The organism is Ramlibacter sp. WS9 (genome assembly GCF_003797765.1).
Lineage (GTDB): Bacteria > Pseudomonadota > Gammaproteobacteria > Burkholderiales > Burkholderiaceae_C > Ramlibacter.
Genome location: NZ_RKMB01000006.1, coordinates 1 through 110,650, shown reverse-complemented (window position 1 = coordinate 110,650; position 110,650 = coordinate 1). Strand labels below are relative to the sequence as shown.

General features: G+C 65.8%; 111 protein-coding genes, 1 tRNA gene, 1 other RNA gene and 2 riboswitches (1 of these 115 cut by a window edge). Of the genes, 53 read left to right on the top strand and 60 right to left on the bottom strand.

Translation table 11 applies throughout. The features are described 5' to 3' along the window. From rfaD to gyrA, 10 genes are all read right to left on the bottom strand, one after another. On the bottom strand, window positions 1-115 hold the start of the coding sequence (rfaD, locus tag EEB15_RS11890; RefSeq protein WP_141510072.1) for an ADP-glyceromanno-heptose 6-epimerase. The gene continues 893 nt to the left of window position 1, outside the view; only the first 115 of its 1,008 coding nucleotides appear in the window; its start codon is at window positions 113-115; the stop codon falls past the left edge of the window. Further along, complete coding sequence (rfaE1, locus tag EEB15_RS11885; protein ID WP_141510071.1) at window positions 112-1,041, bottom strand: D-glycero-beta-D-manno-heptose-7-phosphate kinase; 930 nt, start codon at window positions 1,039-1,041, stop codon at window positions 112-114. The genes rfaD and rfaE1 overlap by 4 nt, the downstream gene beginning before the upstream one ends. Continuing rightward, window positions 1,038-2,171, bottom strand: coding sequence for a lipopolysaccharide assembly protein LapB (lapB, locus tag EEB15_RS11880; RefSeq protein ID WP_141510070.1), 1,134 nt, complete (start codon window positions 2,169-2,171; stop codon window positions 1,038-1,040). Before lapB ends, rfaE1 begins: the two co-directional genes overlap by 4 nt. Continuing rightward, window positions 2,161-2,442 carry a lipopolysaccharide assembly LapA domain-containing protein gene (locus EEB15_RS11875; RefSeq protein WP_141510069.1) on the bottom strand — a complete coding sequence of 94 codons (282 nt, stop codon included), beginning with the start codon at window positions 2,440-2,442 and terminating at the stop codon, window positions 2,161-2,163. Before EEB15_RS11875 ends, lapB begins: the two co-directional genes overlap by 11 nt. A gap of 38 nt (window positions 2,443-2,480) precedes the next feature. Continuing rightward, window positions 2,481-2,792, bottom strand: a complete 312-nt coding sequence (locus EEB15_RS11870) for an integration host factor subunit beta (RefSeq protein ID WP_141510068.1) — start codon at window positions 2,790-2,792, stop codon at window positions 2,481-2,483. Window positions 2,793-2,846: 54 nt separating this feature from the next. Continuing rightward, the gene (gene rpsA, locus EEB15_RS11865) at window positions 2,847-4,541 is read right to left on the bottom strand and encodes a 30S ribosomal protein S1 (RefSeq protein ID WP_233259465.1); all 1,695 of its coding nucleotides are present in this window, start codon (window positions 4,539-4,541) and stop codon (window positions 2,847-2,849) included. A gap of 167 nt (window positions 4,542-4,708) precedes the next feature. After that, on the bottom strand, window positions 4,709-6,709 hold the full coding sequence (locus EEB15_RS11860) for a bifunctional 3-phosphoshikimate 1-carboxyvinyltransferase/cytidylate kinase (protein ID WP_141510066.1): 2,001 nt from the start codon (window positions 6,707-6,709) through the stop codon (window positions 4,709-4,711). A gap of 31 nt (window positions 6,710-6,740) precedes the next feature. Next, window positions 6,741-7,613 (bottom strand): prephenate dehydrogenase/arogenate dehydrogenase family protein, encoded by an 873-nt coding sequence (locus tag EEB15_RS11855; protein ID WP_141510065.1) that lies wholly within the window; start codon window positions 7,611-7,613, stop codon window positions 6,741-6,743. Between the two features lie 13 nt (window positions 7,614-7,626). Further along, window positions 7,627-8,709, bottom strand: coding sequence for a prephenate dehydratase (gene pheA / locus EEB15_RS11850; protein ID WP_141510064.1), 1,083 nt, complete (start codon window positions 8,707-8,709; stop codon window positions 7,627-7,629). Further along, the gene (gene gyrA / locus EEB15_RS11845; protein WP_141510063.1) at window positions 8,709-11,348 is read right to left on the bottom strand and encodes a DNA gyrase subunit A; all 2,640 of its coding nucleotides are present in this window, start codon (window positions 11,346-11,348) and stop codon (window positions 8,709-8,711) included. The genes pheA and gyrA overlap by 1 nt, the downstream gene beginning before the upstream one ends. A 229-nt stretch (window positions 11,349-11,577) precedes the next feature. Here gyrA and ompA point away from each other — a divergent pair, with 229 nt between their 5' ends. From ompA to EEB15_RS11805, 8 genes are all read left to right on the top strand, one after another. Further along, window positions 11,578-12,261 (top strand): outer membrane protein OmpA, encoded by a 684-nt coding sequence (gene ompA, locus EEB15_RS11840; protein ID WP_141510062.1) that lies wholly within the window; start codon window positions 11,578-11,580, stop codon window positions 12,259-12,261. A gap of 106 nt (window positions 12,262-12,367) precedes the next feature. Continuing rightward, complete coding sequence (gene ubiG, locus EEB15_RS11835) at window positions 12,368-13,078, top strand: bifunctional 2-polyprenyl-6-hydroxyphenol methylase/3-demethylubiquinol 3-O-methyltransferase UbiG (protein ID WP_141510061.1); 711 nt, start codon at window positions 12,368-12,370, stop codon at window positions 13,076-13,078. Then, window positions 13,078-13,752, top strand: a complete 675-nt coding sequence (locus EEB15_RS11830; RefSeq protein WP_141510060.1) for an HAD-IA family hydrolase — start codon at window positions 13,078-13,080, stop codon at window positions 13,750-13,752. Before ubiG ends, EEB15_RS11830 begins: the two co-directional genes overlap by 1 nt. Before the next feature lie 13 nt (window positions 13,753-13,765). After that, window positions 13,766-14,141, top strand: a transfer-messenger RNA (tmRNA) gene (gene ssrA / locus EEB15_RS11825). 61 nt (window positions 14,142-14,202) lie between these two features. After that, window positions 14,203-14,550, top strand: coding sequence for a hypothetical protein (locus EEB15_RS11820; RefSeq protein ID WP_141510059.1), 348 nt, complete (start codon window positions 14,203-14,205; stop codon window positions 14,548-14,550). A 51-nt stretch (window positions 14,551-14,601) separates the two neighbouring features. Continuing rightward, complete coding sequence (locus EEB15_RS11815) at window positions 14,602-14,904, top strand: hypothetical protein (protein WP_141510058.1); 303 nt, start codon at window positions 14,602-14,604, stop codon at window positions 14,902-14,904. Between the two features lie 127 nt (window positions 14,905-15,031). Next, window positions 15,032-15,214, top strand: a complete 183-nt coding sequence (locus EEB15_RS11810) for a hypothetical protein (RefSeq protein ID WP_141510057.1) — start codon at window positions 15,032-15,034, stop codon at window positions 15,212-15,214. Between the two features lie 67 nt (window positions 15,215-15,281). Next, window positions 15,282-16,004 (top strand): pseudouridine synthase, encoded by a 723-nt coding sequence (locus tag EEB15_RS11805; protein ID WP_141510056.1) that lies wholly within the window; start codon window positions 15,282-15,284, stop codon window positions 16,002-16,004. 4 nt (window positions 16,005-16,008) lie between these two features. Here EEB15_RS11805 and EEB15_RS11800 read toward each other — a convergent pair whose 3' ends face one another. Further along, window positions 16,009-16,782, bottom strand: a complete 774-nt coding sequence (locus EEB15_RS11800; protein WP_141510055.1) for an alpha/beta fold hydrolase — start codon at window positions 16,780-16,782, stop codon at window positions 16,009-16,011. 48 nt (window positions 16,783-16,830) lie between these two features. Between EEB15_RS11800 and EEB15_RS11795 the strand changes: the two genes are divergently transcribed. From EEB15_RS11795 to ntrC, 6 genes are all read left to right on the top strand, one after another. Continuing rightward, the gene (locus EEB15_RS11795; RefSeq protein WP_199236514.1) at window positions 16,831-17,718 is read left to right on the top strand and encodes an EI24 domain-containing protein; all 888 of its coding nucleotides are present in this window, start codon (window positions 16,831-16,833) and stop codon (window positions 17,716-17,718) included. Next, entirely contained in the window at window positions 17,690-18,517 is an 828-nt protein-coding gene (locus EEB15_RS11790; protein ID WP_141510054.1) for a molybdopterin-binding protein, read from the top strand. Before EEB15_RS11795 ends, EEB15_RS11790 begins: the two co-directional genes overlap by 29 nt. Before the next feature lie 208 nt (window positions 18,518-18,725). After that, window positions 18,726-20,141: a type I glutamate--ammonia ligase gene (gene glnA, locus EEB15_RS11785; protein ID WP_141510053.1), complete on the top strand. Its 1,416-nt coding sequence runs from the start codon at window positions 18,726-18,728 to the stop codon at window positions 20,139-20,141. Window positions 20,142-20,296: 155 nt separating this feature from the next. Beyond that, window positions 20,297-20,785, top strand: coding sequence for a hypothetical protein (locus EEB15_RS11780; RefSeq protein WP_141510052.1), 489 nt, complete (start codon window positions 20,297-20,299; stop codon window positions 20,783-20,785). Between the two features lie 4 nt (window positions 20,786-20,789). Further along, window positions 20,790-21,866, top strand: a complete 1,077-nt coding sequence (gene glnL, locus EEB15_RS11775; RefSeq protein ID WP_141510051.1) for a nitrogen regulation protein NR(II) — start codon at window positions 20,790-20,792, stop codon at window positions 21,864-21,866. A 37-nt stretch (window positions 21,867-21,903) separates the two neighbouring features. Further along, window positions 21,904-23,400 (top strand): nitrogen regulation protein NR(I), encoded by a 1,497-nt coding sequence (ntrC, locus tag EEB15_RS11770; protein ID WP_141510050.1) that lies wholly within the window; start codon window positions 21,904-21,906, stop codon window positions 23,398-23,400. Window position 23,401: 1 nt separating this feature from the next. On the opposite strand, the gene xth is transcribed toward ntrC, so the two are convergent. Next, window positions 23,402-24,178 carry an exodeoxyribonuclease III gene (gene xth, locus EEB15_RS11765; protein WP_141510049.1) on the bottom strand — a complete coding sequence of 259 codons (777 nt, stop codon included), beginning with the start codon at window positions 24,176-24,178 and terminating at the stop codon, window positions 23,402-23,404. A 60-nt stretch (window positions 24,179-24,238) separates the two neighbouring features. Here xth and EEB15_RS11760 point away from each other — a divergent pair, with 60 nt between their 5' ends. Next, a complete protein-coding gene (locus EEB15_RS11760; RefSeq protein WP_141510048.1) occupies window positions 24,239-25,009 on the top strand; it encodes a hypothetical protein in 771 nt (256 codons plus the stop codon). An 18-nt stretch (window positions 25,010-25,027) separates the two neighbouring features. Here EEB15_RS11760 and EEB15_RS11755 read toward each other — a convergent pair whose 3' ends face one another. From EEB15_RS11755 to EEB15_RS11725, 7 genes are read right to left on the bottom strand one after another with little or no spacing between them, the layout of a single operon-like run. Next, complete coding sequence (locus tag EEB15_RS11755; protein WP_141510047.1) at window positions 25,028-25,621, bottom strand: DUF4337 domain-containing protein; 594 nt, start codon at window positions 25,619-25,621, stop codon at window positions 25,028-25,030. Continuing rightward, window positions 25,622-26,119, bottom strand: a complete 498-nt coding sequence (locus tag EEB15_RS11750) for a dihydrofolate reductase (RefSeq protein WP_141510046.1) — start codon at window positions 26,117-26,119, stop codon at window positions 25,622-25,624. Between the two features lie 16 nt (window positions 26,120-26,135). Beyond that, window positions 26,136-26,972 carry a thymidylate synthase gene (locus EEB15_RS11745; protein ID WP_141510045.1) on the bottom strand — a complete coding sequence of 279 codons (837 nt, stop codon included), beginning with the start codon at window positions 26,970-26,972 and terminating at the stop codon, window positions 26,136-26,138. Between the two features lies 1 nt (window position 26,973). Then, on the bottom strand, window positions 26,974-27,288 hold the full coding sequence (locus tag EEB15_RS11740) for a CcdB family protein (RefSeq protein WP_141510044.1): 315 nt from the start codon (window positions 27,286-27,288) through the stop codon (window positions 26,974-26,976). A 6-nt stretch (window positions 27,289-27,294) separates the two neighbouring features. Then, complete coding sequence (locus tag EEB15_RS11735; protein ID WP_141510043.1) at window positions 27,295-27,534, bottom strand: type II toxin-antitoxin system CcdA family antitoxin; 240 nt, start codon at window positions 27,532-27,534, stop codon at window positions 27,295-27,297. 27 nt (window positions 27,535-27,561) lie between these two features. Further along, window positions 27,562-28,974 (bottom strand): FAD-binding oxidoreductase, encoded by a 1,413-nt coding sequence (locus EEB15_RS11730; RefSeq protein ID WP_141510042.1) that lies wholly within the window; start codon window positions 28,972-28,974, stop codon window positions 27,562-27,564. Continuing rightward, window positions 28,967-29,356: a DUF2069 domain-containing protein gene (locus EEB15_RS11725; protein WP_141510041.1), complete on the bottom strand. Its 390-nt coding sequence runs from the start codon at window positions 29,354-29,356 to the stop codon at window positions 28,967-28,969. Before EEB15_RS11725 ends, EEB15_RS11730 begins: the two co-directional genes overlap by 8 nt. A gap of 23 nt (window positions 29,357-29,379) precedes the next feature. On the opposite strand from EEB15_RS11725, the gene EEB15_RS11720 reads away from it, so the two are divergent. After that, window positions 29,380-30,582 (top strand): YihY family inner membrane protein, encoded by a 1,203-nt coding sequence (locus EEB15_RS11720; RefSeq protein WP_141510040.1) that lies wholly within the window; start codon window positions 29,380-29,382, stop codon window positions 30,580-30,582. Between the two features lie 15 nt (window positions 30,583-30,597). Here the strand turns inward: EEB15_RS11720 and EEB15_RS11715 are convergent, their stop codons facing one another. Beyond that, complete coding sequence (locus tag EEB15_RS11715) at window positions 30,598-31,539, bottom strand: LysR family transcriptional regulator (RefSeq protein ID WP_141510039.1); 942 nt, start codon at window positions 31,537-31,539, stop codon at window positions 30,598-30,600. 169 nt (window positions 31,540-31,708) lie between these two features. On the opposite strand from EEB15_RS11715, the gene EEB15_RS11710 reads away from it, so the two are divergent. Genes EEB15_RS11710 through EEB15_RS11695 form a run of 4 tightly spaced genes read left to right on the top strand, consistent with a single transcriptional unit; the run spans window position 31,709 to window position 35,905 of the window. Further along, window positions 31,709-32,719, top strand: coding sequence for a porin (locus tag EEB15_RS11710; RefSeq protein WP_141510038.1), 1,011 nt, complete (start codon window positions 31,709-31,711; stop codon window positions 32,717-32,719). A gap of 25 nt (window positions 32,720-32,744) precedes the next feature. Continuing rightward, window positions 32,745-33,704, top strand: coding sequence for a tripartite tricarboxylate transporter substrate binding protein (locus EEB15_RS11705; protein ID WP_141510037.1), 960 nt, complete (start codon window positions 32,745-32,747; stop codon window positions 33,702-33,704). A 7-nt stretch (window positions 33,705-33,711) separates the two neighbouring features. Then, window positions 33,712-35,562, top strand: coding sequence for a CocE/NonD family hydrolase (locus tag EEB15_RS11700; protein WP_141510036.1), 1,851 nt, complete (start codon window positions 33,712-33,714; stop codon window positions 35,560-35,562). Between the two features lie 46 nt (window positions 35,563-35,608). Beyond that, window positions 35,609-35,905, top strand: a complete 297-nt coding sequence (locus tag EEB15_RS11695) for a hypothetical protein (protein ID WP_199236513.1) — start codon at window positions 35,609-35,611, stop codon at window positions 35,903-35,905. A gap of 8 nt (window positions 35,906-35,913) precedes the next feature. Here the strand turns inward: EEB15_RS11695 and EEB15_RS11690 are convergent, their stop codons facing one another. Further along, window positions 35,914-36,252, bottom strand: coding sequence for an Mpo1-like protein (locus EEB15_RS11690; RefSeq protein WP_141510035.1), 339 nt, complete (start codon window positions 36,250-36,252; stop codon window positions 35,914-35,916). 176 nt (window positions 36,253-36,428) lie between these two features. Here EEB15_RS11690 and EEB15_RS11685 point away from each other — a divergent pair, with 176 nt between their 5' ends. Further along, entirely contained in the window at window positions 36,429-37,235 is an 807-nt protein-coding gene (locus tag EEB15_RS11685; protein WP_233259464.1) for a BRO family protein, read from the top strand. Beyond that, window positions 37,232-37,366, top strand: coding sequence for a hypothetical protein (locus EEB15_RS34455; RefSeq protein WP_255466314.1), 135 nt, complete (start codon window positions 37,232-37,234; stop codon window positions 37,364-37,366). The genes EEB15_RS11685 and EEB15_RS34455 overlap by 4 nt, the downstream gene beginning before the upstream one ends. 18 nt (window positions 37,367-37,384) lie before the next feature. On the opposite strand, the gene EEB15_RS11680 is transcribed toward EEB15_RS34455, so the two are convergent. From EEB15_RS11680 to EEB15_RS11670, 3 genes are read right to left on the bottom strand one after another with little or no spacing between them, the layout of a single operon-like run. Further along, the gene (locus tag EEB15_RS11680) at window positions 37,385-38,695 is read right to left on the bottom strand and encodes a cytochrome P450 (RefSeq protein WP_141510033.1); all 1,311 of its coding nucleotides are present in this window, start codon (window positions 38,693-38,695) and stop codon (window positions 37,385-37,387) included. Then, window positions 38,692-39,510 (bottom strand): alpha/beta fold hydrolase, encoded by an 819-nt coding sequence (locus EEB15_RS11675; protein ID WP_141510032.1) that lies wholly within the window; start codon window positions 39,508-39,510, stop codon window positions 38,692-38,694. Before EEB15_RS11675 ends, EEB15_RS11680 begins: the two co-directional genes overlap by 4 nt. A gap of 10 nt (window positions 39,511-39,520) precedes the next feature. Further along, window positions 39,521-40,816, bottom strand: coding sequence for an O-acetylhomoserine aminocarboxypropyltransferase (locus EEB15_RS11670; RefSeq protein WP_141510031.1), 1,296 nt, complete (start codon window positions 40,814-40,816; stop codon window positions 39,521-39,523). 94 nt (window positions 40,817-40,910) lie between these two features. On the opposite strand from EEB15_RS11670, the gene EEB15_RS11665 reads away from it, so the two are divergent. Then, a complete protein-coding gene (locus tag EEB15_RS11665; RefSeq protein WP_141510030.1) occupies window positions 40,911-41,366 on the top strand; it encodes a CBS domain-containing protein in 456 nt (151 codons plus the stop codon). A gap of 16 nt (window positions 41,367-41,382) precedes the next feature. On the opposite strand, the gene EEB15_RS11660 is transcribed toward EEB15_RS11665, so the two are convergent. Continuing rightward, complete coding sequence (locus EEB15_RS11660; protein ID WP_141510216.1) at window positions 41,383-42,594, bottom strand: polyhydroxyalkanoate depolymerase; 1,212 nt, start codon at window positions 42,592-42,594, stop codon at window positions 41,383-41,385. Window positions 42,595-42,726: 132 nt separating this feature from the next. On the opposite strand from EEB15_RS11660, the gene EEB15_RS11655 reads away from it, so the two are divergent. Then, the gene (locus EEB15_RS11655) at window positions 42,727-43,383 is read left to right on the top strand and encodes a glutathione S-transferase (protein ID WP_141510029.1); all 657 of its coding nucleotides are present in this window, start codon (window positions 42,727-42,729) and stop codon (window positions 43,381-43,383) included. Between the two features lie 4 nt (window positions 43,384-43,387). Here the strand turns inward: EEB15_RS11655 and EEB15_RS11650 are convergent, their stop codons facing one another. Continuing rightward, complete coding sequence (locus EEB15_RS11650; protein ID WP_141510028.1) at window positions 43,388-43,810, bottom strand: cupin domain-containing protein; 423 nt, start codon at window positions 43,808-43,810, stop codon at window positions 43,388-43,390. A gap of 145 nt (window positions 43,811-43,955) precedes the next feature. Between EEB15_RS11650 and aroC the strand changes: the two genes are divergently transcribed. The 6 genes from aroC (at window position 43,956) to EEB15_RS11620 (ending at window position 50,507) form a co-directional block, all read left to right on the top strand. Next, window positions 43,956-45,053 carry a chorismate synthase gene (aroC, locus tag EEB15_RS11645; RefSeq protein WP_141510027.1) on the top strand — a complete coding sequence of 366 codons (1,098 nt, stop codon included), beginning with the start codon at window positions 43,956-43,958 and terminating at the stop codon, window positions 45,051-45,053. Between the two features lie 106 nt (window positions 45,054-45,159). Then, window positions 45,160-47,622, top strand: a complete 2,463-nt coding sequence (locus tag EEB15_RS11640; protein ID WP_141510026.1) for a PAS domain S-box protein — start codon at window positions 45,160-45,162, stop codon at window positions 47,620-47,622. Window positions 47,623-47,660: 38 nt separating this feature from the next. Beyond that, window positions 47,661-47,843, top strand: a complete 183-nt coding sequence (locus EEB15_RS11635; RefSeq protein ID WP_141510025.1) for a DUF3606 domain-containing protein — start codon at window positions 47,661-47,663, stop codon at window positions 47,841-47,843. A 64-nt stretch (window positions 47,844-47,907) separates the two neighbouring features. Next, window positions 47,908-48,933, top strand: coding sequence for an aldo/keto reductase (locus tag EEB15_RS11630; RefSeq protein WP_141510024.1), 1,026 nt, complete (start codon window positions 47,908-47,910; stop codon window positions 48,931-48,933). Window positions 48,934-49,035: 102 nt separating this feature from the next. After that, window positions 49,036-49,803 (top strand): alpha/beta fold hydrolase, encoded by a 768-nt coding sequence (locus tag EEB15_RS11625; RefSeq protein ID WP_141510023.1) that lies wholly within the window; start codon window positions 49,036-49,038, stop codon window positions 49,801-49,803. 53 nt (window positions 49,804-49,856) lie between these two features. Next, window positions 49,857-50,507 carry a DsbA family oxidoreductase gene (locus EEB15_RS11620; RefSeq protein ID WP_370283525.1) on the top strand — a complete coding sequence of 217 codons (651 nt, stop codon included), beginning with the start codon at window positions 49,857-49,859 and terminating at the stop codon, window positions 50,505-50,507. Window positions 50,508-50,519: 12 nt separating this feature from the next. Here the strand turns inward: EEB15_RS11620 and EEB15_RS11615 are convergent, their stop codons facing one another. The 9 genes from EEB15_RS11615 to EEB15_RS11575 form a co-directional block, all read right to left on the bottom strand. Continuing rightward, window positions 50,520-50,969 carry a response regulator gene (locus EEB15_RS11615; protein WP_233259463.1) on the bottom strand — a complete coding sequence of 150 codons (450 nt, stop codon included), beginning with the start codon at window positions 50,967-50,969 and terminating at the stop codon, window positions 50,520-50,522. A gap of 99 nt (window positions 50,970-51,068) precedes the next feature. Continuing rightward, window positions 51,069-51,455: a response regulator gene (locus tag EEB15_RS11610; protein ID WP_141510020.1), complete on the bottom strand. Its 387-nt coding sequence runs from the start codon at window positions 51,453-51,455 to the stop codon at window positions 51,069-51,071. Between the two features lie 146 nt (window positions 51,456-51,601). Next, window positions 51,602-52,351, bottom strand: a complete 750-nt coding sequence (locus EEB15_RS11605; protein WP_141510019.1) for a sulfite exporter TauE/SafE family protein — start codon at window positions 52,349-52,351, stop codon at window positions 51,602-51,604. 12 nt (window positions 52,352-52,363) lie between these two features. Then, on the bottom strand, window positions 52,364-55,255 hold the full coding sequence (gene gcvP, locus EEB15_RS11600) for an aminomethyl-transferring glycine dehydrogenase (protein ID WP_141510018.1): 2,892 nt from the start codon (window positions 55,253-55,255) through the stop codon (window positions 52,364-52,366). 49 nt (window positions 55,256-55,304) lie between these two features. After that, complete coding sequence (gene gcvH, locus EEB15_RS11595) at window positions 55,305-55,679, bottom strand: glycine cleavage system protein GcvH (RefSeq protein WP_141510017.1); 375 nt, start codon at window positions 55,677-55,679, stop codon at window positions 55,305-55,307. Window positions 55,680-55,712: 33 nt separating this feature from the next. After that, window positions 55,713-56,849, bottom strand: a complete 1,137-nt coding sequence (gene gcvT / locus EEB15_RS11590; RefSeq protein ID WP_233259462.1) for a glycine cleavage system aminomethyltransferase GcvT — start codon at window positions 56,847-56,849, stop codon at window positions 55,713-55,715. A 68-nt stretch (window positions 56,850-56,917) separates the two neighbouring features. Next, window positions 56,918-57,020: riboswitch (glycine riboswitch) on the bottom strand. A 12-nt stretch (window positions 57,021-57,032) separates the two neighbouring features. After that, a riboswitch (glycine riboswitch) is annotated at window positions 57,033-57,122 on the bottom strand. Between the two features lie 8 nt (window positions 57,123-57,130). Beyond that, window positions 57,131-58,432 carry a TAXI family TRAP transporter solute-binding subunit gene (locus EEB15_RS11585; RefSeq protein ID WP_141510015.1) on the bottom strand — a complete coding sequence of 434 codons (1,302 nt, stop codon included), beginning with the start codon at window positions 58,430-58,432 and terminating at the stop codon, window positions 57,131-57,133. Beyond that, window positions 58,433-59,743 (bottom strand): TAXI family TRAP transporter solute-binding subunit, encoded by a 1,311-nt coding sequence (locus EEB15_RS11580; RefSeq protein ID WP_141510014.1) that lies wholly within the window; start codon window positions 59,741-59,743, stop codon window positions 58,433-58,435. 750 nt (window positions 59,744-60,493) lie between these two features. Beyond that, window positions 60,494-62,191 carry an electron transfer flavoprotein-ubiquinone oxidoreductase gene (locus EEB15_RS11575; RefSeq protein WP_141510013.1) on the bottom strand — a complete coding sequence of 566 codons (1,698 nt, stop codon included), beginning with the start codon at window positions 62,189-62,191 and terminating at the stop codon, window positions 60,494-60,496. A 141-nt stretch (window positions 62,192-62,332) separates the two neighbouring features. Here EEB15_RS11575 and EEB15_RS11570 point away from each other — a divergent pair, with 141 nt between their 5' ends. Then, on the top strand, window positions 62,333-63,115 hold the full coding sequence (locus EEB15_RS11570) for an SDR family oxidoreductase (protein WP_141510012.1): 783 nt from the start codon (window positions 62,333-62,335) through the stop codon (window positions 63,113-63,115). A 5-nt stretch (window positions 63,116-63,120) separates the two neighbouring features. Further along, entirely contained in the window at window positions 63,121-63,540 is a 420-nt protein-coding gene (locus EEB15_RS11565; RefSeq protein WP_141510011.1) for a thioesterase family protein, read from the top strand. 2 nt (window positions 63,541-63,542) lie between these two features. Here the strand turns inward: EEB15_RS11565 and EEB15_RS11560 are convergent, their stop codons facing one another. Both EEB15_RS11560 and EEB15_RS11555 read right to left on the bottom strand, forming a co-directional pair. Further along, complete coding sequence (locus EEB15_RS11560; protein ID WP_141510010.1) at window positions 63,543-64,271, bottom strand: DJ-1/PfpI family protein; 729 nt, start codon at window positions 64,269-64,271, stop codon at window positions 63,543-63,545. 39 nt (window positions 64,272-64,310) lie between these two features. Further along, window positions 64,311-66,347, bottom strand: a complete 2,037-nt coding sequence (locus tag EEB15_RS11555; protein WP_199236512.1) for a multicopper oxidase family protein — start codon at window positions 66,345-66,347, stop codon at window positions 64,311-64,313. Window positions 66,348-67,071: 724 nt separating this feature from the next. Here EEB15_RS11555 and EEB15_RS11550 point away from each other — a divergent pair. Next, on the top strand, window positions 67,072-69,333 hold the full coding sequence (locus EEB15_RS11550) for a glycoside hydrolase family 5 protein (RefSeq protein WP_233259461.1): 2,262 nt from the start codon (window positions 67,072-67,074) through the stop codon (window positions 69,331-69,333). Window positions 69,334-69,348: 15 nt separating this feature from the next. Here the strand turns inward: EEB15_RS11550 and EEB15_RS11545 are convergent, their stop codons facing one another. Then, complete coding sequence (locus EEB15_RS11545; RefSeq protein ID WP_141510008.1) at window positions 69,349-69,921, bottom strand: peroxidase-related enzyme; 573 nt, start codon at window positions 69,919-69,921, stop codon at window positions 69,349-69,351. 53 nt (window positions 69,922-69,974) lie between these two features. On the opposite strand from EEB15_RS11545, the gene EEB15_RS11540 reads away from it, so the two are divergent. Beyond that, window positions 69,975-70,355 carry a carboxymuconolactone decarboxylase family protein gene (locus tag EEB15_RS11540; RefSeq protein ID WP_141510007.1) on the top strand — a complete coding sequence of 127 codons (381 nt, stop codon included), beginning with the start codon at window positions 69,975-69,977 and terminating at the stop codon, window positions 70,353-70,355. Between the two features lie 78 nt (window positions 70,356-70,433). Here EEB15_RS11540 and EEB15_RS11535 read toward each other — a convergent pair whose 3' ends face one another. After that, window positions 70,434-71,585, bottom strand: a complete 1,152-nt coding sequence (locus EEB15_RS11535; RefSeq protein ID WP_141510006.1) for a succinylglutamate desuccinylase/aspartoacylase family protein — start codon at window positions 71,583-71,585, stop codon at window positions 70,434-70,436. A 32-nt stretch (window positions 71,586-71,617) separates the two neighbouring features. After that, window positions 71,618-72,163, bottom strand: coding sequence for a PAS and helix-turn-helix domain-containing protein (locus EEB15_RS11530; protein WP_141510005.1), 546 nt, complete (start codon window positions 72,161-72,163; stop codon window positions 71,618-71,620). A 96-nt stretch (window positions 72,164-72,259) separates the two neighbouring features. On the opposite strand from EEB15_RS11530, the gene EEB15_RS11525 reads away from it, so the two are divergent. The 4 genes from EEB15_RS11525 (at window position 72,260) to EEB15_RS11510 (ending at window position 75,637) form a co-directional block, all read left to right on the top strand. Then, window positions 72,260-72,967: a CoA transferase subunit A gene (locus EEB15_RS11525; protein WP_141510004.1), complete on the top strand. Its 708-nt coding sequence runs from the start codon at window positions 72,260-72,262 to the stop codon at window positions 72,965-72,967. A 1-nt stretch (window position 72,968) separates the two neighbouring features. Then, on the top strand, window positions 72,969-73,604 hold the full coding sequence (locus tag EEB15_RS11520; RefSeq protein ID WP_141510003.1) for a 3-oxoacid CoA-transferase subunit B: 636 nt from the start codon (window positions 72,969-72,971) through the stop codon (window positions 73,602-73,604). Then, window positions 73,601-74,983 carry a CoA transferase gene (locus EEB15_RS11515; RefSeq protein WP_141510002.1) on the top strand — a complete coding sequence of 461 codons (1,383 nt, stop codon included), beginning with the start codon at window positions 73,601-73,603 and terminating at the stop codon, window positions 74,981-74,983. Before EEB15_RS11520 ends, EEB15_RS11515 begins: the two co-directional genes overlap by 4 nt. 120 nt (window positions 74,984-75,103) lie before the next feature. Continuing rightward, window positions 75,104-75,637: a hypothetical protein gene (locus EEB15_RS11510; RefSeq protein ID WP_141510001.1), complete on the top strand. Its 534-nt coding sequence runs from the start codon at window positions 75,104-75,106 to the stop codon at window positions 75,635-75,637. A gap of 18 nt (window positions 75,638-75,655) precedes the next feature. Here the strand turns inward: EEB15_RS11510 and EEB15_RS11505 are convergent, their stop codons facing one another. After that, window positions 75,656-75,916: a hypothetical protein gene (locus tag EEB15_RS11505; RefSeq protein WP_141510000.1), complete on the bottom strand. Its 261-nt coding sequence runs from the start codon at window positions 75,914-75,916 to the stop codon at window positions 75,656-75,658. Window positions 75,917-76,017: 101 nt separating this feature from the next. Continuing rightward, window positions 76,018-76,761 carry a transglutaminase-like domain-containing protein gene (locus tag EEB15_RS11500; protein ID WP_141509999.1) on the bottom strand — a complete coding sequence of 248 codons (744 nt, stop codon included), beginning with the start codon at window positions 76,759-76,761 and terminating at the stop codon, window positions 76,018-76,020. Window positions 76,762-76,891: 130 nt separating this feature from the next. On the opposite strand from EEB15_RS11500, the gene EEB15_RS11495 reads away from it, so the two are divergent. Genes EEB15_RS11495 through EEB15_RS11485 form a run of 3 tightly spaced genes read left to right on the top strand, consistent with a single transcriptional unit; the run spans window position 76,892 to window position 80,446 of the window. After that, window positions 76,892-78,136 (top strand): 3-methyl-2-oxobutanoate dehydrogenase (2-methylpropanoyl-transferring) subunit alpha, encoded by a 1,245-nt coding sequence (locus EEB15_RS11495; protein WP_141509998.1) that lies wholly within the window; start codon window positions 76,892-76,894, stop codon window positions 78,134-78,136. Further along, window positions 78,133-79,191: an alpha-ketoacid dehydrogenase subunit beta gene (locus EEB15_RS11490; protein ID WP_141509997.1), complete on the top strand. Its 1,059-nt coding sequence runs from the start codon at window positions 78,133-78,135 to the stop codon at window positions 79,189-79,191. Before EEB15_RS11495 ends, EEB15_RS11490 begins: the two co-directional genes overlap by 4 nt. Window position 79,192: 1 nt before the next feature. Further along, window positions 79,193-80,446, top strand: a complete 1,254-nt coding sequence (locus EEB15_RS11485) for a dihydrolipoamide acetyltransferase family protein (RefSeq protein ID WP_141509996.1) — start codon at window positions 79,193-79,195, stop codon at window positions 80,444-80,446. 4 nt (window positions 80,447-80,450) lie between these two features. Here the strand turns inward: EEB15_RS11485 and EEB15_RS11480 are convergent, their stop codons facing one another. From EEB15_RS11480 to EEB15_RS11470, 3 genes are read right to left on the bottom strand one after another with little or no spacing between them, the layout of a single operon-like run. Continuing rightward, the gene (locus tag EEB15_RS11480; protein ID WP_141509995.1) at window positions 80,451-81,017 is read right to left on the bottom strand and encodes a DNA-3-methyladenine glycosylase; all 567 of its coding nucleotides are present in this window, start codon (window positions 81,015-81,017) and stop codon (window positions 80,451-80,453) included. Window positions 81,018-81,023: 6 nt separating this feature from the next. Then, window positions 81,024-81,386, bottom strand: a complete 363-nt coding sequence (locus tag EEB15_RS11475) for a type II toxin-antitoxin system HigA family antitoxin (RefSeq protein ID WP_141509994.1) — start codon at window positions 81,384-81,386, stop codon at window positions 81,024-81,026. Between the two features lie 4 nt (window positions 81,387-81,390). After that, a complete protein-coding gene (locus tag EEB15_RS11470; RefSeq protein ID WP_141509993.1) occupies window positions 81,391-81,693 on the bottom strand; it encodes a type II toxin-antitoxin system HigB family toxin in 303 nt (100 codons plus the stop codon). Between the two features lie 116 nt (window positions 81,694-81,809). On the opposite strand from EEB15_RS11470, the gene imuA reads away from it, so the two are divergent. From imuA to EEB15_RS11440, 6 genes are read left to right on the top strand one after another with little or no spacing between them, the layout of a single operon-like run. Beyond that, window positions 81,810-82,562, top strand: a complete 753-nt coding sequence (gene imuA / locus EEB15_RS11465; protein WP_233259460.1) for a translesion DNA synthesis-associated protein ImuA — start codon at window positions 81,810-81,812, stop codon at window positions 82,560-82,562. Next, complete coding sequence (locus EEB15_RS11460; RefSeq protein WP_141509991.1) at window positions 82,531-83,820, top strand: DNA polymerase Y family protein; 1,290 nt, start codon at window positions 82,531-82,533, stop codon at window positions 83,818-83,820. Before imuA ends, EEB15_RS11460 begins: the two co-directional genes overlap by 32 nt. Continuing rightward, on the top strand, window positions 83,813-87,115 hold the full coding sequence (locus EEB15_RS11455; protein ID WP_141509990.1) for an error-prone DNA polymerase: 3,303 nt from the start codon (window positions 83,813-83,815) through the stop codon (window positions 87,113-87,115). The genes EEB15_RS11460 and EEB15_RS11455 overlap by 8 nt, the downstream gene beginning before the upstream one ends. Further along, window positions 87,115-87,720, top strand: coding sequence for an RNA 2',3'-cyclic phosphodiesterase (gene thpR / locus EEB15_RS11450; protein WP_141509989.1), 606 nt, complete (start codon window positions 87,115-87,117; stop codon window positions 87,718-87,720). The genes EEB15_RS11455 and thpR overlap by 1 nt, the downstream gene beginning before the upstream one ends. Before the next feature lie 40 nt (window positions 87,721-87,760). Next, the gene (locus EEB15_RS11445; protein WP_141509988.1) at window positions 87,761-88,012 is read left to right on the top strand and encodes a type II toxin-antitoxin system Phd/YefM family antitoxin; all 252 of its coding nucleotides are present in this window, start codon (window positions 87,761-87,763) and stop codon (window positions 88,010-88,012) included. 6 nt (window positions 88,013-88,018) lie between these two features. Further along, window positions 88,019-88,474: a PIN domain-containing protein gene (locus tag EEB15_RS11440; protein WP_141509987.1), complete on the top strand. Its 456-nt coding sequence runs from the start codon at window positions 88,019-88,021 to the stop codon at window positions 88,472-88,474. Between the two features lie 3 nt (window positions 88,475-88,477). Here EEB15_RS11440 and EEB15_RS11435 read toward each other — a convergent pair whose 3' ends face one another. Further along, window positions 88,478-90,061 carry an amidase gene (locus EEB15_RS11435; RefSeq protein WP_141509986.1) on the bottom strand — a complete coding sequence of 528 codons (1,584 nt, stop codon included), beginning with the start codon at window positions 90,059-90,061 and terminating at the stop codon, window positions 88,478-88,480. A 115-nt stretch (window positions 90,062-90,176) separates the two neighbouring features. On the opposite strand from EEB15_RS11435, the gene EEB15_RS11430 reads away from it, so the two are divergent. Then, window positions 90,177-90,356, top strand: coding sequence for a hypothetical protein (locus EEB15_RS11430; RefSeq protein WP_141509985.1), 180 nt, complete (start codon window positions 90,177-90,179; stop codon window positions 90,354-90,356). Window positions 90,357-90,416: 60 nt separating this feature from the next. Then, a complete protein-coding gene (locus tag EEB15_RS11425; protein WP_141509984.1) occupies window positions 90,417-91,346 on the top strand; it encodes an HEXXH motif-containing putative peptide modification protein in 930 nt (309 codons plus the stop codon). Here EEB15_RS11425 and EEB15_RS11420 read toward each other — a convergent pair. The 11 genes from EEB15_RS11420 to gabT all read right to left on the bottom strand — a co-directional run bounded on the left by EEB15_RS11420 (window position 91,325) and on the right by gabT (window position 102,282). After that, window positions 91,325-93,073, bottom strand: coding sequence for a hypothetical protein (locus EEB15_RS11420; protein ID WP_141509983.1), 1,749 nt, complete (start codon window positions 93,071-93,073; stop codon window positions 91,325-91,327). The genes EEB15_RS11425 and EEB15_RS11420 overlap by 22 nt on opposite strands. Window positions 93,074-93,214: 141 nt before the next feature. Then, window positions 93,215-93,288, bottom strand: a tRNA-Gly gene (locus EEB15_RS11415). Window positions 93,289-93,330: 42 nt separating this feature from the next. Beyond that, window positions 93,331-94,809 carry an NAD-dependent succinate-semialdehyde dehydrogenase gene (locus EEB15_RS11410; RefSeq protein WP_141509982.1) on the bottom strand — a complete coding sequence of 493 codons (1,479 nt, stop codon included), beginning with the start codon at window positions 94,807-94,809 and terminating at the stop codon, window positions 93,331-93,333. Window positions 94,810-94,848: 39 nt separating this feature from the next. Then, on the bottom strand, window positions 94,849-95,925 hold the full coding sequence (locus EEB15_RS11405) for an ABC transporter substrate-binding protein (protein WP_141509981.1): 1,077 nt from the start codon (window positions 95,923-95,925) through the stop codon (window positions 94,849-94,851). Window positions 95,926-95,947: 22 nt separating this feature from the next. After that, window positions 95,948-96,778 (bottom strand): ABC transporter permease, encoded by an 831-nt coding sequence (locus EEB15_RS11400; RefSeq protein ID WP_141509980.1) that lies wholly within the window; start codon window positions 96,776-96,778, stop codon window positions 95,948-95,950. Between the two features lie 5 nt (window positions 96,779-96,783). After that, complete coding sequence (locus EEB15_RS11395; RefSeq protein ID WP_141509979.1) at window positions 96,784-98,037, bottom strand: ABC transporter permease; 1,254 nt, start codon at window positions 98,035-98,037, stop codon at window positions 96,784-96,786. A gap of 43 nt (window positions 98,038-98,080) precedes the next feature. Next, window positions 98,081-98,362, bottom strand: coding sequence for a cupin domain-containing protein (locus tag EEB15_RS11390; RefSeq protein ID WP_141509978.1), 282 nt, complete (start codon window positions 98,360-98,362; stop codon window positions 98,081-98,083). Then, window positions 98,359-98,739 (bottom strand): nuclear transport factor 2 family protein, encoded by a 381-nt coding sequence (locus EEB15_RS11385; RefSeq protein ID WP_141509977.1) that lies wholly within the window; start codon window positions 98,737-98,739, stop codon window positions 98,359-98,361. Before EEB15_RS11385 ends, EEB15_RS11390 begins: the two co-directional genes overlap by 4 nt. 18 nt (window positions 98,740-98,757) lie before the next feature. Continuing rightward, a complete protein-coding gene (locus EEB15_RS11380; RefSeq protein ID WP_141509976.1) occupies window positions 98,758-99,789 on the bottom strand; it encodes an ABC transporter substrate-binding protein in 1,032 nt (343 codons plus the stop codon). A 25-nt stretch (window positions 99,790-99,814) separates the two neighbouring features. Beyond that, a complete protein-coding gene (locus EEB15_RS11375) occupies window positions 99,815-100,978 on the bottom strand; it encodes an ABC transporter ATP-binding protein (RefSeq protein WP_141509975.1) in 1,164 nt (387 codons plus the stop codon). Between the two features lie 8 nt (window positions 100,979-100,986). Continuing rightward, window positions 100,987-102,282 carry a 4-aminobutyrate--2-oxoglutarate transaminase gene (gene gabT / locus EEB15_RS11370; protein ID WP_141509974.1) on the bottom strand — a complete coding sequence of 432 codons (1,296 nt, stop codon included), beginning with the start codon at window positions 102,280-102,282 and terminating at the stop codon, window positions 100,987-100,989. Between the two features lie 158 nt (window positions 102,283-102,440). On the opposite strand from gabT, the gene EEB15_RS11365 reads away from it, so the two are divergent. Beyond that, window positions 102,441-103,853: a PLP-dependent aminotransferase family protein gene (locus EEB15_RS11365; RefSeq protein WP_141509973.1), complete on the top strand. Its 1,413-nt coding sequence runs from the start codon at window positions 102,441-102,443 to the stop codon at window positions 103,851-103,853. Window position 103,854: 1 nt separating this feature from the next. On the opposite strand, the gene EEB15_RS11360 is transcribed toward EEB15_RS11365, so the two are convergent. Continuing rightward, the gene (locus EEB15_RS11360; protein ID WP_141509972.1) at window positions 103,855-104,082 is read right to left on the bottom strand and encodes a DUF1059 domain-containing protein; all 228 of its coding nucleotides are present in this window, start codon (window positions 104,080-104,082) and stop codon (window positions 103,855-103,857) included. Between the two features lie 265 nt (window positions 104,083-104,347). Between EEB15_RS11360 and alaS the strand changes: the two genes are divergently transcribed. Beyond that, entirely contained in the window at window positions 104,348-107,002 is a 2,655-nt protein-coding gene (alaS, locus tag EEB15_RS11355) for an alanine--tRNA ligase (protein ID WP_141509971.1), read from the top strand. Window positions 107,003-107,065: 63 nt separating this feature from the next. Here the strand turns inward: alaS and EEB15_RS11350 are convergent, their stop codons facing one another. After that, on the bottom strand, window positions 107,066-108,214 hold the full coding sequence (locus EEB15_RS11350; RefSeq protein ID WP_141509970.1) for an ABC transporter substrate-binding protein: 1,149 nt from the start codon (window positions 108,212-108,214) through the stop codon (window positions 107,066-107,068). Window positions 108,215-108,240: 26 nt separating this feature from the next. Between EEB15_RS11350 and EEB15_RS11345 the strand changes: the two genes are divergently transcribed. Continuing rightward, window positions 108,241-108,834 carry a TlpA family protein disulfide reductase gene (locus EEB15_RS11345; RefSeq protein WP_370283521.1) on the top strand — a complete coding sequence of 198 codons (594 nt, stop codon included), beginning with the start codon at window positions 108,241-108,243 and terminating at the stop codon, window positions 108,832-108,834. Window positions 108,835-108,874: 40 nt separating this feature from the next. Next, window positions 108,875-109,975, top strand: coding sequence for a transglutaminase-like domain-containing protein (locus tag EEB15_RS11340; RefSeq protein ID WP_141509968.1), 1,101 nt, complete (start codon window positions 108,875-108,877; stop codon window positions 109,973-109,975). On the opposite strand, the gene trmB is transcribed toward EEB15_RS11340, so the two are convergent. Next, window positions 109,962-110,650, bottom strand: a 689-nt coding sequence (gene trmB / locus EEB15_RS11335) for a tRNA (guanosine(46)-N7)-methyltransferase TrmB (protein WP_233259459.1), incomplete at its 5' end; no start/stop codon positions are given. The genes EEB15_RS11340 and trmB overlap by 14 nt on opposite strands.

Below are 110,650 nucleotides of genomic sequence, written 5' to 3'. Positions count from 1 at the left end.
CGCCTTGCGTGAGGTCGTCCACGGCGATGACATCGTCGATGCCGCGCGCGTTGAGGCCCTTGACCAGGTTGCTGCCGATGAAACCCGCGGCACCGGTGACCACAACGCGTGTCATGAAAAGAGCTCCTCGTATGAAACAGTGGCGGTGCCGAATTTGCCCACGACGATCCCGCCGGCCTTGTTGGCCAGCGGCATGGCGTCGCGCAGGCCGACTCCGGCGCCCACCAGCGCGGCGAGCGTCGCGATGACGGTGTCGCCCGCACCTGTCACGTCGAACACTTCGCGCGCCTGTGCGTCCACGTGCGTGTCGCCCTGGGCGTCGAACAGGGTCATGCCGTCCTCTCCCAACGTGACCAGGAGGGCGTCGAGTTCGAGCGTCTCGCGCAGGGCCTGCGCCTTGGTGCGCAGTTCGGCCGTGTCCTTCCAGGTGCCGACGACCTGCTGCAATTCGGCACGGTTCGGCGTGATGACCGTGGCGCCCTTGTAGCGCGAGTAGTCGGAACCTTTGGGATCGATCAGCACGGCACGGCGCCCGGCGCGGGCGGCGGCGATCATCGTGGGGATGTGGGCGAGGCCGCCCTTGCCGTAGTCGGAGAACAGGATGGCGTCGTGCTGGGGCGCGAGGCGGGCGAAGGTCTCGTTTTGCAGCGCTAGCGCCTCATGGTCAGGCTCGTTCTCGAAGTCCATGCGCAGCAGTTGCTGCTGCCGCCCGATCACACGCAGCTTGACGGTGGTCTTCAAGCCCTTGTCGCGCTTGAGGTGCGTGGTGATGCCGGTTTCGCGCAACAGCACTTCCAGGCGGTGCCCCGGTTCGTCGTCGCCGACGACGCCCAGGAAGCCGGCCTGTGCGCCCAGCGTCACCACGTTGTAGGCGACGTTGGCGGCACCGCCGATGCGCTCTTCCTCGCGGTTGACCTTGACGACGGGGACGGGCGCCTCGGGCGAAATGCGGTCCACCGCGCCGTGCCAGTAGCGGTCGAGCATCGCGTCGCCGACGACGAGCACCCGGGCCTTGGCCAGTTGTTGTTTGGTTGGGTTCATAACTCTTCTACTCGCCGGGCAGGGTAGCTGTCCCAAGCCTGGCAGCCGGGGCATTGCCAGAAATGCTGCTTGGCCTCGAATCCGCAGGCGGCGCAGCGGTACCGGGTCAGCGGCTTGACGGCGTGGTCCAGCGCGCTTTGCACGAAGGGATGGAACTGCTCGTGTTCCAGCTTCTCGCCGGCCAGCCACTTGGTCGCGGCCACCAGGGAAGGCTCGCGCTCGAGGTGCTTCACGTACCACTCGCGCGCCGCGGTGGCGTCCGGCTCGAGCGCGACGATGCCTTCCAGCACATCAAGCGAGGGCGCGAGCTCGTAGCTGCCATGCAGGATCTTCAATGCCTCGGCTTGCTCGCCGCTCGCCATGGCCGCCTCGGTCAGCGGCTTGGCCATCAACGGAATGGCGGCCGGCGCCGAATGTGCGATGGTGGACAAAGTCCTGAACGCCGTGCCCGCGTCGCCCGCGCGCCGCTGCAGCGCCGCGAGGTCGATGCCGGGCCTTGCCGCGCCCCGCGCCAGTTCCATGGCCTGGCGCAACAACTGCTCGGCTTGGGCGGGCGGCGCGCTCGTGGCCTGCTCACACAGGTAATGGGCTTGGCGGCCACCGAAGCTGCCCTGGCCCGATGCCTCCAGTTTCTGTGCAATCTCCGAGGCCTGCGGCCAGTCGCGCGATCGCTCGTAGATCGCAAGCAACGCCAGCAGGGCCTGGCCTTCGAAGGCCGTTCCTTCGAGCTTGCGCAGCGCTTCCTCGGCACGGTCCAGCAGCCCGGCCTTCAGGAAATCCAGTGCCAGCGCATGCTGCGCGCGATGACGGTCGGCACGGCTCAGGTCGCCGCGCGAGAGCAGGTGTTCGTGCACGCGCACTGCACGCTCGTATTCACCACGGCGGCGAAACAGGTTGCCCAGCGCGAAGTGCAGCTCGGACGTGTCGGGATCGTTTTGCACGGCCTCGATGAAGGCGTCGATCGCCTGGTCCTGCTGCTCATTGAGCAGGAAATTGAGGCCGCGGAAGTACGCCTTGGGCGCCTGGCGATTCTCGATGCGCATCTGCCGCAGGTCGAGCCGCGAGGCGAGCCACCCCAGCACGAAAGCGATGGGCAGGCCCCACAAAACCCAGCTGAGGTCAAAGTCCATGGTGTGCCGTGTTGATCGGCTCTGTTCCCGGCGCTTCCGTCGCCTGGTGCGCGCGGCGCGCGGCGGCGCGGTGCTTCCACCAGCGCGGCACCATTCCCAGCGCACCGATCGCCAGCCCGAGGGCGAAGGCCGCCAGCACCACGAGCACCAGCGGCGCGCGCCACAGCGTGCCGAAGAAGAAATGCACGTCAACTGTGTGCTGGTTGTTCAGCGCGAAAGCGAACAGGGTAAAAAAAATGGCTGCCTTGAGCAGCCACATGAGGTATTTCAATCGAGTTCCTCAGTGGGAAGCCCGATTCTAGCGAGCCGCTAGGGCTTGCCTTCCGCCTCGATCTCCGCGGTGCGCTGGTCCACCGCTTCGCGCAGGGCCTTGCCCGGCTTGAAGTGGGGGACGCGTTTTTCCGGGATGTGCACGCTCTCGCCGGACCGCGGGTTGCGGCCCATGCGGGGCGGGCGGCGATTGATCGAGAAACTGCCGAACCCGCGGATTTCGATCCGGTGCCCGCGCACCAACGCTTCGCCCATCGCGTCAAGAATGGTCTTGACGGCGTATTCGGCGTCGCGGTGCGTGAGCTGGCTGAATCGCGCGGCCAGTTCTTCGACCAAATCTGAACGAGTCATAGAAATCCACAAGGACGCGAGTAGGACGGCAGTCCTACCGCGTTCTCTCCTTGTTTACTCTTTCGAGTTGTCCAGCTTCGCGCGCAGCAGTGCGCCCAGGCTGGTCGTGCCGGCGTTTTCGCGCGACGACTGCTGGCTCAGGTTCTGCATGGCGCCTTGCTCGTCGGCCATGTCCTTGGCCTTCACGGACAGCTGGATGTTGCGGGTCTTGCGGTCGATGTTCACGATGACTGCGGAAACTTCGTCGCCTTCCTTGAGCACGTTGCGGGCATCTTCCACGCGGTCGCGGGAGATTTCCGAAGCACGCAGGTAGCCGATGATGTCTTCGCCCAGGTCGATCTCGGCGCCCTTGGGGTCGACGGTCTTGACCTTGCCCGACACGATCGAGCCCTTGTCGTGCACCGAGGTGAACGTCGCGAACGGGTCGCCGTCCAGCTGCTTGATGCCCAGGGAGATGCGCTCGCGGTCCACGTCCACGGCCAGCACGATCGCGTCGACTTCCTGGCCCTTCTTGTAGTTGCGAACGGCCGCTTCGCCGGCTTCGTTCCAGGACAGGTCGGACAGGTGAACCAGGCCGTCGATGCCGGCGGCAAGACCCACGAAAACGCCGAAGTCGGTGATCGACTTGATCGGGCCCTTGACGCGGTCGCCGCGCTTGGTGTTCTGCGCGAACTCTTGCCAGGGGTTGGCCTTGCACTGCTTCATGCCCAGGCTGATGCGGCGCTTGTCTTCGTCGATCTCGAGGACCATGACTTCGACTTCGTCACCCAGCGAGACGATCTTGGAAGGCGCAACGTTCTTGTTGGTCCAGTCCATTTCGGAGACGTGCACCAGGCCTTCGATGCCGGGCTCGAGTTCCACGAACGCGCCGTAGTCGGCGATGTTGGTGATCTTGCCGAACATGCGCGTGCCTTGCGGGTAGCGGCGGTTGACGCCCATCCACGGGTCGTCGCCCATTTGCTTGAGGCCCAGCGAGACGCGGTTCTTTTCCGTGTCGAACTTGAGGATCTTGGCGGTGATTTCCTGGCCGGCCTGAACGACTTCACTCGGGTGGCGGACGCGGCGCCAGGCCATGTCGGTGATGTGCAGCAGGCCGTCGATGCCGCCGAGGTCCACGAACGCACCGTATTCGGTGATGTTCTTGACGACGCCGCGAACCACGGAGCCTTCCTTCAGCGTTTCCATCAGCTTGGCGCGCTCTTCGCCCATCGAGGCTTCGACCACGGCACGGCGCGACAACACGACGTTGTTGCGCTTGCGGTCCAGCTTGATGACCTTGAACTCCATCGTCTTGTTTTCGTACGGCGTCAGGTCCTTGATCGGACGCGTGTCGATCAACGAGCCCGGCAGGAAGGCGCGGATGCCGTTGACCAGGACCGTGAGGCCGCCCTTGACCTTGCCGCTGGTGGTGCCGGTGACGAATTCGCCGGATTCCAGGGCCTTCTCGAGACTCATCCACGATGCGAGGCGCTTGGCCTTGTCGCGCGACAGGATGGTGTCGCCGTAGCCGTTTTCGATGGCGTCGATGGCCACCGAGACGAAATCGCCCACCTGGACTTCGATTTCGCCCTTGTCATTCTTGAACTCGTCGATCGGCACGTACGCTTCGGACTTGAGGCCGGCGTTCACGACGACAAAGCTGTGCTCAATACGGACCACTTCGGAAGTGATCACTTCGCCGGTGCGCATTTCAGAGCGCTGCAGCGATTCCTCGAACATCGAGGCAAAAGATTCCATGGATTCAGACATTCGGTTTCCTTGCACGTCGCACAGGTTTCCAGACGCAAAAGCAAAATCGCTTCAACGCGGCTGTTTTTAAGGCTGGGACGGCGGTTTTTGCGGCTTGGCGCCGCGGGTTATGTTAACGAACCACACTGCCTGGGCGCTGTCGCGCGAGAGGGGCGGTGTGGGCCTTTTCAGTTCTTCCGACCGGGGCCGAAAGGCTGCTTCTCTTCCCACCACTGAAGCACTTGCGCCACCGATTCTTCAACCGATTGGCTCGAGTTATCCAGCAGGAGGGCATCTTCGGCGGGCTTCAGCGGTGCGACCGCACGGGACGAATCCCGGAGGTCACGCGCTTCCAGGTCTGCGCGAAGACTGGCGATTGTAGTGGAAATTCCCTTTGAAATCAACTGCTTATGGCGCCGTTCGGCGCGCTGGGTGGCGCTGGCCGTGAGGTAGACCTTCATCGGGGCGTCGGGGAAGATCACGGTGCCCATGTCGCGGCCATCCGCCACCAGCCCCGGCAGCCGCCGGAAGCTCTGCTGCAACGCGACCAGGGCCGTGCGTACGGCGGGCAATGCGGAGACCTGGGAAGCGTTCATTCCGGCCTCTTCGGTGCGGATGGCATCCGTGACATCCTGCTCGCCGAGCAACACCTTGCCGGCCACGAAGCGTACCGGCAGGGTCTCGGCCATCTTGCCGATGCTGTGCTCATGGGCCATGTCCAGGGACAAGCCGGCCTGGACGGCGGCGAAGGCGGTGATGCGGTAGAGCGCGCCGGAATCGAGGTAGTGATAGCCCAGCTCGTGCGCGACCTGCGACGCGAGCGTGCCCTTGCCCGAGGCCGTTGGGCCATCGACGCAGATCACGGGGATGTGGGGCGCGGACGTTTGGACGACGGAGAACAGCGCCTCGAAGTAATCCGGAAAGGTCTTGGCGACGCACTTCGGGTCTTCGATGCGGACGGGAACGCCTTGCGCGTTGAATGCGGCCAGTGAAAAGCACATGGCGACTCGGTGATCGTCGTAGGTGTGGATGCTGGCGGCTTTCCAGTCGGCGAGCGGCGCGACCTTGATGAAATCGGCGCCTTCGATCACTTCCGCGCCGAGCTTGCGCAGTTCGGTGGCCATGGCGGCCAGGCGATCGGTTTCCTTGACTCGCCAGCTGGCGATGTTGCGCAAGGTGCTGGGCCCGTCGGCGAAGAGTGCCATCACGGCAAGCGTCATCGCCGCGTCCGGGATGTGGTTGCAGTCCAGGTCGATGGCCTTCAGCGGCCAGGCGCCACGGCAGACCTGCAGTGCGTTGGGGCTGCCTGTGACTTGCGCGCCCATCAGCCGCGCGGCGTCGATGAAGCGGATGTCGCCCTGAATCGAGTCCTCGCCGACACCGGAGATCTGGACCGGCGTGCCGGGTTGCGCCGCGATGGCGCCCAGCGCGATGAAGTAGCTGGCCGACGACGCATCGGCTTCTACGTGGATACTGCCGGGCGAGCGGTAGGTGCTGCCCGCGGGAATGACGAAGCGCTGCCAGCCGTCCCGCCGCACGGCAATGCCGAAGCGCGCGAGCAGGTTGAGCGTGATTTCGATGTAGGGCCTGGAGATCAGTTCGCCGACGACTTCGATGACAACTTCCTTGGCTGCGACCAGGGGCAGGGCCATCAGCAGGGCGGTGAGGAACTGGCTGGACACATCGCCCCGCACCTGGATCGGCGCGTCGAGCTTCAGCTGCGGGCGGCCGATGCGCAGCGGTGGGTAGCCTTCCACGCCCAGGTATTGCACGTCGCATCCCAGTTGGCGCAACGCATCCACCAGGTCGCCAATCGGGCGCTCGTGCATGCGCGCAACGCCGCTCAATTCGAAATCGCCGCCGATCACGGCCAACGCCGCGGTGAGCGGCCGCATCGCGGTGCCGGCGTTGCCCAGGAACAAGCGCGCGTGGGCGGCCGGGGTCCGGCCGCCGAGGCCGGTGATTTCAACATCGGCTCCGCTGTGCTTCACGCCACAGCCGAGCGCGCGCAAGGCATCGAGCATGACGCGCGTGTCGTCGGAGTCGAGCAGGTCTCGCACGGTCGTCGTGCCTGCGCTCATGGCGGCCAGCAGCAGGACGCGATTGGAGATGCTTTTGGATCCCGGCAGCAGCACTGTGCCGCCCGCGGTGTCCAGCGGCGGAAGGTCGAGGAATTCAGTGGCGAACATCAGAGGCCTGCCCCCGGCGTGGACGACGCCGTCATTTCTTCGACGTGCCCATGCGCCAGTTCGTACGGGTCTGGCTGGCCTGCGCGATCACGCCTTCCAAAGCCTCGGCGTTGCCGGTTTCGATCATCACCTCCATCGCCTGCAGCGTGCGCTGGAAGAACTGGGACTGGGCCAGTAACTCGTGCCGGTTCGCCAGCAGGATGTCGCGCCACATCTTGGGTTCACTGGCGGCGATCCGCGTGAAGTCGCGAAACCCCGGGCCGGCGAGCGAAAGATAGTCCTTGCCGTGATCCTGCGAGGTGATTCCGTTGATGAGGGCAAAAGCGATGAGGTGCGGCAAATGGCTCACCGCGGCGAAGGCGGCGTCGTGCGCGTCCGGCGTCATCTTCAGAACTTTGCAGCCCAGGCCCTCCCAAACCCGCACGGCCTTTTCGGACTGGACGGCATTCGTCTTATCGATGGGCGTGAGGATGATCTGCTTGCCGGTGTAGAGGTCCGGGTCGGCGTGTTCGACGCCCGACACTTCCTTGCCGGTGATCGGGTGGCAAGGCACGAACACTCCGATGTGGTCGCGCAGCACCCGGCGAGCGGCGTCGATCACGTCGCGCTTGGTCGAGCCCACGTCCATGATCAGCATGTCCTTGGTGACCAGGTGCTTGATGGCCTTGAGCGTGGCCTCGGTCGCGGCAACCGGCACGGCCAGCAGCACGATGTCGGCGCCCGAAACGGCAAGCAGCGCGGAGGGCGCTTCGACGTCGATCACGCCCATGGACAGCGCGCGCTGCGTCGTCGAGGGGGACTTGCTGTAGCCCACCACGCGTTTGACCAGCCCCGCCCGCTTGAGTGCGAGCGCGAATGAGCCTCCCATCAGGCCGCATCCGATCAGTCCCAGTTGTTCGAACATGTTGTTGTCTTATTCAGTCCGTGACGGGATAGGTGCCCAGTACCTTGTAGAAGGCGCAGAGCGATTGCAGGTCGGCCAGTGCCGCTGCCACGTGGGGCTGCGAGGGGTGGCCCTGCACGTCGATGTAGAAGAAGTACTCCCACTGGCCGGAGCGGGCAGGGCGCGACTCGAAGCGCGTCATCGATACGCCGTGTTCCTTGAGCGGCACCAGGATATCGTGCACGGCGCCCGGCTTGTTGGCCACCGACACCACCACGCTCACGCAGTCGCGGCCCGAAGCCTGCGGCGCCCCCAGCACTTGCGGCAGACAGACGATGGCGAAGCGGGTACGGTTGAACGCGTCGTCCTGGATGGCGTGCGCCGCCACATGCAGGCCGAACTCGCTGCCCGCGCGCTCGCTGGCGATGCCTGCCCAGGCAGGGTTGGTTGCGGCGAGCCGCGCGCCCTCGGCATTGCTCGACACAGCGCGGCGCTCGGCCTTCGGCATGTGCTTGTTCAGCCAGCCCTGGCATTGGGCCAGCGCCTGGGGATGCGCCAGGACGACCTCGACCCCTTCAAGCGAGTTGGAGAGGCGAAGCAGGTGATGCCGCACAAGCAGGCTGATTTCGCCGACGATGTGCAGTGGCGAGTGCAGGAGCAGGTCGAGCGAGCGTGTGACAACGCCTTCGCTGTTGTTCTCAACCGGCACCACGCCGAAGTCCGCGGTGCCAGCCGTCGCGGCATGGAACACCTCGTCGAAGTTGACGCAGGGGATGTGCTCGATGCTGGAGCCGAAGAACTGCATCGCGGCCTGTTCGCTGAACGTGCCTGTCGGGCCCAGGTAAGCCACGCGCTGCGGCGCCTCCAGCGCGCGGCAGGCCGACATGATCTCGCGCCAGATCGTCGCAACGTTGCCGGCTTTGAGGGGGCCCGGGTTGACGGACTGCAGGCCGTTGATGACCTGCGCCTCCCGCTCGGGGCGGAAGACCGTCGAGCCCTCGGCCCGCTTGATCTCACCGACTTCGTTGGCCAGCGCCGCGCGGCGATTGAGGATCTGCAGCAGTTCGCGATCGACAGCGTCGATCTCGGTGCGGAGCTGGCCCAGGTCGCGTGCCATCAGGCTTCGCCCTCCGGGCCTGCGTTCGTGGCTTCGTCCTCGGTGTCGCCGGCAGCGGCGTCATTCTCGACGATGCGCTGCAGGCCGGAGAGCTTGGAACCTTCGTCCAGGCCGATCAGTGTCACGCCCTGCGTGGCGCGGCCGAGTTCGCGGATCTCGCTGACACGGGTGCGCACCAGCACGCCCTTGTCGGTGATCAGCATGATCTCGTCGTCGGTGTGCACCAGCGTCGCCGCCACGACCTTGCCGTTGCGCTCGCTCTGCTGGATCGCGATCATGCCCTTGGTGCCGCGGCCGTGGCGCGTGTATTCGCCGATGGGGGTGCGCTTGCCGTAGCCGTTCACGGTGGCGGTCAGCACGCTTTGCTGCTCGTCCTCGGCCACCAGCATGGCGATGACCGACTGGCCTTCCGGCAGGTCCATGCCGCGCACCCCGCGCGTGTTGCGGCCCAGCGCACGCACGTCGTTCTCGTCGAAGCGCACTGCCTTGCCGCCATCGGAGAACAGCATCACGTCGTGTTCGCCGTCGGTCAGCGCCGCGCCGATCAGGTAGTCACCCTCGTCGAGGTTGACGGCGATGATGCCGCCCTTGCGTGGATTGTTGAACTCGTCCAGCGCGGTCTTCTTCACCGTGCCCATGGACGTCGCCATGAAGATGTAGTGGTTGGCCGGGAAGCTGCGGTTGTCGCCGGTGAGCGGCAGCACCACGTTGATCTTCTCGCCGTCCTGCAACGGGAACATATTGACGATCGGCCGTCCTCGCGAGCCGCGCGAACCCGCCGGCACTTCCCAGACCTTCAGCCAGTACATCCGGCCGCGGTTGGAGAAGCACAGGATCCAGTCGTGCGTATTGGCGATGAAGAGCTGGTCGACCCAGTCGTCTTCCTTGGTCGCCGTCGCCTGCTTGCCGCGGCCACCGCGTTTTTGCGCGCGGTATTCGGACAGCGGCTGACTCTTGATGTAGCCCGAATGCGAGAGCGTCACGACCATGTCGGTCGGCGTGATCAGGTCTTCGGTAGCCAGGTCTTGCGCGTTGTGCTCGACCACGCTGCGGCGCGCGCCCAGCTTGGTCTGGCCGAACTCCTGCTTCAGCGTCGTCAGCTCTTCGCTGATGATGGTGGAGACGCGCTCCGGCCGGGCCAGGATGTCCAGCAGGTCGTCGATCTCGGCCATCACTTCCTTGTACTCGGCGACGATCTTGTCCTGCTCCAGGCCCGTGAGGCGCTGCAGGCGCATCTGCAGGATTTCTTGCGCCTGCGTATCGGAAAGGCGGTAGAGGCCGTCATTGCCCATGCCGAATTCGCGCTCCAGGCCATCGGGGCGGTAGTCGTCCGCGTTGATGACACCGCCGTCGGCGCGGCTGCGGGTGAGCATCTCGCGCACCAGCTTGCTGTCCCAGGAGCGGCTCATCAGCTCGGACTTGGCGACCGGCGGCGTGGGTGCGTTGCGGATGATGGCGATGAATTCGTCGATGTTGGCCAGCGCGACGGCCAGGCCTTCCAGCACGTGACCGCGCTCGCGGGCCTTGCGCAGGTTGAACACCGTGCGGCGCGTGACCACTTCGCGGCGGTGCTGCAGGAAGACCTTGATCAGGTCCTTCAGGTTGCACAGGCGCGGCTGGCCGTCGATCAGCGCCACCATGTTGATGCCGAAGGTGTCCTGCAGCTGCGTCTGCTTGTAGAGGTTGTTCAGCACGACCTCGGGGACTTCGCCGCGTTTGAGCTCGATGACGAGGCGCATGCCGGACTTGTCGCTCTCGTCCTGGATGTGGCTGATGCCCTCGATCTTCTTTTCGTTGACCAGCTCGGCCATCCGCTCTTGCAGGGTCTTCTTGTTCACCTGGTAGGGCAGCTCGTCGACGATGATCGACTGGCGCTGGCCCTTGTCGATGTCCTCGAAGTGGACCTTGGCCCGCATCACCACCTTGCCGCGGCCGGTGCGATAGCCTTCTTTCACGCCGTTGATGCCGTAGATGATGCCGGCGGTGGGGAAGTCAGGCGCCGGGATGATCTCCATCAGCTCGTCGATGGTCGCTTCCGGGTTGCGCAGCAGGTGCAGGCAGCCATCGACCACCTCGTTCAGGTTGTGCGGCGGAATGTTGGTGGCCATGCCCACGGCGATGCCGCCAGAGCCGTTGACCAGCAGGTTGGGCAGCTTGCTGGGCAGGACCAGTGGCTCTTTCTCGCTGCCGTCGTAGTTGGGGCCGAAGTCGACGGTTTCCTTGTCGATGTCCGCGAGCATCTCGTGGGCGATCTTGGCCAGGCGGATTTCGGTGTACCGCATGGCCGCGGCGTTGTCGCCGTCGACCGAGCCGAAGTTGCCCTGGCCGTCCACCAGCATGTGGCGCATGGAGAAGTCTTGCGCGAGCCGCACGATGGTGTCGTAGACCGACTGGTCGCCGTGGGGGTGGTACTTGCCGATGACGTCGCCGACGATACGGGCGGACTTCTTGTAAGGCCGGTTCCAGTCGTTGTTGAGCTCGTGCATCGCGAAGAGCACACGCCTGTGGACGGGCTTGAGCCCGTCGCGCGCATCGGGCAATGCCCGCCCCACGATCACGCTCATCGCGTAGTCGAGGTAGCTGCGCCTCATTTCCTCTTCAAGACTGATGGGCAGGGTTTCTTTTGCGAATTGGGTCATGAGGAGGGCAAAGAGGCCGGGGCGAAACCTTTGATTTTACGGTCAAGGGGCCTGTCGCGAACCAGCAACAGAAGCCCGGGAATCAGCTTTTGTCCTACGTGGTACGGACGGGTTAGCGATTGCTTGTGTAAGGACGTGTGGCACAATGATTTCACGCTTTTGGTGATGGTCACCTTAAACGTCTCTATTCACGCAGCGCGGCTGCGGCTTTTTCCCCAAGAGGAGAACCATGAAGAAACTGAACAAAGTGGCGCTGATGTTTGCAGTCGCTGCGCTGGCAACGGCCGCCGGGGCGCAAACACGGGTGACCGCTGCCGATGGCGGCAACCGGATCGACAACTGGGTCAATGGATCCGGCGAGATCGTCTGGAAGAACGGCACCAATGAGCTCTGCTGGCGTGATGCCTTCTGGACGCCCGCCACTGCCGCCAAGGGCTGCGACGGCGCCCTGGTCGCAGCCGCTCCGGTCGCACCCCCGGCCGCTGGCGTTACCCCGGCTGCACCGCCCGCCGCCAAGCCGCCGGCACCGCCCGCGCGCCCGGCCCCGCCCGCAGCCACCAAGGTGACCTACGCCGCTGACGCTTTCTTCGACTTCGACAAGGCTGTCCTGAAGCCCGAAGGCAAGGCCAAGCTCGACGATCTGGTCGGCAAGGTCAAGGGCATCAACCTCGAAGTGATCATCGCCGTCGGCCACACCGACTCGGTGGGCTCCGATGCCTACAACCAGAAGCTGTCGGTCCGCCGCGCTGAAGCCGTGAAGGCCTATCTGGTCTCCAAGGGCATCGAAAAGAACCGCGTCTACACCGAAGGCAAGGGCGAGAAGCAACCCGTCGCCGACAACAAGACCGCCGAAGGCCGCGCCAAGAACCGTCGCGTCGAAATCGAAGTAGTCGGTACCCGCGCCAACAAGTAAGCCCACGGCCTTCCGGCCTTGGCATCGAAAAAGCCCCGCCTTGCGGGGCTTTTTTACATGGACGCGCCCTTAGTGGCGCGTTTCTTTTGACAGACAATCGAGCCCCATGACCGAAACCGTCGTCAACGCCGATCCGGCCGAACTGGCCAAGTTCTCCGACCTGGCCCACCGCTGGTGGGACCCTGAAAGCGAGTTCCGGCCGCTGCACCAGATCAACCCTTTGCGGCTCGACTGGATCCAGTCGCACGTGCCCCTTGGCGGAAAGCGCGTTCTGGATGTGGGCTGCGGCGGCGGCATCCTCTCGGATTCGATGGCGCGCAAAGGCGCGCAGGTGCTGGGCGTCGACCTGGCCGCCAAGGCGCTGAAGGTTGCGCAACTCCACGCCCTGGAGGCCGGCACGGCCAACGTGGAGTACCGTGAAGTCAGCGCCGAGGCGCTGGCGGCCGAGCAACCAGGCTCTTTCGACGTCGTCACCTGCATGGAAATGCTGGAACACGTCCCCGACCCTGCCTCCATCGTGCGGGCCTGCAAAGCCTTGGTCAAGCCCGGTGGCTGGGTGTTCTTTTCCACGATCAACCGCAACCCCAAGGCCTTCCTGTTCGCCATCGTCGGCGCGGAGTACGTGCTCAACCTGCTGCCTCGCGGCACGCACGAATTCCTCAAGTTCATCCGCCCCAGCGAACTCGCCGGCCACTGCCGCGCCGCCGGCCTGCACCTGCAGGACACCCGGGGCATGGAATACAACCCGTTGACCCGGCGCTACTGGCTGTCGGGCGACACCAGCGTGAACTACATGCTGGCAACCCAGGCAATCTGATGTTCAACGATGTAGCCGCGGTGCTGTTCGACCTGGACGGCACTTTGATCGACAGCGCGCCCGACCTCGGCGCCGCCGCGGACAAGATGCGGCTGGACCGCGGGTTGCCTTCGCTGCCCTACGAGCTTTATCGCCCGATGGCCGGCGCGGGCGCGCGCGGCATGCTCGGCGTGGCGTTCAGCATCACGCCCGACCACGCGGGCTACCCTGCGCTGCGCGACGAATTCTTCGCCAACTATGAGCACTGCATGACGCAGCGCACCTATGCCTTCAAAGGTATCGCCGAGCTGATCGCCGAATTGCTGGATCGCGGCCTGGCCTGGGGCGTGGTGACGAACAAGTCCATGCGATTCGCGCGGCCGCTGACGCAGGGAATGAGCCTTTTCGCGACGGCAGGCGCCGTCGTCGGCGGCGACACGACGCCGCACGCCAAGCCGCATCCGGCCCCGCTGCTCGAGGCAGCGCGGCTGCTGAGCCTGGAGCCGTGCCGCTGTATCTATGTGGGCGACGACGAGCGCGACGTTGCCGCCGGCAAGGCGGCCGGCATGGGCACCGTCGCTGCCACTTACGGCTACCTCGGCAGCAAGAACGACACCGAGCTGTGGGGCGCCGATGCCCACATCAATGCCCCGCTTGATTTGCTTTCCCTCTTGCAAATCGCGCAGAAGGCCTAAAATACGACTTCCTGGGGCTGCACTGGTTTCGACGTGGGTTCGGACGCGTGGCAGGGCATGTCGAGCTGAATGCGCTCGTAAAACAGATTCAAACAAACTAACTGCAAACGACGAACGTTTCGCACTCGCCGCTTAATTGCCGGTGAGCTTTGCAACAGCAGGCCTATGGGCTGGGCAAGGGTCCCTTCGGGGGTCCAGGCTGCAAAGATAATTTCATAGGCTGGTCTCTCGCCGGGTCACTTGGCGGGGGACGAGAAAATAGGTGACTGGCGTTCTGGATTGCGTGTCGCTGCGCGGTCCAGGAGGCGAGACTTGATCAGACGACTACACATGTAGAACTGTACGAAGAAGGCTTGCGGACGCGGGTTCAATTCCCGCCAGCTCCACCATCAACAACGGTCAACGCCAATCAAAGACAACGTTGGCGTTGATTCCAAAAGATCGACACCCATGGAAAACATTCCGGTCATTTCGAACGTCAATTGGCTCGGCCTTTCGCCGGACGGAAGCGCCGTGGCCTTCGAGGTCCAGGCTGGCGGCACATCCACGAAGCTGGGAATCCGCGTTTCGGACGTCCCCAGGATGATTGCCGGCCTTCTGAAGCTGTCGCAAGAGGCCGCCACTGTCGCGGCGAAGGGTCCGGCAGTGCAGTTACCGCCCGAGGTGAAGGTGACACCCATCCAGGCCAGGTCTGTGCACCGCGGCAACCATCAAGGGCAGGACCTGGTGGTTGTGGACGTCGGTGTGATGCAGCTCGGGTTTCAAGTGTCCGCCGGCAAGGGCGGCACGGTCCAGTAACGCAGGGAACCGGCTGACGCTAACATGGCAGCCACTCATCGAGAGGCTGCCATGCGCATTGCAATCCCCTGCGTCCTTTTGGCCTTGCTCGGCGGCTGCGCCGTCGTCCCTCATTCCGCCTGGACCTTCGACCCCACTCGACCGCAACCCAAGCCGGCCCTTGCCGTCGCTGACGCCGCGGGGCTGACCGACCGCATGGCGCAACTGCAACTGGAGCGCAACGAGATTCGCGCGCGGATCGCGTCCGAGCCCAGCGCCGTGGCGCGCCTACGGCTGTACGAGGATCTGCATGGGGTCGGCATGCAGTTGTCGCCGCTGGAACGCCGGCTGGCTACATTTGCTTCCAGTCGCTAGGCCTTGTCCTACGCGCATGCGCTGTCGTCCTACAGCACATGAAATGAGTGCGTCCTAGATTGCGGAGGCGCCGGCAGCCCCGCCGGCGCTCCCCTCTCATTCTATGACCAGCTCGAGGACCCTTCCCATGCACCGCTCGCCGCAAAAGCAATCCGCAGCCCAACGCGACAGATACGCAGATTTCGACATGGCCGATACGCAGGCCGACCGCAGGGCGCAGCGCGGCAACCAGCCCAAGGCGCACAAATTCCCGCTGCGCGAGGAGGACGCGCGGGAAGCGCGCAGGGACAAGCAGTTCGACAAGGAGTAGGCGCCGCCGGCCCGGCGCCGATCGCTCCGCGGCGCACCGAGCCTCCGGGCTTGAGATACTCGGCGCCATGCAATTGCAGGATCTTCTTTATTCCCAGGGCTTCGGGACGCGCCGCGTCTGCGCGGGCCTGGTCCAGCAGGGACACGTCGAGATCGGCGGCGAGACCGTCACCGACGCCACGGCTGAAGTGCAGGACGAGGGCCTCCGGTTTCGCGTCGACGGCGCGGAATGGCAGTACCACCGGCTCGCCTACGTGATGCTGCACAAGCCCGCCGGGACGGAGTGCTCGCAAAAGCCTTCGACCTATCCCAGTATCTACACCCTGCTGCCCGGGCCGCTGCGCCAGCGGCCGCAAAAAGGCGCGGTACAGGGCGTGCAGGCCGTGGGCCGTTTGGACCAGGACACGACCGGGCTGCTCCTGCTCACGGACGATGGCCAGTTCATCCATCGCATGAATTCGCCGCGCCATCACGTGCCCAAGGTCTACGAGGTGACGGTGAAGCATCCGCTCGACCAGCGCCAGGTCGACCGTTTGCTGGAAGGTGTGGTGCTGGACGACGATCCGAAGCCCGTGCGCGCCGCCGCGTGTGAGATGGTGGGCGAACACCACTTGCGCCTGACACTGACTGAAGGCAAGTACCACCAGGTCAAGCGCATGCTGGCGGCGGTGAGCAATCGCGTCGAGGGCTTGCATCGCTCGCGTATCGGCGGGCTGGCGCTTCCGGCGGATTTGCTGCCGGGCCAATGGCGCTGGCTGACCGCGGAAGACCTGACGGCGCTGCGCGGCTGACGAATCAGGACAGGGCGGCGAGAAACTCGGCTACGAGGCGCCGCGTTTCTTCCGGCCGGTCGCGCTGCGGCGAATGGCCGCACTGCGGCAGCGCGCGCCGCTCGAACGCGCCAAGCGTCGGGGCAATCTCGTCGATCTGGCGCAAGGTGCCGTACGGGTCGTCTTCGCCCTGGATCGCCAGCACCGGCGCCGTGGTGCGATGGCATTGCGGGCGGATGTCGAAACCGCGGAACGCCGGGTCGAGCCAGATGTCGTTCCATTGCCAGAAGGCGCCGTCGACATCCGCGTGATAGCGCGCGAGCCGCTCGCGCAGGCCACCGGCTTCGAATGCGCGGCGTGCTTCCTCGATCGAGCGGATCGACACATCTTCGACGATGACGTGGGGCGCCATCACGACGCATGCCGCGACCGGGAATTGCGCGGCATGCAGCAGCGCGATGCTCCCGCCGTCGGAGTGGCCGAGCAGCACGGGCCGTTCGATATGCAACTGTTCCAACAGCCGCGGCAGCACTTCAACCGCCTCGCGATGCATGTAGTCCGGCCGCAGCCGGCCCTGGCCGCGCACGTCGGGCACCGCATCGGATTCGCCATAACCGCGCCGCGAATAAACGATGCCGCCGCGGCCGGTGGCGGCGCAAACCTGCGCCGGCCAGTCGCGCCACATGGCGACGGAACCCAGGCCTTCATGCAGGAAGACGATGGGGGCTCGCGATTCCCCTGTCGGCGGCGACAGACGCTGCACTTCGAGATGCACCCCGTCGACCTGGATCTTTTCCATTCGGCGATGGTAAGTGAAGGGCCGCCGGGCCGCGCTATCCTTGCGCCCATGAACCCCTTCTTCGATTCGTTCTGGCGCGCCGTGGCCTATTGCCTGCATCCGCGCGTCATCGCGCTGTCGTTCCTGCCGCTCATCATCATGGTGGCGCTCGCCCTGGGTCTCGGCTATTTCTTCTGGGAGCCGGCCATCGATTCGGTTCGCGTCTGGCTCGAGTCGTCACAGCTCATGACGAGCATGTTCAACTGGCTGCAAGGGGCAGGCGCGGGTGGGTTGAAGGCGATGGTCGCGCCGCTGTTGGTGATCTTCGCGTTGACGCCCGTCATCGTGCTGTTTTCATTGCTGCTGGTGGCGACGCTCATGGGGCCCGCGCTGTCGGCGCTGGTGGCGCAAAGGCGCTTCCCCGCGCTCGAGCGCAAGCACGGCGGCTCGCTGCCTCGAAGCATCGCCTGGTCGGTGGGTTCTACCTTGCTCGCCCTGGCGGCGTTGATCGTGTCGCTCCCCTTGTGGCTGGTCCCGCCTCTGATCCTCATCTTGCCGCCGCTGATCTGGGGCTGGCTTACCTACCGGGTGATGGCCTACGACGCGTTGTCGGAGCACGCCAGCCGCGAAGAGCGTCGGGAGATCTTCAGGCGGCACCGCCCCTGGCTGCTGGGCATCGGCGTGCTGGCCGGCTTCCTGGGCGCCGCGCCGAGCATTGTCTGGGCCTCCGGCGCGCTGTTTGCCGCCGTGTTCTTCGTCTTCCTGGTGCCGGTTGCGATCTGGATCTACACGCTGGTGTTCGCGTTCGCCTCCCTCTGGTTTGCGCACTACTGCCTGTCGGCGCTGCAGGCGCTGCGCGCCGAGCCGCTGGTCGAGGCGCCCGGAACGCCCGCACCCACGCCGAGCCCACCGCCGTTAGGATTGCCGGATGACGCGAGCATCACCCCAGTCCCCTGAGCCGCGCGAAATCGGCCTGATCATCGTCGGCGACGAAATCCTTTCCGGCAAGCGCGCCGACAAGCACATGCCCAAAGTGATCGAGCTGCTCGCCGCGCGCGGCCTGCAGCTGGCCTGGGCGGAATATGTGGGTGACTCGCCCGACCGCATCACCGCCACGCTCAAGCGGGCCTTTGCGTCGGGAGACCTCGTGTTCTCTTGCGGAGGCATCGGTGCCACGCCGGACGACCACACACGCCAGTGCGCGGCCCGTGCACTGGGGCTCGAGCTCGAACTGCATCCGCAGGCCGAGGCACTGATCCGAGAGCGCATGCAGGACACCGCGCGCGAGCAGGGCACGGCCTACGAGCCGGACCGCCCCGACAACATCCATCGGCTGAACATGGGAGTCTTTCCGAAAGGCGCGCGCATCATCCCCAACCCGTTCAACAAGATCGCCGGCTTCAGCGTCGCCGACGTGCATTTCGTGCCCGGCTTTCCCGTCATGGCATGGCCGATGATCGAGTGGGTGCTCGACAACCAGTATCAGGCCCTGTTCCGCGAGAAAGCCTATGTGGAGAAATCGGTGATCGTGTTCGGCGCCATGGAGGCCACGCTCACCCCCCTGATGGAAGAGATCGAGCGCGACCATCCGGGCATCAAGGTGTTCAGCCTGCCTAGCGTCGACCATCCGCAATACGGGCGCCACATCGACCTGGGCGTCAAGGGCGATCCGTCGCGGATCGATCCCGCCTACGCGCAGTTGCTCGCCGGGCTGAAGGGGCACGGTGCCAAGTTGGGCCCTGAATTGGTGCGTTAGGTCGATTGCACCAAGACGGTGCTTTGTCGGTCAAGCACCAGATTTGGGCGTTACTCATCCAAAAGGGCAGGGCTTCCGTAGGGAAAACGGTCAAAGATCAGGGACAATCGCCGAGCTTTGCAGCCCGCGCCATGCACCAGCTTTGGCACAGAAACTGCATTCTCACCCCGTCAATTCTTAACAACCAACCATCCACTAGGAGAACCCGATGGCCAAGAGCGTCGCAGACGTGATGAAGATGGTGAAGGAAAACGAAGTCAAGTTCGTCGACTTCCGTTTCACCGACACCCGCGGAAAAGAACAACACGTCACTGTGCCCGTTTCGCACTTCGATGAAGACAAGTTCAGCGCGGGCCACGCGTTCGACGGTTCGTCCATCGCCGGCTGGAAGGGCATCGAAGCCTCCGACATGCTGCTCATGCCGGACGCGAACACGGCCAACATCGACCCGTTCTACGAAGAAACCACGCTGTTCCTGTCGTGCGACGTGCTCGAGCCGGGCGACGGCAAGGCCTATGACCGCGACCCGCGTTCCATCGCCAAGCGCGGCGAGGCGTACCTCAAGGCATCCGGCCTGGGCGACACCGCCTTCTTCGGCCCGGAGCCTGAATTCTTCATCTTCGACGACGTGCGCTGGGGCAACGACATGTCCGGCTCGTTCTTCCACATCGACGAGTACGAAGCGCCGTGGAACACCGGCAAGCAGCTCGAAGGCGGCAACAAGGGCCATCGTCCCACCGTCAAGGGCGGCTACTTCCCCGTGCCCCCGGTCGATAGCACGCAAGACCTGCGCGCCGAGATCTCGCTGATCCTCGAATCCCTGGGCATCCCGGTCGAAGTGTTCCACCATGAAGTGGCGGGCGCCGGCCAGAACGAGATCGGTACCAAGTTCAGCACGCTGGTTCAGCGCGCCGACTGGACGATCCTGCTCAAGTACGTCGTGCACAACGTCGCCAACGCCTACGGCAAGACGGCCACCTTCATGCCCAAGCCCATCGTCGGCGACAACGGCTCCGGCATGCACGTGCACCAGTCGATCTGGAAGGACGGCAAGAACCTGTTCGCCGGTGACGGCTACGCCGGCCTGTCGGACTTCGCGCTGTACTACATCGGCGGCATCATCAAGCACGCCCGCGCGCTGAACGCCATCACGAACCCTGGCACCAACAGCTACAAGCGCCTGGTGCCTGGCTTCGAGGCGCCGGTCAAGCTGGCTTACTCGGCCAAGAACCGCTCGGCTTCCATCCGCATCCCGTACGTGGCCAGCCCGAAGGGCCGCCGCATCGAAGCGCGGTTCCCGGATCCACTGTGCAACCCGTACCTCGGCTTTACGGCCCTGATGATGGCGGGCCTCGACGGCGTCGAGAACAAGATCCACCCGGGCGAAGCCGCCACGAAGGACCTGTACCACCTGCCGCCGGAAGAAGACGCGAAGATCCCGACCGTCTGCCACAGCCTCGACCAGGCGCTGGACTACCTGGACAAGGGCCGCGGCTTCCTGACCAAAGGCGGCGTGTTCACTGACACCATGATCGACGCTTATATCGAGCTGAAGATGCAGGAAGTGACGCGTTTCCGCATGGCGACCCATCCGGTCGAGTACGACATGTACTACAGCCTGTAAAGCCAGCGTGCTGTAGATTTACACAGCCCAGTTGCGTGAAAAGGACCCGAAAGGGTCCTTTTCTTTTTGGAATCAACGGGTTAATTGGCTTTTCTGAAGAGTTGCGCGATACTGGCAGGCCGTCCTATGCATTACGGTGCGGAGGAGCAATCTCCATGAACTTCGCCTTCCTGATCCCCCTGGCCGCTGCGGCAATCGCAACCAGCAGCTTCGCGCAGACCACCATCTACCGTTGCGGTAGCACCTACACCAACAACGCCGCCGAGGCCAAGGCCAAGGGCTGCAAGACCATGGACGGTGGCCACATCACCGTGATCGAGGGAACGCGCCCGAACGGCAGCACTGCGGCACCTGTGCGCGTCGCCACCGCCCCGCAAGCGTCCGGTGGCCAGCGCATCGATGCCGACGGCCAGCGCGCGCGCGATTCCGATGCGCGGGTGATTCTGGAAGCCGAGCTGAAGAAGGCCGAGACGCGCCAAGCCGAGCTGGTCAAGGAATACAACAACGGTGAACCCGAGAAACTCGGCCCCGAACACCGCAATCACCAGAAGTACATCGACCGCGTTGCCGAGCTGAAAGCCAGCATTGCGCGGACCGAAAGCGACATTGCCGGCATCAAGCGCGAGCTCAGCCGGGCAAAATGAGGGCTTGAGCCCTCCACCCGCACCCCCCTCCAGCCGATTCCAGTCGCTCGACCTGCTTGCCACTTTGGTGGCGGTGGTTCGCGGCGACGGCGCCGTGCTGTTCGCCAACTCGGCCCTCGAAGACGCGCTCGGCATTTCGCGCCGAACGATCGAGGGATCGAGCTTGCCCCAATGCTTCACCGAGCCGCACATCCTGCAGAACGCGCTGGAAGGCGCGGGCAGCAACGAGTTCGCGGCCCTGCGCTACGACGCGTGGCTGCTGCGCCAGAGCAATGCCGAACCCTTGCCCGTGCACGTCGTCGTCGCCCAGACCGACAAGGCCGGCGAGATCATCGTGGAGTTGCTGCCGCTGGAAGCGCAGGCCAAGCAGGACCGTGAAGAGCGCCTGCTGGACCAGGCCCAGGCCAACAAGGAACTGATCCGCAACCTCGCGCACGAGATCAAGAATCCACTGGGCGGTATCCGCGGGGCGGCCCAGCTGCTCGAGATGGAGATCGATTCCAAGGAACTCAAGGAGTACACCAAGGTCATCATTCACGAGGCGGACCGGCTGCAGACGCTGGTGGACAGGCTGCTCGCGCCGCACCGCCGGCCGCACGTGGTGGGCGACGTCAACATCCATGAGGTGTGCGAGCGCGTGCGTTCGCTCATATTGGCGGAATTCCCGCGCGGGCTGAAGGTCGTGCGCGAGTACGACATCTCGATCCCCGAGTTCCGAGGTGACCGTGAACAGCTGATTCAAGCCGTGCTGAACATCGCACACAACGCGTGCCAGGCACTCGCGGACCGCATTTCCGTCGGCGATGCGCAGCTGGTTTTTCGCACGCGCGTGAGCCGGCAAGTGACTTTCGGCAAGCAGCGCTATCGACTGGCATTGGAATTGCATGTCATCGACAACGGGCCCGGCGTGCCGGACTCGATCAGGGATCGGATCTTCTTTCCGCTCGTATCGGGAAGAGAAGGCGGTTCCGGCCTGGGGCTGACGCTGGCGCAAACATTTGTCCAGCAGCATCATGGCCTGATCGAGTGCGACAGCGTGCCGGGAAGGACGGACTTCAAGATATTGATTCCGTTGCCATGAAGTAGATAACGCGTTCGACCTGAGGTGACAACAAGACATGAAGCCGATCTGGATAGTTGACGATGACCAATCCATCCGCTTCGTGCTGGAGAAGGCGCTGCTGCGTGAAGACCTTCCCACCCGCAGCTTCACCAATCCGCGAGAGGTGCTGGCCGCGCTGGAGTCGGGAGACGACGAGAACGGCCCGCAGATCCTGGTCAGCGACATCCGCATGCCCGGTGGTTCGGGCCTGGACCTGCTGACGAAGGTCAAAGAAAAGCATCCGGGCCTGCCCGTGATCATCATGACGGCGTTCTCGGACCTGGACAGCGCCGTGTCGGCCTTCCAGGGCGGCGCCTTCGAATACCTGCCCAAGCCCTTCGATCTTCCCAAGGCGATCGAGCTCATTCGCCGCGCCGTCGAAGAAAGCCAGCGCGAGGAAGTGGCCGAAGAGCGCATGACCGCCGCGCCCGAGATGCTGGGCCAGGCCCCTGCGATGCAGGACGTGTTCCGCGCCATCGGCCGGCTGTCGCAAAGCAACGTCACGGTCATGATCACCGGCGAATCGGGCTCGGGCAAAGAGCTGGTGGCGCGCGCGCTGCACAAGCACTCGCCCCGTGCCGGCGGGCCGTTCGTCGCGATCAACACCGCGGCGATCCCGAAGGATCTGCTCGAGTCCGAACTGTTCGGCCATGAGCGCGGCGCCTTCACCGGCGCGCAGACCATGCGCCGCGGCCGCTTCGAGCAGGCCGAGGGCGGCACGCTGTTCCTCGACGAGATCGGGGACATGCCGTTCGACTTGCAGACGCGGCTGTTGCGCGTGCTGTCCGACGGCCACTTCTACCGCGTGGGCGGGCACAACGCCGTCAAGGCCAATGTGCGCGTCATCGCCGCCACCCACCAGGATCTGGAGCAGCGCGTCAAGGAAGGTGTCTTCCGCGAAGACCTGTTTCACCGCCTGAACGTGATCCGCCTGCGGCTGCCGGCACTGCGCGAGCGCCTGGACGATATCCCGATGCTCGCGCGGCATTTCCTGCAGCAAAGCGCCAAGCAACTGGGCGTGGAGCCCAAGCGCATCTCGGATGCGGCGCTGGCTCGGCTGTCGCTGTTCGGCTTCCCGGGCAATGTGCGCCAGTTGGAGAACATCTGCCATTGGCTCACGGTGATGGCGCCGGCACAGCTGATCGAGCCTAAGGACCTGCCGCCGGAGATGGCGCCGTCGGGCTCGGACGCGGGGGTGATCAGGACCGCACCGGTCGAATCGGCGAGGCCTGCAGTGGCCGAGGATGCGACGCCTGGCGTGCCGGCCATGGCACCCGTTGCCGGTGTGGCCGTCGGATCACCCAGCTGGGAAACGGGCTTGGAAGCCGAAGCGCTGGAATTGCTCGCCAGCGGCCGTCATGACGTATGGGATGCGCTGACGAAACGCTTCGAGTCGAAGCTGATCCTCACCGCGCTGGCCAACACCCGCGGCCGCCGCATCGAAGCCGCGCAGAAACTCGGCATCGGGCGGAACACGATCACACGGAAGATTCAGGAACTCGGGTTGGAGTAACTCAGATCTCCACCGTCACCGGCGCGTGATCGCTCGGCTTTTCCCATTTGCGCGGCACCCGGTCGATCGCGCAACCCTTGACTTGCGGCTTGAGCGCCTCAGTCACCAGGATGTGGTCGATGCGCAGCCCCCGGTTCTTCTGGTAGCCCAGCATCCGGTAGTCCCACCAGCTGAAACTTTTCTCCGGCTGCTCGAACATCCGGAAGCTGTCGCACAGGCCCAGCTCCACGAGCTTCTGAAAGTGATCCCGTTCTTCCACGGTATGGTGGATTGTGTCTTTCAGGCCCACCGGGTCGAAGGAATCCCGGTCTTCCGGCGCGATGTTGAAGTCACCCAGCAGCACCAGTTGCGGATGCTTCGCGACTTCTTCGCGCAGGTAGTCGCGCAAGCCGCGCAGCCAGCTCATCTTGTATTCGAACTTCTCGCTACCCGGCGCCTGGCCGTTGACGAAGTAGCCGTTGACGAGGCGCAACTCGCCGGTCGGTGAATCCAGCGTTGCCGTGATCACGCGCGAATGTTCATCGGCGAAGCCCACGATGTTCTTCACGACGTCGCGCAGCGGATGGCGGCTCATGATGGCGACGCCGTTGTACGTCTTTTGCCCGAACACCGCGCAGTGCTCGTAGCCGGCCTCGTGCAGCGCGTCGAGCGGGAACTTGTCGTCGGTGAGCTTGAGCTCTTGCAGGCACAACACGTCAACGGGGTTTGCCGCCGTCCAATCCAGCACGTGCTGCAGCCGCGCCGTGAGGGAGTTGACGTTCCAGGTCGTAATCTTCATATTCGCTATCCATCGGTTTGCATGCCAAGGGCAATACTCTGCCACATAGGGTTGAACTTCATGTCCATTTTCGACTACGCGATCAAAGTGATGGTGGTTACCTTTGTCGTATTGGGCCTCATGCTCGCCGTGATCGGGCTATCCGGTGTGGACATGGGCAATCTGGACGAGCACGAAGTCTTTCGATACCGACTGGTGGCCGCGCCTGTGGCCATCGTCGGCTACCTGCTGATGGACTACCTGGTGAGCCGTCGTCGCGCGCGTCTTGCAGCCATTGCGGCGAGCACGGGCAGCCAGGACCGTCCCCGGCGCGGTTACGCTGCGGAGTTCATTTCTCTCGCCGCGCTCGCAGCGGGTGGTGCGGCGTTCTGGCACGACCACGTCACGCACGAGATCCCCAATGCCGTGGCCGTGGCCGGGACGTTCGTCAGCGCCAAGTGCGTTGCAAGCGGAAAGCGCACCGGGCCGCACATGGGGATCAGCTACGAGTTTCCAAGCCAATCGACCAGCGCGCGCGCACCACAGACCCAGTGCCTGTTGACCGAGTGCGAGCCGGAAAAAATGACGCCTCAGTTCATGGACACCGCGTACAGAACAGTCTTCTACGCGACCTTGCAAGAATGCACGGCCGCGCTGCCGGCCGTGCTCGCTTCCAAAGCGCCCACCACCGTATGGACGGGTGATAAGGACTTTAACGCGGCGGTGCGCGCACGATTCACACCCGAGCGCGACACGCCGCCGTATTTCCTGATCTGGGTTCCGCTAGCTGTCGCCGCGCTGGTACTGCTGGTTTCGATCGTTCAAAGAACGCGCCGCCCGCGCGAGGACTGAGTGGAGTTCAGTCTGCAATCAAATGTGCAACACCGCCAGCGCGCCGATGGCCACACCGATGGCGCCAACACCGAACATGCCGTATTCGAGCCATTTCTTTTTCGTCAAGAGGGCGATGGCGGCGAGCGCGATCGACACCTGCAGTGCCGTGGTGGCCTGGGCCCAGCGGTGGTGCTGGTGCATTTGCTCGTCGCTCTTCTTGTCCCAATCCTTGGATTCGGCTTCGACCGATTCCGCCTTGGCCTGGATTTCCTTCTTTTCCTTTTCGTAGCGGTCGATCTTGGCCTGGTACTTTTCCTTGTCGCCCGCCACGGGCGCCAGGTCGCGCGAGATCTCGGCGAGCGACTGCTTCGTGCTCTTCGCCTGGAAGTAGTTCCACTGGTTGGACGCTTCGGTCTTCTTGATCGCGGCGTTGTTCTTGTAGAGGCCCGCGTTGGCCTGCGTGGCACCGCCCATGTACGCGAAGATCGCGCCCACCGTCGCGATGACGGCGGTGAACATCGCGATCTGGTTGATCATGGTGCCCGCGCTGTCGCCGTGGGCGGCGTGCTGGGTGGCGTGCTCCAGCTCGTGATCGTGCGGTCCATGCACATGGAATCCTGCTCCGGACATTTAAACTCCTCGTTGGGTATTCGTGTAGGTGACGAAACTGTAGTTCACGCCGGTGGCGGAAACGTGACGCTCACGCGCTGTTTCCTTCCATGCAGCATCGAAAGTCGGCGCGAATGCATCGCCCTCGAAATCGGTTTCGAGTTCGGTCACCTCAGCAGTGTCCGCCAGCGGAACGGCTTGCGCATAGATCTCCGCGCCGCCCATCACCCACACCTGGGGCTGGCCGTCACACAGCGAAATGGCTTGGGAGAGCGATGAGGCGCGGGTCGCGCCCTCGGCGCACCACTCGCCCTGCCTTGTCACGACGATGTTGATGCGGCCCGGCAGCGGCCGGAACCGCGGCGGCAAGGAATCCCAGGTCTTGCGCCCCATGATGACCGGGCAGCCCAGAGTAACGCGCTTGAAGTGCGCGAGGTCCTCCGGCAGGTGCCAGGGCATGACGCCGCCCTTGCCAATGACGCCGTTGCGCGCGCGCGCGAAGATCATTCCGATTTTCATGGGTCGATTGTCTGGATCACACCGCCACCGGCGCCTTGATCGGTGGGTGCGGGTCGTAGCCCTGCACCTCGAAATCCTCGAACTCGTAGTCGAAGATCGATGCCGGCTTGCGCTTGATGTTCAGCGTAGGGTAGGGGCGAGTCTCGCGGCTCAGCTGCAGCTCGACCTGCTCATGGTGGTTGCTGTAGATGTGGCAGTCTCCGCCCGTCCAGATGAAGTCGCCCACGGCCAGGTCGCATTGCTGCGCCATCATGTGGGTGAGCAGGGCATAGCTCGCGATGTTGAACGGCACGCCCAGGAAGATGTCTGCGCTGCGCTGGTACAGCTGGCACGACAGCTTGCCCGGCTCACCAGCCACCTGCGATGGCGCCACGTAGAACTGGAAGAACGCGTGGCAAGGCGCGAGCGCCATCTTCGGGATGTCGGCCACGTTCCACGCGCTCACGATGATGCGGCGCGAATCAGGGTTGGTCTTGATCGTCTTGATGGCTTCGGCGATCTGGTCGACGTGCCCGCCATCGGGTGTGGGCCAGCTGCGCCATTGCACGCCATACACAGGACCGAGGTCGCCATTTTCACGCGCCCACTCGTCCCAGATGGAAACGCCACGCTCCTTCAGCCAGTTGTTGTCGCTGGAACCCTGGAGGAACCACAGCAGTTCGTAGACGATGGACTTGAGATGGACCTTCTTGGTGGTCACCAGCGGAAAGCCTTCGCCCAGGTCGAAGCGCATCTGATGGCCGAAGACGCTGCGCGTACCGGTGCCGGTGCGGTCGGTCTTGGGCGTGCCATGCGTGTAAACATGGCGCATGAAGTCCTCGTACTGGGAGCGAACGGGGCGGGACGGATTCATATCAATACGATCCAAAAAGGGTGTCCAATGCCGCCAGGATTTCACCGGCGTTGGGCTTGAGCGTGGCGACAGGCGCGCGCAGTTCGGCAAACGGAAATGCGGCAAGTGCCGCGGTATCCGCGACGACCTCCTTGCCCGCAATCGTAAAGGCCGGATTCAAGTCGCGCATGCGCAAGGAAAACGAACTGGCCACGCGCAAGGGCAACATCACGCGCGTGGCAATGCGATCGATGTGGGGGTTCTGGACATCCAGCAAGTACGGCGTGACCTTGCGCAGCGCCGTGTCCGGATGGGAATAGACATCGAAGCGGGCCATCGCGAGTCAGAAGGAGCGGTATTTGGCCAGCGGCAGGCCTTCGCGGGCGATGCGCGCGTTGTAGGCATCGATCGCGTCCTTGTTGTCCTCGTTCCACCGTTCCCAATAGCGGCGCTTCACTTCGGCGGCCAGCAGAACGTCCACCGTTTGCGAGATATTCATCCCGAGCTCTTTGGCTATTTCCAGGACCTTGGAATTCAGGGACAGATTGGTTGCCTTCTTCGGGGCATCGTCGAATCTCAGCATCTGCAGCTCCTATCAAGGATGCGCATATTATATGCGCACAACCCGCCCTGGGTTCATCGTATTGGCCGGATCCAGCGCCCGCTTGACCGCCCGCATCAGCCCTAGCGCCACCGGCGACTTGTGGTCCTCTAGCTTTTCCACTTTCAGGCTGCCCACGCCGTGCTCGGCCGAGATGGAGCCGCCGAAATTGCGCACCGAGTCGTACACCACCGTGTTGACGTTGTCTTCCTGTTCCGCGAGGAACTGCGCCGCATCGATGCCTTCGGGTGCCTGCACGTTGTAATGCAGGTTGCCGTCGCCCAGATGGCCGAAGTTGACCAGCCGCACGCCCGGAATCGCCTTCGCCAAAAGCGCGTCCGTCGCTTCACAAAACTGGGGGATCGCCGACACCGGGATGGAGATGTCGTGCTTGATGTTGGCGCCTTCTTCCACTTGCGCGAGCGGAATGCTTTCGCGGATGTGCCAGAGCTGGTGGGCCTGCGCCAGATTCTCGGCGACCACGGCGTCGGTAACGCAGCCTTCTTCCATCGCCGTTTCCAACAATCGCTCGAACTGCACGCGGGCGTGAGCTTCCGACTCATGGTCGGAGGTTTCCAGCAGCACACAGAAAGGCGCCTGCTGATACAGCGGTACGCGCAACTGCTTGAAATGCTTTGCCACCAGGCTGAGTGCGAACTGGCCCATCACTTCGAAGCCGGTCAGCCCTGCGCCGAGGTGGCGGTGCGCCAGGCCCAGCAGGCGCACCGCGTCTTCCATCGATGGCACCGCGGCCCATGCGGTGAGCGCGGCCGCGGGTAGCGGGTAGAGCTTCATCGTGGCCGCCGTGATGATGCCCAACGTGCCTTCGCTGCCGATGTAAAGGTCGCGCAGGTCGTACCCCGTGTTGTCCTTGCGCAGGCCCGTGAGGCCGTCCCAGATTTCGCCCTGCGCGGTGACCACTTCGAGGCCCAGGCACAGCTCGCGGGCATTGCCGTAGCGCACGACTTGCGTTCCGCCGGCATTGGTGGACAGGTTGCCGCCGATGGTGCAGCTGCCCTCCGCGGCAAGGCTCAGCGGGAACAGGAAGCCGGCTCTTTCCGCCGCATCCTGCAGCGTTTGCAGGATGCACCCCGATTCCACCGTCATGGTCAGGTTGTCGCCGTCGATCTCGCGCACCGCGTTCATGCGCTGCAGGCTCAGCACCACCTGGCGCCCGGAGTCGTCGGGGATGGAGCCGACCACGAGCCCGGTGTTGCCGCCCTGGGGCACGATGGAAGTACCGGCGGCAGCGCACGCCTTCACGACCTGGGCCACTTCACCGGCATTGGCGGGGCGGACCACGGCCAACGCCTTGCCCTGCGAACGCTTGCGCCAATCCTGTTCCCAGGCGCTCAGGTCGCCTTCGGTCAGCACATTCGCGGCGCCGACCGCGGCTTTCAGCTGGTTGATCAATTCAGTCATGGCTGGCCTTTCCAAGCCGGATCCGCACGTGCAGGACGCAGGCGGCAAACAACACAAGGCACAGCGCCACTTCGGCCAGGGCGAACTGGGTGCTCAGGCCCCGGTCGCTGTACGCGCGGACGGCGCCTTCGGTGAAATAGACCCACACCAGCAGGCTGAGCCAACGGTAGGTGTACATGCGGTTTCGCAGCAGCCCCGCCAGCGGAATGCACAGCGGCAGCACCTTGAGCGCCAGCCACGAACCGCCCGGCCGCAGCGGCGCCAGCCAGAGCTCCCACGCCAACCCGAGCACGATCAGCCCCAGTACGCTGCCGACGGCGAGCCAGCGCGTATAAGCGACTCGGTCGCGATGCGTGTCGGTGGAAGATTCAGAGGCGTGCATGGGCGATGGCATCATAGCGGGCGATGGACCTCCGACCCCTGCTCACCGAACTCTCGCGCTTCCCCTGGAAGTCGACCGCGCTCACGCTGCGCGAACGCTTCCGCGAGGACCGCCTGGGTGTGACGGCCAGCAGCCTCACCTTCACGACGACGATGGCCCTGGTGCCGTTCTTCACCGTGGCACTCGCCGTGTTCACGGCGTTCCCGATGTTCAGCAAGCTGCAGGAGGCTTTGCAAGCCTGGCTGGTGCAGGCCCTGATCCCCGATTCGATCGCGCGCCAGGTGCTGGGGTACCTCAACCAGTTCGCCGGCAAGGCGAGCCGGCTTGGCGCCGTGGGCCTGGCCGTGCTGTTCGTCACCGCGCTCGCGTTGGTACTGACCATTGACCGCACGCTCAATGGCATCTGGCGCGTCAAGCGGCCGCGGCCTCTCGGCCAGCGAGTGCTCGTCTATTGGGCGGTGATGACGCTCGGGCCGTTGCTGCTGGGTGCATCGCTCAGCATCAGCTCGTATGTGCTGTCGGCGTCGCGTGGATTGGTCGGTTCGATGCCGGGCACCTTGACCTTCCTGCTCGACGTCATCGAGTTCTTCCTGCTCGCAGCGGGGCTGACAGCGTTGTATCGCTACGTGCCCAACACGCCGGTGCGCCGCGATCATGCTTGGGCGGGCGGACTGTTTGCGGCTGTGGGCATCGAACTCGCCAAGAAGCTGCTGGCGCTCTACATCGGCAAGGTGCCGACCTATTCGGCGGTGTACGGGGCCTTTGCCACGCTGCCCATCCTGCTGGTCTGGATCTACCTGGTGTGGGTAATGGCGCTGCTGGGCGCCGTGATCGCCGCCTATCTTCCGAGCCTGCGTGCCGGCACATGGCGCCGCGGCAGCGCGCACGGCTGGCAGTTCCAGCTGGCGCTGGAGGTGCTCCAGCACTTGCACGGCGCGCGTCCCACGGCCCGCCGCGGCATGAGCGCAGTCGAACTCGGGCAATCGCTGCAGGTGGATTCGCTTCAGCTCGAGCCGGTACTCGAAACGCTGGTGTCGCTGGACTGGATCGGCCGCCTGAACGAAACCCAGGACGAAGCGACGACGCGCTACATCCTCCTGGCCGATGTGCAATCCACGGCGCTGGAGCCGCTGATGCGCCATTTGCTGCTGCCCCAGTCGGAGGCAACCGCCAAGTTGTGGAAAAGCGGGCAGCTTTCGACGCTGTATTTGAGGGACGTGATGTAGGGCGCGGGTTGTGGATTAACTCCGCACTGACACATCCGCGATGCGGCGCGTGTGCGCCTGCGCGTCCTGGCCGGCGAGCGCGGCATCCAGCAGCAGGTTGGAAAACGCAGCGGCAAGCGGCGCGGAGGGCGAGTTCTCGATCGTCGCGATGCCCAGCTGGTAGCTGATGCGCGGCCGGAAGGGTCGGGTGGTGAACGCCATGCCGGTGCAGTAGCTCGCCAGCAACGCATTGACGATCGACACGCCGAGGCCTTGCGCCACGAGGCTGCAGGCCACGCCGACCGAATGCACCTCGATCGCGATGCGCGGCGGCACGCGGGCCTGGCGGAACGCCATGTCGATCTCGTGCCGGATGGCGCGCTGGCGCCCCAGCAGAACCAGGGGCACGTCATCCAGGTCCAGCGGTTCCACGACTTCTTTGTTTTCCAGCGCGTGGCCGCGAGGCATGATGCAAACCGCGTCGGACTCCAGGCAAGCGTTGGCCTGCAGGCCGGGCATTTCCATCGGCAAGCGCACCAGGCCGACGTCGGCTTCGCGGCTGAGGATGGCGCGTTCGGTTTCGGCGTAGGAGCCGGACAGCACTTCGAGCACCACGTCCGGATGCTCGCGCATGAAGCGCTCCGCAATCGCGGGCATGAGGTACGTGGCTAGCGTGGAGGGCAGCCCCACCTTGAGCAGGCGGCGCTTGAAGCCGCCCAGGCGCAGCTGTTCGGAATGGCGGCGAAAGCACTGCACTGAATCGACGAGTCCTTGCGCGTCCTGCAACAGCGTCTGCGCTTCGCGCGTGGGAATGAGGCGGCCCTTTTCTCGCACGAACAGGCGCAGGCCCAGGTCTTCCTCGAGTTGCGCCAGCAGGCGGCTCACCGCCGATTGCGACAAGCCCATGCGCTCGCCCGCGGCGATGGTCGAACCGCCGGCCATGATGGCCTGGAATGCGTCGAGCTGCTTGAAGTTCATGGGCCTCGCGAAGGGTGCGCCCGCATCTTTGCAGGTCCGCCGTGTCGCGGCAAGTCCCGCGCGATCCGCATAGGGCAATGCGCTTCCGTCATAGCGTTGTGGGCCGCACAGCCGCGCCAGAGAATCCGCCCGCCTGCAGATTTTTCAACCACGACGAGGAGAGAGATTCATGAACAAGCGCATGTGTGCAACCGCCCTGGGCGGTCTGCTTGCGGCGGCTACAGCGCCCCAGGCCCTGGCCCAGACGGCGCAGGTGTACGGGCAGGTGCGGCTCACGGTCAACAGCATCAAGGCCGGCAGCGCCAGCGACACGAAGGAATTGCGCGACAACGCATCGCGCCTGGGTTTTCGCGGGACGGAAGATCTCGGCGGCGGCCTCACGGCGGCCTTCGGGCTGGAGATGGGTGCGGAAGCCGACACCGGCGCCAGCACGGTGCCGGCCTTTCGCAACAGCTATGCGGCGCTGAAAGGCTCGTTCGGCACCGTCGCCTTGGGTCGGTTGGATTCCGCCAACCCGACCGGCTCGCCGCTGTATTCGCAGGTCACCGCCATCACCTCCTTCGCACCGAACGACGCGGGCGCCACGGCGATCGGGACGGCGATCCTGAATTCGCGCAACCGGACCTCGAATGCGATCGGCTATGCCAGCCCCGACTGGGGCGGCTTCACCGTCCGCACGCGCTACTACCTGCGTGGCGCGCCGGCCACGCCCGACGTGGAGAACGGCGCTAAGTCGCTGGACCTTGGCCTGAGCTACGCAGGCGGCCCCGTGCGCGCCGGTGTCGGGTTCGCCAAGGACACGCGGCCCGGCGGATTGGGGAACAACGAGTTCGACCACAAGTGGCAGGCTGGCCTGCGCTACGACTTCGGCGCGTTCGAGCCCTACGCGCTCTTCGGCCGCGACAGCTACAAGAACACCGCTACCAGCCGGCGCGACGTCGACTACTGGATCGTCGGCGCCAGATACAGCCAGAATGTGCATGCAGTGACGCTCAACCTCATGAAACGCGACGTGCAGGCCTCGCTCACCGGCGAACGCAAACGCTGGCAGCTGGCGTACATCTATGCGTTGTCCAAGCGCACCGAGCTGCAGGCGTTCATCGATCGCGACGGTATCGACTCGAGCAGGAGCAACGTCGCGGTGCGCGCCATCGGCGCCGGCATCCGGCACGACTTCTGATCTGAGCGAACAGCATGCAACCCCAATGAGCAAACCGAAGTATTTCCTCACAGCAGGCTTGGCCGCACTGGCTTTGCAAGGCGCCTGGGCCGGTGAATTCCCGGAACGCACGGTGCGCGTGATCATCCCGTTCCCCGCGGGGGCGGCCGCCGACAACGCCATGCGCGTGGTGGCGCGCAAGATGTCGGATCAATGGAAGCAGCCGGTGATTATCGAGAACCGTCCCAGCGTGCCGGGCATCCAGGCAGCAGCCATGGCGCCGGCGGACGGATACACCTTGCTGCTGGGAGCCGGCTCCAGCATGGTGACGACGCCGCTCCTCATCAGCAAGCTCGTCTACAACCCGACGCGAGACTTCGCACCGGTAGGCCGGGTGCTGGTCAACATACCCATCCTGACCACGCACCCATCCCTGGGCGTGCGCTCGGTCAAGGACCTGATCACGCTGGCCAAGAGCAAGCCCGGGCGCCTCGACTACAGCTCCAGCGGGTCCGGCAGCCCGGGACATTTGGCGATGGAGATGTTCCAGTCGATGACGGGCACGCACATGGTCCACATCCCGTACAAGGGCGGCGCACCGGCCGTGACGGAGCTGGTGGGCGGGCATGTGCACCTGGGCGTCAATGCCGTGCCGAGCGTCATGGCTCACCTGAAGCAGGGCAAGCTCACGCCGCTGGCCGTGGGGAGCCGCAAGCGTTCGCCCGCCTTGCCGGACGTGCCCACCTTCGCGGAGGCCGGGGTGCCCGGCTTTCAATACGACATCTGGTATGCCCTCTTCGCGCCGGCGCGAACACCTCCCGACGTGGTCTCTAAAGTCAGCACAGCGTTGATGAACGCGCTGACCGACCCGGAAGTGTCGATGCAGCTCGTGGCGCAGGGCGCCGAGCCCGCGCCCACCACACCGCAGGAACTCGCGCGCTTCATGAAGGACGACACGGCGCGCTGGGCCAAGATCATCAAGGACCGCAACCTTAAGATCGATTGATTGACGGATGAACAGTACAAACGACGTGGTCAAGACGACCGTGATGGTTGCCGTGCGCGACGGGGTAAGGCTCGCGACGGACATCTATTTGCCGGCAGACCCAGGTCCATTCCCCACTCTGCTGGAACGCACCCCCTATGGCCGCAACGCCACGGCGCGGCGCGAGCGTACGGTGGCCGATCCTCAACCGCCCCTGCGGGGTGACGTTGCGGCCCGGTTCGCGCGGCAAGGCTATGCGGTCGTGGTCCAGGATTGCCGCGGGCGTTTCGACTCCGAGGGCCGCTTTACGAAGTACCTGGGCGAAGCGAACGACGGCGCCGACACGATGGCCTGGCTGCTGGTCCAGCCCTGGTGCAATGGCCGTGTCGGCACCTATGGGTTGTCATACGCCGCCCATACGCAGACCGCATTGGCCAGCCAGCGGCCGGCCGGCCTGGCAGCGATGTTCATGGAGTGCGGCGGTTTCGCCAACGCGTTTCGCGGCGGCATCCGCCATGGCGGCGCCTTCGAGCTGAAGCAGGCCACGTGGGCCTTCAAGAACGCGCAGCAGGCGGGTGCGTCGGACCAGGTCAGCGATGCCGTTCGTGCCATGGCCGCAGAAGACATCGGCAGCTGGTTCAAGGCACTGCCGTGGCGGCGCGGCGACTCGCCGTTGCGCGCCGTGCCCGAATACGAGAACTACCTGTTCGAGCAATGGGAGCGCGGCAGCTTCGACGACTACTGGCGCCAGCCCGAGCTGTACGCGGCCGGCCACTACGAAGTGTTCGACAGCATCCCGGTGATGCTGATGTGCGGCTGGTGGGACCCGTATGCGCAGACCACCACGGACAACTACCTCGGCATCTCGCGCTCGCCCAAGGGCCGTGCGCAACTGGTATTGGGGCCATGGACCCACGGCGAGCGCAGCGTGACCTTCGCCGGGGACGTGGAGTTCGGTCCGCGCGCGCTGCTCGACGGCGTGCTGGCCGACGATTACCTGGCGATGCGCCTGGCCTGGTTCGACCGCTGGCTGAAGGGGCGAGAAGCGACCGCCGACGCGTGCGTGCGCTACTTCCGCATGGGAGGCGGTTCGGGGCGACGCAACGCCGAAGGACGGCTGGAGCATGGCGGCGAGTGGTTCGCCGCGCGCGACTGGCCGGTGCCGGGTACGAGTCTTGTGCCCTGGTACCTGCACGCGGACGGCTCCCTCGCGCTCCAGGCGGCCCCTTCGGCGGCTTCGCTCGAGTACGAGTTCGATCCGGCCCACCCGGTGCCCACGATCGGCGGTTCGGTCACGTCGGGCGAGCCTTTGATGGTGGCAGGCGCCTATGACCAGCGCACTCACGCCGGTGTGTTCGGCGCCGCGCCGCCCTACGGGCCGTTGGCCGATCGCGCCGACGTGCTGGTGTTCGAGTCGCCGGTGCTGCAAGAAGACGTGGACGTGACCGGCCCCGTGCTGATCAAGCTCTGGATTTCTTCGGATGCACCCGACACGGACTTCACGGCCAAGCTGATCGACGTGTACCCGCCCAGCGAGGACTGGCCGCAAGGCTTTGCGATGAATATCACGGACGGCATCCTGCGTTGCCGCTACCGCCGCTCGTGGGAACACCCCGAGCCGCTGGCGCCGGGAGAGGTGGCCGAGATCACCATCGAGCCCATGCCCACGTCCAACCTGTTCCGCAAGGGGCACCGCATTCGCCTGGACATTTCCAGCAGCAACTTTCCGCGCTTCGACGTGAACCCGAACACCGGCGCGCCCGAGGGCAGCGCCGGGCCGCGGCGCAGGGCGCGCAATAGCATCCATCTATCGCCAGTGCACCGTTCGCAGCTTTTGCTTCCGGTCCTGCCTGCATCCACCCCGGGCCGGCCCACGTAATGCAGTCGAGGGCGAACGGCCCTCGCTTCAACCGATGGAGGCCAACATGGCTGTGCTGATGATCATGGAGTGGAACCAGGTGACGCGCGAGCAATACGACGAGGTCTGCGAGATCGTCGATTTCGAGGGCAAGCCGCCGCCGGGCGGGCTGTTCCACGTTGCCGCGTTCGACGACAAGGGCGGGCTGCGCGTTGCCGACCTGTGGGAGCGCGCCGAGGACTTCCAGGCCTTCGCCCTGCAGCGGCTCATGCCAGGCGTGCAGAAGGCGGGCATCCAGGGCGAGCCCAAGGTCGCGGTCTATCCCGCGCACAACGTCTTCACGCCGGGCTACGCCCCGCGCTGAACGCGGCGCTAGATGCGGACCTTGCCTGTCCAGATGTCCTTGTACATCACCCAGTCGCCCATGAAGCTGTAGAGCGGGCGCTTGAAGCTGGCGGGCTTGTTCTTCTCGAAGCCGAAGTGGCCGATCCACGCGAAGCCGTAACCGCAGAGCAAGCCCGCCAGCAGCCACCACGGACTGCGCGTGACGATCAGCAGCGCCAGGCAGACGAGCGAGAGGGTGGAGCCGGCGAAGTGCAGGCGTCGGCAAGTGATGTTGCTGTGTTCCGTGAGGTAGAACGGGTAGAACTGAGCAAAAGTCTTGAAAGCGGTTGGGTCGACCGGTGGGGCAGTGCTCGTAGTCGTGTTCATGGCGTTTCTCCGTGGCTCCGGGCTGCTGGCCATGTTGCCATTGAGTGGCGTTGCCTGCCACCGGGTTTCCATCGTGTAACCTCAGCGCCCATGCTTGAGCAGCCCTTTGAGAATATCGTTGCGCATACACCATGAAAATTATGCCAACCGAGTTCGATGGCCAGTCCATTCGCCGCGTGTATGACGAGGCGACGGAGACTTGGTGGTTTTCGGTCGTTGACGTCGTGCAGGTGTTGACCCAGCAGCCTGACGATCTGACTGCCCGCAAGTACTGGAACCAGCTCAAGCGCCGGCTGGACAAGGAAGGCAGTCAACTGGTGACAAGCTGTCACCAGTTGAAGATGCTCGCTGCTGACGGCAAGCAACGGCTTACCGACGCGGCCACCGCCGAAACCCTGCTGCGCCTGGTGCAGTCCGTGCCCAGTCCCAAGGCCGAGCCCATCAAGCTGTGGTTGGCCAAAGCGGGCTACGAGCGTATGCAGGAAATGTCCGATCCGGCCCTGTCGTTGGACCGCGCGCGCCAGACCTGGCAGCAGCATGGCCGCAGCGACAAGTGGATCCAGCAGCGCATGACGGGGCAAGAAACGCGTAATAAGCTGACTGACTACTGGCGCGAGCACGAAGTCCAGCCGGGCGACGAGTTCGCTGTCCTCACCAACATCATTCATCAGGAGTGGTCAGGGGTGAGCGTCAAGGACCACAAGAAACTCAAGGGTCTGAAATCCCACAACCTGCGCGACCACATGACGGAGGCCGAGTTGATCTTCACCGCGCTGGCCGAACTGTCCACCCGGCAGATTGCCGAGAACACGGATGCCACCGGCATGGGCGAAAACAAGGGTGCCGCACAGGCCGGCGGGCGAATCGCCCGGCAGGCCCGCACGCAGCTCGAAAGTCAGACCGGAAAGTCGGTCGTTTCTGGCCAAAACTATCTCGCACCGCCGGCCAAAAAGGCCGTGAAGAGGACGCTGCCCAAGGCGTGACTTCAATAGGCAATCTGACCGTTTCGACCGTTCCCGTTGAAACGCTTGCTCTGGAACAGGCGGGCACAGATGCCGAACGCAACGGCCTGACACCGCAGTCGCTCAACGCACTGCCGGCCGATGAAAGCTGAACCCTACGGGGCGGGACGCTACACGCCGAACGGTGCGTGCAAGAACCCCCGGAACCGCGCCCGCCCACCGCGCACTGGGGCGGCGGTGAGGCGGTAGCTGGGGAAGCGCCGCAAGAAGCGCCCGATCGCGATGCGGCCTTCCAGCCGCGCCAGGCTCAGGCCCGCGCACTGGTGGATGCCGAAACCAAAGGCCAGGTGGCGGTTGTTCTCGCGCGTCAGCTGGAGCACGTCTGCATTGGCGAATTGCGCTGAGTCGCGGTTGGCGGCGCCTATGCAGAGCGTCACCAGCGCACCTTCCTCGAGTGGAACGCCGCCGACCTCGCACGCGCGCAGCGCCCGCCGATTGCCGAGCTGGTTGGACGATTCGAAGCGCAGGAACTCATCGACGGCGGTGCTCATGGCTGCCTCCAGGGCGGCGGCGTCGGACGACAGGCTCTCCATCTTCGCCAGCAGCGCGGCCTTCTCTTCGGGCCATTCCTGCAAGGCGACCAGCGCGTTGCCAATCAGGTTGGTGGTGGTCTCGTGCCCGGCATTGAGGATGAACACGCAGTTTTGCAGCAGTTCGCTTTCGCTCAGACGCTCGCCCGCGCCGAGCCCTCCGGGCGAGTCTTTGTTTTCGCCCTGGATCAGCCGCGTCAGCACATCGTGCTCGGGGTCGCCGGGGTGCTGGCGGCGATGCGCCACCAGTGTCTTCAGATAGGCCGTGAACTCGCTCACGCTGCTGTTGCCTAGCGCCTCCTGCTCAGGCGTGAGCTTGGGTTCGAGCGCGCCCAGGATCGCCAGCGACCAGCCGCGCAGCGGCGCGCGATCTTCGTGCGGAACGCCCAGCAGGTTCCCGATGATCTCCACGGGAATGGCGCTGGCGAAATCCTCGATCAGGTCGCCGTCGCCTTCTTGTTCGATGCCGTCCAGCAGGCCGTCGACCAGCGCGACCAGCCCCGGCTCCATCTCCGCGATGGCGCGCCGCGTGAGCGCGCCCATGATCAGCTTGCGCACGCGCGTGTGCAGCGGCGGGTCGTTGAAGACCAGGCTGGTGGTGTGATGCTCCAGCAGCGCCGAGCCGGCGCCGTACTTTGGGGTGAACTCCACCTTCTTGTCGGAGCTGAAATTCTGTGCATCGCGGTAGACGTTCACCAGGTCGGCGTAGCGCGTGAGGAAGTACGACCCGTCCGGCATGCGCTTGACGGGTTCCGTCTCGCGCAGCAGCGCATAGACCGGATAGGGATTGGCGTAGAAGTCCGCGGGCAGGGCGCGCAGGTCGAAGGAGGCGGCGATCTCGCGCACGCGCTCGGGCGGCATCGGCGGCGTGATCGAGATGCCCGGGCTCATGTCTTCAGGAAATCGCGGATCGCGAAGAGCGTCTCGTCCGGCGTCTCGGTCATCTGGTGATGGCCGACCGCGAGCTGTGTGACCTGTACCGTTTTGCCGCTGTCTTTCGCCCTGTCGATCAGCAGTTGCGCCGACTTCGCAAACGTCATCTGGTCTTGCGCGCCGAGCAGGAACAGCACGGGGCAGGTGACGGCCGCCATCGCCGCTTCGCCGTTGGCATAGCTGTCGCACGCCTTGAAGCCGCGATGGAACACGTTGACGTGCGGATTGGACGCCAGCACCCGCCGGCCCAGCGCCAGGCTCGCTCCGTAGACCCAGGTGCCAGGCCCGAGCGCCGAAGGCGGCGGCGCGAGCGTGCTGCGCATGAACACGTTGATCATCTGCAACGCTTTCATGGGTTCGTTCAGCGACCCCTCCAGCAGGGCCGCCGACACCTTCATCGGGTAGGCCGTGCCGACCAGGACCAGGTGCGTGACCCGGTCCTTGAGCCGCGAAGCGGCGTCCAGTGCGATCAGGGAGCCCCAGCTATGGCCCACCAGCGCGGCCTTCGCCACACCTGCGGCATCGAGGAGGCTGGCGATGAACGCGGCCCCGTCTTCGACGCTGGCCGGTGCCTCGCCTTCGCTCTTGCAATGCCCTGGCAGGTCCACCGCCAGCACGTTCCATCCATGGTTTGCCAGGTAGCGGGTCTGCAGGGCCCAGACGCTGTGGTCGTTGACCACGCCGTGGATGAAGACGACCGTGGGCTTGGCGGCGTCGAAGGGCTTGCCGCCGGTGTAGCAGTAGGTGTTGTGGCCGTTGACGTTCAGGTACATGGCTCGGCCCTCACACTTTCTCGGCAGTCTTCAGGGCGCGCTTCAGGTCGTCGAGCAGGTCATCCGGGTCTTCCAGGCCGATCGACAGGCGGATCGTGCCTTGCGTGATGCCGCCGGCCACCAGCGCCTCGTCGCTCATGCGGAAGTGCGTGGTGCTGGCCGGATGGATCACCAGCGAGCGGCAATCGCCGACGTTGGCCAGGTGGCTGAATACCTTGAGCGTCTCGATGAACTTCTTGCCCTGCTCGCGGTTGCCCTTCATGTCGAAGCTGAACACCGAGCCCGCGCCCTTGGGCAGCAGCTTCTGCGCCAGTGCATGGCTCGGGTGCGACTCGAGCATCGGGTGGCCGACGCGCGCAACGAATGGATGAGCAGCCAGGAACTCGACCACCTTGCGGGTGTTGCTCATGTGCCGCTCCATCCGCAGCGGCAGCGTTTCGATGCCTTGCAGGATCAGCCACGCCGTGTGCGGGCTCATGCAGGCGCCGAAGTCGCGCAGGCCCTCGCGGCGCGCGCGGAGCAGGAAGGCGCCGATGGTCGACTCCTCCGTGAACACCATGTTGTGGAAGCCATCGTAGGGCGCGGCCAGCTCGGCGAACTTGCCCGACCTTTCCCAGTCGAAACTGCCACCGTCCACCACCACGCCGCCGATGACCGTGCCATGGCCCGAGAGGAATTTGGTCGCGGAGTGATAGACCAGGTCGGCACCCAACTCCAGCGGCTTCATCAGGTAAGGCGAGGTAAGAGTGGAATCGACGAGCAGGGGCACACCGGCCTCATGCGCGATGGCCGCGACCTGGGGGATGTCCAGCACGTCCAGCCCTGGGTTGCCCACCGTTTCGCCGAACAGCAGTTTTGTGTTCGGCCGGACAGCCGCGCGCCAGCCGTCGATATCGCCGGGCTTGACGAACGTCGTTTCAATGCCGAAGCGCCGCATCGTGTAGTGCAACAGGTTCTGCGAACCGCCGTACAACGCCGTGCTGGCCACGATATGGGAGCCCGCGCCCATGATGGTGGCGATGGCCAGGTGCAGGGCCGCCTGCCCGCTGGCGGTGGCAATGGCGCCAATGCCGCCTTCGAGCGCCGCCACCCGCTGCTCGAACACCGCGTTGGTCGGGTTGCTGATGCGCGAATAGACGTGGCCGGGCCGCTCCAGGTTGAACAGGGCCGCGGCGTGGTCGCTGGACTCGAAAACGAAGGACGTGGTCAGGTGGATGGGGACGGCCCGGGCACCGGTGGCCGGGTCGGGGGCCGCGCCGGCGTGCAGGGCCAGGGTGTCGAAGCCAGGGTCGGAATAGCCGGGCATGAAGTGTCTCCTCGCGAACAGCTCTATGGAACTGCCCTGGATTGTGGGCTATATTGTTCCCACGGGTGGTCACCGGGACCACCGAGGAGACGGCATGAAAGTCAGCGATATCCTGCGGGTCAAGGGCAACACCCTGTATACGGTCACGCCCGACGAGCCCCTGGCCCACGCGATCAACGTGATGGCCGAGAAGGACATCGGCTCGCTGGTGGTGATGGACCACGGCGACTTGACGGGCATGCTCACCTTCCGCGAAGTGATCCTGTGCATTGTCAAGAGCGGCGGCGTCGTCGGGCAGACGCTGGTGCGCACCGCCATGGATGATCATCCGCTGACCTGCACCTCCGAAACCGAACTGGACGAAGTTCGCCGCATGATGCTCGAGCGCCATGCCCGCTACATGCCGGTGATGGACCGCCGCATGCTGATGGGCGTGATCAGCTTCTACGACGTGGCCAAGGCCGTGGTGGACAGCCAGAACTTCGAGAACCGCATGCTCAAGGCCTACATCCGCGACTGGCCGGGCGGCGAGGAACATCCGGCTGCCTGAGCAGGCTTTCGCGCGGTCAACCGGCCGCGGAGTGGATCAGTTCGCGCACCCGAGGATAGATCTGCGCCTGCCAGCGCCGGCCGCTGAACACGCCGTAGTGGCCCACCCCAGTCTGGATGTAATGGCTCTTCATGTAAGGCCGGATGCCGCTGCACAGGTCTTGCGCGGCGACGGTCTGGCCCACGGCGCAGATGTCGTCCCGCTCGCCCTCCACGGTCAATAGCCAGGTGCGGCGGATGGTGGCCGGGTTCACGAGGCGGCCGCGCCATGTGAGCGTACCTGCGGCCAGGTCATAGGTCTGGAAGACCTTCTCCACCGTTTCCAGGTAGAACTCCGCCGGCAAGTCGTTCACGGCCAGGTATTCGTCGTAAAACCGGCGGATCACGTCGGCTTTTTCCTCGTCGCCTTCCACCAGGTGCTCATAGAGGTTGCGGAACTGCTGCTTGTGCCGCTCCAGGTTCATGCTCATGAAGGCCGTGAGCTGCACGAAGCCGGGGTACACGCGCCGCATGTGCCCGGCGTGGGGCAGCGGCACATGGCTGATCAGGTTGCGCTCGAACCACTCGATCGGCTGGCTGGTGGCCAGCTGGTTGACGCCGGTCGGGTTGACGCGGCAGTCGACCGGGCCTGCCATCAGCGTCAAGCTGCGCGGCTGGGCCGGATCATCGTCCTCGGCCATGATCGCCGTGGCCGCCAATGCCGCGACGCAGGGCTGGCAGACCGCCACCATGTGCACTCCGGGGCCGATGGCCCGCGTGTAGCGCATCATGTAGTCGATGTAGTCGTCCAGCGCGAAGGGCCCGTGCCGCAGCGAAACATCACGCGCGTTGTGCCAGTCGGTGATGTAGACGTCGTGGTCCTGCAACAAGGTCTTCGCGGTCTCGCGCAGCAAGGTCGCGAAATGGCCGGAGAGCGGCGCGACCAGCAGCACCTTGGGCTGCTGGGGCGCATGTTCCTTGCGAAAGCGCAGCAACGTGCCGAAGGGCAGCGCGAGCACTTTCTCCTCGGTGATGGGGATGTCGGTTCCCTGGACCTGGACCGATGCGATCCCGTAGTCGGGCCGGCTGTGCGTCAACCGCAGGCGCGAGAACACATCGAGGGCGGCCGAGACCTTGCGCTGGATCGAGCCTTCGGTGTGCCGCAGCCAGAGCAGCGCGCTCTGGTGCTGCGCGATCAGGCGCAGCGGCGACGTGAGGTTCGACTGGGTCTGGTAGGCCTGGTAGAGCATGTCTCCGTCTTTGGCGGGCAAGATGCCCGCATGCACCGTAGAGGCAAGTTGCGCGCCAACCCGTGCACCGATGTGGCACAAGGCTTGCTCGATCCCCGGCATTGGGCAGGAGGCAGCCCGCTAAGGAACCCCATGGCCAAGGCCGTTCTCACGATCAGCAGCAAGAACTACGGTGCCTGGGCGCTGCGCGGCTGGCTCATGGCCAAGCTGGCCGGCCTGGAGTTCACGGAGAAGGTGATCCCGCCTGACGACCCCGCGATGAAGGCGGAGATGCTGCTGCTGTCATCGTCGATGTTGGTGCCTTCACTGCAGCACAACGGCGTGAAGGTCTGGGACACCCTCGCCATCGGCGAATACATCCACGAGATCAAGCCCAAGGCCGGCCTCTTGCCGGCCGACGCCAAGGCGCGAGCACATTGCCGCGCGATTTGCGGCGAAATGCATTCGGGGTTCTCGGCCATGCGCGGGGCGCTGCCGATGAACATCAAGGCCCGTTTCCCCAACTTCAAGGTGTGGTCGCGCGCGCAGCAGGACATTGACCGTGTGCTCGCCATCTGGAAGGAGTGCCTTGCCAGCTATGGCGGGCCGTTCCTCTTCGGCAAGCAGCCCTGCATCGCCGACGCCATGTACGCGCCGGTGGTCACGCGCTTTTCGACCTACGACATCCCGCTGGACAAGGCCAGCATCGCCTATTGCAAGCGGGTGATGGAGCTGCCCGCCATGAAGGAGTGGGTGGCGGCAGCGAAGAAAGAGCCGGACGAGATCGACGAGCTCGACGCCGAGTTCTAGCCGGTCACTTCCAGGGCGTCGGGTCCGGGATGGCGCACACCGGCTCGACGTCGATCGTCTTGAAGTCTGCCGGTGAGACGATCTCCAGGTACTCCATGTCCGGCGAATAGTCGAACAGGAAATGCCGGATGCCGGGCCGCTGGTGGACACAGTCGCCGGCGGAAACCAGGGTCACCTGGTCTTCGTACATGAAGCGCGCCCAGCCCTTGAGCATGATGACGATCTGGAAATCCGCCTCATGGCGGTGCCAGCCGGTGCCCTTTTCGGGTGCCTGGTGGGCCTTGACGAGGTGCGCGATCACCTTGCCGTTCGTCGCCTCGGCCACGCCCAGGTCGCGGTAGCGGAAGAAATCGCGAAGCCCGCCGGAGACGTATTCGGTGTCCCCGGGCTTGACGTGGGAGAAACGGGTGGTGGTGCGATCCAGCATGCTCTCTCCTTTTTGACGACGGGCCGCCCCTAGGCAAAAACGGCCCCCTCGGGGGGCAGCGAAGCGTGGGGGCTAACAGTGCGGACAACGGGTCCTGAAGCGCTGTAGCACGAAGCATTCCTGCCCTCTGGGATAATCGGGCCCCATGAGCGGCAATACTTTCGGCACCCTTTTCGCGGTCACCAACTTCGGCGAATCCCACGGCCCGGCCATCGGCTGCGTGATCGACGGCTGCCCTCCGGGCATGACCCTGTCGGCCGAGGACATCCAGCCTGACCTGGACCGGCGCCGCCCCGGCACGAGCCGCCATGTGACGCAGCGTCAGGAAGAAGACAAGGTCGAAATTCTCTCCGGCGTGTACGAGGGCAAGACGACGGGCACGCCCATCGGCTTGTTGATCCGCAACACCGACCAGCGCAGCAAGGATTATTCGGAGATCGCGCAGGCCTTCCGCCCGGGGCATGCCGATTACACGTACCTGCAGAAATACGGCCTGCGCGATCCGCGCGGTGGCGGCCGGGCGTCGGCGCGCCTCACTGCGCCCATGGTCGCGGCGGGCGCGGTCGCGAAGAAGTGGCTGGCCGCCAAGTACGGCACCGTATTTCGCGGTTGCATGCAGCAGATCGGCGACCTGCCCATCGCTTTCGAGAGCTGGGACCATGTCCACCACAATCCCTTCTTCGCGCCGGTCGCGGACGTCGCCAATCTCGAGGCCTACATGGACATCCTGCGCAAGGCCGGCGACTCCTGCGGCGCGCGCATCCGCGTCACCGCGACGAACATGCCGGTCGGCTTGGGCGAGCCATTATTCGACAAGCTCGACGCCGACATCGCCTTCGCGATGATGGGCATCAACGCGGTGAAGGGCGTCGAGATCGGCGCCGGGTTCGGCAGCGTCACGCAGCGCGGCACCACGCACGGCGACTCGCTGACGCCGCAGGGCTTTCGCACCAACAATGCGGGCGGTGTGCTCGGCGGTATCAGCACCGGCCAGGACCTCGAAGTTTCGATCGCCATCAAGCCGACCAGCTCGATCATCAGCCCGCGCGAAACGATCAACCTGCAAGGCGAAGCCACCGAGGTCATCACCAAGGGTCGGCACGACCCCTGCGTCGGCATCCGGGCCACGCCCATTGCCGAGGCGATGCTGGCGTTGGTCGTGATGGAGCATGCATTGCGGCATCGCGCGCAGAACGGCGATGTGGTTTCGCCTGTAGCGCAGATACCCGCGGCTCGGCGCTAAGCAGCAGCTCGGCGCTAGTCTCACTGCCGGGCTCGGGCAGCCCGGCCTTTGCGAGTTCACCCAAAAAGGCTCAATCGAGATACCCTTGAGCCATGGTGTGAATGCCATGCAAGCCCAGAAGTCCCGCCCCGCGAACGCGTCCGCCGAACACTATCGGCAGGTCGTGGAGAGCGCTGTTGACTATGCGATCGTGGGCACCGACCTTGAAGGGCACATCACCATCTGGAACGAAGGCGCGTGCCGCGTGCTGGGATGGGGCCGCGAGGAAATGCTGGGCGAGGCGGTGCACCGCTTCTTCACACCCGAAGACGTCGCGGCTGGACGCGTCGAATACGAAATGGAAACGGCGCGCCTCGAGGGCCGCGCGTCCGACGAGCGCTGGCATGTGCGCAAGAGCGGCGAACGATTCTGGGCGTCCGGCGAGCTTATGCCGGTATGCGATGGTCCGGGCGAGGTCACGGGCTTCGTCAAGATCATCCGGGACCGTACCGAGCAGCGGATGCACGAGGCCCACCTGCAGGAACTCAATGCCGTGCTCGCGGCCGGCGAAGTGCAATTGCAGCTCGCCATGGAAACCGGCGGGATGGCGGTGTGGCAGTCCAACCTCAAGACCCACGAGATGACGTGGTGGCCCGGCATGCACGCCCTCCATGGCCTCGAACCCGGAACGCCTCCGCTGTCGATGGGCGACTACTACCAGGTGATCATCCCCGAGGACCGGGACGAGGTGGCCCAAGTGCTGCGCGGCACACCCAAGCGCGAGGGTGAGCAGGGCGTCGAGTACCGCGTCCTGTGGCCCGACGGCACCGTGCATTGGCTGGAAGGGCGGGGGCGTGCCCTGCTCGACGCCAAAGGCGAGCCATGGGCCGTCGCAGGCGTCTGCATGGACGTGACGGCCCGCAAGAACACGGAAGCAGACCTCAAGTTCCTGGCGGACGCCAGCGCCGAGCTGGCGGGCCTTGCCGACTACCAGGCCACGCTGGACAAGGTCGCGCACCTCGCCGTGCCGCATTTCGCCGATTGGTGCGCCGTGGACATGCTCGACGAGACCGGTGCGATGCAGCGGGTCGCGGTGGCGCACGTCGATCCGGAGAGGGAGCAGTTGGCGCGTGAGCTGCATCGGCACTTTCCGCACGACCCGGCCAAAATCGCGGGGGTCGGGCCCTGGAACGTCGTGCACACGGGCGAGCCGGAGCGGCTGGCCGAGATTCCGGACGAGATGCTGGCCGCCTCGGTCACCAACCCCGACTACCTGGCCGCGCTGCGCGCGCTAGGACTGCATTCGTACATGGGCCTGCCGCTCACCGTGCGCGGAAAGACGCTGGGTGTGATCTGTTTCGCCACCGCCGAATCGCCCCGCCGCTACACGGCGCAGGACCAGGCGCTGGCAGCGGACCTGGCCCGGCGTGCGGCGGTCGCGATAGAGAACGCCACGCTGCTGCGCACCTTGAGGGAGTCGGACCGGGCCAAGGACGTGTTCCTCGCGACGCTCGCGCACGAACTGCGCAATCCGCTGGCGCCTGTCTGGAACGGCCTGTCGATCATCAGGCGCATCCCCACGGACGCGCCGCGGGTGGTGCAGATCGCCGACATGATCGAGCGGCAGGTGGCGCAGCTCACCCGGCTGGTGGACGACCTGCTCGACGTCTCGCGCATCAGCACGGGCAAGATCGAGCTGCGGCGGCAGCCGACCAACCTGGTGAGCATCATCAGCAGCGCCATCGAGACGAGCCGTCCGCACATCGAGGCGTGCCAGCACAGGCTTTCCGTCAGTTTCCCGGACGAGCCGACAGACCTGGAGGCCGATCCCCTGCGCCTGGCCCAGGTGTTTTCCAATCTGCTGAACAACGCTGCCCGCTATACAAGGCCGGGGGGCAACATCGACGTGATCATGCAAGCCGCGCCGGATCACTTCACGGTGCGCGTGCGCGACAACGGCGCGGGCATTCCGCGCGACATGCTCGTCAAGATATTCGCGCTCTTCACGCAGGTCACCCATCCGGCGCAGCGCCACCACGGCGGGCTGGGCATCGGCCTGTCGCTGGTGGAGGGCTTGGTGCGGCTGCACGGCGGGCGGGTCGAGGCCCACAGCGAAGGATTGGGCAAAGGCAGCGAGTTCGTGGTCTGGCTGCCGCGCACACCCCAGGCGGCAAGCGATGCGAAACCCGAGGACGACACAACGTGGCCCGTTCCGGCCGGACAGTCCGCGCGCCGCATCCTCGTCGTCGACGACAACCGGGACGCGGCTGAAACGCTGGCCGAGCTGCTGCGCATGCTGGGCAACGAGGTGGCCTTGTCGCGCGACGGGCTGGGCGCGCTCGCGCGCGTGCCAGTCTTCCGGCCCGACGTTGTGCTGCTGGACATCGGCCTGCCGGACATCAGCGGATACGAGGTAGCCCGGCGCGTGCGGGGCCTGACAGGGGTGCGGCAGCCGTGGCTGGTGGCGCTCACGGGCTGGGGCCAGCACGAGGACAAGCAGCGCGCCGCCGAAGCGGGCTTCGACGATCACTGGACCAAGCCGGTCGATCCGGCCCGGCTGCAGGAACTGTCGAGGAACTTGCGCAGGTGATCCGCGATCAGAAACAGGCAACCCAACAGGAGCCCTCCATGGAAGAAACTTCCTCAACCGCGACCGCCCAATTCATCGACCTGACGCAGCAGATGGACGTGGCGTATTGGTGCCGGATCTTCGGCGTGGACCCGGCCCAACTGCGCGAAGCCGTGCATCACGCGGGCCACCAGGTGCAGGAAGTGCGGAGATACCTGAGCCAGCTGCCGAACGCCGGTTGACCCCCGGCGCGCACAGGTTCCCCGAAGGCCGTAAAGTGCCTGCTGGTCTTCGAGGAGAACGAACTTGCGATACACCCGACTGGGCAGCACCGGCCTGAAAGTTTCCCGCATCTGCCTGGGCATGATGACGTATGGCACGCCGCAATGGCGGCCGTGGGTCATGGATGAGGAAGCGTCCCGCCCGGTCGTGAAGCACGCGGTCGAGCTGGGCATCAACTTCTTCGACACGGCCGACATGTACTCCGGCGGCGAATGCGAAGTGCTCACCGGCAAGTTCCTGCGCGAATTCTGCAAACGCGAAGAGGTGGTGCTCGCGACCAAGGTTTACTACCCCGTCGACCTGGGGTTCAAGGGCGGCGCGAGCGCCGCTGCCAAACCCGACCGGCGGCCCAACATGGATGGGCTGTCCCGAAAGCGCATCTTCCATGCCGTCGACGCCAGCCTGAAGCGCCTGGGCACCGACTACATCGACCTGTACCAGATCCACCGCCTCGACCAGGAGACGTCGATGGAGGAGATCATGGAAGCGCTGCACGACGTGGTGAAGGCCGGCAAGGTGCGCTACCTCGGCGCGAGCAGCATGTATGCGTGGCAGTTCGCCAAGATGCAGCAGATCGCCCGCAGCAACGGATGGACGCCGTTCGCGAGCATGCAGAACCACTACAACCTCGCTTACCGCGAGGAGGAGCGCGAGATGATCCCGCTGTGCCGGGACCAGGGCGTTGCGCTCATCCCATGGAGCCCGCTGGCGCGGGGCTTCCTGGCCGGCAACCGCAAGGCAGGTGACAAGGATGCGGGCGAGACCAGCCGCGCCAAGACCGACGACATCGCCCAGAACTACTACTACCGCGATAGTGATTTCAAGGTGGTCGAGGCCCTCTCGGCGCTGGCCGCGCAGAAGGGCGTGAGCAATGCCACCCTCGCGTATGCCTGGCTGATGCACAAAGGCGTCACAGCGCCCATCGTCGGCGCCAGCAAGACCTACCAGCTTGACCAGGCCGCGGCAGCCATCGACGTGCAGCTCAGCCAGGATGAAGTCGCGAAGCTGGAAGCACCCTACGAGCCGCACCCGGTTCTGGGTCACGTCTGACAGTTTGGTCGCCATGTCGCTGGCCGGCAACCTGATCGAGATTCGCGAGAAGGGCCTGCTGCCGCCAAAGGTGGCCTGAGAACCTCCAGGGAGAAAAAGACGATGCCAAAGCTGAACTTCATCCAACAGGGGCGCGGGCCCACGATCGTCCTCAGCCATGCGCTGGGCTGCGACCTGACGATGTGGGACGAGACCGCCGCGCAGCTCGCACCCGGCTACACCGTGCTTTGCTACGACCACCGCGGACACGGCACATCCGAAATCGTGCCCGGTCCCTGCAGCATCGAAGACATGGCCGACGACGCGGCAGCCCTTATCGCGGAGCAAGTGGATGGGCCGGTGCATTTCGTCGGCCTGTCGATGGGCGGGATGGTGGCCCAGCAGATCGCGGTGCGGCACCCGGAGATGATCGCCAGCATCGTCGTGGTCAACTCATCGAGCTATTACGACGATGCCGCCCGCGGCATGTGGCGCGCGCGGATCGACACCGTGCTGAGCCAGGGGATGGCCGCCATCGCCGATGGCGCCATCCAGCGCTGGTTCACGCCGGAGTTCCGGAATGATCCCGAGGGCGCGAAGCGTGTGGCGCAGTTGCGTGGCGTGCTGCAAGCGACGGACCCGAAGGCCTATGCCTCGGCATGCGACGCCGTGTCGCGCATCGAGTTCACCGGCACCAACCCTCGCATCGCGTGCCCGGCGCTGGTGATCGGCGGCCTGCGAGACGAGGCGACGCCGATGGCGATGTCCGAGGCGATTTGCCGGGCCATCTCGGGCGCCGAACTCGCAACCATCGACGCCTCGCACTTGAGCGCCGTGGAAAAGTCGGCCGAGTTCGCCGCGCTGGTGGCCGGATTCATCCGCAGCGTGTAGACCCGATCCATCGACGCCTGCAAGGGCAATGAAAAGCCACTAGCATGGCTTTCATGAAACCCCTGAAGATCGATTTCGTTTCCGACGTCTCGTGCCCTTGGTGCGCGATCGGCCTGGCTTCGCTGGAGCGGGCCATCGAACGCCTCGATGGCGAAGTGAAACCTGAGCTGCATTTCCAGCCGTTCGAGTTGAACCCGGCCATGCCGGCGGGCGGCCAGGACATCACGGAACACCTCACGCAAAAGTACCGCTCGACGCCCGAGCAGCAGCAAGCCGCGCGTGACGCGATTCGTGAGCGCGGCGCTGCGGTGGGCTTCGACTTCCGCCGGGAAGGACGCGGCCGCATCTACAACACCTTTGATGCGCACCGGCTGCTGCACTGGGCGGGGTTGCAGGACGCCGATCGCCAGCGCGCGCTGAAGAAGGCGCTTTTGGGCGCGTACTTCACGCAGGGCCGCAGCCCCGCGGATCACGACGTACTGGTTCAGGCGACCGCCGATGCCGGCTTGGACGCTGCGCGGGCCAAGGAGATTCTGGCGGGCGACGAGTATGCGCAAGAGGTGCGCGAGCGCGAGCAGTTCTACCAGCAGAGCGGCATCCACGCCGTGCCGGCGGTGATCATCAACGACCGTCATCTGATCCAGGGCGGCCAGCCGCCCGAGGTGTTCGAACAGGCGTTGCGGCAGATCGCGGCGGAAGCCTGAACCGCCTGGCGCCTAGCCGCCCGGAGGGCGGTACCGCTCGTTGACCGTCATCCAGAAGTCGTGCACCTGCCGCATCTTGCGGCGCAGCTCGTCGTAGTCGGTCGCCTTGCGAACGTAGCTGTTGGCGCCGTTGGCGTAGCAGGCGGCAATGTCGCCTTTTTCCGTGGACGAGGAGTGCATCACCACCGGGACGGTCGCGGTGCGCGGGTCGACCCGCACGGCCTTGAGAACGTCGAGCCCATGCAGGCGCACGAGTTTCATGTCCAGGATGATCAAACGGGGCTGCTGGCTCGTGTCGCGGGCGGCGTAGGCGCCGCGGCCGAACAGGTAGTCGAGCGCCTCCACGCCGTCGGTTGCCGTGGCAATGTCCTTGGGATCGCAACAGTCGCCAAGCGCCATCACGGTCAGTTCAAGGTGGTCGGGATTGTCATCCACCACAAGGATGGCGGCGTGATTCATCATCGGGCCTAAACGAAAGCGCGTTGCCTCCGGCGCATTGTCCGGACTCTCCCTGTACGAGCACAACTCCGCCGGGCCCATCGAGGGGCCACGGCGTTAGGCCTATTTTCGCACATCCTGCGCGAGCCGCAGGCAGTAGTCCATCAGTGCATCGGTCTCGATGGATTTGTCGAACACGCCGTCACCGCCGAGTGCTTCGCACTGGCGGCGCACATTGGGATTGGCGGTGCCGGTGAGCACCACCATCTTCTGATGGGGCTTGCGGTTCTTCAGCGCGTTGAGTACACCGAAGCCGCTTCCGCCCGGCTCGAGGACCAGATCGACGATCGCGACGTCCCACTCGTTGTCGGGGTTGGTCAACCACGCGACCGCTGCCTTCTCGTTGCCCGCGACGCCGCTGGTGACGATGCCGGCGAGTTCCGCCAATGCCTCCACCAGGCTTTCGCGAATCGAGACGTTGTCTTCGACGACATACGCTTTGAGGGCCAACTCCAGTCTCCTTGCGCCGGCGCAGCGGCAGGCGGCCATGATCGCACGACTTTACCTCGGCGCGGCCCGGCCGGGGGCGGATCGGCGCGTTTTTCATACCGGGCACAACGGCCGCCCCGCCGGGCTGAAGACTGGCGCGGCGCGTGTCAGAGTCTGTTGATGAGCACCGGTGCGACTGCCGCCAGCATCGCGACGCCGGAGAGGGTGAGCAGGCCCAGCACGACCTTGCGGAACGTGATGTCGCTGATGCCCACATAAAGGCGGGCGCCCAGCAGCGAAGGGATGAGCATCGCCGGGGCGACGATGGCGAAGAGGGGCAGCATCTCTCGCGTCGCGATGCCGGTGATAAGGTACGTCGCGAAAGTGATGGTCAGCATCGACAGGTTGAAGTTCTGGATGACCGCGCGCGCCACGTCCTTGTCGAAACCGCGAAGCGTGCACCAGAGCGTGGGGACGACGCCGGTGAAGCCGCCGAGGCCGCCCATCACGCCGCCGGCCATCCCTGCCGCGCCATCGGCGAAGCGGCCGCCATGCGTGATGCGAGGCAGCCGCGCCGCGAAGAACATTAGCGGGCAGATCACGACCAGCAGCACGCCCAGCAAACCCTTGAACAGCGGCACGTCCAGCCGCGGCAGAATGTAGATGCCCAACGGCAAGCCGCACAGCCCGCCCGCGACGAACGGCAGGAGGCGCGGCAGGTTGAATCCGCGCCGCACCGTGACGGCCTGGATCACTTGGCCCGTCAGCCCGCCGAACACCGACAGTGCCGCCGCGAGTTGCGGCTCCAGGGTCCAGGCCCACAGCGACATGGCGGTGAGCCCGAAGCCGAAACCCGAAAGGCCCTGGACGAAGCCGGCGAGGGCGGCGCCGGCGATGACGATGACAACGAGTTCCAAATCGCTGGCGGACTATTCATAAGCCGACATCGGCACGCACGCGCAAAAGAGGTTGCGATCGCCGTACACGTTGTCGACACGCCCCACAGGCGGCCAGTACTTCGCGTGCCGGCGCTCGTCCAGCACGGCCGCGCCGACGTCCCGCGGATACGCATGGTTCCACTCGCCCTTGAGCAAGGCTGCGGCCGTGTGCGGCGCGTGCTTCAGCGGGTTGTCGTCCTGCGGCCACTCGCCGCGCTCAACGCGCCGGATCTCTTCGCGGATGGCGATCATCGCGCCGATGAAGCGGTCGAGCTCATCGAGCGTTTCGCTTTCCGTCGGCTCCACCATCAACGTGCCGGCGACCGGGAAGCTCAGTGTCGGCGCATGGAAACCGTAGTCGATCAGCCGCTTGGCCACGTCCTCGGCCGTCACGCCGCTGGTTTCCTTCAGCGGCCGCAGGTCCAGGATGCATTCGTGCGCGACGTGCCCGTTTTCGCTGGCATACAGGGTGGGGTAGTGATCCTTCAGCCGCGTGCTGATGTAGTTGGCCGACAGGATCGCGATCTCGGTTGCCTGCTTCAGGCCCTCGGCGCCCATCATCCGGCAATACATCCAGCTGATCGGTAGCACGGCCGCATTGCCCAACGGCGCGGCGGACACGGCGCCCACGCCATGGTCCGGCACGCCGCCCGACTTGTGGCCGGGCAGGAAGGGCACGAGGTCTTCGACCACGCACACCGGCCCGACGCCCGGGCCACCACCGCCGTGCGGAATGCAGAAGGTCTTGTGCAGGTTCAGGTGGCTGACGTCGCCGCCGAACTCGCCCGGCGCCGCCACGCCCACCAATGCGTTCATGTTGGCGCCGTCGACGTAGACGCGGCCGCCATGCTTGTGCACCAGCGCGCACAGCTCCTTGACCTGCATCTCGAACACGCCATGCGTGCTGGGGTAGGTGATCATCACGCACGCCAGGTTGGCGCTGTGCTCCTCGCACTTGGCCCGCAGGTCGGCGAGGTCGACGTTGCCGTTGGTATCGCAGGCTGTCACGACGACGCGCATGCCCACCATCTGCGCGCTGGCCGGGTTGGTGCCGTGGGCGGAGGAGGGGATCAGGCAGACATTGCGATGGCCATTGCCCTTGCTCTCATGGAAGGCCTTGATCGCCAGCAGGCCGGCGTACTCGCCTTGCGAACCGGCATTGGGTTGGAGGCTGATGCCGGCGTAACCCGTCGCTTCGCACAGCCAGGCACGCAACTGCGAATCCAGCTCGGCGTAGCCTTGCAACTGGTCGCGCGGCGCGAACGGGTGCACGAACGCGAACTCGCGCCAGGTGATGGGGATCATCTCGCTGGTCGCGTTTAGCTTCATGGTGCAGCTGCCCAGCGGAATCATGCTGCGGTCCAGTGCCAAGTCCTTGTCGGACAGCGCGCGGATGTAGCGCAGCATGCCGGTCTCGGAATGGTGCGTGTTGAAGACAGGGTGCGTCAGAAAATCAGTCGTGCGGCGCAGCTCGGTGGGGATCAGCGGCTCGATGCCCTTTTCGAATTCCGCGAAGTCCGGCAGTGCCTGGCCGGGCTTGGCGAAGAACGACCACACGAGCTTGATGTCGTCGCGCGTCGTCGTTTCATCCAGAGTGATGCACAGGTATTCGCCGTAGTACACACGCAGGTTGGCATGCTCGGAGCGGGCGCGCGCGGCGATCTGCTCCGTCTCTTCGCCGGTGTGCAGGCTCAGCGTGTCGAAAGCGCCGCCGGGGCGTGGCGTATAGCCCAGGCGCTCCAGGCCCTTGGCCAGGATGGCGGTGTAGCTGGCCACGCGCTGCGCGATGCGCTTCAGGCCCTGTGGGCCGTGATAGACCGCGTACATGCTGGCAATCACCGCAGGCAAGACCTGCGCGGTGCAGATGTTGGACGTCGCCTTTTCGCGGCGGATGTGCTGCTCGCGCGTCTGCAGCGCGAGCCGGTAGGCGGGGTTGCCGTGTGTGTCGATGCTCACACCCACGAGCCGGCCCGGAAGCGAGCGCTTGAACTCGTCCCGACAGGCCATGTAGGCCGCGTGCGGGCCGCCTGCGCCCATCGGCATGCCGAATCGCTGGGTGGTACCCACGGCGATGTCGGCGCCGAATTCACCGGGTGGTATCAGCAGCGTCATGGCCAGCAGGTCGGCCGCGACGATGAACGCGGCTTGCTTCGCGTGCACCTTCTCGACGTCGGCGCGCAGGTCGTCGATGCGGCCGCTGGTGGAAGGATACTGCGCCAGCACCGCGAAGTAGTCGCCGCCCAGCGCGGCGTCCCACTCCTGCGCCGAATTGGCGAGCACGACTTCGATGCCCAGTGGCTTGGCGCGCGTCTGCACCACCTCGATCGTCTGCGGGTGGCAGTCGCCGGCCACGACGAACACGTTGCTCTTGGCCTTCACGCTGCGCTTGGCGAGTGTCATCGCCTCGGCCGCCGCCGTGGCCTCGTCCAGCATCGACGCATTGGCAATAGGCAGGCCCGTGAGGTCGCAGACCATGGTCTGAAAATTCACCAGCGCTTCCATGCGGCCCTGGCTGATCTCGGCCTGGTAGGGCGTGTAGGCCGTGTACCAGGCGGGGTTCTCCAGCACATTGCGCAGGATGACGCCGGGCGTGTGCGTGCCGTGGTAGCCCTGGCCGATGAAGCTCTTGAACACCTGGTTGCGCGAGGCGATGGCCTTCAGCTCGGCCAGCGCCGCTGCCTCCGTCACGGCGGCCGGCAGCTTCATCGCGTGCGAGCGCGCGATCGACCGCGGCACGATGCTGTCGATGAGCGCGCGGCGCGACGACTCGCCGATGACGGACAGCATCAGCTTCTCGTCGGCTTCGTCGACGCCGATGTGGCGCGGGATGAATTCGGAGGCGTTTTCGAGCTCGCCCAGGGGGCGGGCGGATTGCATCAGCATGGGGGTACTCTCGCATGGATCCCGGATCAAGTCCGGGATGACAGAAAAATCAAATGCTCTTCAAAAACTTGGCATAGGACGGCTCGTCCATCAGCACGTCGAACTGGGCCATGTCGGCGATCAGGATCTTGAAGAACCAGCCGTTGCCCATCGGGTCGCTGTTCGCGAGCGCGGGGTTGGCGCGCAGCTCTTCGTTCACTTCCACCACTTCGCCATTGATCGGCATGTAGATGTCGGCGGCGGCTTTGACCGACTCCACCACCCCCGCGACCTCGCCCTGGCTGTACACACGGCCGACTTCCGGCAGCTCGACGAACACCACGTCGCCCAGCGCGTCCTGCGCGTGCAGCGTGATGCCGACGACCGCGGCCTCGTGGTCCTCGAGCTGGATCCACTCGTGTTCATTCGTGTATTTGACGGTCATTTGCTTCTCCTAAAAATCGGGGTCAGATTCCAATTAACCGCGCCAGTAGCGGTTGGGCACGAAGGGCATGGCGCTCACTTCCATGGGCACCGCTTTGCCGCGCACGATGGCCTGCATGCGCGTGCCAAGCGCTGCGAATTCAGGCGCCACGTAGCCCATGGCCACGGGCTTGTCGGCGCTCGGGCCCAGCAAACCGCTGGTGACTTCGCCGATGCGCTGGCCGTTCCCGTCCTGCAGCTCGGTGTGGTCGCGAACCGGAACGCGCTCCAGTGCCACCAAGCCGACGCGCTTGCGGACAAGCGGCACAGTGGTGCCGTCCAGCTGGCCCAGCACCTTGCCTGAACCCGGGAAGCCGCCCGCGCGTTCGCCGCCGGTACGGCGCACCTTCTGCATGGCCCAGTTGAGGCCTGCCTCCACCGGCGTGGTCGTGGTGTCGATGTCGTTGCCGTACAAACACAGGCCCGCTTCCAGGCGCAGAGAGTTGCGCGCGCCGAGGCCGATGGGCTTGACTTCGGGTTCGGCCAGAAGGGCTCGGGCCAATGCGTCGGCCCGCGATTCGTGCACCGAGATTTCGAAGCCGTCTTCGCCGGTGTAGCCGCTGCGGGTGATGAAGAGTTCCACGCCTTGCCATTCGAATCGGCTGCCGGTCATGAACACCAGTTTTTCCACGCCCGGCACCAGCCGCTTCAACGCCTCGACCGCCTTGGGGCCTTGCAGCGCCAGCAACCCACGCTCAGGCATTGGGGTCACAACACAGCGCGAACCGATGCGCTGCTGGATGTGCGCGATGTCTCCGGCCTTGCACGCACCGTTGACGATGACGAAAATGTTGTCGCCCCGGTTGACGAACATCAGGTCGTCGATGATCGTGCCTTCGTCGGTGAGCAGCAGGCCGTAGCGCTGCTTGTTCACGGCCAGGCCGATCACGTCAACGGGCATCAGGGTTTCGAACGCGGCGGCGGCGTCAGGCCCCGACAGGCTCAGCTGCCCCATGTGAGAGACGTCGAACAGGCCGGCAGATTGCCGTGTGTGGTGATGTTCGGCCATGAGGCCGGCGGGATACTGGACCGGCATCGAGTAGCCGGCGAAAGGCACCATGCGGGCGCCCAGCTCGAGGTGCAGCGCGTGCAGCGGCGTGTGGAGGAGTTGCTGTTCTTCGGTGGTGGACAAATCGGCTCTCCAGGGGCGGCTTTTCAAGGCTCGCCGCGGCGAGCCGGGAACCATGGTACACACCATGGGCGGCCCCTGCTGTCCGCTTTACCTGAGAGATTCACCCGTTACGCGGGTTTGCTCCTTCGGTGGGCTTCAAACTGCCTGAAGCCTCTCTCCAGCAAGGAAGCGCCCCGCGATGGAGACGCTGTGTCAGTCCTTTGTGCCTGAGCGTTCGGCTGCTGCCTGCGCCTTCGGCGGTTCCGCTGGGGAACTCTCTCCTGACCCGGCGGATTGTAACGTCAGCGCGCGCGCAGCTTCAGCAGCCGCTCGCGCGCCGCTGCCAGGTGCTCGCGCAGGGTGTACCAGCGGTCCGCGAATCGGTCCGGCAGATCCAGCGACGTGACCTCGTGCTCCATCTGGTCCAGCTTGCCCAGCAGGTTCTTCATGCGGATCGGATTTTCCGTGGCGACCGCCTCGAGGTCGTTCTCGAGGAAGTTGAGCTCGCCGTAGTAGTGCGACAGCACCGCGTCCACGCGCAGGCTGAAGAGGCGCGGGATCCACAGCAATGCGGCGCCGGCCAGCAGCATGATCGGCAGCACCCCGTACAGCAGCAGTTCGGCCAGCTGCGCCCACCAGTAGGGCAGCAGCCACTCGATCCATGGCCGCTGGCCCAGCGCATAGCGCTGCGCCACGGGCGACAGCGGAAAGTCGGCCTGCCAGTCCGGGTATTCGTTCTGGCGCTGCAGGAACGTGGGCACCGCGTGGATCTCGGTCGCCGAATCCAGGAAGGCGCGCTGCAGCGCGGGGTGCATGCCGTCCCGCGCCAGCAGGTGCGTCCCGGTGTAGAGCAAGGTGAGGTCTCGAGCCGGCACGTCGCCGCGCAGCTCGATCGCACCCTGCGGGAGCACGAAAGGGCGCAGGCGCGGTTCGCGCGCCGCGAGGGCGTCGGCACGCTCGATGCCGAGCATGGAGATGCCGGCCGAGCGGCTGAGCAAACGCACGCTGGGCGCGTCGCCGCTGCCGATGGTGATCATCGCGTCGGCGCGGCGTTCCAGCAGTTCCGTGGCTGCCGCCAGGCCCTGGTGCTGCAAGTCCCACGTGACGTCGCTCTCGCGCACCTGCGCTTGCGCGAGCAGCATCAGGGCCACTTCGCGCGTCGCGCTGCCCGGCGGGCCGGCGGCGATTTTCATGCCCCGCAGCATGGACAGGCTGGTCACGCCCGCGTGGTGCGTGAACACCCAGACCGGCTGCTTGCCGATGACGGCCAGCGCATGGACGGGCGCTTCGGGCCCGCGTTCGGCGAGCAGCCCGTGGGCGAAGCCCGCTTGCGAAAGATCACCGGCCGTGGCCAGGCGCTGCAGCGGCCCCGACGCGCCGGCCGACGATGTGGCGATGTCCACACGGATGCCGCGACGCTCGAGCTCGTCGCGGTAGCGCTCGGCCATTTGCGCGAAGCCGCCCTGGAACACTCCCGCGGCGATGACCACATTGCGCGGCGGCAGCGGAAGCACCCAACGCGCCGCGGCGAGAATGGCAAACGCCGTGAGCGCCAGTATCGGCAGGTAGCACAGGCCCCAGCGCTGGCGGTAGAGCAGCAGCATCTAGCGTCCTCGCATGCGCACGAGGCGCGAACGCACGAAGCCGATGTGCTGGCGCAGCGTGAACCAGCGCGGCATCAGGTAGCCGGGCGCGGCGAAAGCCGCCATGCGTTGTTCGATGTCGCCCAGCCGCCGCAGGTACTTGCTCACGTCCAGCCCCGTCATGCTTTCGCGCGAGAGGTCGTGTTCGATGAATTTCAGCTCGCCATACCAGCGGGCCACGCGGCTTTCCACCAGCCAGCGCAGATAAGCGGGGATGGCCCGCGCCAGCCAGTAGGCTGCCAGCGCGACCGGCAGGCAGATCACCAGCAGGCGTATCGCGATCTGCGCCGCCCAGAACGGTAGTTGTTGCTCCAGCCACGGCCGCCCATGGATCAGCGTTTGGCGCGCTTCTTCCGCGGCAGGAAACTCGATGCGCCTCAGGTTCGGGAACTCGCCGGCGCGGTGGAACGGGCCCGCGGCGCCGTGGACGTCGCGCGCCACCTCCGCCGCCAGCCGCTGCAGCGCGGGGTGCAGATCGGCCCGCGCGACCAGGCTCGATGTCGTGACCAGCAGCGCGGAGTCGCGCGCCGGCAATCGTGCCGTGGGGTCGAGTCCGCCTTGCGGCAGCAACCGCAGCTGGAGGTACGGCAGGCGCTCGGTCAACGCGGCGCTGCGGCGCAACTGCACCAGGCTCACGCCCGGCGTCTGCATCATGGCCTTCACGGCGGCCGACCGCGGGCTCGACACCACAATCACGGCGTCGAGGTTTCCCTGGGCAAGTGCGCGCACGCTCGCCATCCCCGTCAGCTGCGAGTCCACCAAATCCTTGGGTGAGAGGCGCACCTGTTCGAGCAGCAGCGTTGCGAGTTTGCGCGTGCCGCTGGCTTGCGGACCGAGCGAGACGCGCAGGCCCTGCAGCTGCTCCAGCGAATCCAGGCCCGGCACGCGGGAGAAGATCCACAGCGGTTCGGTGTCGACACGCGCCAGCGTTTCCAAGCGGGCCGCGCGATCCACTGCGGCAGAGCCCATGCCGCCCTGTACGAAGGCCAGGTCCGCTTGCGGCGCCGCGGACCCGCGCAGGCGCTGCAGGTTCATCTCCGCGCCGTCCGACGGGACCACGCGCAAGGCCACGCCGTGCTGCTCGAACGCTTGCGCATAGCGCTGCGCATATGCGTGGTAGACGCCTTCGGGCTGGCCGGAACTGATGGTGATGTCGGAAGGCGGCAGCGGCAGCCAGGTCACCCACAGCGAAGCCATGGCGGCCACCGCGAGGCAGGCCAGCGGCAGCTTGACCAGCAGCCATTTGCGCTGATAGATGCGGGCGGCAGGCACGCGGGCGGACCTCTCCTCTTGGAAGAGCCCGTTATAGCGCAATCGCGCGGCGCGGCAAAGGCGTCTGCGCGGAAGAAGGGCTGTCGTGCTGGACTTGGTCCGGCGCCCATGTCTTTCGTTGCACCTCGCGTCGCGGCAGGCGGTGCCCGGCAAGGGCTCACGGTGTGGCGGTCGTCGCTGTCGCGCCGACTTCGCTGGGATTTCCGGCCTGAGGCCGGCGCCGTACAACTCGCAGATCGCCTAGGGCCGATCTGCTCAAACAGGTCCGGCGAGTCAGTTGACGAGGCGCGCCAAGGCGCGCTCCGGCCCCAGGCCGGAAATCCCAGCCGTTCACACAGATCGCCCTTGCCGGGCACCGCCTGCCGCTCTGGGAGATTGTTGGCGCGCGATGATCACGCGCCGACGAGTCTCGATCGAGTGAGGGTTTCCAATGCAACGCCCGCCCACACGTTGGATGTCGCGTCAGGCGGTGCCCGGCAGGGCCGATCTTTGTGGTGGCTGAGATTCTTGGACCGGGGCCGGGCGCGCTTGCGCGCTTCGTTGACTGACTCGCCGGACTTGTCCGAACAGATCGGCCTTAGGCGATCTGTGAGTTGTACGGCGCCGGCTCCGGGCCAAGAATCTCAGCGAAGTCGGCGCGAAGCGTCGACCGCCACAGTGTGAGGCCCTGCCGGGTACCGCCTGACGCGACGCGAGGAAGATCGAAAGTCATGGATGCTCGGATCAAGTCCGGCATGACACTCGCCGACGCTACATGTTCACGTAGTTCGGCCCGCCGCCGCCTTCGGGCGTGACCCATACGATGTTCTGCGTCGGGTCCTTGATGTCGCAGGTCTTGCAGTGCACGCAGTTCTGCGCGTTGATCTGCAGGCGGTCGGTGTTGTCCTCGTTCTTGACGAACTCGTAGACGCCGGCCGGGCAGTAGCGGCTCTCCGGCCCGGCGAATTTTGCGAGGTTGACCTGCACCGGGATCGAGTTATCTTTCAACGTGAGGTGCGCGGGCTGGTCTTCGGCGTGGTTGGTGTTGGAGATGAACACCGACGACAGGCGATCGAACGTGAGCTTGCCGTCCGGCTTGGGATAGACGATGGGCTTGCACTCCGCGGCGGGCTTGAGATAGGCGTGATCGGGCTTGTCGCGGCGCAAGGTCCAGGGCATGCGGCCGCCCAGCGCGAACTGCTCGATGCCGTTCATCAGCGTCGCCGTCCACAGGCCCTTCTTGAACCAGGCCTTGAAATTGCGCGACTTGTTCAGCTCTTCGTGCAGCCACGACTTCTCGAACGCGGCCGGGTAGGCGGAGAGTTCGTCATGCTGGCGGCCGTGGGTGATAGCGTCATACGCGGCCTGCGCCGCCAGCATGCCGGTCTTGATCGCGGCGTGGCTGCCCTTGATGCGGCTCACGTTGAGGTAGCCGGCGTCGCAACCCACCAGTGCGCCACCCGGGAACACCGTCTTGGGCAGGCTCAGCAGGCCGCCGGCGGTGATCGCACGTGCGCCGTAGGAAACGCGCTTCGCCGGCTTGATGCCCTGGCTCTCGTCGCCTTCCAGGTACCAGCGGATGTTGGGATGCGTCTTCCAGCGCTGGAATTCCTCGAACGGGCTGAGGTACGGATTGGAGTAGTCCAGGCCGGTGATGAAGCCCAGCACCACCTGGTTGTTTTCCATGTGGTACAGGAAGGCGCCGCCGTAGGTGTCGTTGTCCATCGGCCAGCCGGCGGTGTGCATCACGAAGCCGGGCTGGTGGCGCTTCGGGTCGATCTCCCACAGTTCCTTCACGCCCAGGCCGTAGGTCTGCGGATCCTTGCCTTCGTCGAGCTTGAACCTGCTGATGAGCTGCTTGCCCAGGTGCCCGCGCGAGCCTTCGGCGAAGATGGTGTACTTCGCGTGCAGCTCCATGCCGAGCTGGAAGCTCTCCGTCGGCTCGCCGTCCTTGCCCACGCCCATGTTGCCGGTGGCCACGCCCTTGACCGAACCGTTGTCGTTGTAGAGAACTTCCGCGGCGGCAAAGCCCGGGAAGATCTCAACGCCCAGGCCCTCGGCCTGCTGCGCCAGCCAGCGCGTCACGTTGCCCAGGCTGACGATGTAGTTGCCGTGATTCTGGAAGCACTGCGGCAGGAGGAAGTTGGGTGTGCGGAAGGCCGACCGCTCGCCCAGGAACATCATCGCGTCGTCCGTCACCGGCTGGTTCAGCGGTGCGCCCAGCTCTTTCCAATTGGGGATGAGTTCGGACAGCGCGCGCGGGTCCATGATGGCACCCGACAGGATGTGCGCGCCGGGCTCCGAACCCTTTTCGAGAACGACGACCGAGACATCCTTGCCGTGCTCAGCTGCCAGCTGTTTGAGCCGGATGGCCGTGGCCAGGCCGCCGGGGCCGCCGCCTACGACGACCACGTCGTATTCCATCGCTTCGCGCGGCCCGTACTGCGCCAGTATTTCTTCGTGGGTCATGGGAGGTTCCGTGATAATGGTTTTGACGAACGGCGTGCGACCGGACGGCGTCGCAGATGGGACTTGATTCTATTGCGCGCTGGAACAGAATCGAACGGCCGTGCTTATTTCTGAAGCCACTATTTTAGGCAGGAGACTCTCGTGAGTTACAGCATCGACCTATCGGGCCGCGTCGCCTTCGTGACGGGCGCTTCGAGCGGGCTGGGCGCCCAGTTCGCAAAAACGCTGGCGCGCGCGGGCGCGGCCGTCGTGCTGGCCAGCCGCCGCGTGGAGAAACTGAAGGACCTGCGCGCGCAGATCGAGGCCGAAGGCGGCGACGCGCACGTGACGCCGCTGGACGTCACGTCCCTGGCCAGCATCAAGTCGGCGGTTGCGCACGCGGAGACCGAGGTGGGCTCCATCGACATCCTGGTCAACAACTCGGGCGTGAGCACCACGCAGCGCCTGCAGGACGTGACCGAGGAAGACTACGACTTCATCTTCGACACCAACGTCAAGGGCGCCTTCTTCGTCGCGCAGGAAGTGGGCAAGCGCATGCTGGCACGCGCGCGCGGCGCGGCGCCGGGCACCTACACGGGCGGCCGCATCATCAACATCGCTTCCATGGCGGGGCTGAAGGTGCTGCCGCAGATCGGCGCCTACTGCATGAGCAAGGCGGCGGTGGTGCAGATGACGAAGGCGATGGCGCTGGAGTGGGGCCGCTTCGAGATCAACACCAACGCCATCTGCCCGGGCTACATCGACACCGAGATCAACCATCATCACTGGTCGACCGAGCAGGGGCAAAAGCTCATGCAGATGCTGCCGCGAAAGCGTGTGGGTTCGCCCGAAGACCTGGATGCGCTGATCGTGCTGCTCGCGTCGAGCCAGAGCCACTTCATCAACGGCGCCGTCATCGCGGCCGACGACGGCTTCGGGGCCTGACGCGCATGCGCATCGAGTTGCCGGAGAAAAAGAAGCTGGTCTACGAGATGAGCATCCCCATCCGTTGGGGTGACATGGACGCGATGGGCCACGTCAACAACACGACGTACTTCCGCTACCTCGAAACAGGCCGCATCGACTGGCTTGGCTCGATTGGCTGCCAGCCTTCGCCGGAGGGCGAAGGCATGGTGATTGTCAATGCCTTCTGCAGTTTCTACCGTCAGCTCGAATACCCCGGCGACGTGCTGCTGAAGATGTACGCGAGCGACCCCAAGGGCAGCAGCTTCGAGAGCTGGGCCACGATGGAGCGCCCGGACAACCCCGGTGTCATCTACGCGGCGGGAGGTGCCACCACGGTGTGGGTGGACTTCAAGGCGCAGAAGTCGCGGCCGCTGCCCGATTGGCTTCGGCCGCACCTGGAATAGCGCTACCCCGAAGTCGACGGCACCGCGGCCTGCTGCGGATAGAAGATCGGCTGCTCTGGATCGCGATGCCAGTCGTATTCCGCCGCCAGCGCGGCCTGCTCCGCCACGGCGCGGCCGGCGAGCCGCGACACGAGATGCCACGCCATGTCGGTGCCGGCGGACACACCGGCCGAAGTGACGTAGCGCCCTGCGTCCACCCAGCGAGAGACGTTGTCCCACAGCACGCCAGGGCCGAAGCCGGCGACCCAGCCGAACGCCTGGTGATTCGTCGCGGCCGGGCGCCCGTCGAGCACGCCCGACTTCGCGAGGATGGCCGCGCCGGTGCACACGGACGTCATCAGGGCGGCGTGCTTGTCCATTGCGAGCACCCAGGCCATCAGCGCGTCGAGCGACGCCGCGTCTCCCAGCAAGTCGCCCACGCCCTCGCCGCCGGGGATCATCAATACGTCGAGCGGCTGGCTCAACGCTTCATCGCGAAAGAGGTCCGGCGCCACGCGCGGGCCGTTCATGCTCTTCACCGGCGCCGGCTGCGCGCCGGAGGACGAGCCCTTGACTTCGTTGGAGATGAGCACCGTCTCGAAAGGGAAGGGCGGCGGGCTGCCGTAGCCGGTGCCGATGAAACGCGAGATGGAAAAGGCCTCGACGAAGCCCCAAACGTCCAGCGGCTCGAAGTCGTTGAAGACGAGGATGCCGATGCGCAGTGTGCGCGGGAATTGCGGAGTTGCGGTCATGGGTTTTTCTTCCGGCTGACTTTGACGAAGCGGCCTGGCTCAGTGGTGATGCCCCTTGCTCGTGCCGCCGGTCCCGTCGGGCAGCGACACGCGGATCAGCTGCATCATTCCCTGGTCTTCATGGTCCAGGATGTGGCAGTGCAGGACGTAGTCGCCGATGTAGCGCTGGTAGCGCGTGCGCACGACCACGGTGTAGCGGCCGCCCGGCGCGCCAGCCGGCGTCGCGATGTTCTTGACCCAGAGCGTGTCTTTCCACACGCCTTTCAGGCCGCGGTATTGCGTGTCGATGGTTCCGTCGGCATCGTCGATGGCGTCCGGCCCGCTCACGTCCTTGCCTTTCGGGTCGAGGATCTTTACCACCTGGAAGGGATTGACGTGGATGTGGAACGGGTGGCTCACGAAGTCGGAAGTGAGCGTCCATTCGTCGACGCCGTGGAGCTTGAGCACGCGATCCACGCGATTCGGCTGGAATGATTTGCCGTCCACCTGGAACTGCGCGGGCGTAGTGGGGTTGCTGGGCACGATGTTGAACGCCAGCGTTTGCGTGCCGGTGACCTCGCTCTGCGCGATGGTCGGGTGGGGCACGAAGCCGCTGAGCTTCAGGCCGCTACGCAAGTCGCTCACCACCGCGTCGCGAACGTTGCCCGGCATGTTGACGGCGGCCGCGGCGGCCAGTTGCGCGGTGAGGTAGCCGGTGACGTTGGCCGGCACCGGACGGCCCGGCGCCACCTCGACCAGGCCGAGCAACTGGCGCGACGGCGCGGCCTGGTCCACGTTGGCGGAGGCCGGCGCGTCGGCGTCGATCACGCAGTACTTACCGGCCTGCGGGAACACCATCAGCGCGTCCCAGCGGTAGGCGGGCTGGAACACGGTTTCGGTGGTCTTCATGGCGGCGGCCAATGTCAGGCCGTCGGCCGCGACCAGGTGTTGAGGCAGCGGTTCGCCGGTGCAGTTGTCCGCGATGAAGGCCGTGTTGTCGGCGGCGCGCAGGCCGTCGAGCGAGCGCGCATTGGGCTTGAGTTTGCGGAACTGCAGGTTGATCGAATCGCGCACCCCGCCGTGGATGACGCGCCAGCGCTCAACCTGCCCGGTGCTCACGCCCTTGAACGTGGGCAGCACACGGCCGTTGATGCTGGTGTAGCGCCCCGACGCCGCCCAGTCGCCAGGCCCGAAGAGGTCGTAGCCGGTGGTGCCGCCGTTGGTGCCCTCGATGGCGCCGACGTCGCCCGGGTCGCAGCGGTAAGTCTTGTCCGGGTTGGTCTTGATGGCACCCTTGGCGTCGCGGCAGGCGTATTGGATCTGCTGCATCACCACCACGCGTTCCTTGAACGGCTGGGCGCGCGTGGGCTTGAGCAGGGTGTCGATGTCGCCGCCCGCGATCTTGCCGTCGGCGCCCTTCACCGGCGGCCGCTTGCCGCGGATGATGAGCGCGCCGGCCATGCCGCTGGACACCTGCAGCGCGGTGGAGCCGTGCAGGTGGGTGTGGTACCAGAAGGTGCCCGACGGGTGGTCGGACGGCACGTTGTACTCGTACTCGAAGCTCACGCCCGGGTTGATCGAGATCAGCACGTTGTCGCCGTTGCCGGCGGGGTTGACCCACAGGCCGTGCGTGTGCAGGTTGGTGCCGTTGAAGCAGTGCGGCACATTCACGTTGCCGCCCGTGGCGGTGCAGGTGGGGTCGGCCGGCAGCTTGTTGTTCAGCGCGACGCGGATGGTGTCGCCGGGCTTGATGTCGAGCATCGGCGAGATGAAGGGCGTCTTCGGGTTGATGCTCGTGCCCTGGTAGCTGCGCAGCTTCACGGCGTCGAACCGGCGCTCGGCCGGGTTCCACAGCTGGCCGCTGGTGTAGACCACGTTCAGGTCGAGCGAGGCTTCGCGGGATTCAGGTGCCGGCGTCCCCGGGGGCGCCGCCTTGAGCAGGGCTTGCGGCGCCTTGCGCTTGAGTTGCAGGAGCGGCGGGTTGTCCACCACCTGCTGCGTTTCGGATTGCGCCAGGGCGGCGTTGCCGCCGAATGCCACCAGCAGGGAAAGCGCCGCAGGCATGCCCGCACGCGCACCACGAGATGCGATCTTCATCTTTCCTCCTCCCTGATGGAACGGGCGGCTGATGCCGTCTGCGTCCCGGAATGCGCGGCCCACGAAGAGGACCGAGCGGGGGCAGTATGGTCCAGCTGCTCGAGGCGGTCAAACGCTGCCGGTGTCCAGGCCAGCGGACGCCTGTATTTTCAGACAGTGTTTTTTTGCAACTCTTATCGTCCGCGCGAGTACGCAGGTAACTTTTTTCGGGGCGATTTGCATCCCCGGATTGACGAGCGGCGGTGCTCAACTGGGGCGAAGACGGGGTGTGCGGACGGCGCCCGCATCACCGATGAAGCCGAAGTCTAGAAACAACTCCCTACCAGCTCGCGGTTATAGTCGCCGCAGGTAGTGTGATTCAGGCGTGTCCGCTTCATGCTGAGACCGGCGATTGCGCCCGTGGGGGGTTGCGGCCAGGCATGTTGAGGTATTGATGCGGCGTCGAGAGTTTTCCAAAGTAGCAGTTTCGGCTGCGGCAGCAGCCATGACCGCGTGTGGTGGGGGTGGCGGGGGCGGCGACAGTGCCACGGGCGTTACGCCCGCACCAGCACCAGCACCAGCACCAGCACCAGCACCGGGGTCGGCCCCAGCGCCGACTCCTCCGACGGATCCCAATTCCGGTCCCACGCCTGCGCCCACGCCATCGCCTGCACCAACGCCCGCGCCGCCGGTCGTCGCGCCGCTCGCCATCGGCACCAATCTCCTCAGCCTGGAGTATCCGGGTGTGAGTGTTCGCCTGGATGGGCGCGCGCAGTCCAACATCGAATACACCTTGCCCCGTCGTGCCGACGTTGCGTGGCTGGCCGCCAATGGCTATACGAAGTCTCGCCTGCCGATCCGTTGGGAGCGGTTGCAGCCGATGCTGCACGATACGGCGGCAAACACGGCGACCAGCACCGCCCTCGGCAATCCCGGCAACTTCCATGAGGGCTACGCTTCATACATCACGGGCGTGCTCGACGCACATGCCGCTGCCGGCATCAAGTGCATCATCGATGTGCACAACAGCTGCCGTTACGACGATTTCGTCTTCCAGGCGGATGGTTCGGTGATCGGGCTGGCGAAGTTCACCAACCCTGTGTTCCACCCCTACACCGACGACAGCCGCCAAGTGCGCACGCGCATCTTTGCGCTGGCGGCGGGGGCGACACTGACGCGGGCCAATTACAGCGACTTCATGTCGAGGATCGCGGCGCGATGGAAGGCCCACCCCGGTTTCGGTGGTTATGGCCTGATGAATGAGCCGTTCAACATGCCCAGGCCCGGGCAGGTCGTGGAATCGATCGACGGACGCGGCCAGGACTTGACGATATGGCCTGCGTTCGCGCGCGCTGCGGTCGATGCGATCCGCGGCATCGATCCCGTCAACCCGATCTACGTTGGCGGCAACGACCGGTCGTCAGCCTGGACGCTCGGGACCCACAATCCTGGGTTTCCGCTCCCCGGCGTCAACATCATTTATGAAGTTCGTGCCTATCTCGATGCCTTCAACAACGGCGACGGGCTCGACTTCGACCTCGAAGCGGCGCGCAACTCCAGCGCAGGCGTGGGCACCGTGCCGATCAACCTGGACACAGGCGTCGACCGGCTTCGTCCCGCGGTCGATTGGGCCAAGGCCCATGGTGGGAGCAAACTCGCGCTGACCGAAACCGGCATGCCGCTGGACGACCCCCGCTGGGAAGAGGCCTTCAAGCGGCTGGTCGACTATGCGGGCCGCAATGGCGTCGAAATCTACAGCTGGGGCGGCGGCAACCATTGGACATACCGCAACAAGGGCATCCACCACATGCCCGGCTGGCACCAGAACAAGACGCTGGAGCCCGCAATGTCGGGCCCGATGAAGTGGTCGGCTGCGCGTTCGCAGGCAACGATCTTCGACGATGGCCCGGGCTGGGCCGGGGGCGGCGGCGACGGGTCGGTCACGATCACCGTCTATGCGCGAGGCAACCTCGGCGCGCCAGTCACGCTGAACGTCAGCTCCAGCAATGGCGGCATCTTGAGCAAGACAGCGTTGGTGATTCCCGCAGGGCCGAATGGACAGGACACGTTCACGTTCACGCCGGGCCGCAATCGCGTGGCCACCCTGACGTACACCGGCGACGGGCCGAACGTCCCGCCGCCGCGCAAGGTCTTCTCGCTGTCCGACCCGGTGGCCTACGCGGCGACCAGCGTCACGGACGCCGCCATGGCGATCATGGCGAAGTATTCGGCTTGCAAGTGGGAGTTGGCCGACGGGCATACCGATTACATGCTGGGTGTTCCGGCTGCCGACGGCCAGGTCGTGCGTGCGATTTCGGACTCCGGTTACGGCTCCAGTCCCGGCAACGCGATGGAGATGGTGAACTGGACGAATGCCGAGAGCAGCTCCATGGGCACGATGGTCCCTCCCGTCATGCGCACGGGCGGCGGAAGAAAGCGCTCTGACCACAGTGCAGCCAATACGCACGGGTTCTGGTGCCGCAAGACCGTCCCCTCCGCAGGCGTGCAGCCCAAACCACGCAACCGCGTCTTGTACGAAGTCAACGATCCGCACTTCGCCATCGCGGCGGTGAGCGTGCCGGGCTCCGCCAACAGCGGCATCGTGTTCCAGGCCTCGAACGCGAACGCCGCCGTCATCTCGGAACTGGCTTTCGTGAACAGCCGGCCACAGGCGAAGTGGATCGATTCAGCCAGTACCACGGTCGTGTTGACGGGCACAAGCCCCCTGGTCGCCAACACCCCCGCGGTGTTCTCCATGGTCTCGACCGGCACTGCGCAGCAGCTGCGGATCAATGCGCAAATCTCGGGGCGTACGGCGGCGACGTTTGCCACCTCCCCGTCACCCAATGACCAGATGCTGCTGGGCTGGGGCTTTCTGAACGGTCAGCCGCGTGCCGGCTTCGGCGGCAGCATCTATTCGACCATCACCGGCCGAGGTGCGCCGTCTGCCGATGAAATGGCAGTGCTGGAGCGCTACCTGGCCTTGAAGATCGGCATCACGATCTGAGCACCACCGGACGTTCTACCGCTGCTTGGGCACACGGCCCATCAGGTAGAACTCCCGGTTGGGCTGCATGTTGGAGAAGCTCGCCAGCCGGTTCGACATGCCGAAGAACGCGGTGATGGCGGCGATGTCCCAGATGTCCTCGTCGGTGAAGCCGAACGGGTGGAGCGCCTCGAAGTCCGCATCGTCGACTTCGTGCGAGCGCAGGCAGACCTTCATCGCGAAGTCGAGCATGGCCCGCTGGCGCGGCGTGATGTCGGCCTTGCGGTAGTTCACCGCCACCTGGTCGGCGACCAGCGGCTTTTTCTCATAGATGCGCAAGATTGCGCCGTGTGCCACCACGCAGTAGAGGCAGTTGTTCGCCGCGCTCGTTGCGGTGACGATCATCTCGCGGTCACCCTTGGTGAGAGAGCCTTCTTCCTTCAGCATCAGCGCGTCGTGGTATGCGAAAAACGCGCGCCATTCGGCCGGGCGGCGAGCCAGGCCCAGGAACACGTTGGGCACGAAGCCGGCCTTGTCCTGCACTTCGAGGATGCGAGCCTGGATGTCCTCGGGCAGGTCCTTGATCTCGGGGGCGGGGTAGCGGTCCATGCGCGGTCTCCTTGTGTTGGCGATTATGCTGCGCGTATTCAAGGAGAACACGCATGCAACTTCCGCAGGACCCCGAACTGCAGGCCGGCTTGGCCACCCGCCGCGCCGTACTCGGCGACGACTACGTTCAAGGCGCACTCGACCGCGCGACCGAATTCACCGCGCCGCTGCAAGAGCTTGTCACGCGCCATGCGTGGGGCAACACCTGGCAGCGCGATGGCATCGATTTGCGCACGCGCAGCATCGTCACGGTGAGCATGCTGGTCGCACTGGGCCGCATGCATGAATTGAAGATTCACGTGCGCGGCGCCCTCAACAACGGCGTGACGCGCGAGGAACTGCAGGAGATCTTCCTGCATGCCAGTGTGTACTGCGGGTTCCCGGCGGCGGTGGATGCGTTCCGGTCTGCGGCGGAAGTGATCGAGGCGGCTTGAGTTGCGTTCGATGCGCCTCGCGGCAGCGCCGCAGCCCGCCCATGCACAGCTTTGCCGCGAGGCAGAGGAAGGCAATCGTCAGTCGTCCAATCCGCTCATGCCTTTGCGGTGTGCAAGGTGCTTGGGCCCCGCGATGCGGAACACCACGGCGCCGGGCCAGGCCAGGCGCCCGTTCTGTTTGCCAGAAAACAGGATCCCGTCGGTGCGCGCGACGATCTGCTTGCGTGCCTTTGCGCCGCGCGCATCGGACGGGTCGATCACTTCGCACACGGCCGTGCCCTTCTTGACCCACGCGCCCTTGGGCACGTGGTACACGAGGATGCCGGTGGCCGGGGAGTAGCCGACGTCCATGCCTCCGATCGGCATGGGTTCGGCTTTCAATGCGGGCAATTTGCCCGCGCGGCCGCCGACGATGCCGCGGCGGACCAGGAAGCGATACAGGTTGGCCGCGTCCGACTCGCCCAGCTCATGGCTCACGTCGTGCTGGCCCCGGTATTCCACCGTGGCCGACAGACACGCCTGCGGGATCGAGGCTTGCGGGTAGCGGTCGGCCAGGCGCGCCCACAGGGCGCCATTGACGCCGGAGAACGTCAGCGCCTCCGGGTAAGGCTCGTTGTACATCGTGGCCGCGGCGCGCAGGTCGCCGGCCAGCGCTTCCATCGGGCCGCCGAGGTCGCGCACGGACGTGAAGAGATGCAGCACCGCGTCCTGGTCGCAGTGCAGGTCGAGCACCACGTCCGCGTCCACCGACAGCTTCATGATCTCGACCCGCAGGGTCTGCAGTTCGTTCTGCGGCTTCATCGCCGCCAGCGCTTTGAGCGCCGCGCCCCGCACCAACGACACGTTGGCTTGCGCATCCCCGCCCAGCTCTGCGCCGACACTTTCCGCGACCGCGCCCGACAGATCGAGCCAGTTGCGGTTGAAGTTGCCCAGGCCCAGGAAATCGTAGCGACCCAAATGGTTGTTGCCTGAGAGCTGCGAGAGCCCGATGGGATTGACCGTGGGCACGACGATGACCTCGCCCTTGATCAGCCCGCGCTTGTCGGCATCCGCCAGCATCGGCATGAGGTGGTGCAGCGCCATCGCGCCGGGCAATTCGTTGGCGTGGATTGCCGCCTGGAGATACGCCTTGGGCCTCGCGCCTGCCTTGCCGAAGCGATGCACCGTGATGTGCCGTGCGCTGCCGGGCGTCATCGAAGGCAGGTTGATGGTGGACTTCTTATGGGCCATGCAGGTCTTTCCTCGATTGTTGTGTTGAGCGATCAGGCTCCGGCCATCAGCTTGTGGACGAGGTCGGCCGTGGTGCTGGCTTTGTACTTGCGCATCAACCGCGCGCGGTAGATCTCGACCGTGCGGTGGCTGATCAGGAGCGCCTTGCCGATTTCCTTGGATGTCATGCCGTCGAGCAGGCGCGCGGCCACCTCGCGCTCGCGCGCCGTCAGCTCGGCCTTGACCGGGCGCTGCGAGCTCAGGTCTTCGAACGCCCAGATGCCCGACTCGTGCGGCGCGTCCCGGTTCAATGCGCGCCCGGTGACGTGGCACCAGAACACCTCGCCGCTGGCGCGCTTCATGATGCGGTCGTCGGCGTAGTGGCCCTTGGCATTGAGGATGGGCGCCATGCGTGCGCCCAGCCGCTCGTATTCGTCGGCACTGGGGTACAGCACCTGGAACGACTGGCCGATCAGCAGCTCGCGCGACGAGCCGAACATGTCGCACAGCTGCTGGTTGCAGTCCACAATGGCACGGTTGCGCGACAGGCACAGGCCCACCGGCGCCATGTTGAAGGCAAGGCGGTAGTCAACGTCCATCGGGGTAACCTTTACGAAGAACTACGTAACTCATTAGGTAGTATCGTAGCGGCAATCCCCGGTGTGCCACTTCGGGTTTCTATCAGGAGACTTTTCGTGAACAAGCTCTTTCCTTCCGCCGCCGCCGCGCTCCAGGGCGTGGTCCAGGACGGCCAATTGCTGGCCGTCGGCGGCTTCGGCCTCTGCGGCATCCCCGAGGCGCTGATCGAGGCGCTGAAGGCCAGCGGCACCAAGAACCTCACCGTCATTTCCAACAATGCGGGCGTCGACGGCTTCGGCCTGGGCAAGCTGCTGGAGACGCGCCAGATCAAGAAGATGATCTCGTCGTACGTCGGCGAGAACAAGGAGTTCGAGCGCCAGTACTTGGCCAACGAGCTGGAACTGGAATTCACGCCGCAAGGCACGCTGGCCGAGAAGCTGCGCGCCGGCGGCGCCGGCATCCCCGCGTTCTTTACCAAGACGGGTGTGGGCACCATCGTTGCCGAAGGCAAGGAACTGCGTGAGTTCGATGGTGAGACCTACGTGATGGAGCGCTCGCTGGTGCCCGACGTCTCGCTGGTCAAGGCAGCCGTCGCCGACAAGTCCGGCAACCTTCGATTCAACCTTACGGCACGCAACTTCAACCCCGCCGCCGCGATGGCGGGCAAGGTCTGCATCGTCGAAGTGGAGAAGATCGTCGAAGTGGGCGAACTGGCCCCCGACGACATCCACCTGCCGGGCATCTACGTGCACCGCATCGTGCTCAACGCGAACCCCGAGAAGCGCATTGAGAAAAGAACGATCACCGAGAAAGCAGGAGCCTGACATGCCTTGGACCCAAGACCAGATGGCCGCGCGCGCGGCGCAAGAACTCGAAGACGGCTTCTACGTGAACCTCGGCATCGGCATCCCCACGCTCGTCGCCAACTTCACCGGCGACAAGGAAGTGTGGCTGCAGTCCGAGAACGGCATGCTGGGCATCGGCCCGTTCCCGACCGAGGACCAGGTCGACGCCGACCTGATCAACGCCGGCAAGCAGACCGTCACCACCATCAAGGGCTCGTCGATCTTCGGCAGCCACGACAGCTTTGCGATGATCCGCGGCGGCAAGATCAACCTGTCGATCCTGGGCGCGATGCAGGTGAGCGAGCACGGCGACCTGGCCAACTGGATGATCCCCGGCAAGATGGTCAAGGGCATGGGCGGCGCGATGGACCTGGTGGCCGGCGTCAAGCGCGTGATCGTGCTGATGGAGCACGTTGCGAAGAAGAAGGACGGAACCGAGGACCTGAAGATCCTCGAGAAGTGCACGCTGCCGCTGACGGGCGTGGGCGTCGTCGATCGCATCATCACCGACCTGGCCGTGATGGACGTGACGCCGCAGGGCCTGAAGGTCGTCGAGCTCGCGCCTGGCGTGACGCAAGAGTTCCTGCAGTCGAAGACGGGCGCCAAGTTGAATTGAACCCAGCCGATGCGCTCGCCGGCCTCTGGCAGCTTGCCGGGCTGCCGGGCGAGGCATTGGGTTTCGCCAAACTGACCGGGCATGACCCGGTCTTTCCTTCTTCCTTCGCCGTAGGCACGGCCGCGCAGGCGTCCATCGCCGCCGCGGCGCTGGCGGCTTGCGAGCTCGGTCACCTGCGCGGCGTACCGCGACAGCGGGTCTGCGTCGACATGACGCATGCCGCTCTCGAATGCACGGCCTGGTTCAGCATCGACGCGCATACCCCCGAAGCGTGGGACAAATTCTCCGGGCTGTACCGTTGCGCCGACGGCTGGGTGCGCATCCATACCAACTTTGCGCACCACCGCGATGGCGCATTGCGCCTGCTGGGCCTGGACCCGACCCAGGCAGATCGCGCCGACGCCGAAAGGGCCATGCTGGCATGGCGTGCCGTCGAGTTCGAAACTGCGGCGGCCGAAGCCGGCCTCGTCGCGACCGCGTTGCGCACCTTCAAACAATGGGATGCGACTGAGCAAGGGCTAGCGGTCGCCGGGCAGCCTTTGCTCGCGATCGAGCGCATCGGAGACGCGGCTCCGCTCCAGTTGCCGAAGCTCGAGCTGTGGCAGCGTCCGCTCGAAGGCGTCAAGGTAGTGGAGCTCACGCGCATCCTCGCCGGCCCGGTGGGTGGCAGGGCGCTGGCTGCGTATGGCGCCGACGTGATGCTGGTCAACGCGCCGCATCTGCCGAATATCGAAGCGGTTGCCGACACAAGCCGGGGCAAGCGCTCTGCACACGCCGACCTCCGCACGCCCGAGGGCCAAGCGGCGATGGATGGCTTGCTGGATCAGGCCCATGTGTTCGTCCAGGGGTACCGGCCCGGCGGACTGAATGCGCTTGGTTACGGCCCGCTGGACGTCGCGGCGCGCCGCCCGGGCATTGTCTATGTGTCTCTGTCGGCCTATGGCAGTGCCGGCCCGTGGGCCGACCGGCGCGGGTTCGATTCGCTGGTGCAGACGGCCATGGGGTTCAACCACGCCGAGGGAGTAGGCGCGGGGGATGGGCAGCCCCGCGCGCTGCCCATGCAGATCCTGGACGAGGCCACTGGCTACCTGATCGCGATGGGCGCGGCGGCGGCGCTGCATCGGCAGCAACGCGAAGGTGGCAGTTGGCACGTGCAGGTGGCGCTCGCGCAAACCGGCCAATGGCTGCGCGGGCTGGGCCCCGTGGACGGCGGGCCGGCGGCAGTCAAACCTGATCGCTCGCCCTATGTGGAGAAGTCTCCGTCGGGCTGGGGCGAACTGGCGGGGTTTCGCCACAGTGCCCAACTGGCGCGCACCCCGGCGCGTTGGGAACGCGCATCGATGCCGCCGGGCAGCCACCCGCCTCGCTGGGACGAATAGTCCCCGGGGGACATCCGCTGACAGGCGAAAGGTGCGCGGGCCTTCAAACGCGGCCGGGCTGTGGGCCCAGCATTCGAACATCAGCGCGCACCCCTGCGCGCACGCTTTCGGAGGCTCATCGTGAAACACCTCAGCCGCATCCTGTTCTGTTCGCTGCTGGCGACGGCATCCCTGCAGGCCATGGCCTGCTATACGGTCTATGACCAGTCCAATCGTGTCGTCTATCAGGGCGAAAACCCGCCCGTCGACATGAGCCTGCCGCTTCACCAGGCACTGGCACCGCGCTTTCCGGGCGCCAGCATGGTTTTCGAAGCGGGCGCCGCTTGCGAATCGTTCGTGGCACCGAAGGCGCCGGCGGTGGCGGGCGGAACGCCGCTGTTGACCAATGTCCAGACCGCCAAGGCCATGCGCATGCCGCACACGCAACTCGCCGGTGGCATCGCGCTGGTGCAACCCGCCAACGTACGGATGGCGCCCGGCGTGACCGTGTTGCCGGCCGAAGCCACGGCGCTGGCGCAAGGGCCGACGGGCCGCGACACGGTGATCACCGAATATCGGGCACCCGATGGCGCGATTGTCGAGTTGGTGGACCGGGGCGCGGACCCTGCGGCAGCCACGCGGATGATGGGCGCAGGCCCGGCGCCGCGCCGCTGAGGACGCAGCTCACGCAGCTCAGTTGAGGGCGCCCGGAACCGTGACCGGATCGCCGACGATGTCGGCGATCTCCTGCCGAGCCTTCTTTTCCGCGGCGACCAGCGCCTCCTGCTCGTCGCGATAGCCCGTGGCGCTGGCGAGCTTCTCGTCCGTCTGCGCGTTCCAGACGTTCTCGGGTTCATGGGCGCAGATCTTGGCGTAGCCCACGAAGTTCGGGCCGCTACCCACTGTGTACGCGGCGATGTAGTAGCCCTTGTAAGGTCCGCTGATTCTTTCCATCCGCAAGATGCTACGCCGCGACTGTGGAAGTGGTTCATCGGTACGCAAACCGAAACATGAAATACATCTTGGTGCGAATCGGCGTATCCGGAAGCGCTTCTTCAGCTGCCTGCCTCGCTGCGCAGCCGGCGCACCTGCCGGTTCATGCGGATCGACATGATGCGGTTGCGCGCGAGCATCGTGATCCATCGCAGCAGCGACATCCGCTTCAGCTGCAAGGCGAATTCCTGCGGGTCGTCGTAGACGCCGGGGAACTGCTGGGCGATGCTGCCGAGCGCGGGATCCGGCGCGATCATGATCAGCGCGTCGTCGGTGCCGTTCCAGCGATCCTGTCCTTCCAGGTGGATGCCGAAGCCCGACCGCCATCCGCGCCGCTCCAGTGCTTCGCGCGCGGCGGCCAGGTAACGCGGATCGTAGACGTAGTTGTCCGTCACGACCCATTTGCCGTGCGTCCACACCTCGACCACGGGCAGCACGAACACCTGCCGCGTTGTGGCCAGGCCCCGGAACATGTCGTTGCCCACCCGGATCATCCGCACGCGCGCCGGAAGGCCTGCCGCGCGAAGCATGGCCTGGAACAGCGCCGCTTTGCTGTACCAGCCAACCGCATGGCGGTGCGCAAGCGTCACCCGCGTCACCCGGCTGGCTGCGAAAGCGGGGACGTTGAACGGGATGGATGCGACGTAGGCACAGATGCTTCGCAGCTTGTCCGCCTCGGTCCGGCTGAACTGGGTGACGGTCGTGACTCGCAGCCGCAGCTTGTCGTCGCGCAGGTTGAGCATCGGCGCGTCACCGAGCCAGCGGCTGGGGTCGGATCGTTCGCGCTCGGCGGGCGGCATCAACATGGGGTCGAGCAGGGTTGGCCCATGCTAGTGCGAAAGCCCGGCCGCGCCAATGAGGTTTGCGCTCGGGTCGGGTTTGCGCGGCAGCGCAGCAAATTTGCGCGCGATGCGGCGCGGCGCTAGGATGACCGCGATGAACCCACGCGAGCCGTTGCGCCTGCATGTTCCCGAACCGTCCGGCCGGCCTGGGCGCGAAACCGATTTCTCCTATTTGCACACTTCGCCCGCCGGCGAAGTAAGACGGCCGCCGGTCGATGCCTCGCCGGCCGACACCAGCGACCTGGCGTATGGCCTCGTTCGGGTGCTCGACGACGAGGGCCGCGCGGTCGGGCCCTGGGCGATGGAGGTCGACAAGGAAATTCTGCGCAAGGGCCTGCGCGCCATGCTGAAGACGCGCGCATACGACGCCCGCATGCTGATCGCGCAGCGCCAGAAGAAGATCTCGTTCTACATGCAGTGCCTGGGCGAAGAGGCCATCGCGATCGCGCACGCGTTGGCGCTGGAACCCGGCGACATGTGCTTCCCGACGTACCGCCAGCAGGGCCTGCTGCTGGTACGCGACGACATCCCGATGGTGGAAATGATCTGCCAACTCATGTCCAACGAACGTGACCCGCTCAAGGGCCGGCAGTTGCCCGTGATGTACTCGTACAAGCGTGCGGGCTTCTTCACGATCTCCGGCAATCTGGCGACGCAGTTCATCCAGGCGGTGGGTTGGGGCATGGCTTCAGCGATCAAGGGCGATACGAAAATCGCGTCGGCGTGGATCGGCGACGGCGCCACGGCGGAGGCGGACTTCCACACCGCTTTGACGTTCGCGCATGTCTATCGCGCGCCTGTGATCCTCAACGTGGTCAACAACCAGTGGGCCATCTCGACCTTCCAAGCCATCGCGGGCGGCGAGGCGACGACGTTTGCGGCGCGCGGTGTGGGCTGCGGCATCGCTTCTTTGCGCGTCGACGGCAATGACTTCCTCGCGGTGTACGCTGCGTCGCGCTGGGCGGCGGAACGCGCGCGCAGCAACCTGGGGCCGACGTTGATCGAATGGATCACCTACCGCGGCGGGCCGCATTCGACATCGGACGACCCATCGCGCTATCGCCCGGCCGATGACTGGTCGCACTTCCCGCTCGGCGATCCTGTCACGCGGTTGAAGCAGCACCTGATCAGCCTCGGTGCGTGGTCGGAGGAAGAGCATGTTGCGGCGCAGAAGGAATTCGAAACGCAAGTGGGCGCGGCGCTGAAGGAAGCCGAGCGCTACGGCTCGCTGGCCGACGGCCACATGGCCACGGCCGCATCGATGTTCGAGGACGTCTACAAGGAGATGCCCGAGCACCTGAAGCGCCAGCGCGACCAGCTGCTGGGCGAATCCACATGAACGCGCGCGACGAAGCCCAACCGGCCACCGCCGCCTCCGTCACGCGCCGCATGACGATGATCCAGGCGCTGCGCTCGGCGATGGACGTGATGCTGGAGCGCGACCCGAATGTCGTGGTGTTCGGGCAGGACGTGGGTTACTTCGGCGGCGTGTTCCGCTGCACCGAAGGCCTGCAGGTCAAGTACGGCAGTTCGCGCGTGTTCGACGCGCCGATTTCCGAAGGCGGCATCGTCGGCTGCGCCATCGGCATGGCGGCGTACGGTTTGCGGCCGGTGGTGGAGGTGCAGTTCGCCGATTACTTCTATCCGGCGTCCGACCAGATCGTCTCCGAGGCGGCACGCCTGCGCTACCGGTCGGCGGGCGACTTCACCGCACCGCTCACGATCCGCATGCCCTGCGGTGGCGGCATCTACGGCGGCCAGACACACAGCCAGAGCCCGGAGGCGCTGTTCACGCACGTGTGCGGCATCCGCACGGTGATGCCGAGCAATCCCTATGACGCCAAGGGCCTGCTGATCACGTGCATCGAGAACGATGACCCTGTCATCTTCCTGGAGCCCAAGCGCATCTACAACGGGCCTTTCGACGGATACCCGGACCGGCCGCTGGTTCCGTGGTCCGCGCACCCCATGGGCGAAGTGCCGGAGGGCTATTACACGGTACCGCTGGAACAGGCGAAGGTGTTTCGCCCCGGCAAGGACCTGACCGTCATCACGTATGGAACGATGGTCTACGTGTCGGAGGCCGCGGCGAACGAGGCCGGCATCGACGCCGAGATCATCGACCTGCGCAGCCTGTGGCCGATGGACCTGCCGACGGTGATCGAGTCGGTGAAGAAGACCGGCCGCTGCGTGGTCGTGCATGAAGCGACGAAGACCAGCGGCTTCGGCGCGGAGCTGGTGTCGCTGGTGCAGGAGCATTGCTTCTACCACCTGGAGGCGCCGATCGAGCGCGTGGCCGGCTGGGACACGCCGTATCCGCACGCCCAGGAGTGGGCTTACTTTCCAGGCCCGGCGCGAGTGGCCGCCGCGATGAAACGCGCGATGGAGAACTGATTTGGGCATTCACGTCATCAAGATCCCCGACATCGGCGAAGGCATCGCGGAGGTCGAACTCGTAGCCTGGCACGTGGAGCCCGGCGACGACATTGTCGAAGACCAGGGCCTGGCCGACGTGATGACCGACAAGGCCACGGTGGAGATCCCGTCGCCGGTGCGCGGCAAGGTGCTGGCGCTGGGGGGCGAGATCGGGCAATTGATGGCGGTGGGCTCGGAGTTGATACGGATCGAGGTGGAAGGGGCGGGCAAGGCGAGCGAGGCTGCCAAGCCTGCGCCCGTGGCGGTTGCGCCATCGCCATCGCGCTCATCGGTGTCCCCATCCCAACCTTCCCCCGCAGGGGGAAGGAGCGAAGCCCCGCGCGCCCCCGAAGACAAGCCCATCGCATCGCCGTCGGTGCGCCGCCGCGCGTGGGAACTCGGCGTCGACCTGGCGCAGGTCCCTGGCAGCGGCACGGCCGGCCGCATCACGCACGCCGACCTGGATGGCGCAGCCGCCGGCGCGGCGCGAATCCCGCAGCCCAAGCGCGCCAGCGCCATGAAGAGCCTGGGCCCGGGTGACATCGAGAACATCCCCGTCATCGGCATGCGTCGCAAGATCGCGCAGAAGATGCAGGAGTCCAAGCGCCACATCCCCCACTTCACCTATGTCGAGGAAGTGGACGTGACCGAAGTCGAAGCCCTGCGCGCGCGCCTGAACGCGAAGAAGGACCGGCAGCGCCTGACGCTGCTGCCCTTCCTGATGCGCGCCGTGGTGGTGGCGCTGCGCGACTTCCCGCAGCTCAACGCGCATTTCGACGACACGGCCGGTGTGCTCAAGCGCCATGGCGCGGTGCATCTGGGCATCGCCACACAGACCGAGGCCGGGCTGCTGGTGCCCGTGGTCCACCACGCGCAGGACCTCGATCTGTGGGAAAGCGCCACCGAGCTGGCCCGCGTGGCCGAGGGCGCGCGCAGCGGCAAGGCGACGCGCGAAGACCTGTCCGGTTCGACCATCACCATCACCAGCCTGGGCGCGCTGGGCGGCATCGTCTCCACGCCCATCATCAATCACCCGGAAGTGGCGATCGTGGGCGTCAATCGCATGGTGTTGCGCCCGGTGATGCGCGGCGGCGCCGTGGTGGCGCGCCAGATGATGAACCTGTCGTCGTCGTTCGACCACCGGGTGGTGGACGGCCAGGTGGCGGCCGAGTTCGTGCAGGCGCTACGGGGCTTGCTGGAATATCCGGCCACGCTGTTCATCGACGCGGGCTGAGTTCCTAGCAGAATCTGCGGCTGACGAAGCGCGAGCCGGCGAGTCCGAAGCGCCACGGCACGTGCATCGCCTTGGTGATGCCGATGCGCGGGCCCGTCACCACAGGCACCGCTTCGGGCGCCGCCAGCACCTGGAAGGGCTTGCGGTCGAGCCGGCAGCCGTTGAGCTCGCGCGTGATGCCCAGCGCCTGGCCGACCCGGCCGGGCCCCGAGCACAGGAGTCGCACATCATCCAGGCCGCGGCGCGCGCGCATCAGGTCGATGCCGTGCGTGGGCTCGATCGCGCGGATCAGCACCCCGGCGCCATGGCCTTCGTCGTTGCAGACGAAATTCAGGCACCAGTGAATGCCGTAGGAGCGATACACATAGGCCCGGCCCGGCGGGCCGAACATCACCTCGTTGCGCGGCGTGGGGCCGGAGAAGCTGTGCGAGGCCGCGTCCTCGCGGTCGTAGGCCTCGGTTTCGACGATGCGGCCGCCGACGCCGTCGATGAGCAAGGTGGCACCGATGAGCGTGGAGGCGACTTCGTGGGAATCGCCGCGGAAGTCGTTGGGTGTCAATTTCCTGCCCATCGATGATCAGGTTTCGGCAACCAGCACTTCGGCCGGGATACCCAAGCCGCGATGAAGGCGGCGAATCATGGCCAGCGTCAGCGGGCGCTTTTTGTTGAGCACTTCATAGACGCGATTGGGCCGGCCGATCATGGGTTCGAGATCCTTTATCGCCAGGCCCGACTGTTCCATCCGGAATTTGATCGCTTCGATCGGGTCGGGCATTTCCAGCGGGAAGTGTTTGCTTTCCCAGGCCTGGATCAGAGTGATCAGTATTTCGAAGCGGTCCGCGTCTTCAGTGCCCGGCTCGGGCTCGTTGTCGAAATAGGCGGAGGCGGCCTTGAGCGCCGCCCGGTAATCGGCGTCGGTGTGGATGGGGCGGATGTCCATGCGGTCACTCCATTTCGATGGTTTCCGCATCCACGGCGTCGTATTGCGCGTGGGTGCCGATGAATTTGATGTAGACCGCTTCGAACCGATAGGCCACGGCGACGATGAGGCGGTACTCATTGCCCTTGATGTTGAACACCACGCGATTGCCGCGCAGGAAGCTGGCGCTGCTGTAGCGATTCTTGATGTCTTGCGGGGTTTTCCATGACGCAGTGCGCGCTTCCTCGGTCCAAGCCTTCAATGCTTCAGATGCCGGGGGATGGCGCTCACAGAAGTCGCGGATGTTTTTCAAGGCGATCACACGCATGGATTTTAGTCCCAAATTGGGACTCTCGGTTTTGGACGGCGTTTAAACCAAACGACGGCTTCCGGGGAGCTGGAAAAGACTGTATAAAGAAACAGCATCCTAGCCCAAATTTCCCCGTGACTGCCCGCCTGCGCCTCATAGAACCCGCTTCCCTCCCCAATGTGTGGCGGGTGCCCGAGCTGGCGCGAGCCGAAGAAGTGGTTGTGCCCACGGGCCATGCCACTCTCGATGCGCAATTGCCCGGCGGCGGCTGGCCGGTGGGCAGCATGGTGGAAGTGCTGCAAGAGCGCGCCGGCCCGCATGTCTGGCAACTGCTGTTGCCGGGCTTGGCCCAAGCCATCGTCAAGCAAGTCGGGCCGGTGGTGCTGGTGAGCGCACCGTTTGAACCGTTCGGCCCCAGCCTCGCGGCCCAGGGCTTGCCGGGCGAGCGCCTGCTGTGCGTCAAGGCCGACAAGCCCGCACCGCGGTTGTGGGCCACCGAGCAGGCCTTGCGCTGCGCCGACGTGGCGGCCGTGCTGGCGTGGCTGCCGCAGGCCAAGAGCGCCGAGCTGCGGCGCCTGCACATGGCGGCGCAGCAGCACGACAAGCTGCTGTTCGTCTTTCGCGGGGTGGATGCGCGCCACGACGCATCGCCGGCGCGGCTGCGGTTGCTGGCCGAGGGCATCGACGCGCTGCAGCTGCACATCCTGAAGCGCCGCGGCCCGCCGCTGGAGATGCCGCTGTCATTGCCGGCCCATGCCGCGCGCGTGGCAGCGCTTCTGGATGCGCGCAAGGGACGCGCCGCACCTGCGCCCGCGCCGGCCGTTTCGCCGGTCGTTACTTTGCCCAGGAGATCGCATGTACTGGATCGCGCTGCTGCCCTCGAATGAAGACGAGCGTACCGCCTGGGGCTGGCGCGCGTTGCAGTTCACGCCGCGCGTGGCGCCGGTGGATGAGGCACTGCTGCTCGAAGTGTCCGCATCGGAAAAGCTCTGGGGCGGACGCAAGCGCCTGCTGCGCCTGCTGCTCAAGGAATGTGAGCCGCTGACTGCCCCGCAGTGGGCGCAGGGCGCCACCTCGCTCACGGCCCTGGCCCTGCTGCGCCAGAAGCTGCGCGGTGAGACGGCGCCGGCCCGGCCGCCGCAAGACCTGCCGTTGGAACTGCTCACCGCCGCCCGCGAGCACGTGCCCACGCTGGAACGCACCGGCTGCCGCACCTGGGGTGAGCTGCGGGCCTTGCCGCGTGCCGGCGTGGCGCGGCGCTTCGGCGCCGCCTTACTGGACGCCCTCGACGCGGCTTATGGCGAGCGGCCCGAGCGCTACCCGTGGCTGCAATTGCCCGAGGAGTTCGACATGAAGTTCGAACTGGTGTCGCTGGCCACCACCGCACCCGAGCTGATGTGGAGCGCGCAGCGTCTGCTCACACAATTGCAGGTGTGGCTGCAGGCGCGTCATCGCGGCGTGCTGGCGCTGGAGCTGGAGTGGACGCTGGACCTGCGGCGCCTGAACGGCGTGCGCCTGCCCAGCCACGAGCAGTTGACGGTGCGCACCGCGCAGCCCACGCAGGACATCTCGCATTTGAGGCGACTGGTCGGCGAACACCTGTCGCGTGCAACGCTGTCGGCACCGGCCAATCACCTGCGCCTGCGCTCGATCGAAACCATGCCCTGGGGCGGCGCCGACAAGAGCCTGCTGCCGGAAGACAACGTCAAGGGCGAGAGGCTGCATCAATTGGTGGAGCGGCTCAGTGTGCGGCTGGGGGAGGGGAATGTGGTGGTGGCGCAGGCGTGCGCGGATCATCGGCCGGAGCGGATGCAGTGTTGGGTGCCGGCGCGTGGAGATGGATTGCGGGTCAAGCCCGCAATGACAGACTCTCTCTATCCCCCTTGGCTCCTGCCTCGGCCTTTGCCACTCGAAGTCCACAACAGCGTTCCCCATTACTGCGGCCCCTTGCGCCGCCTGACGCGGCTGTACCGCGTCGAAACCGGCTGGTGGGAAGGCGGCAAGCCGGCGCTGCGCGACTACTTCATCGCGCGCAGCGAAGAAGCGGGGCTGGTGTGGATCTATCGCGAGCGGCCGGCGCAACTGGCGCGGGGGCTGGAGCGGGCCCAGGAGTTCCGCTGGTATCTGCAGGGCCTGTATGCCTGAATACCATGTCAAATCCGGCCCGTTCCTCAACGAGGAGCGCGACGTGCCTCCCGTGCTGGGGGAAGGCCCTGACTTGCTGCCCGGTTATGCGGAGCTGCATTGCCTCAGCAATTTCAGCTTCCAGCGCGGGGCTTCGCATGTGCAGGAATTGGTGCGCCGCGCCTACGACCTGGGCTATGCCGCCCTGGCCATCACCGACGAATGTTCGGTCGCCGGGGTGGTGCGGGCCTGGTCGGGGCTGAAGGAGTACAAGGCATTTATCGAGAGGCTCGAAGCGCAGCATCCCAGCCAGCAGCGTTTGCGTGATTTCAAGCTGTTATTTGGCAGCGAATTCGACATGGGCGATTGCCGCCTGGTCGCCATCGCGCGCGACATGGAAGGCTGGGGTGGCCTGTGCGAGTTCATCACCGCCGCGCGGATGACGGCGCCCAAGGGCGAATACCGCGTGGGCTGGGATGCCAGCGATTTCAGCCAGCTGGCCGGCTGCGAAATCCTTTACGTGCCCAAGCGCAACGCCGCTGCCGGCCCGGAAGAGATTTGCACCAGCCTCGCGAAGGCGGTGGGACTTCTCGGCTCCCGTGTGTGGCTGGCGGTGGAGCTGCTGCACCAGCTCGACGACGATCTCTGGCTGGCTACGCTGCAGAAGGCCGGCGAGCGATGCGGCGTCTCCCTGGTGGCCGCCGGCGATGTGCACATGCACGTGCGCTCGCGCAAACGCCTGCATGACGTGATCACGGCCGTGCGCGTGGGCAAGCCGGTAGCGCAATGCGGGTTCGAGCTGCAGGCCAATGCCGAGCGGCACCTGCGCCAGCGCAAGCGCCTGGCCGAAATCTATCCGCCCGAACTGCTGGCCGCCACGGTGGAAGTGGCGGCGCGCTGCAATTTCGACCTGACCTCCATCCAATACGACTACCCGCAGGAAACCGTGCCCGCGGGCATGACGCCGACGCAGGGGTTGCGGGATCTTGTCCTGCAAGGCATGCGCCGGCGCTATGCGGGAAAGGCCACGCCGTTCAAGATCAAACGCTACCTGGCCAAGGAACTGGCCCTGATCCGCCAGTGCAACTATGAAATGTTCTTCCTCACGGTGCACGACATCGTGCGGTTCGCCGAGAGCAAGGAAATTCTCTGCCAGGGCCGCGGTTCGGCGGCCAACTCGGTCGTGTGCTATTGCCTGGGCATCACGGCGGCCGACCCCGAACATTCCAACCCGCTGCTCGAGCGCTTCATCAGCATCGACCGCCGCAACGAGCCACCCGACATCGATGTGGACTTCGAGCACGAGCGGCGTGAAGAGGTCATCCAGTACATCTACGACAAGTACGGGCGCGAGCGTGCCGCGATTGCCGCGGTGGTCATCTGCTACCGAACCCGCAGCGCTATCCGCGATGTGGGCAAGGCCCTGGACGTCGCCGAACCGCTGATCGACGCCTTCGCCAAGGACCATCATTGGTTCGACGATGAGCTGGCCACCGGCCGCCTGGGTGAACTGGCGCAGGCCACGGGCGTTGAAATCAGCGAGCAAAACGCCCGCTTGTGGCTGGAGCTCACCGAGGACCTCATGGGGTTTCCGCGCCACCTGAGCCAGCACGTGGGCGGCTTCGTGCTCACGCAGACCCGGCTCACGAGCCTGGTGCCGGTGGAAAACGCGTCCATGAAGGACCGTTCCGTCATCCAGTGGGACAAGGACGACCTGGAGGACATGGGGCTGATGAAGGTCGACGTGCTGGCGCTGGGCATGCTCACTGCCATCCGGCGCTGCCTGGACTTCGTGAGCCAGCGGCGCGGCGTGCCGTTCACCCGTTACGACATCCCCTCGGAAGATCCGGCAACCTACGAAATGATCCGCAAAGCCGACACCGTGGGCGTGTTCCAGATCGAAAGCCGGGCCCAGATGTCGATGCTGCCGCGCCTGAAGCCCAAGGTGTTCTACGACCTGGTGGTGGAAGTGGCCATCGTGCGGCCCGGGCCGATCTCGGGCGGCATGGTGCACCCGTACCTGAAGGCGCGCGAGCGCGTGGCGCAGAAAAAGACGATCGAGTACGAGCGCTCTTCCCAGGAGCTTCCCGGCCAGGAGCCGCGCCTCAAGAAGGCATTGGAGCGCACGCTGGGCATCCCCATCTTCCAGGAGCAGGTGATGGAGATTTCGATGATCGCCGCCGGCTTCAGCGCCTCGGAGGCCGATGGGCTGCGCCGCGCCATGGCCGCGTGGAAGCGCAAAGGCGGCGTCGACAAATACCAGCGCAGGCTGGTCGGCGGCATGCTGGGCAAGGGCTACTCCGAGGAATTCGCCCATCGCATCTTCAAGCAGATCGAAGGCTTCGGCGACTACGGCTTCCCCGAAAGCCACGCCTACAGCTTCGCGCTGCTGGCCTATTCGAGCAGCTGGCTCAAATGCCACGAACCCGAATGCTTCCTGGCTGCCATGCTCAACTCCCAGCCCATGGGTTTCTACTCGCCCTCGCAGCTGATCCAGGATGCGGACCGCCATGGCGTGCAAGTACTTCCGCCCGACGTTTCCCACAGCGACTGGGACTGCAAATTGGGGTCAGATTCCAATTCTTCCCGCCCCGCCGTCCGCCTCGGCCTGCGCATGATCGGCAGCCTGAGCGAAGCAGGGGGCCAGCGCGTCGTCGCGGCTCGCGAGCAAGCTGCTTTCACCAGCACCGAAGACATGGCGATACGAGCCGAGCTGGACATGAAAGACATCAACGCCCTGGCGGCGGGAGACGCGCTGATGTCACTTTCGGGCCATCGCCGCCAGCAGGTGTGGGACGCGGCCGCCCAGCGGCGCGCGCCGGCCCTGCTGCAAGGCGCGCCTGTCAACGAAGAGGCGTTGAGCCTGCCTCCCGCGGCCGAAGGCGAGGAGATCGTCTTCGACTACGCCTCCATGGGCCTGACCTTGCGCCGCCATCCGCTGGCGCTATTGCGGCCGCGCCTTTCGCGCATGAAACTGCTCAATGCAAAAGAGTTGCACCACTTGCCCAGCGGACAGCGCGTCGCGGCCTGCGGCATCGTCACCGTGCGCCAGCAGCCGCAGACGGCCAACGGTACGATCTTCGTCACCCTGGAAGACGAGACAGGCCCGGTGAACGTGATCGTGTGGCGGCATGTGCGCGAGAAGCAGCGCGAAGCGCTGTTGCGCTCGCGCCTGCTCGCCGTGTGGGGCAAATGGCAGCGCGATGAGGACAGCGGCGGCGAGGTGCGGCACCTGGTCGCCGAGCGGATGAAAGACCTGACCCCGCTGCTCGGCCGCCTGGGCCAGCAGAGCAGCAAAAGCCGGGACTTTCATTGATGGCCACGAGCGCGATCCCCACGCCGCACCGCCTCTTCATCGGCCTCATGCCCGATCGCCAACTGCAGGCTGCCATCCAGCGCCACTGCCGCCAATGGGAATGGCCCGAACAGGCAAAGCCCACACGATTCGGGTGCTATCACCTCACGCTCTGTTTCCTCGGTGAGGTTGGTTTGGCGCCCGAGCAGCGCTTGCGCAAGGCGTTGCGCGAAGTCGTTGTCACGCCGCTGGAGCTGGAGTTGCGCGTCCCGGAAGTCTGGCGTAACCACGTCGCGGTGTTGAGGCCCGCGGACCACGATGGGTTGCAGGCGCTGCAAGGGCGCGTGGCGGAAGCCGTGTCGCAGGCTGGACTGCCCGTTGTGCACAACACTTTCAAAGCCCACGTGACCCTGGCGCGCAACGCGGCCCAGGCCAGACCGCCCGAGGCGGTGCAGCCTATCCGCTGGCGGGTCGACGAGGTCGTGCTGGTCTGGTCGGTGCTGTATCCGCAGGCCAAGCCGGCACGCTACGAAGTCGTGGAGCGCTTCGGCGTCACGCCGGGAAGGGAGCTCGGGCCGCCGGCGCCGAGCGGGCAGGGTGGCGAACAGCTCGGTTTATGGGAGTGAGTTCGATCTATAATGTACAGACTGTACAGATCGGAAATTCATGGCAACTCGCACTATCGGTTTGGAACAGGCTCGCAAGCAACTGCCTCAACTTGCGGAATCGGCGCACAGCGGCATGGGCAGCCTGCTGACCAAGCACGGCAAGCCGTACGCGGCCATCGTGGGGCCGGAATTGCTGCTCAAGTCGCGTCGCAAGCAGTCGTTCCTGGCATTGCGGGGTACTGGCAAGGGACTGTGGGGCAAGTCTCCCGCACAGAAAATCGCAGACCTGCGCGAGGAATGGACGAAGTAGCGGGTCATGGCCTCGCGAAAATCCTCAGCCCTGTGGGCAGGCCTCGACGATGGCGATTTGGTCGTTGTCGATACAGCGCCGTTGATCTACATCCTCGAAGACCACCCGACCTTCGCTCCTCTCTTCGACGGTTTGTTCGAGGCGGCCGAAAGCGGCCGGCTTCAGATCGCTGTTTCCACGATCAGCCTCGCCGAAGTCCTTGTCGGTCCGCTGAAACAAGGATTGGACGCGCTGGCCAAGCGCTACGAGAGGGCGCTCGGTTCGTTCGACCTCATGCCTGTGACGGCAGAAATTTCGGTCACCGCCGCGCGCTTGAGGGCTTCCACCGGCCTGCGCCTTCCGGATGCTCTCCTGGCCGCCACTGCGCTCGAGATAGGGGCCGTCGCATTGGTGACGCATGATCGTGACTTCTCCAAATTGAGCGGGTTGAAAGTCTTGACCGGTGAGCGCCGTCCCACATGACGGCTATCTCAGCCGGGGCGCCCGCCGATGCCGCGTCCCCTGCTCATACGCATACGCCAGCCGCAACAGCTTGCCCTCGGACCACGCCGTCCCCACGAACGACATGCCGACTGGCAGCCCCATCGCCAACCCCATCGGCACGGTGATGCTGGGATAGCCGGCCACCGCCGCAGGCGACGAACTCGAGCCCTGGAACGAGTCGCCGTTCACGTGATCGGTGAGCCACGCCGGTGAGCCGGTGGGCGCAACGATCGCGTCGAGCCGGTGCTGTGCCAGTACGTCGTCGATGCCTGCACGCGCCAGCCGCCGCGACTTCTCGGCCGCCTTCAGGTAAGCCTCTTCCGTGAGCGGCCCCTTGGCCTGCGCCTTCTCGAACAAGTCCTGCCCGAACCACGGCATCTCGCGGCCCTTGTGCTTTTCGTTGAAGGCAATGACGTCGGCGAGCGTCCGCACGGGCACACCGGTGCGCTTCGCCAGGTAAGCATTCAAGTCCGCCTTCAATTCGTACAGCAGCACTTCCAACTCGTCGTCGTCGTAGTCGCCCAAGCTGCCGAAATCCGCCGGGTCGACGATCTCGGCGCCCAGGCGTTTCAAGTCGGCGATGGCCTGTTCGAACAGCCTGTCGGTTTGGACGCTGTAGCCCGTCACCTTCTTGCGCGCGACGCCGATGCGCGCGCCCTTCAACCCATCCGCCTTGAGAAACGCGCGGTAGTCCGCTTCGACGTGTCCTTGCGCGGCCCGGGTGGCCGGGTCCTCAGGGTCGGTGCCCGCGATCGCGGTGAGCACTGCGGCGGCGTCGGCCACGCTCCGAGTCATCGGCCCGGCGGTGTCCTGCGAACGCGAGATGGGGATGATGCCGCTGCGGCTCACCAGGCCCACGGTGGGCTTCAGGCCCACCAGCCCGGCCGCACTGCTGGGGCACACGATGGAACCGTCTGTTTCCGTGCCGATCCCGACCACCGCGAAGCTGGCGGCGATGGCCGCACCCGTTCCCGAACTCGAACCGCAGGGATTGCGCGCCAATGCGTACGGGTTCCTGGTCTGGCCACCGCGGGCGCTCCAGCCGCTGCTCGACTTGCTCGAGCGGATGTTCGCCCACTCCGAAAGGTTGGTCTTGCCGATGATCACCGCGCCGGCTGCACGCAGCCGCTTGACGATGAACGCATCCCGCGGTGCTGGCGCTCCGGTGAGAGCGAGTGAGCCGGCCGAGGTCTGCATGCGGTCGCCGGTGTCGATGTTGTCCTTCAAGAGAACCGGGATCCCGTGCAGCGGGCCGCGCACGCGCCCGGATCTGCGCTCGGCGTCCAGCTGGCGCGCGATCGGCAACGCGTCGGGATTCGTCTCCAACACGGCGTGCAGGGCCGGGCCCGAGCGATCGAGATGCCGGATGCGCGCAAGGCTGGTTTGTGTCAGCGACTGCGCCGTCGCTTTGCCCGCAGCCATCGCACGCTGCGATTGTTCGACCGACGACTCGACGACAGTGGCCGGTGCCGGCAACGTCTGGGCCTGGGCCACGCTTGCCGCGAGCAGCAGGGCGGTGGCCAGCGGATGCAGGATGCCGCGGTGAAGTGGGGCAATGACGTTCATGGTCTGGGTTGCGAATATATGCTCTGTCTTCCCATCCGACGACGGCCGTGCCCGGTTTGCAGCGTCCATGTTCCCTGATAGGATCGCGAATCCGCTTTCAAGACAAAGACTTACCATGCCGTTCATCCAGCTCGACCTGTCCCGTCTTTATGGCTTCAAGATCCTCGCGGACAAGCGCGTCGAGACGCCCGTGGCCCGTATCTCCGGCACGAAGGCCGGCCCCAAGGTGGGCGGCAAGGTTGCCGGAAAGGTCGGTACCAAACTGGGCACCAAATCCGGCGTGAAGTCCGGCTGAGCCCTGGTCGCTTTTTCTTTCGCGCCCGACGGCGCCCGGGCCCGCACGCTCGATGCGCGCATGCGGCTGTCGCTGGCCGACAGTCTTGTCCACATCGGCGACCAGGTCCGCGGGCAGATTCCCTTCGACGATGCATCGCTCGCCGCCATGGCGGCGCGCATGCGTGCCGGCGCCCGGTATCCAGCCTCGACGTTCGGCATCTACAGTGAGCTCGTGCTTGCCCTGGTCGAGGGTGACGACGCCGGGCTGGCACAGGCGAAGCTCGAAGAGCTCCTGCGGGAAGTGCCGCTGGCCGGCCGCTGGCGTGTGCTGCCGCTCGACGCGTCCGCGCACGTGCGCCACCTGGCGCTCTATGCCCGCCAGCTCGACTCCGACCCGAACATCAGCTTCCTCATCGCGCCGCCCTCGCCCGATTTGGCGTCGGCCTATGGTGAGCGACTGCTGCGCAGCTTCGCACTGATGGAACGGGCTGTACCGGGCCTGGCCGCCGAATTCGACGCGCTGGTCAGCGACGTCATCCTGGTCGTTGGCGACCCGAAAGCAAAATACCAGTTCGACGGCGGCTCGGGCTACATGCTTTGGGGCGGGCTGTTCCTGAACGCGACCTCCCACCCCGACGAAGTGACGATGGTCGAGGTCATGGCGCACGAGAGCGCGCACCTCCTTCTCTATGCCTGCGCGGCAGACGAGGCGCTGGTGGAGAACGAGGACGACGAGCTGTACCGCTCGCCCCTTCGTGTCGACGAGCGGCCCATGGATGGCATTTTCCACGCGACGTTCGTCTCGGCGCGCATGCACTGGGCGATGTCGCACCTGCTGGAAAGCGGGCAGCTGGACGATGAGGCGCAGCGCAGGGCCGAAGCGGCGCGCAAGAGCGATGCGGTCAACTTCTGGTCTGGGCACGGCGTGGTCGCCGAGCATGGCCGCCTCACGCCGACGGGTGCATCGGTCATGCGGGCCGCGGCCAGCTACATGGCTTCGGTGCGATAGCGCCCAATCAATTCGCGCATTCCGCCCAGCCACGGAGCCCCCGCAGCGTCCGCGGTTTCCACGACGCGGTTGATGCGGTCTACCGGCAACCCGGTGCGCAGCAACTCGTCCGTCTGCACGACGAGCACCAGCGCGTCCACGTCCGGGTCGAGCAGCAATGCCAGCGTGCGCCCGAACAGGCCCTGTGCCGCGACCGGCATTTCCTTGCCATCGGCCGCGACCACGCGTTCATGGCCGGCCATGCAGCAGCGCAGCCCCGCTTCGGCGTGGGCGGCCCGCAGCCGCAGCCCCTCCGCCGCCGCTTCGGGGCCGCCCATCACGAGGTCGACCGGAATACGGCCGTCTGCCGCAAAAAACTTGCGCAGAAGGATCGGCAGCACGTGGGCCGACAACCGGCTGGGCAGCAGCGACGAATAGTTCACCTCGTTCAGGACGGCCCCGTTCTCGTGCCATGGGCGGCTGATGTCCTGCGAAATGATGTCGATGCCGGCGATGGCAAAGCCGAACAGGCGGGCGGCCTTCAGTGCGATCTCGACGTTGTCCGGATGGATGCGGTCGGTCCAATCCTCGACCACGCCGCCTTCGGCTGACGATTGGATGCGGCGCAGCGGCGCGGGGTGGCCCTCCGGCGGGACCGACGAGGGCGAGAGGCCCGACTGGGCCAGGCAGGCCAGCGCGACTTCATCCAGGGGAAAGGGCTTCAGGCGCGTCCATGGCGGTTTCGCCATTTCCTCTTCGTTGGCGCGGGCCACCAGCTGCGCGACCGAATGCACGCCATCGCCCCGGACCAGCTTGGGAAGGCGCTTGGACACCAGCAGCACTTCGTTCGCGGCGACCACGACGCGGTGGCACACACCCGTCACCTGGCGCTCCATCAGCACGCGGCGCGAAAACTTCGACGCTTGCGCGATCGCGCTGGCCAGCCTGGCGTCATTCACGATGTCCACCGTGACGCCTTCACCGCGGTCGCGGTCGGCCGGCTTGACCACGACGGGCCAGCCCAGGCGCCGAGCGGCTTGCGTTCCGTCATCGCCCGGCGGCACGCGCTCCTGCGCCGGCACCGGCAGGCCCGCATCGCGCATCAAGGCCACGGAGACGGCCTTGTCCTGACCCATGCGCGCGCCGATCGCCGAGTCGAACTGGATGGCGCCGCGATCGACACGCCGCGCCGCGCTGCCCCATCCCAGCTGGAAGACGCCTGCGCTCAGGTGGCGGAAGGGGATGTCCAGGCTGAACGCTGCCTGCAGCAGCGGTACCGTCGACCCACCACCTTGAACCATCGCATCCAAGGTCTTGACGAAGGACTGCTGCAGCTCGTCGTGCGCGTGTGCGGTGGCCTGGGGCGCCTCCTCGAGGGCACACATTCCGTGGAGCGTCCGCACGGCATTGCCGAATGCGAATTCGTGGGCCTTGTGCTCTGCCGCCTCGCGGCCCGGCACTTCGGGGCTCAACCGGTCGATGCGGGGGGCCGCGAACCGGACTTCGAAGATGTTCGGCCCACCCGCGATGGCGAGGATGCGGCAAGGCGCAAGCGCGGGAATCTTCACCGCACGCAGCAGTGCGGTGCCCAGGTGGAGGGCACGCCAGGTAAATGCACGCATGAGGGCGTGCGCCTCATCGTCTTCCGGGGCAATGGGGACAGGCCCGGGTTCGACGCCGAACGAACGGGCGAGCCAGCCATCGAGCTTGGCGGCGTCCCATCGGGCGGGACGCGCAATGCGCAGCACCAGCGTGAGGTCAGGTTGCGCAAGGCCGTGCAGGTAGCCTGCGCGCTGCGGGACGGGAGTGTTCTTGATGTGGGGCCCCGGTGTTGTCGCCGGGCTGTGATTTCCCCACCATCTCCTTGAGGATCTCGCCCAAAGCTTATTTGGAGCGGGTGATGGGAATCGAACCCACGTCTAAAGCTTGGGAAGCTGCCGTTCTACCATTGAACTACACCCGCGTCAGGCCCGATTCTAGCCGGACCGGCTCGCCTCTCGAACCGCTACTTGAGCACGTCGCCCAGGCACATGTACTTCATCTCGAGGTACTCGTCCATGCCGTGGCGCGAGCCTTCGCGCCCCAGGCCCGACTGCTTCACGCCGCCGAATGGCACGTGCTCGATGGAGATGAGGCCGGTGTTGATGCCGACCATGCCGTACTCCAGTGCCTCGCCCACGCGGAAGATGCGGCCGACGTCGCGGCTGTAGAAGTAGCTGGCCAGGCCGAACTCGGTGTTGTTCGCGGCGTCAATCGCTTCCTGCTCGGTCTTGAACTTGAAGACGGGCGCCAGCGGGCCGAAGGTTTCTTCCCGCGCGCAGAGCATGTCGCCCGTCGCATCGGCGATTACCGTCGGCTCGAAGAACCGGCCCTGCAGCTTCTTGCCGCCCACCACCACCTTGCCGCCCTTGGCCAGGGCGTCGTCGACGTGGCGTTGGACCTTGTCCACGGCTGCGTCCTCGATCAAGGGACCTTGCACGACGCCGTCTTCGAATCCGTTGCCCACCTTGAACGCCTGGACCTTGGCCGCAAGCTTCTGCACGAACTGCTCGTACACCGCTTCCTGCACATAGAAGCGATTGGTGCAGACGCAGGTCTGGCCGGCGTTGCGGTACTTGCTGGCGATGGCGCCTTCGACGGCGGAGTCGATGTCCGCGTCCTCGAACACGATGAAGGGCGCGTTGCCGCCCAGCTCCAGGCTGAGCTTCTTGACAGTGGGCGCGCTCTGCGCCATCAGGATGCGGCCGACCTCGGTGGAGCCGGTGAAGCTGATGTGGCGCACGACGTCGCTGGCGCAGAACACCTTGCCGACGGCAATGCTGTTGGCGCCGTCGGCGGTGAGCACATTGAGCACGCCGGCCGGAATGCCGGCACGGATCGCCAGCTCGGCGGCGGCCAGTGCGGTCAGCGGCGTCAGCTCGGCGGGCTTGATCACGACGGGGCAGCCGGCCGCGAGCGCGGGCGCCACCTTGCGCGTGATCATCGCCAGCGGGAAGTTCCACGGCGTGATGGCCGCGCACACGCCGATCGGCTGGCGGATCACCATCAGCCTGCGGTTGTTGTCGACGGGAGGCAGCGTTTCGCCATTGACGCGCTTGGCCTCTTCGGCAAACCACTCGACGAAGCTCGCGCCGTAGGCCACCTCACCCTTCGCTTCGGCGAAAGGCTTGCCTTGCTCGGCGGTCATGATGCGGCCCAGGTCTTCCTGGTTGGCCATCAGCAGGTCGAACCACTTGCGCAGGATGATGCTGCGCTCCTTGCCGGTCTTGTTGCGCCAGGCCGGCCAGGCGGCGTTGGCGGCGGCGATGGCCGCTTGCGCGTCCGGTGAACCCAGGTTGGCGACGTCGGCAAGTTTCGTCCCGCTGCTGGGGTCGTGCACGTCGAACCGTGTTGCGCCACTGAGCCACTCGCCATTGATCAGCGCGTCTGTCTTGAAAAGGGTGGGGTCCTTGAGCAGGGCAAGGGGCGAAGTTTTCATGTTCACGGGTACATCTCCAGGGTGCAAAGCGACGCCAGGTCGCGGTCAATTCATCCGTTGGGCGAAGCGGCTTTCCAGCGCGGTGCCGTGCGTCGTCCAGAAGCCGGCATTGAAGGCCAGTGCGCGCCGCATGTTGCCCGGCGCTGAGGGCAGGTCGCTGCTGGCCATGGACAGGTCGGCCACGTGCGCGCCCACGGCCGGCCGGGCACGTCCGGTGTCGTAGCGCATGATTGCGTTCATGTGCGTGGGGCCGTAGGGGATTTCGCGGGAGAAGGCCAGTTGCGCTTCCTCGGACGTCGCGAAGTTGATGAACGCCCTGGCCTGTTCGCGCCGCGGCGAGCCCTTGACGATGGCCCAATAGTCCAGTTCATAGATTGCGTCGCTCCACGCGATGCCCAGCGGCACGACGCCATCGCGGTTGGCCGCCGCGATGCGGCCGTTGAATGCAGTGGACATGCTGGTTTCGCCTGCGGCAAGGCGTTTTGGCGGCTGCGAGCCGGACTCCCACCACACGATGTGCGGCTTGAGCGCTTCGAGCTTGGTCAGCGCGCGCTTGATGCCGGCTTCGGTGGCGAGCGCGGCGTAGACCTCGTAGCGGGGCACGCCATCGGCCATCAGCGCGATCTCCAGGTTGTAGCGCGCGCCCTTGCGCAGGCCTCGCTTGCCCGGGAAGCGCTGCACGTCCCAGAAGTCTTTCCAGTTGCGCGGCGGCTCCTTGAAGCGGGTGGTGTCATAGGCCATGACGGTCGACCAGACGAAGGCGCCGACGCCGCATTCCTGGACGGTCCCCGGCAGCAGCATGCCGGCCTGCGACAAGCTGGAGCGCTCGACGCGCTCGAACAGCCCCGCATCGCAGCCGGGCTTGAGGTCGGCCGACTCCACCTCGACCACATCCCATTCGATCTTGCGCTCCTTCACCATGGCGCGCAGCGCCGCCATGTCGCCCGTGTATTCGACGCCGCGCGCGGGGATGCCGGTGGAGCGGGTGAAAGGCGCCAGGAACGCCACTTCCTGCGCCTTGCCGTTGGCGCCCCCGAAGTTGGCGACGGTGAGCGGCTGCTGGGCCGCGGCCGACAGTGCGGCGGCGGCGGCCGCGACGACGAACACGTGATTCAACTTCATGCTTGTCTCCTGCTTGTTGGGGTCAACGGCGCCGCCCGCGCAGCCATTCCAGCACCAGCATCAAGGCCGTGGTGAACAGGATCAGCAGCGTGGCCGCGGCGGCGATGGTCGGGTTGATGTTCTCGCGGATCCCGGTGAACATCTGGCGCGGCAACGTGGACTGCTCGGGTCCGGCGATGAACAGCGTCACCACCACCTCGTCGAACGAAGTGGCGAACGCGAACAGCGCGCCCGAGATGACACCGGGTGCGATCACCGGCAGTGTGACCTTGAAGAAGGTTCGCAGCGGCCCCGCGCCCAGGCTGAGCGAGGCGCGGACCAGGTTGTGGTTGAAGCCTTGCAGCGTCGCCAGCACGGTGGTGACGACGAAAGGCGCACCGAGAGCGGCGTGCACGACGATCAGGCCGGTGTAGCTGTCGGCGAGGCCCAGGCGTGCGAAGAAGAGGTAGCAGGCTACGGCGACCACCACCACCGGCACCACCATGGGCGCGATCAACAGCGCCATCACCAGGCCCTTGCCGGGAAAGTTGCCGCGCGCCAGGCCCACGGCGGCGGCCGTTCCCAGCACGGTCGCGATTAGCGTCGCGGCGGGTGCGACGATGAAGCTGTTCTTCGCCGCGCGCATCCACTCGGCCGACGTGAACAGGTTGTGGTACCACTGCAGCGACCAGCCGGGCATGGGGTAGGCCAGGAAGGAACTGCTGGAGAACGACAGCGGAATGATCGCAAGGATGGGTACCAGCAGGTAGATCAGCACGAACACGCACAGCGCGCGCACCGCCCACCAGCCCAGCTTGTCCCAGGCGGTGGCGTAGGCGGGGAAGGCGGGTTTGATGGTCGAGAGGAAGTTCATGCGGTTCAACCCAGGCTCAGTTCGGTCTTGGCCATGCGGCGGTACACCGCGTACAGCACCAGCGTTGCGGCGAGCAGAAGCGCACCCAGCGCGCAGGCCATGCCCCAGTTCACGTCGACGTTGGTGTACTGCGCGATGTAGTAGCTCAGCATCTGGTCGCCGGCCCCACCCAGCAAGGCCGGCGTGACGTAGTAGCCGATGGACAGGATGAACACCAGCAGCCCGCCCGCGCCGACGCCGGGCAGCGTCTGCGGCACGTAGATGCGGAAGAACGCCGCGATGGGCGAGCTGCCCAAGGACACCGCGGCGCGCAGGTAGGTGGGCGGTACCGACTTCATCACGCTGTACAGCGGCAGGATCATGAAAGGCAGCAGGATGTGGACCATGGCGATGACGACACCTGTGCGGTTGAACAGGAGCGCGAGCGGCTCGCCCACGAGGTTCAGCGACAGCAACGCCTTGTTGACCAGGCCTTCACGCTGCAGCAGCACGACCCAGGCCGCGACGCGCACCAGGATCGATGTCCAGAACGGCACCAGCACCAGGATCATCAACACATTGGCGCGGCGCGCGGACAGGGTGGACAGCCACCAGGCCAGCGGATAGGCGAGCAACAGGCAGATCAGCGTCACCACGGCGCTGATGCCGAAGGTGCGCGCCAGGATGCGGCCGAAGACCCGTTCATCGGGTGGCATGGCCTCCACCGCGCCGTTGGCTCCGCGCCGCAGGTCGACCGCGGCCAGCAGGTAGTTAGGCGTCCAGCGCGAGCTGTTGTTGGCGATGGCGTGCCAGTACGGCAGCTCGCCCCAGCGCGGGTCCAGGGCCAGCATCTTGCGCTGCACCTCATCGGGCGAAAGATCCGTTCCCAGCGGCAGCGCGCGGAACGTCGCCATGACCAGCGAGCGCGCACCCGGTGCGTCGCGGTTCAGACGGCGCGACACGGCGCCGGCGTCCGCGCTGTCGGCCAGTGAGCCGAGGTCGGTGGCCAACGCGGCGAAAGCCGCAGGCTGCGGCAGGGCACGGCCGTCCCAGCTATCCAACACCTGGGCTGTGCGCGGCAACGCATTGACCACCTCGGGGTTCTGCACCGCGCGCACCAGCAGTGCGCCGATGGGAACGAGCAGAGTGAAGAGAAGGAACAGGAGCAGCGGCAGTGTCAGGGCGGCAGCCTTGAGCTGGAGCGCCCGGCTTCGTGCCGCCAGGGCAGCGGCCAGGGCGGATGGCGCCATCGCGGGCTGGTTGATTGTTGCGGTGGTCATCTGGAGGACATGGGCAATGGGTGGTCGGTAGAACGCCGTGCGGTCACTTGAGTTCGATTTCCACGAACCGGAACTCGCTGTGCGTGGGGTTGGTGACGTTGTGGGCGACGCCGGCCGGCCGGGCGCAGGCCGCACCGGCGCAAAGCGGCACGTCGGTGGCACCTTGCCCGTCGTGCATGCGCAAGGTGCCGTCCGTCAAAGGCACAACGACATAGTCGCGGGAATGGACGTGATGCCCGGTCTCGGCGCCCGGGGGAAGGCGCCATTCCGTGACGATCACCCGCGCACTTTCGAAGTGAGAGATCGAATCGGCCGTCGTGCTCATGCCGCCTCCTGCTCCAGATGAAACGTCTTTGAAGTGATGCGCCAGCAGCCTTCCACCCGCAAGAAGCAGAGGTGATCGACGAACAGCTTCTCGTTGATGCGGACGCGCACCTTTGCCAGCGCCTGGTCTTCGCCGACGGTATCCAGCAGGAGAACCTCCTCCTGGCGGCGCGCCTGGAGCTCCTTGGGGGAGCGGCGCTGGGCCAGGATTTCACGGTAGGCCGCGGCCGGCCACACGGTCAGTGCGCCCGCCATGACGCCGTGGAGTTGCGCGGTCGGATGAAAGACCTCGTCGAATCTGCCGACTTCGCAGTCGTACATCAGATCGAAGTAGCGCTGGATCGCCGATTCAACGGTGGCGGTGGTGTCGGTGCGCATCGGTTGGCGGCCTTGTGCTTATTGAGCGGCCCAGGAGGCGAAGCGCTTTTCGAGGGCTTCGCCTTGGTCGGCCCAGAACTTGATGTCCAGCTGCACGGCGTCCTTCGCGTTGGCCGTGGATGTCGGAAGCTGCGACAACACCGTGGGCGAGAGCTTGGCCAGGGCCTTGTTGTTGACGGGCCCGTAGGAGATGTGGCGCGCATACTCGGCCTGCGCGTCGGGCGAGGAAGCCAGCGCGATGAAGCGGGTCGCCAGGTCCTTGTTCGGCGTGCCCTTCGGGATGACCCAGTAGTCGAGGTCATAGATGCCGCCGCCCCAGCTGATCTTCAGGTTACGGCCTTCGCGCTGCGCGGCATCGATGCGGCCGTTGTACGCGGTGGTCATCACCACGTCGCCGGCCACCAGGAACTGCGGCGGCTGCGCGCCGGCTTCCCACCACTGGATGTGTGGGCGCAGCTCGGTCAGTTTGCGGAAAGCCCGGTCAGCGCCTTCTTTCGTCGCCAGCACCTTGTACACGTCGGCGGTCTTCACGCCATCGGCCATCAGTGCGAATTCCAGGTTGTAGTGCGCACCCTTGCGCATGCCGCGCTTGCCCGGGAAGCGCTTCACGTCCCAGAAGTCGGCCCATCCGTTGGGCGCATCCTTGAGCTTGTCGGCGTTGTAGGCCAGCACCGTGGACCACACGAACACGCCGATGCCGCACTCGTGCACGGCGGCCGGCTGGAAGTCGGCCTTGGCGCCGACCTTGGACCAGTCCAGCTTCTCGAACAGGCCTTCGTCGCAGCCGCGGGCGATGTCCGGGCTTTCGACTTCGACCACGTCCCACACCACCTTGCGCGACTCGACCATCGCCTTGATCTTGGCCTGCTCGCCGTTGTATTCGACGCTGACGATCTTGGCCGCGCCGGACTTCTCGAAAGGCTCGACGAAGGCCTTCTTCTGCGCCGCGCCGTTGGCGCCGCCGAAGTTCACGACCGTGAGCTGCGTCTGCGCGGCTGCGGGCAGCACGATGGCCGCGAAGGCGGCGAGGGCGAGGGGTTTGAAGTTCATGGTTTTCTCCGGGGTTGAAAGGGGACTACAGATAGACGCGAAGGTGCTCTTCGGCCGCATAGATGAAGATGGCGTCGCCGCGCGAGGGGACTTCATGGCTGCCCAGCGGCAGCTTCACGGTGGCATCAGGTTGGCCCGGCACCGCGCAGCGCAGCCTCAGGTGGTCGCCGAAGTAAATGACGTCGGCGACCGTGGCCTCGAAGGTGTTGGCCTGGTTCAGCACGCCCGTCAGCTCCAGCCGCTCGGGCCGGATGCAGCAGCGCACGTGGTCGCCGGAGCGCGCGCCGTTGACGTTGACGCCGGTCACGCGAGCGCCGTTGGCCAGACTCACCACGCAGGACGAGCCCGAACTGCCGTACACCACGCCGTCCAGCACCGTCGTATCCCCGACGAAGCCCGCGACGAAGCGGTTGGCCGGCGTTTCGTACAGGCGGTCGACGCGGTCGACCTGCTGCACCGTGCCGTCGTTGAACACGGCGACGCGGTCCGACATGGTCAGCGCTTCGGATTGGTCATGCGTCACGTAGACGAAGCTCACGCCCAGGCGCCGGTGCAGCTCCTTCAGCTCGATCTGCATGTGCTCGCGCAACTGCTTGTCGAGCGCGCCTAGCGGCTCGTCCATCAGCACCAGCTGCGGTTCGAACACCAGCGCGCGCGCCAGGGCCACGCGCTGCTGCTGGCCGCCGGAGAGCTGGGATGGGTAACGCGAGCCGAGTGCGCCCAACTGCACCATGTCCAGCGCGGTGGCGACCTTGATCCGCTGGTCCGCGCGCTTCATGCCGCGCACGCTCAAGGGGTAGGCCACGTTCTCTTCCACCGTCATGTGCGGGAAGAGCGCGTAGTTCTGGAACACCATGCCGAAGTTGCGCTTGTGCGGCGGCGTGCGGGTGATGGGCGTGCCGGCCAGGCTGATCTCGCCGGTAGTGGGCGTTTCGAAGCCGGCCAGCATCATCAGCGTCGTCGTCTTGCCCGAGCCCGAGGGGCCGAGCAGCGTGAGGAATTCGCCGCGCCGGATGTCGAGGTTGAGGTCGCGCACGACCAGCGTCTCGCCGTCGTAGGTCTTGTTGACGTCGCTGAAGCTCACCAGCGGCGGCTGAAGGAGTTTCAAAGAGGGGCTGCGCGAGGCGTGTTCGCGCGGCGCCGTCTCTCGCGGAGCCGATTCGGCCGAAGCCAGGGTTGCTTCCTGCATGGCGGGCCTCAGGCGGTGCAGGCGTTGAGCGATTCGGCGAGGATGCCCAGGCCCTCGTCCACCAGCGCGTCGCTGGCCGTGAGCGGCACCAGGATGCGGATCACGTTGCCCCAGGTGCCGCAGGTCAGCAGGATGAGGCCGCGCCGGGCCGCCTCCGCAGCCACGCGCTTGGCCAGGTCCGCGTCGGGCTTGTGCAGGTCACCGCCGTGCGACAACTCGAAGGCCACCATCGCACCCAGCCCGCGCACCGTGGCGATGCAGGTGTGGCGCTGGGCCAGCGTCGCCAGGCCGGACCCCAGGCGTTCACCGATCTGGCGCGCGCGCTGCAGCAGGTTTTCTTTCTCGAACACTTCCAGCACCGCGAGTCCCGCCGCGCAACCCACCGGGCTGCCCGCGTACGTGCCGCCCAACCCGCCTGGGCCGGGCGCATCCATCACCTCGGCGCGGCCGATCACCGCGGAGATGGGAAAGCCGCCGGCCATGGACTTGGCGATGGTCGTGAGGTCCGCCGCTACACCCATTTGCTCCATCGCGAACCAGGTGCCGGTGCGGCCTGCGCCGCTCTGGATTTCGTCGGCGATGAGCAGGATGCCGTGCGTGTCGCACAGCTCACGCAGCTTGCGCATCAGCTCGGGCGGCGCGACGTTGAAGCCGCCTTCGCCTTGCACCGGTTCCAGGATGATGGCGGCGACGCGCTCGGCCTCGATGTCGTTGCGGAAGATCGCGGCGATCGACGCCATCGCGTCGTTCACGCTGACGCCGCGCGCGGCATCCGGAAACACGGCGTGGAAGATGTCGGCGGGGAAGGGGCCGAAGCCGGTCTTGTACGGCGCCACCTTGCCCGTCAGGCCCAGCGTCAGCAGCGTGCGGCCGTGGTAGCCGCCGCCGAAGGCGATCACGCCCGGCCGGCCCGTGTAGGCGCGCGCGATCTTGATCGCGTTCTCGATCGCTTCGGCACCGGTGGTGAGGAACACGGTCTTCTTCGCAAAGTCGCCGGGCGCCATCGCGTTCAGCTTCTCGGCCAGTTCCACATAGGGCTCGTAGGGCAGGACCTGGAAGGCCGTGTGCGTGTAGCGGTCCAGCTGGTCCTTCACGGCCGCGATCACGGCCGGGTGGCGGTGGCCGGTGTTGACCACGGCGATGCCGCCGGCGAAGTCGATGTAGCGGCGACCCTCGACGTCGAACACCTCGGCGTTCTCCGCCCGGGCGGCGAAGATCGCATGGGCGTGGCCGACGCCGCGCGGCACGGCGGCCTGGCGGCGCGCCAGCAGGGCGGCGTTGGTCAGATGAATCTCTCGTTGCATGGCATTCCTCTTGCTTTTCCGGTCAGGCCTTTCCTGTCCGGGTTGCCAGCACTGTAGGAACGAAGGTGCGCGGCTAACATATACAGATGGGCCGCTACAGCCGATGCACTGTGCAGGCGATGCAACCAGTACACACAAACCCTTAAGAGCCCGCACCGATGTTTGCCCTCGACAGCCAATTGCCGACACCGCTGGTGTCGCAGATCGTCGACGGCTTCCGCCGGATGATCGAAGAGGGGCAGTTGCGTGCGGGAACCAAGCTGCCTTCGATCCGGCAGTTCGCGCATTCGCACGAAGTCAGCGTGTACACGGTGGTCGACGCGTATGACCGCCTGGTCGCGCTCGGTTTCTTCGCCTCGCGTCCGCATTCCGGTTTCTTCGTGCGCAGCCGCGCCACCGGCGCGCTGGCGCAGACCAGCACGCGCGGTAACTACACCTTCGATTCGATGTGGTACATGCGGCGCATCTTCGAGAACCGCGCGCTGCGCAGCAAGCCGGGCTGCGGCTGGCTGCCCAACGAGTGGCTCTTCGCGGAGGGCTTGAAAAAGAGCCTGCGCACCCTGGCCGCCGAAGAGATCGACCTGGGCGGTTACGGCGAGCCCAAGGGCTACCCGCCACTGCGCCAGCTGGTGCGCGACCTGCTGGCGGAGCAGGAGGTCGTCACCACCGCCGAGCAAGTCCTGCTGACGCAGGGCTCCAGCCAGGCGCTGGACCTGGCGGCACGGCGCCTGGTGCGCGCGGGCGATGCCGTTCTGGTGGACGAGCCGGGCTACGCGAACCTGCTGTCGTCGCTGCGCTTCCTGCGCGCGCGGCTGATCGGCGCGCCGCGCACGCCGCAGGGCTGGGACCTGGACGTGCTCGAAGCGCGCATCAAGGAGCACCGGCCCAAGGTGTTCTTCACGCATCCCCGGCTGCAAAGCCCCACGGCATCCACCGCGCAACTGTCGCACCTGCATCGCGTGCTGCAGTTGGCCGAGAAATACGACTTCGTGATCGTCGAGAACGACATCTATGTGGACCTGGACCCGGAGCCGCGGCCCTCGCTGGCCAGCCTGGACCAGCTGCAGCGGGTGGTCTACATCAGCAGCTTTTCGAAGACCATCTCACCCAACATCCGCGTGGGCTACATGGCGGCCCAGGCCGACCTGCTGGAAGACCTGGCGCAGATGAAGATGCTGTCGGGCCTCACTTCATCCGAGTTCACCGAGCGCCTCGCCTATGGCGCGCTGATCGACGGCCGCTGGCGCAAACACATCAAGAGCGTGCGGGAGCGGCTGGCGCAGGCGCATCAATCGACCGCACACGGGCTGCTGGAGCTGGGTTTCGAGCTGTTTTGCGAGCCCAAGGCCGGGATGTTCCTGTGGGCCAAACACCCGGCCGTGCCCAGCGCCGCGGAGCTTTCGTACAAGGCGGCTGAGCACGACATCATGATGGGGCCGGGCCACCTGTTCTCAACCGACCTGGCGCCCGGGCCCTGGCTGCGCTTCAACGTCGCGTACTGCACGGACGGGGCGGTGTTCTCGTTCCTGCAGGGTGAATCGCTCAATCGCGCTGGGCCTGGCACGTGCTGATTCAGCCGGCGGCCGCCGCCTGCTGAACGGGGGCTTCCACGGGCGGCGTCCCCTGCTTGATGGCAGAGGCGATCTGGCTGCGGAACTCGGGTGTGTCGGTGTGGCCGTGTACCGCCACCGCGTGCTGGACAGCGGCATTCACCAGCTCGCGCTCGTTGTCGGCGGCGATAGCGACGCTGCAGTTCGTTTCGCTCGGGAATTCGCGGCAATCAATGTATTGGCGTGCCATGACAGCTCCTTGTGAGTCCGCGCGGGGATGTGCGTGAGGATGGGCGGCGCGGACGCTGCCCATTCCCATTCATTTGTAGGCAATGAGGGCGGATATTTCAACAATCGCAGCCGGATGTTGCAGCGATCAGCTGGCGGCTGCGGCTGGGGCCGCCGAACCAGCGCAGGGCAGGGTATGGCCCCAAACTTATAATCGAAGGTTCAGCTGAATCAGGCATTTACGTGCGCCGCGCCATTCGGGTCGCGCGCGTTCCACAAAGCACAAGATGAGCACCCCCAAATTCACCGTCGCCGACATCCGCAAGACCTTCCTGGACTTCTTCGCCTCCAAGGGCCACACGGTGGTGGCCTCCAGCCCGCTGGTGCCAGGTAACGACCCGACGCTGATGTTCACCAACTCCGGGATGGTTCAGTTCAAGGACGTGTTCCTGGGCACCGACAAGCGCCCCTACGTGCGTGCGGCCTCGGTGCAGGCCTGCCTGCGCGCCGGCGGCAAGCACAACGACCTGGAGAACGTGGGCTACACGGCGCGGCACCACACCTTTTTCGAGATGCTGGGCAACTGGAGCTTCGGCGACTACTTCAAGCGCGATTCGCTGAAGTGGGGCTGGGAGCTGCTGACGCAGGTCTACAAGCTGCCGGCCGACAAGCTCTGGGCCACGGTCTACATCGACGACGACGAGGCCTACGACATCTGGACGAAAGAGATCGGCCTGCCGCCCGAGCGCGTGGTGCGCATCGGCGACAACAAGGGCGCGAAGTACGCCTCAGACAACTTCTGGATGATGGCCGACACCGGCCCGTGCGGCCCGTGCTCGGAAATCTTCTATGACCATGGCCCGCACATCGCCGGCGGCCCGCCCGGCTCGCCCGAGCAGGACGGCGACCGCTACATCGAGATCTGGAACCACGTGTTCATGCAGTTCGACATGCAGCCCGACGGCAGCGTGAAGAACCTGCCCGCACCGTGCGTGGACACCGGCATGGGCCTGGAGCGTCTCGCCGCCATCCTGCAGCACGTGCACAGCAACTACGAGATCGACATTTTCGACGCGCTGATCAAGGCCGCCGCACGCGAGACCGGCGAGAAGGACCTGTTGAACCCGTCGCTGCGCGTGATTGCCGACCACGTGCGAGCCACCTCGTTCCTGGTGAGCGACGGCGTGATCCCGAGCAACGAAGGCCGCGGCTACGTGCAGCGCCGCATCATCCGCCGCGGCATCCGCCACGGCTACAAGCTGGGCAAGAAGACGCCGTTCTTCCATAAGCTGGTGCCCGACCTGGTGCGCCTGATGGGCGATGCGTATCCCAGCCTCAAGGCGAGCGAGAAGAAGATCGTCGACACGCTGAAGGCCGAGGAAGAGCGCTTCTTCGAGACGCTGGAAAACGGGATGGAAATCCTCGACGCCGCATTGGCCGGCGGCAAGACCGTGCTGCCGGGCGACGTCGCCTTCAAGCTGCACGACACCTACGGCTTCCCGCTGGACCTGTCGGCCGACGTCTGCCGCGAGCGCGGCGTGACGGTGGACGAAGCGGGGTTCAACGCCGCGATGGAAAAGCAGAAGGCCGCGGGCCGCGCGGCCGGCAAGTTCAAGATGGATCGCGCGCTGGAATACGCGGGCATCAGCAACATCTTCACCGGCTACGAGAAGCTGGAAGAGCCGGCCAAGGTCGTGGCCCTATACGCCGAAGGCGTGGCGGTGAATGAACTGAAGGCCGGGCAGGCCGGCATCGTGGTGCTGGACACCACGCCGTTCTACGCCGAGTCGGGCGGCCAGGTCGGCGACCAGGGCGTGGTCGAGAGCCCCTCACCCCAGCCCTCTCCCCAGAGGGGCGAGGGAGCAAGATTTGTTGTCGACGACACGCAGAAGATCAAGGGCGACGTGTTCGGTCACCACGGCACGCTGGCCTCGGGCTCGCTCAAGGTCGGCGACGCCGTCACCGCCAAGGTCAACATGGACGTGCGCCACGCCACCATGCGCAACCACAGCGTCACCCACCTGATGCACAAGGCATTGCGCGAAGTGCTGGGCGACCACGTGCAGCAGAAGGGCTCGCTGGTCGACGCCGACAAGACGCGCTTCGACTTCACGCACAACCACGCCGTGAGCGACGCCGAGATCCGCGAGATCGAAAAACGCGTGAACGCGGAAATCCTGGCCAACCAGCAGACCTTGGCGCGCGTGATGGAGATCGAGGCGGCCAAGGCGACCGGCGCCATGATGCTGTTCGGCGAGAAGTACGGCGACAGCGTGCGGGTGCTGGACATCGGCTCTTCGCGCGAGCTGTGCGGCGGCACGCATGTGCAGCGCACGGGTGACATCGGGCTTTTCAAGGTCGTGAGCGAAGGCGGCGTGGCCGCCGGCATCCGCCGTATCGAGGCGGTGACGGGGGCCAACGCGCTTGCGTATCTGCAGCAGCTGGAGTCCACCGTGAATGGCGTCGCCGGCACGCTCAAGGCGCCGCCTGCCGAAGTGCAAGGCCGCCTGACGCAGGTGCTGGACCAGGTGCGCGCGCTGGAGAAGGAAGTCGCCGCGCTCAAGGGCAAGCTGGCTTCGTCGCAGGGCGATGAGCTCATGTCGCAGGCCGTGGATGTCAAGGGTATCAAGGTGCTGGCAGCGCGCCTCGACGGCGCCGACGCCAAGACCTTGCGCGACACCATGGACAAGCTCAAGGACAAGCTCAAGACGGCGGCCATCGTGCTGGCGGCGGTCGAAGGCGGCAAGGTGCAGATCGCAGCCGGCGTCACCGCCGACAGCATGGGCAAGGTCAAGGCCGGCGACCTGGTGAACTTCGTCGCCCAGCAGGTGGGCGGCAAGGGCGGCGGCAAGCCCGACATGGCCATGGCCGGCGGCACCGATCCGAGCAAGCTGGCTGGCGCGCTGCAATCTGTGCAGGGCTGGGTGGCGGAACGCGCTTAGCGCGCCCAAGGACGGCGCCCAAGGACGCGAGTAGGACGAAGTCCTACCGCGTTTTCTCCTTGTCTACCGAACGATCTTCCCGTCCGGCGTGATCGTCACCAGGTCGATCGCGCGGACGGAGTCGCGGATGCCGGCACGCAGGTTGATGCGGAAACCGCCGACGTCGTAGTCGGTCATCGACGTCATGGCTTTTTGCAGGCCGGCCTTGTCGGTGCCTTTGCCGGCACGGCGAATGGCCTCTGCCAGGGTCTTGGCAGCGATGAAGCCCTCCAGGCTCTCATAGGAAGGCGTCTGGTCAGAATTGTCGATGGCGGCCAGGTATTCCTTGACGATGGGCGTGGCCGAGCTGCGCGGGGAGGGCACCACCTGCGACACCACCACGCCACCGATCTCCTTGCCCAGTGCGGTGAACAACGGGTCGATCCCGACCACTGAAAAGTTGAGGAACGACCCGGCATAACCGGTCTTGCGCATCTTGCGGATGAAGGCGGCGGTGGAATTGAACAGCGAGACCTGGATGATGGCTTGGGGGTTGCCCTTGGAGAGCGCGGCGACGGCGGCATCGACCTTGTCGCTGTTGACCGGCACGAAGGCCGAACCCACGAGCGGCGCCAGCTTCTGCTCGGCGAGCGCCTGCGTCACCGCAGCCAGCCCGGCACGGCCCATCGCGTCGTCTTCGGCCAGCACGGCGATGCGGGTCTGGCCCAGCGTCGCGCAATGGCGCACCATCTTGAAGGCCTCATCCGCCATGCTGGGGCGCACGTGGAAGACGTTGGTGTGCTTGGCATCGCGCAGCGTGTCGGAGGCGGCGAAGGGCGCGAAGAACAACGCGCCGTCTTTCTCCGCCACGCCCGCGCCCGCGTCGCTGCTGGCCGTGCCCACGAAGCCGAACAGCACATCGGCGCCGTCCGCCAGCAGCTTGGTAGCGTTGGCCGCGGCCTTGGCCGGGGTATAGCCGTCATCGAGTTGCCGCAACTCGAGGCTGTAGCCGGGGCTGTTCTTGCGCGCGTTGAAGGCGTCGACGTAGAGCTTGGCGCCGGCGGCGAAGGCCAGGCCGATCTCGCTGGCCGCGCCCGTCAGCGGCACGGACTGGCCCAGGACGAACTTGCGCACGCCGGGCTTGGCCTGGCCCCAGGCATTACCCGCCAGGCCCGATCCGGCCAGGCCGAACGCGATGGCCGAGCCCAGGATTGTTCTTCGTTGGGTGTTCATGACTGCTCCTCTCCGCAACGTTGCAAATGCTGTGCCTGACGATACCCCACGCGGCGCACCCCCACAATTGGGGGATGGAGCGACATGAAGCGAAAGGTATGCAAGTTGGGCATGGGCGCAGGACATACTTACGCCTCGCGGCGGTCTGGTGCGCTTCGCATGCCCTTCCGGCGTTCGCCGGTCAAGTGCAGGCCTGGTCCGCCAAAAAGCCGGCGCCCCCTCTGGAAGCGCCCGACCTGAATGGACGGGCATGGAGCCTGCCGGCGTTGAAAGGCCGTGCTGTCGTGCTCAATTTCTGGGCGAGCTGGTGCGAACCCTGCCGGGCCGAGATGCCCACGCTGCAGCAACTGGCCGACTTCTACGGGGACGACCGGCTGGTGGTGCTGGCCGTGAACTTCAAGGAAGCGCCGGGGCCTGCAGGGCGATTCGCAGCCCGGACGGGGCTGAAGCTGCCGGTGCTGCTCGACCCGGCAGGCGATATCGCCCGTCGCTGGGAGGTCAAGATATTCCCCACCACGGTGCTAGTGGGCGCCGACGGCCGGCCGCGCTGGCGCGTCACCGGAGAAATGGACTGGACCGGCCAGGAGGCCGGCCGACTGGTCGAGGGTCTTTGGTCCTAGCGCGATAATCGAAAGCTTTTCGCCCCTTGCGCCCATTCCGATGACCTCACGACGCCATTTCCTCCAGACCTCCGCCGCGGCCGCCACGGCCCTGGCCTGGCCGCTCTCCGGCCAGGCCCAGCAACGCAGTTTCGAGCCCCGGCCGGGCGCGTGGCGCACGTTCGAGGTGACGACGCGCGTCGAAGTGCTGGAGCCGCGCGGCGCCACGCGCTTGTGGCTGCCCATCCCTTCGGTCAACAGCGAGTGGCAGCGCTCCCTGGAAAGCGGCTACACCAGCAACGGCCGCGCGCAGCTGGCCAGTGATACGCATGATGGCGCCCGCATGCTCTTCGTGGAGTTCGCGGGCACGGAAGCCAGGCCGGTGGTGGAACTCACCAGCCGGGTGCAGACGCGCAGCCGCGTCGCCGACTGGACGCAGCGCAGCCAGGCAAGCGAAGACGCCGACTCCTTGAAATACTGGACCCGCCCGACGAAGCTGTTGCCCACCGACGGCATCGTCCGCACCACGGCGCTGGCGGCCACCCGCGGGGCGAAGAGCGACGAAGAGAAGGCTCGGCGCCTGTACGACTGGGTGGTTGCCAACACGTATCGCGAACCCAAGGTGCGCGGCTGCGGTGAAGGCGACATCAAGACCATGCTCGAGACCGGCAACCTGGGTGGCAAGTGCGCGGACCTCAACGCGCTGTTCGTGGGCCTGTGCCGTTCGGTCGGCATCCCGGCGCGCGACGTCTACGGCCTGCGCCTGGCGCCGTCCGCGTTCGGCTACAAGGAACTGAGCGGCAACCCGGCCAGCCTGAAGGGCGCGCAGCACTGCCGCGCCGAAGTCTTCCTGCAGGCCCATGGCTGGGTGGCGATGGACCCGGCCGACGTGGCCAAGGTGATGCGGCTGGAAACGTCCGAGTGGCTCAAGACCACGCAGCACCCGGTGGTGGCGCCGGTGAACCGCGCGCTGTTCGGCGGCTGGGAGGGCAACTGGGTGGCGTGGAACACCGCGCACGATGTGGCGCTGCCGCATTCCAAGGGACCGAAGCTCGGGTTCTTCATGTACCCCGCCGGCGAGAACGCCGAGGGCCGCTTCGACTCCTACGCGCCGGACGACTTCAAATACCAGATCACGGCCCGCGAAGTCACTTCTTCCTGAACACCAGGTCCCAGACACCGTGGCCCAGCTTGAGGCCACGGTTTTCGAACTTGGTCAGCGGCCGGTAGTGCGGCCGTTCGGCATACGCCTCGGCGGTATTCGCCAAGCTGGTTTCCGCTGACAGCACTTCCAGCATCTGCTGCGCGTACGGCTCCCAATCGGTGGCGCAATGGATGTAGCCGCCCGTCTGCAGCCGCGAGGCGAGACGCGCGACCAGCGGCGGCTGGATCAGCCGGCGCTTGTTGTGCCGCAGCTTGTGCCACGGGTCGGGGAAGAACACGTGGACGCCCGCCAGGCTGCCTTCGGGCAGCATGTGCTCCAGCACTTCCACCGCGTCGTGCGCGACGATGCGGATGTTGGTCAGGCCGTTCTCGCCGATGCGCTTGAGCAGTGCGCCCACGCCGGGCTCATGCACTTCGCAGCAGAGGAAGTTCACCTCCGGCATCACGCCCGCGATGTGCGCTGTGGCCTCGCCCATGCCGAAGCCGATCTCCAGGATGGTGGGCGCCTGCCGACCGAAAGCCTGCGCGAAGTCCAGTGGCTGCGGCTGGTAGGGCAGCAGGAACTGCGGGCCGAGTTCGGTGAACGCCTTGGCCTGGCCGGTCGTCGTTCGGCCCGCGCGCCGCACGAAGCTGCGGATGGTGCGGGGATGGGCCACGCCTTCGGGGGCCGTGG

Excerpts from the sequence above, each read along its gene's own strand:
- EEB15_RS11665 (WP_141510030.1), top strand. The coding sequence starts at position 40,911 with ATGAAAGTCAGCGATATCCTGCGGGTCAAGGGCAACACCCTGTATACG.
- thpR (WP_141509989.1), top strand. The coding sequence starts at position 87,115 with ATGGCCACGAGCGCGATCCCCACGCCGCACCGCCTCTTCATCGGCCTC.
- EEB15_RS11565 (WP_141510011.1), top strand. The coding sequence starts at position 63,121 with ATGCGCATCGAGTTGCCGGAGAAAAAGAAGCTGGTCTACGAGATGAGC.
- EEB15_RS11640 (WP_141510026.1), top strand. The coding sequence starts at position 45,160 with ATGCAAGCCCAGAAGTCCCGCCCCGCGAACGCGTCCGCCGAACACTAT.
- pheA (WP_141510064.1), bottom strand. The coding sequence starts at position 8,709 with ATGGCACGCGACCTGGGCCAGCTCCGCACCGAGATCGACGCTGTCGAT.
- EEB15_RS11700 (WP_141510036.1), top strand. The coding sequence starts at position 33,712 with ATGAACAGTACAAACGACGTGGTCAAGACGACCGTGATGGTTGCCGTG.
- EEB15_RS11425 (WP_141509984.1), top strand. The coding sequence starts at position 90,417 with ATGCGGCTGTCGCTGGCCGACAGTCTTGTCCACATCGGCGACCAGGTC.
- EEB15_RS11445 (WP_141509988.1), top strand. The coding sequence starts at position 87,761 with ATGGCAACTCGCACTATCGGTTTGGAACAGGCTCGCAAGCAACTGCCT.
- EEB15_RS11575 (WP_141510013.1), bottom strand. The coding sequence starts at position 62,191 with ATGACCCACGAAGAAATACTGGCGCAGTACGGGCCGCGCGAAGCGATG.
- EEB15_RS11475 (WP_141509994.1), bottom strand. The coding sequence starts at position 81,386 with ATGGACATCCGCCCCATCCACACCGACGCCGATTACCGGGCGGCGCTC.
- EEB15_RS11535 (WP_141510006.1), bottom strand. The coding sequence starts at position 71,585 with ATGGCCCATAAGAAGTCCACCATCAACCTGCCTTCGATGACGCCCGGC.
- EEB15_RS11745 (WP_141510045.1), bottom strand. The coding sequence starts at position 26,972 with ATGAATCCGTCCCGCCCCGTTCGCTCCCAGTACGAGGACTTCATGCGC.
- EEB15_RS11675 (WP_141510032.1), bottom strand. The coding sequence starts at position 39,510 with ATGTACCTGAACGTCAACGGCCACAACACCTACTGCTACACCGGCGGC.
- EEB15_RS11635 (WP_141510025.1), top strand. The coding sequence starts at position 47,661 with ATGGAAGAAACTTCCTCAACCGCGACCGCCCAATTCATCGACCTGACG.
- EEB15_RS11560 (WP_141510010.1), bottom strand. The coding sequence starts at position 64,271 with ATGACCGCAACTCCGCAATTCCCGCGCACACTGCGCATCGGCATCCTC.
- EEB15_RS11820 (WP_141510059.1), top strand. The coding sequence starts at position 14,203 with ATGGAAAACATTCCGGTCATTTCGAACGTCAATTGGCTCGGCCTTTCG.
- EEB15_RS11760 (WP_141510048.1), top strand. The coding sequence starts at position 24,239 with ATGTCCATTTTCGACTACGCGATCAAAGTGATGGTGGTTACCTTTGTC.
- EEB15_RS11490 (WP_141509997.1), top strand. The coding sequence starts at position 78,133 with ATGAACGCGCGCGACGAAGCCCAACCGGCCACCGCCGCCTCCGTCACG.
- EEB15_RS11710 (WP_141510038.1), top strand. The coding sequence starts at position 31,709 with ATGAACAAGCGCATGTGTGCAACCGCCCTGGGCGGTCTGCTTGCGGCG.
- EEB15_RS11755 (WP_141510047.1), bottom strand. The coding sequence starts at position 25,621 with ATGTCCGGAGCAGGATTCCATGTGCATGGACCGCACGATCACGAGCTG.
- EEB15_RS11555 (WP_199236512.1), bottom strand. The coding sequence starts at position 66,347 with ATGAAGATCGCATCTCGTGGTGCGCGTGCGGGCATGCCTGCGGCGCTT.
- alaS (WP_141509971.1), top strand. The coding sequence starts at position 104,348 with ATGAGCACCCCCAAATTCACCGTCGCCGACATCCGCAAGACCTTCCTG.
- EEB15_RS11720 (WP_141510040.1), top strand. The coding sequence starts at position 29,380 with ATGGACCTCCGACCCCTGCTCACCGAACTCTCGCGCTTCCCCTGGAAG.
- EEB15_RS11805 (WP_141510056.1), top strand. The coding sequence starts at position 15,282 with ATGCAATTGCAGGATCTTCTTTATTCCCAGGGCTTCGGGACGCGCCGC.
- EEB15_RS11860 (WP_141510066.1), bottom strand. The coding sequence starts at position 6,709 with ATGTTCGCCACTGAATTCCTCGACCTTCCGCCGCTGGACACCGCGGGC.
- EEB15_RS11375 (WP_141509975.1), bottom strand. The coding sequence starts at position 100,978 with ATGCAGGAAGCAACCCTGGCTTCGGCCGAATCGGCTCCGCGAGAGACG.
- EEB15_RS11460 (WP_141509991.1), top strand. The coding sequence starts at position 82,531 with ATGTACTGGATCGCGCTGCTGCCCTCGAATGAAGACGAGCGTACCGCC.
- ompA (WP_141510062.1), top strand. The coding sequence starts at position 11,578 with ATGAAGAAACTGAACAAAGTGGCGCTGATGTTTGCAGTCGCTGCGCTG.
- EEB15_RS11780 (WP_141510052.1), top strand. The coding sequence starts at position 20,297 with ATGAACTTCGCCTTCCTGATCCCCCTGGCCGCTGCGGCAATCGCAACC.
- EEB15_RS11800 (WP_141510055.1), bottom strand. The coding sequence starts at position 16,782 with ATGGAAAAGATCCAGGTCGACGGGGTGCATCTCGAAGTGCAGCGTCTG.
- EEB15_RS11360 (WP_141509972.1), bottom strand. The coding sequence starts at position 104,082 with ATGGCACGCCAATACATTGATTGCCGCGAATTCCCGAGCGAAACGAAC.
- ntrC (WP_141510050.1), top strand. The coding sequence starts at position 21,904 with ATGAAGCCGATCTGGATAGTTGACGATGACCAATCCATCCGCTTCGTG.
- EEB15_RS11505 (WP_141510000.1), bottom strand. The coding sequence starts at position 75,916 with ATGGAAAGAATCAGCGGACCTTACAAGGGCTACTACATCGCCGCGTAC.
- EEB15_RS11715 (WP_141510039.1), bottom strand. The coding sequence starts at position 31,539 with ATGAACTTCAAGCAGCTCGACGCATTCCAGGCCATCATGGCCGGCGGT.
- EEB15_RS11690 (WP_141510035.1), bottom strand. The coding sequence starts at position 36,252 with ATGAACACGACTACGAGCACTGCCCCACCGGTCGACCCAACCGCTTTC.
- EEB15_RS11870 (WP_141510068.1), bottom strand. The coding sequence starts at position 2,792 with ATGACTCGTTCAGATTTGGTCGAAGAACTGGCCGCGCGATTCAGCCAG.
- EEB15_RS11350 (WP_141509970.1), bottom strand. The coding sequence starts at position 108,214 with ATGAACACCCAACGAAGAACAATCCTGGGCTCGGCCATCGCGTTCGGC.
- EEB15_RS11615 (WP_233259463.1), bottom strand. The coding sequence starts at position 50,969 with ATGATGAATCACGCCGCCATCCTTGTGGTGGATGACAATCCCGACCAC.
- aroC (WP_141510027.1), top strand. The coding sequence starts at position 43,956 with ATGAGCGGCAATACTTTCGGCACCCTTTTCGCGGTCACCAACTTCGGC.
- EEB15_RS11430 (WP_141509985.1), top strand. The coding sequence starts at position 90,177 with ATGCCGTTCATCCAGCTCGACCTGTCCCGTCTTTATGGCTTCAAGATC.
- EEB15_RS11480 (WP_141509995.1), bottom strand. The coding sequence starts at position 81,017 with ATGGGCAGGAAATTGACACCCAACGACTTCCGCGGCGATTCCCACGAA.
- EEB15_RS11540 (WP_141510007.1), top strand. The coding sequence starts at position 69,975 with ATGCAACTTCCGCAGGACCCCGAACTGCAGGCCGGCTTGGCCACCCGC.
- EEB15_RS11400 (WP_141509980.1), bottom strand. The coding sequence starts at position 96,778 with ATGAACTTCCTCTCGACCATCAAACCCGCCTTCCCCGCCTACGCCACC.
- EEB15_RS11380 (WP_141509976.1), bottom strand. The coding sequence starts at position 99,789 with ATGAACTTCAAACCCCTCGCCCTCGCCGCCTTCGCGGCCATCGTGCTG.
- EEB15_RS11545 (WP_141510008.1), bottom strand. The coding sequence starts at position 69,921 with ATGGACCGCTACCCCGCCCCCGAGATCAAGGACCTGCCCGAGGACATC.
- EEB15_RS11385 (WP_141509977.1), bottom strand. The coding sequence starts at position 98,739 with ATGCGCACCGACACCACCGCCACCGTTGAATCGGCGATCCAGCGCTAC.
- EEB15_RS11680 (WP_141510033.1), bottom strand. The coding sequence starts at position 38,695 with ATGAGCCCGGGCATCTCGATCACGCCGCCGATGCCGCCCGAGCGCGTG.
- EEB15_RS11390 (WP_141509978.1), bottom strand. The coding sequence starts at position 98,362 with ATGAGCACGACGGCCGATTCGATCTCTCACTTCGAAAGTGCGCGGGTG.
- EEB15_RS11500 (WP_141509999.1), bottom strand. The coding sequence starts at position 76,761 with ATGTTGATGCCGCCCGCCGAGCGCGAACGATCCGACCCCAGCCGCTGG.
- EEB15_RS11470 (WP_141509993.1), bottom strand. The coding sequence starts at position 81,693 with ATGCGTGTGATCGCCTTGAAAAACATCCGCGACTTCTGTGAGCGCCAT.
- ubiG (WP_141510061.1), top strand. The coding sequence starts at position 12,368 with ATGACCGAAACCGTCGTCAACGCCGATCCGGCCGAACTGGCCAAGTTC.
- xth (WP_141510049.1), bottom strand. The coding sequence starts at position 24,178 with ATGAAGATTACGACCTGGAACGTCAACTCCCTCACGGCGCGGCTGCAG.
- EEB15_RS11810 (WP_141510057.1), top strand. The coding sequence starts at position 15,032 with ATGCACCGCTCGCCGCAAAAGCAATCCGCAGCCCAACGCGACAGATAC.
- EEB15_RS11340 (WP_141509968.1), top strand. The coding sequence starts at position 108,875 with ATGACCTCACGACGCCATTTCCTCCAGACCTCCGCCGCGGCCGCCACG.
- EEB15_RS11750 (WP_141510046.1), bottom strand. The coding sequence starts at position 26,119 with ATGAAAATCGGAATGATCTTCGCGCGCGCGCGCAACGGCGTCATTGGC.
- EEB15_RS11815 (WP_141510058.1), top strand. The coding sequence starts at position 14,602 with ATGCGCATTGCAATCCCCTGCGTCCTTTTGGCCTTGCTCGGCGGCTGC.
- EEB15_RS11695 (WP_199236513.1), top strand. The coding sequence starts at position 35,609 with ATGGCTGTGCTGATGATCATGGAGTGGAACCAGGTGACGCGCGAGCAA.
- rfaE1 (WP_141510071.1), bottom strand. The coding sequence starts at position 1,041 with ATGAACCCAACCAAACAACAACTGGCCAAGGCCCGGGTGCTCGTCGTC.
- EEB15_RS11395 (WP_141509979.1), bottom strand. The coding sequence starts at position 98,037 with ATGACCACCGCAACAATCAACCAGCCCGCGATGGCGCCATCCGCCCTG.
- EEB15_RS11670 (WP_141510031.1), bottom strand. The coding sequence starts at position 40,816 with ATGCCCGGCTATTCCGACCCTGGCTTCGACACCCTGGCCCTGCACGCC.
- EEB15_RS11740 (WP_141510044.1), bottom strand. The coding sequence starts at position 27,288 with ATGGCCCGCTTCGATGTCTATTCCCATCCGGACACGGCGCTGCGCAAG.
- EEB15_RS11650 (WP_141510028.1), bottom strand. The coding sequence starts at position 43,810 with ATGCTGGATCGCACCACCACCCGTTTCTCCCACGTCAAGCCCGGGGAC.
- EEB15_RS11345 (WP_370283521.1), top strand. The coding sequence starts at position 108,241 with ATGCTGTGCCTGACGATACCCCACGCGGCGCACCCCCACAATTGGGGG.
- EEB15_RS11735 (WP_141510043.1), bottom strand. The coding sequence starts at position 27,534 with ATGCTGAGATTCGACGATGCCCCGAAGAAGGCAACCAATCTGTCCCTG.
- EEB15_RS11705 (WP_141510037.1), top strand. The coding sequence starts at position 32,745 with ATGAGCAAACCGAAGTATTTCCTCACAGCAGGCTTGGCCGCACTGGCT.
- EEB15_RS11405 (WP_141509981.1), bottom strand. The coding sequence starts at position 95,925 with ATGAAGTTGAATCACGTGTTCGTCGTCGCGGCCGCCGCCGCCGCACTG.
- glnA (WP_141510053.1), top strand. The coding sequence starts at position 18,726 with ATGGCCAAGAGCGTCGCAGACGTGATGAAGATGGTGAAGGAAAACGAA.
- EEB15_RS11530 (WP_141510005.1), bottom strand. The coding sequence starts at position 72,163 with ATGGACGTTGACTACCGCCTTGCCTTCAACATGGCGCCGGTGGGCCTG.
- lapB (WP_141510070.1), bottom strand. The coding sequence starts at position 2,171 with ATGGACTTTGACCTCAGCTGGGTTTTGTGGGGCCTGCCCATCGCTTTC.
- EEB15_RS11365 (WP_141509973.1), top strand. The coding sequence starts at position 102,441 with ATGTTTGCCCTCGACAGCCAATTGCCGACACCGCTGGTGTCGCAGATC.
- EEB15_RS11655 (WP_141510029.1), top strand. The coding sequence starts at position 42,727 with ATGGCCAAGGCCGTTCTCACGATCAGCAGCAAGAACTACGGTGCCTGG.
- rpsA (WP_233259465.1), bottom strand. The coding sequence starts at position 4,541 with ATGTCTGAATCCATGGAATCTTTTGCCTCGATGTTCGAGGAATCGCTG.
- EEB15_RS11830 (WP_141510060.1), top strand. The coding sequence starts at position 13,078 with ATGTTCAACGATGTAGCCGCGGTGCTGTTCGACCTGGACGGCACTTTG.
- EEB15_RS11625 (WP_141510023.1), top strand. The coding sequence starts at position 49,036 with ATGCCAAAGCTGAACTTCATCCAACAGGGGCGCGGGCCCACGATCGTC.
- gcvH (WP_141510017.1), bottom strand. The coding sequence starts at position 55,679 with ATGACCGTCAAATACACGAATGAACACGAGTGGATCCAGCTCGAGGAC.
- gyrA (WP_141510063.1), bottom strand. The coding sequence starts at position 11,348 with ATGACCCAATTCGCAAAAGAAACCCTGCCCATCAGTCTTGAAGAGGAA.
- EEB15_RS11495 (WP_141509998.1), top strand. The coding sequence starts at position 76,892 with ATGAACCCACGCGAGCCGTTGCGCCTGCATGTTCCCGAACCGTCCGGC.
- EEB15_RS11620 (WP_370283525.1), top strand. The coding sequence starts at position 49,857 with ATGAAACCCCTGAAGATCGATTTCGTTTCCGACGTCTCGTGCCCTTGG.
- gabT (WP_141509974.1), bottom strand. The coding sequence starts at position 102,282 with ATGCAACGAGAGATTCATCTGACCAACGCCGCCCTGCTGGCGCGCCGC.
- EEB15_RS11855 (WP_141510065.1), bottom strand. The coding sequence starts at position 7,613 with ATGTTCGAACAACTGGGACTGATCGGATGCGGCCTGATGGGAGGCTCA.
- EEB15_RS11790 (WP_141510054.1), top strand. The coding sequence starts at position 17,690 with ATGACGCGAGCATCACCCCAGTCCCCTGAGCCGCGCGAAATCGGCCTG.
- EEB15_RS11585 (WP_141510015.1), bottom strand. The coding sequence starts at position 58,432 with ATGCTGCTGCTCTACCGCCAGCGCTGGGGCCTGTGCTACCTGCCGATA.
- EEB15_RS11730 (WP_141510042.1), bottom strand. The coding sequence starts at position 28,974 with ATGACTGAATTGATCAACCAGCTGAAAGCCGCGGTCGGCGCCGCGAAT.
- EEB15_RS11795 (WP_199236514.1), top strand. The coding sequence starts at position 16,831 with ATGAACCCCTTCTTCGATTCGTTCTGGCGCGCCGTGGCCTATTGCCTG.
- EEB15_RS11435 (WP_141509986.1), bottom strand. The coding sequence starts at position 90,061 with ATGAACGTCATTGCCCCACTTCACCGCGGCATCCTGCATCCGCTGGCC.
- EEB15_RS11440 (WP_141509987.1), top strand. The coding sequence starts at position 88,019 with ATGGCCTCGCGAAAATCCTCAGCCCTGTGGGCAGGCCTCGACGATGGC.
- EEB15_RS11455 (WP_141509990.1), top strand. The coding sequence starts at position 83,813 with ATGCCTGAATACCATGTCAAATCCGGCCCGTTCCTCAACGAGGAGCGC.
- EEB15_RS11660 (WP_141510216.1), bottom strand. The coding sequence starts at position 42,594 with ATGCTCTACCAGGCCTACCAGACCCAGTCGAACCTCACGTCGCCGCTG.
- EEB15_RS11520 (WP_141510003.1), top strand. The coding sequence starts at position 72,969 with ATGCCTTGGACCCAAGACCAGATGGCCGCGCGCGCGGCGCAAGAACTC.
- EEB15_RS11725 (WP_141510041.1), bottom strand. The coding sequence starts at position 29,356 with ATGCACGCCTCTGAATCTTCCACCGACACGCATCGCGACCGAGTCGCT.
- gcvP (WP_141510018.1), bottom strand. The coding sequence starts at position 55,255 with ATGCTGATGCAATCCGCCCGCCCCCTGGGCGAGCTCGAAAACGCCTCC.